General features: G+C 47.8%; 103 protein-coding genes, 5 tRNA genes and 1 pseudogene (2 of these 109 cut by a window edge). 70 read left to right on the top strand and 39 right to left on the bottom strand.

All coding sequences use genetic code 11. The annotated features are described in order from the left end of the window. From ftsW to FJ444_RS15985, 12 genes are all read left to right on the top strand, one after another. Positions 1 to 525 carry the final stretch of a cell division protein FtsW gene (gene ftsW / locus FJ444_RS16040; protein ID WP_140959925.1) on the top strand. It extends 798 nt beyond the left edge of the window, so only the last 525 of its 1323 coding nucleotides appear in the window; the start codon falls outside the window, past its left edge; its stop codon occupies positions 523 to 525. After that, on the top strand, positions 518 to 1582 hold the full coding sequence (murG, locus tag FJ444_RS16035; RefSeq protein WP_140959923.1) for an undecaprenyldiphospho-muramoylpentapeptide beta-N-acetylglucosaminyltransferase: 1065 nt from the start codon (positions 518 to 520) through the stop codon (positions 1580 to 1582). The genes ftsW and murG overlap by 8 nt, the downstream gene beginning before the upstream one ends. Before the next feature lie 3 nt (positions 1583 to 1585). Beyond that, on the top strand, positions 1586 to 3031 hold the full coding sequence (gene murC / locus FJ444_RS16030; protein ID WP_140959921.1) for a UDP-N-acetylmuramate--L-alanine ligase: 1446 nt from the start codon (positions 1586 to 1588) through the stop codon (positions 3029 to 3031). Next, entirely contained in the window at positions 3028 to 3978 is a 951-nt protein-coding gene (locus FJ444_RS16025) for a D-alanine--D-alanine ligase (RefSeq protein ID WP_140959919.1), read from the top strand. Before murC ends, FJ444_RS16025 begins: the two co-directional genes overlap by 4 nt. Positions 3979 to 3980: 2 nt before the next feature. Then, the gene (locus tag FJ444_RS16020) at positions 3981 to 4703 is read left to right on the top strand and encodes a cell division protein FtsQ/DivIB (RefSeq protein ID WP_140959917.1); all 723 of its coding nucleotides are present in this window, start codon (positions 3981 to 3983) and stop codon (positions 4701 to 4703) included. Between the two features lie 9 nt (positions 4704 to 4712). Beyond that, positions 4713 to 5942, top strand: coding sequence for a cell division protein FtsA (ftsA, locus tag FJ444_RS16015; protein ID WP_140959915.1), 1230 nt, complete (start codon positions 4713 to 4715; stop codon positions 5940 to 5942). Positions 5943 to 6047: 105 nt separating this feature from the next. Beyond that, positions 6048 to 7205, top strand: a complete 1158-nt coding sequence (gene ftsZ, locus FJ444_RS16010; protein ID WP_140959913.1) for a cell division protein FtsZ — start codon at positions 6048 to 6050, stop codon at positions 7203 to 7205. Positions 7206 to 7350: 145 nt separating this feature from the next. Beyond that, positions 7351 to 8262 carry a UDP-3-O-acyl-N-acetylglucosamine deacetylase gene (lpxC, locus tag FJ444_RS16005; protein ID WP_140959911.1) on the top strand — a complete coding sequence of 304 codons (912 nt, stop codon included), beginning with the start codon at positions 7351 to 7353 and terminating at the stop codon, positions 8260 to 8262. Positions 8263 to 8420: 158 nt separating this feature from the next. Then, positions 8421 to 9311, top strand: a complete 891-nt coding sequence (locus FJ444_RS16000) for a M23 family metallopeptidase (RefSeq protein WP_140959909.1) — start codon at positions 8421 to 8423, stop codon at positions 9309 to 9311. Positions 9312 to 9403: 92 nt separating this feature from the next. Next, complete coding sequence (secA, locus tag FJ444_RS15995; protein WP_140959907.1) at positions 9404 to 12124, top strand: preprotein translocase subunit SecA; 2721 nt, start codon at positions 9404 to 9406, stop codon at positions 12122 to 12124. A 56-nt stretch (positions 12125 to 12180) separates the two neighbouring features. Further along, positions 12181 to 12573, top strand: coding sequence for an 8-oxo-dGTP diphosphatase MutT (mutT, locus tag FJ444_RS15990; RefSeq protein ID WP_140959905.1), 393 nt, complete (start codon positions 12181 to 12183; stop codon positions 12571 to 12573). Between the two features lie 404 nt (positions 12574 to 12977). Beyond that, positions 12978 to 13697, top strand: a complete 720-nt coding sequence (locus FJ444_RS15985) for a chemotaxis protein CheW (protein WP_140959903.1) — start codon at positions 12978 to 12980, stop codon at positions 13695 to 13697. A 65-nt stretch (positions 13698 to 13762) separates the two neighbouring features. Here the strand turns inward: FJ444_RS15985 and FJ444_RS15980 are convergent, their stop codons facing one another. The 10 genes from FJ444_RS15980 to FJ444_RS15935 form a co-directional block, all read right to left on the bottom strand. Then, entirely contained in the window at positions 13763 to 15682 is a 1920-nt protein-coding gene (locus FJ444_RS15980; RefSeq protein ID WP_140959901.1) for a methyl-accepting chemotaxis protein, read from the bottom strand. A gap of 133 nt (positions 15683 to 15815) precedes the next feature. Beyond that, positions 15816 to 16574: a class I SAM-dependent methyltransferase gene (locus tag FJ444_RS15975; protein WP_140959899.1), complete on the bottom strand. Its 759-nt coding sequence runs from the start codon at positions 16572 to 16574 to the stop codon at positions 15816 to 15818. An 82-nt stretch (positions 16575 to 16656) separates the two neighbouring features. After that, entirely contained in the window at positions 16657 to 17478 is an 822-nt protein-coding gene (locus FJ444_RS15970) for an inositol monophosphatase (protein WP_140959897.1), read from the bottom strand. Positions 17479 to 17537: 59 nt separating this feature from the next. Beyond that, positions 17538 to 18626: a nucleotidyltransferase family protein gene (locus FJ444_RS15965; protein ID WP_181405191.1), complete on the bottom strand. Its 1089-nt coding sequence runs from the start codon at positions 18624 to 18626 to the stop codon at positions 17538 to 17540. Then, complete coding sequence (locus tag FJ444_RS15960; RefSeq protein ID WP_140959893.1) at positions 18623 to 19477, bottom strand: HprK-related kinase A; 855 nt, start codon at positions 19475 to 19477, stop codon at positions 18623 to 18625. The genes FJ444_RS15965 and FJ444_RS15960 overlap by 4 nt, the downstream gene beginning before the upstream one ends. A 242-nt stretch (positions 19478 to 19719) precedes the next feature. Beyond that, a complete protein-coding gene (locus FJ444_RS15955; RefSeq protein WP_140959891.1) occupies positions 19720 to 20400 on the bottom strand; it encodes a hypothetical protein in 681 nt (226 codons plus the stop codon). 319 nt (positions 20401 to 20719) lie between these two features. Beyond that, a complete protein-coding gene (hemW, locus tag FJ444_RS15950) occupies positions 20720 to 21859 on the bottom strand; it encodes a radical SAM family heme chaperone HemW (RefSeq protein WP_140959889.1) in 1140 nt (379 codons plus the stop codon). Further along, complete coding sequence (gene rdgB, locus FJ444_RS15945; RefSeq protein ID WP_140959887.1) at positions 21852 to 22454, bottom strand: RdgB/HAM1 family non-canonical purine NTP pyrophosphatase; 603 nt, start codon at positions 22452 to 22454, stop codon at positions 21852 to 21854. The genes hemW and rdgB overlap by 8 nt, the downstream gene beginning before the upstream one ends. Continuing rightward, positions 22451 to 23695, bottom strand: a complete 1245-nt coding sequence (gene srmB, locus FJ444_RS15940) for an ATP-dependent RNA helicase SrmB (RefSeq protein ID WP_140959885.1) — start codon at positions 23693 to 23695, stop codon at positions 22451 to 22453. Before srmB ends, rdgB begins: the two co-directional genes overlap by 4 nt. 42 nt (positions 23696 to 23737) lie before the next feature. Next, positions 23738 to 24865, bottom strand: coding sequence for a CCA tRNA nucleotidyltransferase (locus tag FJ444_RS15935; RefSeq protein WP_140959883.1), 1128 nt, complete (start codon positions 24863 to 24865; stop codon positions 23738 to 23740). Between the two features lie 127 nt (positions 24866 to 24992). Between FJ444_RS15935 and FJ444_RS15930 the strand changes: the two genes are divergently transcribed. Next, the gene (locus tag FJ444_RS15930) at positions 24993 to 25901 is read left to right on the top strand and encodes an ExeA family protein (protein ID WP_140959881.1); all 909 of its coding nucleotides are present in this window, start codon (positions 24993 to 24995) and stop codon (positions 25899 to 25901) included. Continuing rightward, positions 25898 to 26932, top strand: a complete 1035-nt coding sequence (locus FJ444_RS15925) for a general secretion pathway protein GspB (RefSeq protein WP_140959879.1) — start codon at positions 25898 to 25900, stop codon at positions 26930 to 26932. Before FJ444_RS15930 ends, FJ444_RS15925 begins: the two co-directional genes overlap by 4 nt. Positions 26933 to 26975: 43 nt before the next feature. Here FJ444_RS15925 and FJ444_RS15920 read toward each other — a convergent pair whose 3' ends face one another. The 9 genes from FJ444_RS15920 to mutS all read right to left on the bottom strand — a co-directional run bounded on the left by FJ444_RS15920 (position 26976) and on the right by mutS (position 40052). Further along, the gene (locus tag FJ444_RS15920) at positions 26976 to 28196 is read right to left on the bottom strand and encodes an HD-GYP domain-containing protein (protein WP_181405190.1); all 1221 of its coding nucleotides are present in this window, start codon (positions 28194 to 28196) and stop codon (positions 26976 to 26978) included. 162 nt (positions 28197 to 28358) lie between these two features. Beyond that, positions 28359 to 28970: a 3-isopropylmalate dehydratase small subunit gene (gene leuD, locus FJ444_RS15915; RefSeq protein WP_140959875.1), complete on the bottom strand. Its 612-nt coding sequence runs from the start codon at positions 28968 to 28970 to the stop codon at positions 28359 to 28361. A 3-nt stretch (positions 28971 to 28973) separates the two neighbouring features. Further along, on the bottom strand, positions 28974 to 30374 hold the full coding sequence (leuC, locus tag FJ444_RS15910; RefSeq protein WP_140959873.1) for a 3-isopropylmalate dehydratase large subunit: 1401 nt from the start codon (positions 30372 to 30374) through the stop codon (positions 28974 to 28976). 14 nt (positions 30375 to 30388) lie between these two features. Then, positions 30389 to 31480 (bottom strand): 3-isopropylmalate dehydrogenase, encoded by a 1092-nt coding sequence (gene leuB / locus FJ444_RS15905; RefSeq protein WP_140959871.1) that lies wholly within the window; start codon positions 31478 to 31480, stop codon positions 30389 to 30391. Then, on the bottom strand, positions 31481 to 33040 hold the full coding sequence (gene leuA / locus FJ444_RS15900) for a 2-isopropylmalate synthase (RefSeq protein ID WP_140959869.1): 1560 nt from the start codon (positions 33038 to 33040) through the stop codon (positions 31481 to 31483). A gap of 500 nt (positions 33041 to 33540) precedes the next feature. Continuing rightward, positions 33541 to 34230, bottom strand: a complete 690-nt coding sequence (locus FJ444_RS15895) for a hypothetical protein (protein WP_140959867.1) — start codon at positions 34228 to 34230, stop codon at positions 33541 to 33543. A 60-nt stretch (positions 34231 to 34290) separates the two neighbouring features. After that, the gene (eno, locus tag FJ444_RS15890) at positions 34291 to 35583 is read right to left on the bottom strand and encodes a phosphopyruvate hydratase (protein ID WP_140959865.1); all 1293 of its coding nucleotides are present in this window, start codon (positions 35581 to 35583) and stop codon (positions 34291 to 34293) included. A 58-nt stretch (positions 35584 to 35641) separates the two neighbouring features. Then, positions 35642 to 37273, bottom strand: coding sequence for a CTP synthase (locus FJ444_RS15885; protein ID WP_140959863.1), 1632 nt, complete (start codon positions 37271 to 37273; stop codon positions 35642 to 35644). Positions 37274 to 37502: 229 nt separating this feature from the next. Then, entirely contained in the window at positions 37503 to 40052 is a 2550-nt protein-coding gene (gene mutS / locus FJ444_RS15880; protein WP_140959962.1) for a DNA mismatch repair protein MutS, read from the bottom strand. Between the two features lie 90 nt (positions 40053 to 40142). Between mutS and FJ444_RS15875 the strand changes: the two genes are divergently transcribed. After that, on the top strand, positions 40143 to 40676 hold the full coding sequence (locus tag FJ444_RS15875) for a CinA family protein (RefSeq protein WP_140959861.1): 534 nt from the start codon (positions 40143 to 40145) through the stop codon (positions 40674 to 40676). Positions 40677 to 40814: 138 nt separating this feature from the next. Beyond that, positions 40815 to 41846 (top strand): recombinase RecA, encoded by a 1032-nt coding sequence (recA, locus tag FJ444_RS15870; RefSeq protein WP_140959859.1) that lies wholly within the window; start codon positions 40815 to 40817, stop codon positions 41844 to 41846. A gap of 151 nt (positions 41847 to 41997) precedes the next feature. Here recA and FJ444_RS15865 read toward each other — a convergent pair whose 3' ends face one another. Next, positions 41998 to 42309, bottom strand: coding sequence for an EscU/YscU/HrcU family type III secretion system export apparatus switch protein (locus tag FJ444_RS15865; RefSeq protein ID WP_140959857.1), 312 nt, complete (start codon positions 42307 to 42309; stop codon positions 41998 to 42000). Then, positions 42306 to 44579: a flagellar hook-length control protein FliK gene (locus FJ444_RS15860; protein WP_140959855.1), complete on the bottom strand. Its 2274-nt coding sequence runs from the start codon at positions 44577 to 44579 to the stop codon at positions 42306 to 42308. Before FJ444_RS15860 ends, FJ444_RS15865 begins: the two co-directional genes overlap by 4 nt. Before the next feature lie 226 nt (positions 44580 to 44805). Between FJ444_RS15860 and ccmA the strand changes: the two genes are divergently transcribed. The 10 genes from ccmA to FJ444_RS15810 are packed head-to-tail and all read left to right on the top strand — an operon-like array spanning position 44806 to position 52703. Continuing rightward, on the top strand, positions 44806 to 45435 hold the full coding sequence (gene ccmA, locus FJ444_RS15855; protein WP_140959853.1) for a cytochrome c biogenesis heme-transporting ATPase CcmA: 630 nt from the start codon (positions 44806 to 44808) through the stop codon (positions 45433 to 45435). Next, entirely contained in the window at positions 45432 to 46112 is a 681-nt protein-coding gene (gene ccmB / locus FJ444_RS15850; protein ID WP_140959851.1) for a heme exporter protein CcmB, read from the top strand. Before ccmA ends, ccmB begins: the two co-directional genes overlap by 4 nt. Further along, positions 46112 to 46870 carry a heme ABC transporter permease gene (locus tag FJ444_RS15845; protein WP_140959849.1) on the top strand — a complete coding sequence of 253 codons (759 nt, stop codon included), beginning with the start codon at positions 46112 to 46114 and terminating at the stop codon, positions 46868 to 46870. The genes ccmB and FJ444_RS15845 overlap by 1 nt, the downstream gene beginning before the upstream one ends. Further along, a complete protein-coding gene (gene ccmD, locus FJ444_RS15840; protein ID WP_140959847.1) occupies positions 46860 to 47096 on the top strand; it encodes a heme exporter protein CcmD in 237 nt (78 codons plus the stop codon). Before FJ444_RS15845 ends, ccmD begins: the two co-directional genes overlap by 11 nt. Further along, positions 47093 to 47560, top strand: coding sequence for a cytochrome c maturation protein CcmE (gene ccmE / locus FJ444_RS15835; protein WP_140959845.1), 468 nt, complete (start codon positions 47093 to 47095; stop codon positions 47558 to 47560). Before ccmD ends, ccmE begins: the two co-directional genes overlap by 4 nt. After that, positions 47560 to 49602, top strand: coding sequence for a heme lyase CcmF/NrfE family subunit (locus FJ444_RS15830; protein ID WP_140959844.1), 2043 nt, complete (start codon positions 47560 to 47562; stop codon positions 49600 to 49602). Before ccmE ends, FJ444_RS15830 begins: the two co-directional genes overlap by 1 nt. Then, positions 49599 to 50192 (top strand): DsbE family thiol:disulfide interchange protein, encoded by a 594-nt coding sequence (locus tag FJ444_RS15825; protein ID WP_140959842.1) that lies wholly within the window; start codon positions 49599 to 49601, stop codon positions 50190 to 50192. Before FJ444_RS15830 ends, FJ444_RS15825 begins: the two co-directional genes overlap by 4 nt. Beyond that, a complete protein-coding gene (locus FJ444_RS15820) occupies positions 50189 to 50632 on the top strand; it encodes a cytochrome c-type biogenesis protein (RefSeq protein ID WP_140959840.1) in 444 nt (147 codons plus the stop codon). The genes FJ444_RS15825 and FJ444_RS15820 overlap by 4 nt, the downstream gene beginning before the upstream one ends. Continuing rightward, a complete protein-coding gene (gene ccmI, locus FJ444_RS15815) occupies positions 50632 to 51876 on the top strand; it encodes a c-type cytochrome biogenesis protein CcmI (protein ID WP_140959838.1) in 1245 nt (414 codons plus the stop codon). The genes FJ444_RS15820 and ccmI overlap by 1 nt, the downstream gene beginning before the upstream one ends. Next, positions 51873 to 52703, top strand: a complete 831-nt coding sequence (locus FJ444_RS15810; protein ID WP_255439236.1) for a VacJ family lipoprotein — start codon at positions 51873 to 51875, stop codon at positions 52701 to 52703. The genes ccmI and FJ444_RS15810 overlap by 4 nt, the downstream gene beginning before the upstream one ends. 88 nt (positions 52704 to 52791) lie before the next feature. Here the strand turns inward: FJ444_RS15810 and galE are convergent, their stop codons facing one another. From galE to FJ444_RS15770, 8 genes are all read right to left on the bottom strand, one after another. Further along, positions 52792 to 53811 carry a UDP-glucose 4-epimerase GalE gene (galE, locus tag FJ444_RS15805; RefSeq protein ID WP_140959836.1) on the bottom strand — a complete coding sequence of 340 codons (1020 nt, stop codon included), beginning with the start codon at positions 53809 to 53811 and terminating at the stop codon, positions 52792 to 52794. After that, positions 53808 to 54110: a DUF6170 family protein gene (locus tag FJ444_RS15800; protein ID WP_073323153.1), complete on the bottom strand. Its 303-nt coding sequence runs from the start codon at positions 54108 to 54110 to the stop codon at positions 53808 to 53810. Before FJ444_RS15800 ends, galE begins: the two co-directional genes overlap by 4 nt. Before the next feature lie 87 nt (positions 54111 to 54197). Further along, a complete protein-coding gene (locus FJ444_RS15795) occupies positions 54198 to 55727 on the bottom strand; it encodes a peptide MFS transporter (RefSeq protein WP_140959834.1) in 1530 nt (509 codons plus the stop codon). A 169-nt stretch (positions 55728 to 55896) separates the two neighbouring features. After that, a complete protein-coding gene (locus tag FJ444_RS15790) occupies positions 55897 to 57015 on the bottom strand; it encodes a capsule biosynthesis protein (RefSeq protein ID WP_140959832.1) in 1119 nt (372 codons plus the stop codon). Between the two features lie 11 nt (positions 57016 to 57026). Next, positions 57027 to 57677 (bottom strand): ABC transporter ATP-binding protein, encoded by a 651-nt coding sequence (locus FJ444_RS15785; protein ID WP_140959830.1) that lies wholly within the window; start codon positions 57675 to 57677, stop codon positions 57027 to 57029. Next, positions 57674 to 58456, bottom strand: a complete 783-nt coding sequence (locus FJ444_RS15780) for an ABC transporter permease (RefSeq protein ID WP_140959828.1) — start codon at positions 58454 to 58456, stop codon at positions 57674 to 57676. Before FJ444_RS15780 ends, FJ444_RS15785 begins: the two co-directional genes overlap by 4 nt. Then, positions 58456 to 60255: a polysaccharide biosynthesis/export family protein gene (locus tag FJ444_RS15775; protein WP_140959826.1), complete on the bottom strand. Its 1800-nt coding sequence runs from the start codon at positions 60253 to 60255 to the stop codon at positions 58456 to 58458. The genes FJ444_RS15780 and FJ444_RS15775 overlap by 1 nt, the downstream gene beginning before the upstream one ends. Positions 60256 to 60268: 13 nt before the next feature. Next, complete coding sequence (locus FJ444_RS15770; protein ID WP_140959824.1) at positions 60269 to 60652, bottom strand: hypothetical protein; 384 nt, start codon at positions 60650 to 60652, stop codon at positions 60269 to 60271. Positions 60653 to 60982: 330 nt separating this feature from the next. Here FJ444_RS15770 and wecA point away from each other — a divergent pair, with 330 nt between their 5' ends. From wecA to galU, 5 genes are all read left to right on the top strand, one after another. Next, complete coding sequence (gene wecA, locus FJ444_RS15765; protein WP_140959822.1) at positions 60983 to 62059, top strand: UDP-N-acetylglucosamine--undecaprenyl-phosphate N-acetylglucosaminephosphotransferase; 1077 nt, start codon at positions 60983 to 60985, stop codon at positions 62057 to 62059. Positions 62060 to 62132: 73 nt separating this feature from the next. After that, complete coding sequence (locus tag FJ444_RS15760; protein ID WP_140959820.1) at positions 62133 to 63020, top strand: glycosyltransferase; 888 nt, start codon at positions 62133 to 62135, stop codon at positions 63018 to 63020. Further along, positions 63017 to 63874 (top strand): glycosyltransferase, encoded by an 858-nt coding sequence (locus FJ444_RS15755; RefSeq protein ID WP_140959818.1) that lies wholly within the window; start codon positions 63017 to 63019, stop codon positions 63872 to 63874. Before FJ444_RS15760 ends, FJ444_RS15755 begins: the two co-directional genes overlap by 4 nt. A gap of 132 nt (positions 63875 to 64006) precedes the next feature. Next, a complete protein-coding gene (locus FJ444_RS15750) occupies positions 64007 to 65353 on the top strand; it encodes a UDP-glucose/GDP-mannose dehydrogenase family protein (RefSeq protein WP_140959816.1) in 1347 nt (448 codons plus the stop codon). Next, positions 65350 to 66243 (top strand): UTP--glucose-1-phosphate uridylyltransferase GalU, encoded by an 894-nt coding sequence (galU, locus tag FJ444_RS15745; protein ID WP_140959814.1) that lies wholly within the window; start codon positions 65350 to 65352, stop codon positions 66241 to 66243. Before FJ444_RS15750 ends, galU begins: the two co-directional genes overlap by 4 nt. A 64-nt stretch (positions 66244 to 66307) precedes the next feature. On the opposite strand, the gene suhB is transcribed toward galU, so the two are convergent. Continuing rightward, the gene (suhB, locus tag FJ444_RS15740; protein ID WP_140959813.1) at positions 66308 to 67087 is read right to left on the bottom strand and encodes an inositol-1-monophosphatase; all 780 of its coding nucleotides are present in this window, start codon (positions 67085 to 67087) and stop codon (positions 66308 to 66310) included. 233 nt (positions 67088 to 67320) lie between these two features. Here suhB and trmJ point away from each other — a divergent pair, with 233 nt between their 5' ends. The 20 genes from trmJ (at position 67321) to der (ending at position 86846) form a co-directional block, all read left to right on the top strand. Next, the gene (gene trmJ, locus FJ444_RS15735; protein ID WP_140959812.1) at positions 67321 to 68040 is read left to right on the top strand and encodes a tRNA (cytosine(32)/uridine(32)-2'-O)-methyltransferase TrmJ; all 720 of its coding nucleotides are present in this window, start codon (positions 67321 to 67323) and stop codon (positions 68038 to 68040) included. Continuing rightward, positions 68040 to 68858: a serine O-acetyltransferase gene (cysE, locus tag FJ444_RS15730; RefSeq protein ID WP_140959810.1), complete on the top strand. Its 819-nt coding sequence runs from the start codon at positions 68040 to 68042 to the stop codon at positions 68856 to 68858. Before trmJ ends, cysE begins: the two co-directional genes overlap by 1 nt. A gap of 109 nt (positions 68859 to 68967) precedes the next feature. Continuing rightward, complete coding sequence (gene iscR, locus FJ444_RS15725) at positions 68968 to 69447, top strand: Fe-S cluster assembly transcriptional regulator IscR (RefSeq protein ID WP_140959808.1); 480 nt, start codon at positions 68968 to 68970, stop codon at positions 69445 to 69447. Further along, positions 69448 to 70626, top strand: coding sequence for an IscS subfamily cysteine desulfurase (locus tag FJ444_RS15720; protein ID WP_140959806.1), 1179 nt, complete (start codon positions 69448 to 69450; stop codon positions 70624 to 70626). A gap of 267 nt (positions 70627 to 70893) precedes the next feature. Next, positions 70894 to 72330 carry a Fe-S cluster assembly protein SufB gene (gene sufB, locus FJ444_RS15715; protein ID WP_140959804.1) on the top strand — a complete coding sequence of 479 codons (1437 nt, stop codon included), beginning with the start codon at positions 70894 to 70896 and terminating at the stop codon, positions 72328 to 72330. Between the two features lie 8 nt (positions 72331 to 72338). Further along, positions 72339 to 73100, top strand: a complete 762-nt coding sequence (gene sufC, locus FJ444_RS15710) for a Fe-S cluster assembly ATPase SufC (RefSeq protein WP_140959803.1) — start codon at positions 72339 to 72341, stop codon at positions 73098 to 73100. Next, positions 73097 to 74353 (top strand): Fe-S cluster assembly protein SufD, encoded by a 1257-nt coding sequence (sufD, locus tag FJ444_RS15705; protein WP_140959801.1) that lies wholly within the window; start codon positions 73097 to 73099, stop codon positions 74351 to 74353. The genes sufC and sufD overlap by 4 nt, the downstream gene beginning before the upstream one ends. Continuing rightward, entirely contained in the window at positions 74350 to 75567 is a 1218-nt protein-coding gene (locus FJ444_RS15700; RefSeq protein ID WP_140959799.1) for an aminotransferase class V-fold PLP-dependent enzyme, read from the top strand. Before sufD ends, FJ444_RS15700 begins: the two co-directional genes overlap by 4 nt. Before the next feature lie 12 nt (positions 75568 to 75579). Then, positions 75580 to 75936, top strand: a complete 357-nt coding sequence (locus FJ444_RS15695) for an iron-sulfur cluster assembly accessory protein (RefSeq protein ID WP_140959797.1) — start codon at positions 75580 to 75582, stop codon at positions 75934 to 75936. 9 nt (positions 75937 to 75945) lie between these two features. Beyond that, on the top strand, positions 75946 to 76479 hold the full coding sequence (gene sufT, locus FJ444_RS15690) for a putative Fe-S cluster assembly protein SufT (protein WP_140959795.1): 534 nt from the start codon (positions 75946 to 75948) through the stop codon (positions 76477 to 76479). A 25-nt stretch (positions 76480 to 76504) separates the two neighbouring features. Further along, complete coding sequence (locus tag FJ444_RS15685; RefSeq protein WP_140959794.1) at positions 76505 to 76915, top strand: SufE family protein; 411 nt, start codon at positions 76505 to 76507, stop codon at positions 76913 to 76915. A gap of 119 nt (positions 76916 to 77034) precedes the next feature. Further along, on the top strand, positions 77035 to 77466 hold the full coding sequence (gene ndk / locus FJ444_RS15680; protein ID WP_140959792.1) for a nucleoside-diphosphate kinase: 432 nt from the start codon (positions 77035 to 77037) through the stop codon (positions 77464 to 77466). 123 nt (positions 77467 to 77589) lie between these two features. After that, entirely contained in the window at positions 77590 to 78708 is a 1119-nt protein-coding gene (locus FJ444_RS15675; protein WP_140959790.1) for a bifunctional tRNA (adenosine(37)-C2)-methyltransferase TrmG/ribosomal RNA large subunit methyltransferase RlmN, read from the top strand. A 30-nt stretch (positions 78709 to 78738) separates the two neighbouring features. Then, positions 78739 to 79890, top strand: a complete 1152-nt coding sequence (gene pilW, locus FJ444_RS15670; protein ID WP_140959788.1) for a type IV pilus biogenesis/stability protein PilW — start codon at positions 78739 to 78741, stop codon at positions 79888 to 79890. A gap of 13 nt (positions 79891 to 79903) precedes the next feature. Further along, positions 79904 to 80875 (top strand): RodZ domain-containing protein, encoded by a 972-nt coding sequence (locus tag FJ444_RS15665; protein ID WP_140959787.1) that lies wholly within the window; start codon positions 79904 to 79906, stop codon positions 80873 to 80875. Continuing rightward, positions 80875 to 81993 carry a flavodoxin-dependent (E)-4-hydroxy-3-methylbut-2-enyl-diphosphate synthase gene (ispG, locus tag FJ444_RS15660; RefSeq protein ID WP_140959785.1) on the top strand — a complete coding sequence of 373 codons (1119 nt, stop codon included), beginning with the start codon at positions 80875 to 80877 and terminating at the stop codon, positions 81991 to 81993. The genes FJ444_RS15665 and ispG overlap by 1 nt, the downstream gene beginning before the upstream one ends. 102 nt (positions 81994 to 82095) lie before the next feature. Then, positions 82096 to 83376 carry a histidine--tRNA ligase gene (gene hisS, locus FJ444_RS15655; RefSeq protein ID WP_140959783.1) on the top strand — a complete coding sequence of 427 codons (1281 nt, stop codon included), beginning with the start codon at positions 82096 to 82098 and terminating at the stop codon, positions 83374 to 83376. Positions 83377 to 83407: 31 nt separating this feature from the next. Next, positions 83408 to 84025, top strand: coding sequence for a tetratricopeptide repeat protein (locus FJ444_RS15650; RefSeq protein ID WP_140959781.1), 618 nt, complete (start codon positions 83408 to 83410; stop codon positions 84023 to 84025). Between the two features lie 57 nt (positions 84026 to 84082). Beyond that, the gene (bamB, locus tag FJ444_RS15645) at positions 84083 to 85303 is read left to right on the top strand and encodes an outer membrane protein assembly factor BamB (RefSeq protein ID WP_140959958.1); all 1221 of its coding nucleotides are present in this window, start codon (positions 84083 to 84085) and stop codon (positions 85301 to 85303) included. A gap of 97 nt (positions 85304 to 85400) precedes the next feature. Continuing rightward, positions 85401 to 86846, top strand: a complete 1446-nt coding sequence (der, locus tag FJ444_RS15640; RefSeq protein WP_140959779.1) for a ribosome biogenesis GTPase Der — start codon at positions 85401 to 85403, stop codon at positions 86844 to 86846. Between the two features lie 104 nt (positions 86847 to 86950). Here the strand turns inward: der and FJ444_RS15635 are convergent, their stop codons facing one another. Further along, positions 86951 to 88030: a hypothetical protein gene (locus FJ444_RS15635; protein ID WP_140959778.1), complete on the bottom strand. Its 1080-nt coding sequence runs from the start codon at positions 88028 to 88030 to the stop codon at positions 86951 to 86953. Between the two features lie 11 nt (positions 88031 to 88041). Beyond that, on the bottom strand, positions 88042 to 89415 hold the full coding sequence (gene xseA, locus FJ444_RS15630) for an exodeoxyribonuclease VII large subunit (RefSeq protein ID WP_140959776.1): 1374 nt from the start codon (positions 89413 to 89415) through the stop codon (positions 88042 to 88044). Between the two features lie 103 nt (positions 89416 to 89518). On the opposite strand from xseA, the gene guaB reads away from it, so the two are divergent. After that, positions 89519 to 90988 (top strand): IMP dehydrogenase, encoded by a 1470-nt coding sequence (gene guaB, locus FJ444_RS15625; protein WP_140959774.1) that lies wholly within the window; start codon positions 89519 to 89521, stop codon positions 90986 to 90988. A gap of 72 nt (positions 90989 to 91060) precedes the next feature. Beyond that, complete coding sequence (gene guaA, locus FJ444_RS15620; protein ID WP_140959772.1) at positions 91061 to 92638, top strand: glutamine-hydrolyzing GMP synthase; 1578 nt, start codon at positions 91061 to 91063, stop codon at positions 92636 to 92638. 137 nt (positions 92639 to 92775) lie between these two features. Here the strand turns inward: guaA and FJ444_RS21815 are convergent. Further along, a pseudogene (locus tag FJ444_RS21815) lies at positions 92776 to 93030 on the bottom strand (flagellin); the annotation flags it as partial. A gap of 818 nt (positions 93031 to 93848) precedes the next feature. Between FJ444_RS21815 and FJ444_RS15610 the strand changes: the two are divergent. The 4 genes from FJ444_RS15610 (at position 93849) to FJ444_RS15595 (ending at position 99500) form a co-directional block, all read left to right on the top strand. Beyond that, positions 93849 to 95783 (top strand): acyltransferase family protein, encoded by a 1935-nt coding sequence (locus FJ444_RS15610; RefSeq protein WP_140959770.1) that lies wholly within the window; start codon positions 93849 to 93851, stop codon positions 95781 to 95783. Between the two features lie 265 nt (positions 95784 to 96048). Continuing rightward, positions 96049 to 96666, top strand: coding sequence for an LPXTG cell wall anchor domain-containing protein (locus FJ444_RS15605; RefSeq protein ID WP_140959768.1), 618 nt, complete (start codon positions 96049 to 96051; stop codon positions 96664 to 96666). A gap of 250 nt (positions 96667 to 96916) precedes the next feature. Next, positions 96917 to 98536, top strand: coding sequence for a methyl-accepting chemotaxis protein (locus FJ444_RS15600; protein WP_140959766.1), 1620 nt, complete (start codon positions 96917 to 96919; stop codon positions 98534 to 98536). A 52-nt stretch (positions 98537 to 98588) separates the two neighbouring features. Beyond that, on the top strand, positions 98589 to 99500 hold the full coding sequence (locus tag FJ444_RS15595; RefSeq protein WP_140959954.1) for a histone deacetylase: 912 nt from the start codon (positions 98589 to 98591) through the stop codon (positions 99498 to 99500). On the opposite strand, the gene FJ444_RS15590 is transcribed toward FJ444_RS15595, so the two are convergent. From FJ444_RS15590 to tsaA, 4 genes are all read right to left on the bottom strand, one after another. Continuing rightward, positions 99497 to 100450 (bottom strand): phospholipase A, encoded by a 954-nt coding sequence (locus FJ444_RS15590; protein ID WP_255439232.1) that lies wholly within the window; start codon positions 100448 to 100450, stop codon positions 99497 to 99499. The genes FJ444_RS15595 and FJ444_RS15590 overlap by 4 nt on opposite strands. Beyond that, the gene (locus FJ444_RS15585; protein ID WP_140959764.1) at positions 100434 to 101279 is read right to left on the bottom strand and encodes an MBL fold metallo-hydrolase; all 846 of its coding nucleotides are present in this window, start codon (positions 101277 to 101279) and stop codon (positions 100434 to 100436) included. The genes FJ444_RS15590 and FJ444_RS15585 overlap by 17 nt, the downstream gene beginning before the upstream one ends. Before the next feature lie 67 nt (positions 101280 to 101346). After that, a complete protein-coding gene (gene proS / locus FJ444_RS15580; protein ID WP_140959762.1) occupies positions 101347 to 102915 on the bottom strand; it encodes a proline--tRNA ligase in 1569 nt (522 codons plus the stop codon). Positions 102916 to 102991: 76 nt separating this feature from the next. Beyond that, complete coding sequence (tsaA, locus tag FJ444_RS15575) at positions 102992 to 103705, bottom strand: tRNA (N6-threonylcarbamoyladenosine(37)-N6)-methyltransferase TrmO (RefSeq protein ID WP_140959760.1); 714 nt, start codon at positions 103703 to 103705, stop codon at positions 102992 to 102994. Positions 103706 to 104062: 357 nt separating this feature from the next. On the opposite strand from tsaA, the gene FJ444_RS15570 reads away from it, so the two are divergent. From FJ444_RS15570 to FJ444_RS15555, 4 genes are read left to right on the top strand one after another with little or no spacing between them, the layout of a single operon-like run. After that, complete coding sequence (locus tag FJ444_RS15570) at positions 104063 to 104992, top strand: ABC transporter ATP-binding protein (RefSeq protein WP_140959758.1); 930 nt, start codon at positions 104063 to 104065, stop codon at positions 104990 to 104992. Beyond that, entirely contained in the window at positions 104985 to 105719 is a 735-nt protein-coding gene (locus tag FJ444_RS15565) for an ABC transporter permease subunit (RefSeq protein WP_140959756.1), read from the top strand. The genes FJ444_RS15570 and FJ444_RS15565 overlap by 8 nt, the downstream gene beginning before the upstream one ends. A 2-nt stretch (positions 105720 to 105721) precedes the next feature. Further along, positions 105722 to 107587 (top strand): GldG family protein, encoded by a 1866-nt coding sequence (locus FJ444_RS15560; RefSeq protein WP_140959754.1) that lies wholly within the window; start codon positions 105722 to 105724, stop codon positions 107585 to 107587. After that, the gene (locus FJ444_RS15555; protein WP_140959752.1) at positions 107584 to 108573 is read left to right on the top strand and encodes a DUF4340 domain-containing protein; all 990 of its coding nucleotides are present in this window, start codon (positions 107584 to 107586) and stop codon (positions 108571 to 108573) included. The genes FJ444_RS15560 and FJ444_RS15555 overlap by 4 nt, the downstream gene beginning before the upstream one ends. Before the next feature lie 66 nt (positions 108574 to 108639). Here FJ444_RS15555 and FJ444_RS15550 read toward each other — a convergent pair whose 3' ends face one another. Together FJ444_RS15550 and folD are read right to left on the bottom strand one after the other, a co-directional pair. Then, complete coding sequence (locus FJ444_RS15550) at positions 108640 to 109191, bottom strand: DUF1415 domain-containing protein (RefSeq protein ID WP_255439231.1); 552 nt, start codon at positions 109189 to 109191, stop codon at positions 108640 to 108642. Continuing rightward, positions 109188 to 110042: a bifunctional methylenetetrahydrofolate dehydrogenase/methenyltetrahydrofolate cyclohydrolase FolD gene (folD, locus tag FJ444_RS15545; protein WP_140959750.1), complete on the bottom strand. Its 855-nt coding sequence runs from the start codon at positions 110040 to 110042 to the stop codon at positions 109188 to 109190. The genes FJ444_RS15550 and folD overlap by 4 nt, the downstream gene beginning before the upstream one ends. Positions 110043 to 110336: 294 nt before the next feature. Here folD and FJ444_RS15540 point away from each other — a divergent pair. The 9 genes from FJ444_RS15540 to lon all read left to right on the top strand — a co-directional run. Beyond that, positions 110337 to 110413: transfer RNA gene (locus FJ444_RS15540), tRNA-Pro, on the top strand. Positions 110414 to 110438: 25 nt separating this feature from the next. Then, a tRNA-Arg gene (locus tag FJ444_RS15535) sits at positions 110439 to 110515 on the top strand. Positions 110516 to 110641: 126 nt separating this feature from the next. Further along, positions 110642 to 110717 (top strand) — tRNA-His (locus tag FJ444_RS15530). A gap of 6 nt (positions 110718 to 110723) precedes the next feature. Next, positions 110724 to 110808, top strand: a tRNA-Leu gene (locus tag FJ444_RS15525). 23 nt (positions 110809 to 110831) lie between these two features. Beyond that, positions 110832 to 110908 (top strand) — tRNA-Pro (locus FJ444_RS15520). Between the two features lie 243 nt (positions 110909 to 111151). Then, positions 111152 to 112456: a trigger factor gene (tig, locus tag FJ444_RS15515; protein ID WP_140959748.1), complete on the top strand. Its 1305-nt coding sequence runs from the start codon at positions 111152 to 111154 to the stop codon at positions 112454 to 112456. A gap of 98 nt (positions 112457 to 112554) precedes the next feature. Further along, positions 112555 to 113181, top strand: coding sequence for an ATP-dependent Clp endopeptidase proteolytic subunit ClpP (gene clpP / locus FJ444_RS15510; RefSeq protein WP_140959746.1), 627 nt, complete (start codon positions 112555 to 112557; stop codon positions 113179 to 113181). A gap of 62 nt (positions 113182 to 113243) precedes the next feature. After that, a complete protein-coding gene (clpX, locus tag FJ444_RS15505; RefSeq protein ID WP_140959744.1) occupies positions 113244 to 114518 on the top strand; it encodes an ATP-dependent protease ATP-binding subunit ClpX in 1275 nt (424 codons plus the stop codon). A 174-nt stretch (positions 114519 to 114692) separates the two neighbouring features. After that, on the top strand, positions 114693 to 115343 hold the 5' portion of the coding sequence (gene lon, locus FJ444_RS15500; RefSeq protein ID WP_140959742.1) for an endopeptidase La. Its footprint extends 1707 nt past the window's final position; 651 of the gene's 2358 nt are visible here — the first part of the coding sequence; the start codon lies at positions 114693 to 114695; its stop codon lies beyond the right edge, outside the window.

Below are 115343 nucleotides of genomic sequence, written 5' to 3'. Positions count from 1 at the left end.
TTACAGAAACTGGAATTCTTACCCGAAGCTCACACCGACTTCGTTATGGCAATCCTGGCAGAAGAGCTGGGCTTTGTTGGCGTAATGATGGTGTTGATGCTGATGTTATGGCTGGTACTGCGAGCGTTGCAAATTGGCAACAAAGCACTCGCCAGCGATCGGCCTTTTGATGGCTTCATGGCGTATTCAATTGGTATTTGGTTCAGCTTTCAGACCGCTGTCAACATTGGCGCCAGTGCCGGTATTCTGCCTACTAAAGGGTTAACCCTGCCATTGGTCAGTTATGGCGGTTCGAGCCTTATCGTAATGGCGGTCGCCGTGTCGTTGTTGTTGCGCATTGATTTTGAATTACGCGTATCGGGTGTACAGGCGCTCACCAAAGGCGCTAAAGCCGACGCTAAACGGGAAGCAAGGCGCAGTAAAAAGCAAGAAGCCAAAGCCAAAGTAAAACAAGCGATGCAAAGTGCTGAGGATATGGCAGAAGACGCCAGCTTACTTGATGATGAGGAGACGCAGCATGGCTAAGCGTTGTCTTATCATGGCAGGCGGCACCGGAGGACACGTCTTTCCGGGGATCGCAGTGGCTGATACCCTGGTAAAACGCGGGTGGCATATCGACTGGCTGGGTACGGCTGAACGCATGGAAGCCCAGGTAGTGCCTCAGCATGGATATCCTATTCACTTTATTCCGGTTAAGGGCTTGCGCGGAAAAGGTATTCAGGCCCGGCTAACTGGCTTGTGGGCACTGCTAAAATCACTGGTTGCCGCACGTAAGCTGGTTAAGTCAATCAAGCCTGATGTCGTGCTGGGCATGGGCGGTTACGCCAGTGGACCAGGTGGACTCGCTGCCTGGAGCCTTGGTATCCCGGTGGTGGTTCACGAGCAAAATGCTGTACCTGGCATGACTAACCGACTACTGGGTAGAGTGGCAAAGCGCATTATGCTGGGATTTGAGTCGGCCAAAATTCACTTTGGTAAACAGCAGAAAAAATGTGTGAACGCGGGGAATCCGGTTCGCTCTGCCATTCTTGCTTTGAGCGTTAAGGCAACGTCACAGTTGCCATTGAATATGCTGGTGGTGGGGGGCAGCCTTGGCGCACGTCCTCTGAACGAACAGATCCCGCCATTGTGCAAAAATCTATCGGGATTGAATATCTGGCATCAAAGTGGCAAGGGTAATGCCGATGCTGTTACGCAGGCATACGGTAAAACTAGCGTCAGAGTGACAGAATTTATTGATGACATGGCAGAAGCCTATCAATGGGCGGATTTTATTGTGTGCCGGGCCGGCGCGCTTACCGTTGCCGAAGTCGCAGCAGCGGGAAAGGCAGCCATTTTTATACCACTGCCGCACGCGGTAGACGACCACCAAACGCAAAATGCCCGCTCGCTGGCAGACAATCACGCGGCAGCGTTGGTGCCTCAGGCAAAACTGAGTGAATTGCTGCCCGGTTTAATTCAAAGCTGGATCGATGATCCACAGCAGTGCAGCCTGATTGCGCATAAAGCGAAACAGTATGCACCGCATAACGCAGCAGGCCTGGTGGCTGACGCATGCGAACACGTTGTAATTGGAGAGTAGTACATGGTTTTACAAACACCTTTTCAAAGCCCGCAGATGCGCAAAGTTACGCGTATCTTTTTTGTGGGTATTGGTGGTGCCGGCATGGGCGGCATTGCTGAGGTGTTATTGAATGAAGGCTATCAGGTAGCCGGTTCCGACATTCAGGCTGGCGCAATGACAGAGCGTCTGTCGGCTTTGGGAGCGTGCATTGCCATTGGTCACAAGGCCGAAAATGTGGAAGGAGCCAACGTTGTAGTGGTGTCCAGTGCGATCAATGAATCCAATCCGGAAATACAGTATGCGCGGCAACAGCGCATTCCAATTATCCGGCGCGCAGAAATGCTGGCGGAGTTAATGCGTTTTCGCCATGGCATTGCGGTAGCGGGTACACACGGTAAAACAACCACAACCAGTCTGATAGCCACTATTTTTGCAGAAGCAGAGACTGATCCTACTTTTGTGATTGGCGGATTACTCAACAGCGCAGGCACCAATGCCCGACTAGGCAAGAGCCGCTATCTGATTGCTGAAGCGGACGAGAGCGATGCGTCGTTTTTACATTTACAGCCCATGATGAGCGTAGTGACCAACATAGAAGCCGATCACATGGCTACCTATGACGGTGATTTTTCTAAAATGACCGACACCTACATTGAATTCTTACACAACCTGCCATTTTATGGTCAGGCTGTGGTGTGCGGCGACGACCCGGTCATTAGCGAGTTACTGCCCAGAATAGGTCGCAGCGTACTGACATACGGATTGAAAGATGACAACGACGTGCGGGCTACCAATATTCAGTTTAGTTTTGGGCGCACCCGTTTCGATGTCTCACGACCGAACAAACCTGCACTCACCATTGAGTTAAATCTGACCGGCACACACAATGTGCTCAATGCACTGGCAGCCATTACGGTAGCCACCGAGGAAGGCATCGAAGATGATGCTATTAGCAAGGCACTCTCTACCTTTGGTGGAATAGGCCGCCGATTTGAAATACTGGGCCAATTTGATACTTCGGTAGGACATATCACCTTGGTAGATGACTACGGTCATCACCCTACAGAAGTGGCAGCAACAATTGCCGCTGCGCGCAACAACTGGCCATCCCAACGTTTGGTGATGGTGTATCAGCCGCATCGTTACAGCCGGACCCGCGATTTGTACGAAGACTTTGTGGAAGTGTTATCCCAGGTAGATTGTTTGTTGTTACTGGATGTCTACGCGGCCAGCGAACAGCCTATCGAAGGAGCCGATAGCAGGGCGCTTGCCAGATCGATTCGCGCCAGGGGGCAACTGGAACCTGTATACGTGAGTAACCACGAAGAATTACCACTAATTCTGGCCAATCAACTGCAGGATGGTGATATTGTGATGTCTCAGGGAGCGGGTAACATTGGCCAACTCGCAAAAAAACTGGCGGCAACCGGTATGGAACCCGCAAATCTTCAGGGGCAAACGTCATGAAATTTACCACGTATTCTGCGCAACAATACGGACGCGTTGCCGTGATGCTGGGCGGTGAATCGGCTGAGCGTGCGGTATCGCTGAACTCCGGGAAAGCCGTACTGAGTGCGTTGCAATCAGCAGGAGTAGATGCCTTTGCCTTTGATACTGCTGAAAGGCAAATAACTGATTTAATAGCGGAAAATGTTGATCGTGTAATGATAATGCTACATGGTCGGGGAGGCGAGGATGGCTCCATGCAAGGCGCGCTTCAGCAACTGGGTATTCCCTATACCGGAAGCGGTGTTTTGGGGTCTGCTTTATCGATGGATAAAATCCACACCAAGCAAATCTGGCAATGCCTGCAACTTCCTACTGCGAAATATGAAATTGCTGTAAAAAGTCGCTTTGAAGCTGGATCATGCGGCGCTATAATGGAAAAATTAGGGGGAATAGTCATGGTCAAACCCGCTCGGGAAGGTTCGAGTATTGGGATGGCCAAAGTGACAAGCGCTAAACAACTAGAAACCGCCGTTCAGGACGCCTTTAATTATGATAATCAGGTCCTGATAGAGCAGTTCGTAGATGGTCTTGAATACACTGTATCGGTTGTACAGGGTAAAGCTTTACCATCAATCCGCATGTCAACCCCACATACGTTTTACGATTATTCAGCAAAGTACCAGGATAATACTACCCAGTACTTTTGCCCCAGTGGCCTTTCTGATGAACAGGAAAGTACGCTGGCACAGTTGTGTACCAATGCGTTTGAAGCGTTATCTGCCAGCGGCTGGGGCCGGGTAGATGTAATGCAGGACCGCCACACAGGTCAGTTTTATTTGCTGGAAGCCAATACGGTGCCGGGCATGACAGAGAAAAGTCTGGTTCCCAAAGCCGCAGCAGCGGCAGGGATTAGTTTTCAGGAATTGGTACTGGCCGTGTTAGCAACCAGTATGGAGCCTGCATAAGCATGACAGCGCAACAGCATTCTGTGCCTTGGGGCGGCATTACTTTTTTGGTGATGTTGTTTGCTGTGTTAGTCGCAACGGGTATTAAAACTTACTCCTGGATGCAGGATGAGCAGCGGGCGCCGGTGCAGGTAATTGATTTTTCCGGTCGCTTTAAGCATCTGGACGTGTTGAAACTCGAAAAGCTGATACGACAGTCTCAACCCGGTAGTTTTTTTGCCTTGGACGTCAATGACATCCATCAGCTGTTGGAACAACAGCCATGGGTTTATCGCGCATCGGTGCGCAAGCAATGGCCAAATCGACTTAAGGTGTATTTGGTTGAGCAAATGCCGGTAGCACGCTGGAATGAAGATTTAATGCTGAATCCTTACGGCGAAAGCTTTAACGCCGAGGGAAAAACACTGGGGCTGCCAAAATTATTTGGGCCTGGTGGCAGTGAAAAAACCGCGTTGGAAGGTTATAACGCCATGCAGTCTCTGCTGGCAGGACAGAACCTGGCGATTGCGGAGCTCTCGCTGAGTGAGCGGTACGCCTGGCAGGTACAGTTACAGAACGGTATAGAACTGAATCTGGGCAGGCAGGAATTTATAGACAGGTTACAGCGTTTTGTGGATGTGTATCCGTTACTGGCGAAGCAACCCAAAGCAGTGAAATACGTAGATTTGCGATACGATACCGGACTGGCTGTTGGCTGGGACGACAATAACACGACAAAAAGTTAAGAGAATTAAATGTCTAAAGCGGCAGAACGTAATTTAATTGTAGGACTCGACATCGGTACCAGCCGGGTTAAAGCTGTCCTCGGTGAATTACTGGATGATGAACAAATCAGCATTGTTGGGGTGGGTACCCATGTCGCACGTGGAATGGACAAAGGCGGCGTTAACGATCTGAATTTAGTAGTAAAGTCAGTTCAAAGTGCCGTGAATGAAATGGAGCTCATGGCAGATTGCCAGGTGTCGTCTGTGTTTATGTCCATTTCAGGGCGTCATGTAAAGTGCCAGAACGAAAGTGGCATGGTGCCGATTAACAATCAGGAAGTGACCCAGGAAGACGTAGACAACGTGGTACACGCAGCCCGGTCTGTGCCAATTGCAGCAGAGCGCCGCTTACTGCATGTGTTACCGCAGGAATTTACTATCGATGTACAAGAGGGAATTAAAAACCCAATTGGTATGTCGGGAGTCAGAATGGAAGCAGAAGCGCACATTATTACCTGTGCCGATGACATGGCCAAAAATCTGGTTAAATGCGTTGAGCGCTGCGAATTACACGCGGACCAGCTGATATTTTCGGCATTGGCATCCAGCTATGCCGTACTTACCGACGACGAGCGTGAATTAGGTGTTGCGGTGGTTGATATTGGTGCCGGCACCATGGATATTGTGATTTTTACTGATGGCGCCATTCGTCATACAGCGGTTATTCCACTGGCCGGAAACCAAATTACCAGTGACATAGCCAAGATATTCCGTACCCCCATCAGCAACGCAGAAGAGATCAAGGTGAACTATGCCTGCGCGCTGAAAGACATGGTGAGTATGGAAGAAAGCATTGAGGTACCCAGTGTCGGCGGACGCCCAGCACGAGTAATGTCACGCCATACATTGGCAGAAGTGATTGAACCCCGGTACCAGGAGCTGTTTGAGTTAGTGCATAAAGAAATCAAAGCCAGTGGCTTTGAGGAGCAAATTGCTGCAGGTCTGGTATTGACCGGCGGTACCGCCAAAATGGAAGGCGCGATTGAATTTGCAGAAGAAATTTTTCAAATGCCGGTAAGAGTGGGCAAGCCACTGGGCATTGTTGGTTTGTCGGAGTACACAGACGATGCAGGTTTTGCAACGGCAGTTGGGCTTCTGCAATATGGAAAAATGCAATTTGATAATAAAAAAACCAGTAAGCAGCGCGCCACAGACAGTATGTGGAAGCGGGTTCAAAGCTGGTTCAAGGGTGAATTTTAATTATTTTTTAGGGGGCGCTTAATCACGCACAACCGTGACGACGGAATTGTCACAATAACTGTGTTTGGTTAAGTGTGTATAGACGTACAAAACCGGAGAGTAAGTATGTTTGAATTAATGGATAGCCACGGTGAAGAAGCCGTAATCAAAGTCATCGGTGTTGGTGGCGGCGGCGGTAATGCAGTGCAACACATGGTGTCGCACAGCATTGAAGGCGTGGAATTTATTGCAGTAAATACCGATGCGCAGGTATTACGCAGCTCATCAGCCGATGTAACGTTACAAATCGGCTCAAATGTTACCAAAGGTCTGGGTGCTGGCGCCGATCCAAACAAGGGTCGTGAAGCAGCGCAGGAAGACCGTGAAACCATTCGTCAGGCGCTTGATGGCGCGGACATGGTATTTATCACCGCAGGTATGGGCGGTGGTACTGGAACAGGTGCAGCACCAGAAGTGGCTAAAATTGCCCGTGAAATGGGTATTTTAACCGTTGCGGTAGTAACCAAGCCATTTCCGTTTGAAGGGAAGAAGCGTACTGATTTCGCTAATCAGGGTATCGAAGAACTGTCGCGAAATGTAGACTCTTTGATTACTATCCCGAACGAAAAACTGTTAAAAGTAATGGGTCCTGGTACGCCATTGTTGCAGGCATTCAGTGCGGCAAACGACGTATTGCGCGGCGCAGTACAAGGTATTGCAGAATTAATTACCCGCCCGGGTCTGATTAACGTTGACTTCGCCGACGTACGCACTGTGATGTCTGAAATGGGTAAAGCCATGATGGGCAGCGGCAAAGCATCCGGTCCGGATCGCGCTGAAGAAGCGGCAGAAGCGGCTATTGCCAGTCCATTACTGGAAGATATCGACCTGTCAGGTGCCCGTGGGATTCTGGTGAATATCACAGCTGGTCCGGATTTTGCAATCGATGAATTTGAGACTGTAGGTAATGCTGTTAAGGCGTTTGCTTCTGAAAACGCAACGGTAGTAGTAGGAACGGTTATCGACATGGAGTTAACCGACGAACTGCGGGTTACCGTTGTCGCTACTGGTATTGGTGCGGAGCGTAAGCCTGATATTGCACTGGTTAGTTCTGAAGGTGCGCGTTTATCGGCATCTGCCCGTGAGTATCACAATGGCGGTGAGAGCCGCGCTGTAGGTGGTACCGACGGCAACCAGGCGCTAAAGGCAGACGAAAGCGCACAGCCTGGTAATGATCTTGAATATCTGGATATTCCTGCGTTCCTGCGTAAGCAAGCAGATTAAACCAGTAAAGAGAACTTTACACAGCTTTTACAGTCGAGACGTTAAATATTGCTGGTAATGCGGTAATATTCATGACAGATTTTTGACAAGTAATAGTCGGCTCCCTATAATTGCCGACCGTTTTTGTGTAGGTAATACGAAATCGATGATTAGACAACGTACAATTAAACATGCTGTCCAGGAAACTGGAATTGGGTTGCATAAAGGAGACAAGGTCACTATGACTCTCCGGCCAGCGCCTGCGAACACGGGAATCGTGTTTCGGCGTATTGACCTTGATCCGCATGTCGATATCCACTCACGCGCTAACGCCGTGGGTAACACAATGTTGTGTACGTGTTTGAACAACGAAGATGGCGTCAGTATTCACACCGTGGAGCACCTGGCGTCTGCGCTGGCAGGCTTGGGTATTGACAATATTATTGTTGAAGTAAACAGTAATGAGCTACCGATTATGGACGGTAGTGCGAGCCCATTCGTATTCTTATTACAATCGGCCGGCATTGAAGAGCTGAACGCGCCGAAGCGGTTTATTCGAATGACTAAACCAGTGCGCGTTGAAGACGGCGATAAGTGGGCTGAATTGCGCCCTTATGACGGCTTCCGTGTAGATTTCCAGATTGATTTTGATCATCCGGTGATCAGCCAGACTCGCCAGCACATGGTAATGGATTTTGATTCCTGCTCGTACGTCAATGAAGTGAGCCGCGCCAGAACTTTTGGTTTTATGCGTGATTTGGAATACATGAATGCGAATAATCTGGCTCTGGGAGGCAGCATGGAAAACGCTGTAGCTCTGGATGATTATCGCGTACTGAACCCGGAAGGACTTCGTTATGATGACGAATTCCTGAAACATAAAATATTGGATGCCATCGGCGATTTGTACTTAGGTGGACACAGCATCATTGGTGAGTTGGCAGCTTATAAAACCGGCCACGGACTCAACAATAAACTGCTAAACGCAGTGTTGGCTCAACAGGATTGCTGGGAATATGTGACCTACGAGTCGTCAGACGAAGCCCCTATTCGTTACGCGCAACCTGCTCTGGTATAAGTGATTTTGCTGAAAAAGCCGCCCTTGTGGCGGCTTTTTTGTTGTTTATTTAAGGTAATTGTCGTTAGAATAGCGCAAAACGTGTTATTTTTAGCAAGTTTGTAACAAGTATCAGAACAAAAGAACGCAGCGCACAATAGTGCATTTAAGACACAGCGATGAAATTAACAGTCACATTTATAGGCAAAAACAGACGGGTTCGTCACAGTATGAGCGTGCGCTCTATTGTGAGCCTTACTGTATTGTCGTCGCTGTTTGTGCTGGTTTCCAGCCGTTCTACTGATTCTTCCTTTGAAGACCTCGCGCGCGTTAAAATTGCGCAAAATATCCTTGAAGCCGAAAAGCAGCAGGTCGAAGCATTAAAATCTGCTACGGGTGAGCAGGTTAAAGCACTTACTGAACAGTTAAGTGAAATGCGACTTACGCTGGACAAAATCGATGCTAAAACTCAGGTTCTCGCAAAGGCGATGGGCATTGACGAGAAGTCAGTTCAGGATTTCGGGCTGGCGTCGGTATCTGTCGCTAAACAGCTACAGGAAGAACAGGACAGGTTACTTACACCTATAGAAGAATTAGGCAATCAGTTGCTTTATAAGCAGCAGCAACTGGATGCCCTTGAAAGATTGGTTACCGGACACCATATAGATGAACAGATTAGTTTATCGGGTCGTCCGATAGAGAAAGGATGGTTGTCGTCTTACTATGGTATGCGAGCCGACCCGTTTACGGGCCAGCCTGCCATGCATAGTGGATTGGATTTCGCCGGCGAAGTAGGTGACGATGTTGTTGCCACGGCTGCGGGCATAGTAACCTGGTCAGGTGACAGGTACGGTTATGGCAAACTTGTAGAAATCGAGCACGGAGACGGGCTTGTGACACGGTATGGGCATAACGATTCGCTTTTGGTGAATAAAGGCGATCTGGTTACCAAGGGTCAGGTTATTGCACAAATGGGCAGTACCGGTCGTTCGACGGGCGCACACGTGCATTATGAAGTCATCAAGAGCGGCCAGAAAGTCGATCCTCTTCCTTACGTTTACAACAAATAACGTACTCTCTATCAAACCAGTCTGAAACGCGACTTGCCCTGGGGTAGCCCGAGCAGGTTATTTTTGATTACAGCAGTGGAAATACCAACACAATGTTTGCAAGCATTCTCAGAAAAGTTTTTGGCAGTCGCAACGACCGACTATTAAAAAAATTACAAAAGCAGGTTAGCGCCATTAATGCTCTGGAAGCCGAGTTTGAAGGACTGGACGACGCTGCATTGAAGCAGAAGACTGATGAATTCAAGCAGCGACTGAAAGACGGTGCAACGCTCGATGATATCCTGGTTGAGGCCTTTGCTGTTGTAAGAGAAGCGAGTAAACGCGTGTACGGGATGCGTCATTTCGACGTGCAAATGCTCGGTGGCCAGGTGCTTCACTCTGGTAAGATTTCAGAAATGCGCACCGGTGAAGGTAAAACACTCACCTCGACTTTACCTACTTACTTAAATGCGTTGACCGGTCGTGGTGTTCACGTCATCACGGTAAACGACTATCTTGCCCGCCGCGATGCTGAATGGAGCAGAAGCTTATTTGAATTCCTTGGTTTAACGGTTGGTTGTAACGTTCCAGGCATGGCATCTGCGCAAAAGCGCGAAGCGTATCAGGCTGATATTACCTACGGTACCAACAACGAATTCGGCTTTGACTATTTACGTGACAACATGGCGTTCAGCCCACAGGATCGCGTTCAGCGTGATCTGTATTTTGCTGTAATCGATGAAGTTGACTCCATACTGATCGACGAAGCCCGTACACCACTGATTATCTCTGGGGCTGCTGAAGACAGCTCAGAGTTATATTTGCGTATTAACCGCGTTATTCCGGAATTGGTTAAGCAAGATAAAGAAGACGAAGAAGATAAGCATGGCGACGGCGATTACACTATCGACGAAAAAGCCAAACAGATTCACCTTACTGAAAAAGGCCAAATTCACGTAGAAGAGATCCTCAAGCGCGAGGGCTTGCTGCCTGAAAATGAATCTTTGTTCGACGCGGGAAATATTTCGCTGTTACATCACATCAATGCTGCACTTCGTGCACATAAGTTATTTGCGAAAGACGTTGATTACATCGTTAAAGACGGTGACATTGTTATTGTTGATGAGCATACTGGCCGCACAATGGAAGGCCGTCGTTGGTCTGAAGGTTTACACCAGGCTGTTGAAGCCAAAGAAGGTGTAAAAATTCAGAATGAAAACCAGACTCTGGCATCCATTACCTTCCAGAATTACTTCCGTTTATATGAAAAGCTGTCGGGTATGACAGGTACAGCGGATACAGAAGCCTTCGAGTTCCAGCATATTTATGGACTGGAAACGGTGGTTATCCCTACTAACCGCCCGATGGTGCGTGATGACAAGGCGGATTTGATTTACCTTACCGCTCAGGAAAAATACGAAGCGATTGTTGAAGACATCAAAGCCTGTGTTAAACGTGGTCAGCCTGTTCTTGTAGGTACCATTTCAATTGAAAATTCTGAACTAATTGCGCGTATTCTCAAGAAAGAAAAAATTGCGCATAAAGTACTGAATGCCAAGTTCCACGCACAGGAAGCCGATATCGTTGCCCAGGCAGGTCGTCCTGGTGCAGTTACGATTGCAACCAACATGGCCGGTCGTGGTACCGATATCGTACTGGGCGGTAACTGGCAGGCAGAGTTGGCGAAGATTGAGTCTCCAACAGAGGAACAAAAGGCTAAAATCAAAGAAGCCTGGAAGAAAGATCACGAGGCAGTGCTGGCAGCCGGTGGTTTACATATCATTGGTACTGAGCGTCATGAGTCACGCCGTATTGATAACCAGCTACGCGGTCGAGCAGGTCGTCAGGGCGATCCGGGTTCTTCGCGTTTCTATCTGTCACTTGATGATGCCTTGATGCGTATTTTTGCCTCTGAGAAGATGGCCAGCATGATGAAACGCCTGGGTATGGAGCGTGGTGAGGCCATTGAGCACCCATGGGTAACCCGAGCCATAGAAAATGCTCAACGCAAGGTTGAAGGCCGTAACTTTGATATTCGTAAGCAGTTGCTGGAATATGATGACGTGGCAAACGATCAGCGCAAGGTAATTTACGAGCAACGAAATGAATTGCTGGACGAAGGCGACATCAGCGAAACCATTCAAGCGATTCGTGAAGATGTTATTGGTGGCGTAGTGGATGAGTATATTCCGCCTCAGTCACTGGAAGAAATGTGGGATGTAGCCGGCCTTGAGCAGCGCCTGAAAGCCGATTTTGCCCTTGATGCACCTATTCAGAAGTGGCTTGATGAAGATGACAAACTTTACGAAGAAAAGCTGCGTGATAAGATTCTGACTGAGCTGACGGCCGCTTATAAAGGCAAGGAAGAGATGGTGGGCGAAGCGGTACTTCGTCAGTTCGAAAAAGCCGTTATGTTGCAAAATCTGGATAGTCATTGGAAGGAACATTTGGCTGCAATGGATCATTTGCGTCAGGGTATTCATTTACGTGGTTATGCGCAGAAGAACCCTAAGCAAGAATACAAACGCGAAGCTTTTGAATTGTTCTCATCCATGCTGGAAGCACTGAAGAGTGAAGTGATTACCATTCTGAGCCGTGTACAGGTGCGTGCTGAATCTGACGTTGAAAAAGTGGAAGAACAGCGCCGTCAGGCTGATGATGTGCCGAAGAATTATCAGCACGCCAGTGCAGATGGCGAGCCTGGTCCGCAAGCGAGTGGTCCACAAGCTGCACAGGCAGCGATGCCGCGCACAGGCCCTAAGATTGGCCGCAACGACCCTTGTCCATGTGGTTCAGGTCAAAAGTACAAACAGTGTCACGGTAAATTGTCGTAATACTGAAAGCGTGTTAATCAAAGGGGCAGTTTGCCCCTTTTTTATTAGAGGTGAATATGAAAGTGGTAGACGTTGCGGTTGGCGTAGTGATCAGAGAGGACCAGACCTTTGTTTGTTTACGTTCCAGTGATAAACATCAGGGGGGCAAGTGGGAGTTTCCCGGTGGCAAGGTAGAGGTAAACGAAACTGCTGAACACGCGCTTTGCAGGGAATTGCAGGAAGAGATTGCGATTACTGTTACTCATACGCAGCCTTTGCTGACAATCACACATGACTACGGCGACAAACAAGTTCGATTGGTCGTTTTTATTGTTGACGGCTTTATTGGAGAGCCTAAAGGCAATGAGGGGCAGCCGGGTAAATGGTTACCATTGTCAGCCTTAAATCCAGCTGATTTTCCAGCAGCCAATGCCGCGATTATTGAAGCTGTAAAGCAACGGATTTTGTGACTCCGGCTGCACAGTGAAGTAACCAAACAGTGCCTTGATAGTGAGTAACAGAGCGTTCGTTTTTAAACTTACCCGAAGTGAATCGTGAAAAGTACCTTAACTAAAGTGGTAAATATAGAAAATAAATTTTTCTTTCTACTTTTGTATAAACAAAGGTCCAGGGCGATAATTTAATACATTGTTAGTTATGGTTTAGTTGCGTAAGATATTCATTTATATACACATGATATGACTTTAGTGACATTAGTGTATTTTGATTTTTGGTGTCAAATGCATATTTCATAAATTATGCAAGCTATTTTGGTCTTGTATTTTATTTAATGGTATTTGAATTAATACCATAATAGTTTTTGAATACGATACATTGAAACTGTGTATTAATCCGTGTAGTTGTTGGATTTTTTATGTTGCAGTGTACTCCTACTATCCTTCAGGTTACCTATCGTCATTTGCTCAAAAAAGGGGATTCGACGTTTGTTATAAACGCATTGCTTAAGCAGGAAGCGTTAGCTTTTGAACTCGAAAACGTCGAATCAGACGATCAACTAGTCAATCCCGAGAGAGCTGATACGAAAGAAAGTTGGATGAGTCTTGCTTACGACTCACCTGATAGTTTGTCTTCGTTTTTAACGACACCTGGCAAGGCGGAATTGCCGTGTGAACATCATTGGACAGAGTATATGTGTGTATCATTAAACGAGCACGCCATCGCACTTGATAGTTCACGTGTAAAGTCTGTAGAGCGACTCTCCGCGCTAGTAGCTCAGGAATACAAAAAGCAGACTGACATTGTGGGTTATGTTTGTTGGCAGGATGAGCGAGTACCGGTTATTGATTTAACAGGCAGAAGTCACCATACGGAACAATCTACGGCTGAGCCATCAAGAATAATTATTGTGGATGGAAACGAGCGTTATCCGTTAGTGGGTTTAGTTGTATCATCTGTAATGAGTATTTTTCCGCTGGATACCTGTAGTATTGCACCTGCGTTGCCTTCAACTGCAGCAGACTTATATCAAACATCTGGTGTGTGTTACTTTGGTCCACAGCGTCATGAGATCAGTATTTTGGACATTGACGGGATGCTTGCTTATCGCTTGCAGGGTTTAGTGTATTTGCCCTGAGATAACGATTTGGTATTAACAGAAAGCAGAAGGACAAACGCTCAACAGCGTTTGTCCTTTTTACATCAGAAGCGGTAACGTTTTAGCTGCTGTTGCATTTGTTGAATTTGTTGTACCAACTTCGAACAGTTTTCAGACACAGAAGCTGCATAGGTCAGATTTTCCTGTCCAACGCTTTGAATACCTGAAAGGCGTTTATTGACTTCTCTGGCAATATCATTTTGATGGCTAGCCATATCCGACGTCTCTTTATTCAGTGTGGTTATGGTGGCGACGGCCCCTAGTGATTTTTGCAGGGATGTGCCGGCATTTTGCGTTACCGACACGGTTGCATAGGCGTTTTCCTTATTATTCTGCATTTTTTGCGATGCTTCACGACTCCCTTGTTGCAGTTTTTCAATCATTAAGCGTATTTCTTCGGTTGACGTTTGTGTACGACTGGCAAGAGAACGCACTTCATCGGCCACTACCGCGAATCCACGCCCTTGTTCACCGGCACGAGCAGCTTCAATAGCAGCATTCAGTGCCAACAGATTAGTTTGTTCTGCAATGTTACGTATTACATCCATTACACCGCTGATTTCTTCACTGGCTTTCGCCAGTTCACTGATCACCTGAACGGATGCATCTACGTCCTGAGCCTGGGTTTCGATATCCTTAATGGTAGCGGTTAGTACACTCACACTCGTGCGTGTGTCTTTATCGGCAGCAGAGGCTGCTTCTGTGGCGCGTCCAATGTTATCGCACACTGCGGCAGCATTTTGTTGGAGTCTGGTTATGGCGCTATCAATGGCCTGAGATTCCTTCGACAGTGCCGACACGCTGTTACTGGAACGCTGCGCGGTATCTTTAAGCTGTTGAGACTGGTTTAACATTGCATCGGTAGCAGACGCCACTGACTTGAGTGTGTCTTGTAATTGCTCCAGCAATTTATTGAAGGCCCGCGACATCTGGCCAAACTCATCACTTCGGGCTGAATTAAACCGGAAAGTCAGATTACCTTCGCCAGAGGCGAGATCATTAACAACGTTGATAAATTCATTGAGCGGCTTGCCTATAATGTGGTTAATGAGCACAAATATGGTGCCGAGAACGGCTGCGCTGGCCAGAATAATTTTTACCAGAACGCCAAATACGGCAGTGCTCACCATAGAAGATTTTTCACTTTGAGACGCAACAAGAACCAGGTCGTAACCCCATTTCTCGAAGGGGATAACCGTTACAGACCAGACGTCTTTGTCGGAGAGGGCACGTTCTACATCGGCATCAGATACATGACTTGAATGCATTCGAATAGTGCCTTTACCGTCACGCAGAGCAACAAAACCTTCTTCCAGTAACCGGCTCTGGCTAATTGCTTGTTCGAGTACGTTCAAATCAGCCGAATAACCCACATACCAAATACCTATCACCTGTCCGGACGAATTGGTCATCGGTTCATATCCGGTAAGGTACGGGCTGCCCAGAATATCTACGGCACCGTAGTAGGCGATGCCCTTGCGTATGTTTGCCATGGCTTTGCCTTGCGGCGCCAGCTTTGTACCAATAGCGCGCTGACCGTCTTTTATTACATTGGTGCTAACCCGAATGAAATCTTCGCCGGTTTTGCTAAACAAGGTAGCGGTACCGCCCATGACTGCGGTCAGGTCGTCAACTAAAGCAAAGTTATTTGCCTGGGGGGTATTACCCAATAGTAATTGTTGAGCTGAGGTTTCTTTTACCATCACAAAATCGCCCTGCGACGGTGTCCCAATCTCAAGACCACGTTGTTTTAACAGCGTCATGCTGCTTTTCACCCGCTCATGCATCAGGCTGTCGGTAACCGTCAATATATTCAGCAGGCGGTCTGCCGTTTGTTGCTTTTGTGTAGAGACTTGTTCGTCTACTGACGACGTGGTGGTAATCACTGTGATCCCGGCAATGACCAGAGCAAAGACAGCGATTACAGTTGATATTGCAGCTAAAAACTTTCGTTGAATTGACATAGAAACTCCGGCTGATACTTCCTATGGCTAATCATCCATGTGCCAGTGGTATTAACATTACTAGCAATAAATGTAGTGTATGGATGCAAAAGGGGAAAGTGAAATGCCAGAGTAACTGGAACAAGGACGCGAATTATTTTATATCTGGCTTGTTGGCAACAATCAGAATTTGCGATGCCAGTCTTCTGGCTCCACACTTCCACATTACCCAGTCATAAATAGCAGATACTAAATACACCGGAAATACCGCAACGTAATAGGCTGACTGGTAATACCGAAGCCGCTTGTACTCAATGTTGAAGCCTTGTGTTTCCAGTAAGCGTTTTAATGAGGGGTAGGAGCAATAATGGTAATAGGCAACAAAGCCCAGCTCACCTTTTCTTTCCGGGAATGCCCATTCCACCAGCTTTGTAGTTACCTTGTTTGGGAGCAAGCGGTTAAGCAAAGAAAATGGGGCGTTTTTACCGGGCAGCACATGTACACATTTTCCTCCGGGTTTGAGGCATCTATGCATCTCATTTGTGAAGGCTTTATTGTCGTAAAGGTGTTCCATTACAGAACGACTGATCACCAGATCAATTGAATTATCATCAAATGGCCAGCGTTTGCAGGCATCAGCGACGATGGCTGCATCAAGGTCGGTATTCTTATTCAGCGACGATGGCAGAATATCCATACCAATAAGCTTTACTTCTGCCTTTCGCAGGTTCTTTAGTGAATCGGGGAGTAGATATCCCGCCCCCACGTCCAGTATTATTCCGGCCTCCAGTTGGTTACTGTATTGCCAGATCAGTTGTTCGTATTCAGGAAATAACGGCTCGGTGAGTGCTGTGGGTAAACGCCAGTGAACGCGCCGACTGAAAGCCAGGTTAATCCTTTTCAAAAGTCCCATTTAGCTATTGATCCCTGATATGCAAAGCGCGTGTGCTACAGCTAATAACCGGTATCTTAAATAATTACAAAGGTAATTGCTATTAGCGGAACAGGGCTGCAAGTTCTTCCCAACGAGCATCGCTTTCGGCCACAATCAGCTTGCCGTTAATTTGCGCTTCATAGGGTTGGCCATTCAACATTTTGGAACATGCGCCCGCTTCGGTTGCAATTAACTGCCCGGCTCCGTGATCCCATAAATTTAGCGTATTTTGGAAGATGGTATATGAGATAGCGCCGGTAACCAGCAATCTGTATTCTGCAGCGGCACAGCGGTAATCCATTATTCTTCCCATTTGCATCACCGCTTTAACGGCTTTATCGCGCTCAGTTCCCTTGGTTACACCAAAAGAGTAGCATCCTATTGTGTCTGAAAGCGCAAGGTCGGCATGACGGCCAACGCGTAACGGATGGTCTACGCCTTTTATTCGATCAAAGGCGCCTTTGCCTTTAATGGCCCAAAGATAGTCGCCAGTGACAGGCTCAAAAATAATCCCACCAATCATTTCACCAAAGTGCGCAATGCCTAACATCACGCCAAAATTCACAGAACCATTGGCATAGTGCCAGGTACCATCAATGGGATCCAACACAAAACTGAGTTCAGCTTCGTTGAACAACGCCAACGCAGAGTCATCTGCGTACACACTTTCTTCGCCAATTAACAGAGCATCCGGAAACATGGCTCGTAGTTTTGCCATGATAAAGGTTTCTGCGGCTTTATCGGCAATGGTAACCAGGTCGTTGTGATTTTGCTTTTGTTCGACCTGCTCTTCGCCGAGATGCCGGAAGCGGGGTAAAATTTCGACATCGGACGCCAGACGACAGATGTCGGCTAATTGATGTAGTTGTACTTCGTTAATCATCCTGCTTCCTTTTTGAGTGCAGTACGCCTGTCACACATATGAAATTAAACCTATCGGGTTTATTCATCCGGCTCGCCTACCAGCGCTTTTCGCATTGCTTTGTACATTTTTACCGTACTGTGTTTCAGTAAGGTTACCAGAGGCATTTTTTGACTGTGCCCCCTGCAATATACCGCAGCTCTTGCGATGCCAGCGAACGGGTTGTGTAGCAAAGGATGATCTGGCAACACAGCTTTGCAATAACACCAAAGCCAGAAACGATTTTTAAGGCTATTGTTGAAATGCTCAAGGTTGATTTGCTGTTTAACTGTATCACGGTTAAACAAGCAGCAGAGAAGAGACATGAGCAATTGAAATTCCTGGTGAAAACCATTGTCTGCGACTAATTGGTGAACGTCTTGCCAGAAAGATTCACTATTGTGAGTATCGATTATAGACTGCATATCCAAACAATCGCGCAAGCCAAAGGTGACTTCTTCGTTCATTAACAGGTGAATCATACTGTGAACCAGCGCGGCGGCAGGTGATAGTGTGGATAATCCGTTTTCTGTTTGAATTCGCGTGCCCCAGAACTGCGCAATGTCGGGAGCGCGGCCACTCACTGGTAAAAACAGATTATGGTGTAAATCCAGTATCGTGCCCCGTTCAGCTTGCATCATGGGCGGAATTTCGTGAGCATATTCGCGGTAGTACTTGTCGTCATAGTCATCTACCTCTTTAGAAAGCCAAAGGTTCATCTTCAGATGACGTTCTGCTATTTCCAATTCTTCGCGTTTGACCAATGCGTCGATGTCTGAACAAATTCTACCGGCACTCTGAAAGACAGGGCTGATAACATAGGCGGCTCCTTTCAGGAACAAGGGTTCAATATGCTTTTCTGCCAATAGCCTTGTCAGTGTTACGCATTCGTAAGTCACTTGCTGTTGTTGTCTTTTAGCGTAAGTAATAGCACTGGATAACCTGATTTTCACAGTATCCGGCAGGCTACCTATTACGTCTAATGGTTGCAACTGCGCGGCCAACCAGGCATCCAGACGAGCGGTTTCTAAAATCCACAACACACTTTGCCAATCCTCAGATGCAAGCGAATAAGCAAGTTTAGGATTAGCGATAATCGAAATAAAATCAGTACATTGCAGCTGCTTCACGACAACAATTCATCCTGTAAAAAGTCACTCATGAAATCAAGCGAGGCATAATGTACTTCAAAGCCCTGGATGTGATTGACCACGTTAAGCAGGATCTCAAACGACTGTTGTCCTAAAACATGGTAATTGAATGCATTGCTATAGAGGCTTTCATAGGTTTGTAGTTTGTCTACGGTGAATAGTTTTGGCTCTGTGGCGGAAGCGTCATACTTGGGGAATACCACACCTACAATGCGCGCGGGCTGAAATGTTGCATACTCTTGCCAATGATGCGCTTTAAGATGAGCCACACTCCCTTTAGCGGTATCGTGACAAGTAGGAGTGAGTATGGCGTTTGGCGACCACTGCTTTACCAAATCAATTGACTGATTCTTTAAACAAATAGGGCGATAAAGTGGTTGAACGGTACCAGTAACCAAATCAATCACCGCCATTTCGTCGGAATACACTTTCCAGCCATGTATGCCCAGCCAAGCGGTTAAGGTACTTTTACCTGATCCTGGCATCGCAGGAAATAAAATAGCCTGCCCATCTTTTACCAACACTGCGGCATGCAGAAGCAAATGATTAAAGTGGCCCGTTGCCAGACACCAGTTTAGCCCCCATTCCAACAACGCATAACTTTGGCTTTGCGGCAACGGCTTGAATGGCACGTTAAAATTACACTCAAATTGCACAATAGGCTTAATCAAACGACGTAACAGTGAGGCTGGTTTTACCGCCACACAGAAACTGGAAATATCCTGCCGGGGCGCGTCGCCGTAGATAAGACTGGCACTTTGCATTGCTGCATCAGGCAGGGCAATGCAATCAGCTTGTAACAGGCCTATATTTAAGTAATTAATGTTCAAGCGGCACAACCAGGTTTCGACCGACTAGTATATTAAGCGTGCCATTTTCAGAACCAAAACACGTATTGATGTCGTCGGATGTAAAGGGGGCTGAAAAATCGGGGGTAGACTGTAAGTCTGGGACGAAACGAAGGAGATGTGTCTGACTGGCGAAATGATCAAACAACACAATACCAGAATTATCGAGAAATGGCCGCATCTCAACAGATGCGGCAAACGTCCACTTTTTCAAACCCGCTTGATTAGCAAGACATGTTTGAGAATAAGAAACTCGAAGAAGACGCTTTCGAGTAACCGTCGTTATAGCCAAGGTTACTGTCTGTTGCCCAACTACCTTCAAGATAGAGTTTGTTCATCACCATATTAGCGACTTCCTCTGCCGCCATACGTGACTGTGCTTCACTAAAACTAGTTGCAACACCATTATACAGTTCGAAGTAAGTATTCAAGTACACAGCTGCACCGTGTCTCAACACATCTTTATGTGTTCCACTGTACATGAACGCCTGTGTAAGGGTAATTGAAGTGCTTACGCCGATCATATTGGCCAGCGTAGAGTTAATACCTAACTGATTATTGTTTCGAACCGTAAGTATCATTCTAACCCAGCATTTTTGCGTTGCTTCGGATGCTTTTTTGCCCATCTGTGGGAATACGTCATTAACCGCTTTACCAGGGTTACTCACGTCTAACTGGTTACCGTTGTACCAAAAACCGGGAGAGCGACCGCCAGACAAAATGGGCACGTCACAAACGGGTTCAACGTTACCTGACGTTTGAGAAAGATTTCCTGACAACTGGCCTGACATGCTGCAAGAGGTCGTCGCCCAAACAGACTTAACCGGTAACGACGTAATAGCTGCACCGGCCGCCGCCTTTTTGATAAAACTGCGACGTGATTGTTTTGACTTATTTGACTCCATTTACCTCTCCTCGATCCTTTCTCAAAAGAAATATATTGTCAGTATGAAAAATATGTGCCAAATATTGCAACTTATTCATTTTCAAATCTTTTGCAATTTGTAAATGGGTGTTGAACAGGCATTGTGTAAAAAAGATTGACAATACTTTGCAAAATACAATAAGAGATTACCCCTATATTTTGCAGTTAGCAATACTCGCGAATACGCTTGGTGTGTCTTTTAACGCCGCATACGGACACGGATATGAACAGACAACCCGGTTTTTTATTATCGATTTTCCTGAATTCATGGAAATCAGCTGAGCTGGTTTGGCTATGTGCTACACAAATGCACTGAGTAAACTGTTCAGGTAGCGTCTTCCACGCTCAGTGACCTGCCAGTGTGTGCCTGAGTCAACCAGCAAAGCTTGTGCCACAGCCCGGTCCAGTTCATGTTGTTGTTCAGCAGAAAGTGTCGTGCCGGTAAAATCCTCAAAATCGGCTTTAGGGCAGGGCTCAACCAGGCGAAAGCGGTTCATAAAAAATTCAAACGCCAGGTCTTGATGTATTACCTGATGTTGAGTATCCAGGTAATCTCTGCCGATCGCCATATAGCCGCGAGGGTGTTTCACTTTTACAGTACGTGTAATGGTGCCACTGAGGGCATCGGTAATCTTGCCGTGAGCACCGCAGCCAATGCCAATATAATCACCAAATCGCCAGTAGTTCAGATTGTGCTGACACTGATAACCTGGCTTGCTGTATCCCGAAATTTCGTACTGTTGAAAACCGGCAGCGTTAAGCATGGCGTGCCCGGCCTGCTGAATGTCCCAGAGTATGTCGTCATCCGGTAATTCCGGCGGACGGGAGTAAAATGGGGTATTTGGCTCTATAGTAAGCTGATACCACGACAAGTGCTCCGGTTGCTCGGCTATCGCACTTTCAAGATCCTGCAGTGCATTTTCCAGCGTCTGTTCTGGTAATCCGTGCATTAAATCAATGTTCATACTGCGCGCACCGCTTTGCTTTGCTTGGCCTAGTGCAAAGCGCGCCTGAACGTCATCGTGTATACGCCCGAGCACGCTGAGATGCACTGGCTGAAAACTCTGCACACCCACCGAGAATCGGTTCACTCCAGCTTGCACAAATCCGTCGAATCGCGCTGCTTCTATGGTGCCTGGGTTGGCTTCCATGGTAATTTCGGCATTAGCCGCTAAGGGGACGCGAGTTTTTACCCCTGCCAGTAAGGCGTGAATACTGTCAGGTGTAAACAAACTGGGCGTGCCACCACCAATAAAAATGGTCGTGATTTCCCGCTCGCCGGTAAGCTTGGCGTCGGTCGCCAGGTCATCAAGAAGGTGCGCTACGTATTCCTTTTCAGGCAGAGCCCCTTTTTGCGCGTGTGAATTAAAATCACAGTATGGACACTTTTGAACACACCAGGGTATGTGGATGTACAGGCTTAACGACGGATTACGCAAAGGTGTGCTTCATACTGGTGAGTAATTGTTGCATAGCCAGACCACGGTGGCTTACGTCGTTTTTTTGTGCCTTGGTGAGTTCAGCGGCAGTGCACTTAAAACGGTTTGCGTAAAATACCGGATCGTAACCAAATCCTCCGTCACCGTGACGTTGACGGGTAATACTGCCTTGCCATTGACCTTCGCTGATCAAGGGAACGGGATCATCAGCATGGCGCATAAACACAAGCACGCACTGAAAATGGGCATTACGCTGATTGCTGTCACCCAGTGCTTCGAGCAGTTTGCTGATATTGTCGTCGTCTGATGCGTCTTCGCCAGCATAACGGGAAGAGTAAATGCCCGGTGCGCCGCCAAGTAAATCCACAACTAAGCCTGAGTCATCTGCAATCGCCGGCAAGCCCGTTTCCCGGGCTGCGTGACGCGCTTTAATAATGGCATTTTCCACGAAGGTGGTACCGGTTTCAGGTACGCTGCTAACATTCAGCGCACTTTGCGGCACTACTTCAATGGATAAAGATTCAAACAGACTGGCAAATTCCTTTACTTTTCCCGCATTACCCGTGGCCAGTACTATTTTTTGTGGAAAGCTCATTTACCTGGTTTTCCTTTTGCTGCCTTGGCTATTTTCTTCGCTTTAGCTTTAACCTGTGCTTTGGTTTTAGCGGGTTTCTTTTTACCCTTTGTCGATGGCGCTTTGTGTTTGGGGCGCAGCTCGGCAATAACCCGGGCTTTGATAGGTTCTCCCATGTAACGCTCTACGCGACCAATCATTTCAAAATCATGGGCCTCTACCAGCGCGATGGCTGTGCCTTTGGCGCCGGCGCGACCGGTTCTGCCGATTCGGTGAACGTACACGTCCGCTTTACGTGGCATATCAAAGTTAATAACGTGGCTAACGTTGGGCACGTCGATGCCCCTGGCGGCTACATCGGTGGCCAGCAGAACAGGAACAGTACCGCTTTTAAAGCGCGCCAGGGAAGCAATGCGTTTGTCCTGTGGCATTTCACCTTGCAGGTAACACACTTCGATGCCTTGTTTTTGTAGTTGCTCTCTAAGCCACTGCAAGCGTTCGCGCGTTTTAACAAATACCACAGCGCTTGTGGTTTGGGTGGTTAAAATGTGTTTTAGCAGCGCAACTTTGTGGTCCAGATCATCGGCCAGATGGTACCACTGGTGAATTTTCGCTTTTTCTCTGCGCGGCGGATCCGCTTCTACCACCGTTGGTTCATTGAGCAGGTTTTCTGAGAAATGCTTTACGCCGGGTCCTTCAAGCGTGGCAGAGAACAACATGTTCTGTTTACGCCAGCGTGCTTCAGAGGCAATTTGATTTACAATGGCCGAAAATCCCATGTCGAGCATGCGATCGGCTTCATCCAGGATCAGGCACTCAATATCACGGCAGTCGGCACTTTCTTGTTGAATATGCTCAAATAACCGCCCTGGTGTAGCAACCAGAATATCCAGATTCTGACTGAGTGTTTCTTTGTCGGTACCGTAGTTAATTCCCCCGGTTATCACGCCGCACACCAAATTAGTGTGTTGAGTCAGCGCCACGGCCTGCTCATGTACTTGCAAGGCAAGTTCGCGGGTTGGAGTTAAAATTAATATACGTGTTGCACCGGGCTGCTGGCGGGGAAAATCGAGTAAAAACTGACAGGCAGGTAAAAGAAACGCCAGGGTTTTTCCTGTTCCGGTGGGGGCTGACGCCAGCACATCCTTGCCTTCCATCGCAACCGGTACCACCATGCTTTGGATGGTCGTAGGGCGGTTTAAGCCCATGTCCTTTAGGGCGTGGCAAAGTTTGTCGTCGAGTTCTAATTCTTCAAATGTCATCTAGAGTCAGGTATATACATCGTTAATGGTGCCATTGTAGCACTAATTGTTGCGATCACCGCCACATTCAGCCAGATATTCAGAAATTGATTGCCATCGTAACTCAGTTAGCCGGGATTTAATTTGTGGGCCTTTTGCGCCACTTGCAATGATGCTTTGAACATCAATTTGCCGGGCTCGGTTGAGCGCTGTTGTAAAGCGCTCAATTAACAGTGGGGATGCCTGTTTTACTGGCCAATACAGACCCGCATTTAACAAGAGCGTTAATCGCTCAGGTCTGCGCCAGGCGTCAACGGCATTCAGAAGATCTAATAGCAGGGTTGCATCTGTCTGAGCGCTTGTCAGTTGACTGACAAACTGGCAGGCGATGAGGGCGGCATCCTGTTCCAGATTTGGTACTTTCAGTTGTTTTCCCAGTGCTTGCACCTGACTATAAGATAAATCTGCGCACAGTACTGCCCATCGAGTGGGTAAATCCGCACCTTCGGAAGCCGCTTTATCCAGTTGGGATAATACTGCGTGTATCGACTCGAGTTGATGAAACTCGGGCATCCATACCTGTAAAGCTCCCACGGTTTTCAGAATACTGAAATAGACCGAAGGGGAGTCTTCCATCAGGCTGCGGCTGGTTTCTTTCCATACGCGTTCCTGGCTGAGCGCGCTGATATCGGGTGAGTTGCACATGTCGTTCATCAGCGCGAGCGTCTCGGGCGCAACCACAAACCCCAAAGCGTGGTATCGCGCGGCAAAACGCGCTACCCGAAATACCCGCAAAGGGTCTTCGCTAAAGGCCTCACTAACATGGCGCAGTATGCGGTTGGCCAGGTCCTGCTGGCCGTTAAATGGATCAATAATATTGCCATCGCTGGCCATCGCCATGGCATTTACCGTTAAATCCCTGCGCCGCAAATCCTCTTCCAGCGTCACGTCAGGGCTGGCATAACACTGAAAGCCGGTGTACCCAGCGCCAGACTTTCGCTCCGTGCGTGCAAGGGCGTATTCCTCTTTGGTTTTCGGATGCAGGAACACCGGGAAGTCCTTGCCTACCTGTTGAAACCCTTTGTCTGATAGTTGTGACGGTGTTGCGCCCACTACTACCCAGTCCCGCTCAGTTACGGGGCGGTGAAGCAGGGTGTCGCGTACGGCGCCGCCAACTAAATAGGTTTGCATGAGGTCTCTTTCGTCTGACTGTTTAGCCGATATTATGCCTCAGTAAGCGCATGAAAACACGGGGTTGTTGACTTAGCCCCCGAGTCTGTTAGTTTACCGGCAACAGGGAACTTCCGATCGGCCAGACATGTTTTTACATTATTTCGGGTTAACCGATAACCCGTTTTCCATTGCCCCCAATCCAGACTATCTCTATATGAGTCCACGTCACAAAGAGGCGCTAGCTCATCTGACCTTTGGTTTAAGAGAAAGCGGCGGGTTTGTCATGCTGACTGGTGAGGTGGGAACGGGTAAAACAACGGTCTCCCGTAAACTGCTACAACAATTGCCCGACTCCACCCAAGTCGCAATGATCCTCAATCCCACGCTGTCAGCCATTGAGCTGCTTGCAACGGTGTGTGATGAGTTGGGCATTGAATACGACTTACAGCACGCCAGTTTGAAGTACTTTACCGATAAACTACTCAACAAATTAGCGGCTAATCACGCGGCTGGCAAAAACACAGTACTGATGATCGATGAAGCACAGCACCTGTTACCAGAAGTATTGGAACAGTTGCGCTTACTGACGAATCTGGAAACCAATCGCGAGAAACTGCTTAAAGTAGTGTTGATTGGTCAGCCTGAATTACAGCAGCTACTTAAACGCAATGAGTTACGTCAGTTGGCCCAACGTATCACCGCGCGCTATCACTTATTGCCACTCAATGCTGATGAGGTGAAGGCCTATATTGGACACCGCTTGAGTGTGGCGGGGGGCGATATCAGTATTTTTAGTTCTGCTACCCTGCGTGCAATGTACAGAGTAACCGCGGGTATACCCAGGGTAATTAATTTGTTGTGCGACCGGGCAATGACACTGGCATTTACCCAACAGCAGGCGGTTGTGAAAAAGCATTTATTAATGGCGGCCGCCAGTCAGATCCTGGGGGAAGACGTAGTCGAGCAGCGTTTGAAAGGGCAAAAGACCCTGACAATGGCCGCCGTGTTCTGCATTATGCTGGTGATAGGCTACGGGTGGGGTAGTGTGGTATGAAAATTTTAGCCATTCAGGACACCACGCCCGGTATGATGATAGTGCGGATCACGCAACAAAATGGTCCGGTAAAAATTCGTAAATCCGGATTGATAACCAGTGCATCCATGATCCAGGGCCTGATTGAAATGGGGGTTCAGGAAGTAGAAATCGACCCTGAACAAACAGTAGAAATTTGTGCTGATGATGCACAGCAAAGTGTAAGTACACCCACACAAGCGCTGTTGCGCGGGCAATTTGATACGCAGGCCAGAAAGACGGATGCGGCCATTAACGAGCAGTTTAACCGCAGTCTGTTTTTGCCTACCGTTAATGCGTTGCCAAACTGGTGGCAGCGCGCTGTCCGGCCCGCAGCTTTATATGTATTAATTGGGTTTGGCGGGCTGGCGAGCGGTTATGTACTGGCAAAGTTGCCGGGTTGGTATTCTCAAATTACTGCTCCTGTGCCAGTGGTTCGGCATCCTGTTTCAGTGCCCCCGCAGCAGGCAGCGGAGAGCTTACAGGCCAGTTTAAATAGTAATCCTGTTGCTCAGGACAAGCCTGTACCTGCTGATATTTCTGGTTCAACGGAGCAAATTGAACCGCTTGCGAATAGTGCTGCTGTGTCAAATGCCGATGTGGTTCAACCCGCAGTTGAAAGCAACGAAAACATAATCAATGCTGAGCCGGATGATAACGTATCTGTGTCGCCGGAACTAATGGCAAGATTTAATAAGGTGTTGTCGGATTTAGAAAAAGAAGACAGCGGTGAGGAACCGGTACCCGCGGCGCCGAAGGTAACTGTGCACGATGACATCAAAAGAATCGACCAATTACCAGCGCGCTTATTGACGCGCTTACCTGCGATGGATTTCAGCGCGCACATGTATGCAACTATCCCACGAGATCGCTGGGTGAGAGTGAATGGTCAGGATAAAACGGAAGGCGATTGGATCGACGACAGGGTGCAAATCGTCAACATTGAGGCACAGCGTGTGATATTGCGCTTTGAAGGTGAGTTATTTGCGATGACAGCGCTCACCGATTGGTGAGCGTGCGTTGAGCCTGAGTTGATCCTAACAACAATAGAATTCGTCAGGCAGGCATTTGGTGAATAAATACCTCTGAGAAGAATTTGGGTAGGTTAATCGCAAATTCCTCAGGGCCAATACTGGCAACAATTTCGTCAGTGGTTTTCGCCAGATCCAAGCGTTTGATTTCGGAATAATGACCGGTATTTATGCTGTAAAACGTCATCACAACCGGTGTGAGTAGATTCGATGGGTTTTTCTGGCTCACGATACCCAGTTTGCCGCTACTCAATCGAACAAGCGAGCCAACCGGGTAAATACCCAATACACCAATTAACCGGTTAACCAGTGATTGATCCAATCCTTGATTCTGCGACAGAGCCTTTAACACCTTGTTATTCGGTAACGATCGTCCAAACGGACCAGGCATTCCCAAGCGAGAAAACTCGTCGATAACAGCGGCTGCTTTGGCCAGCGGAAGAATATCCGCCTCATGTAACTGATTGGGATAGCCAGAACCATCCACTCGTTCATGGTGCTGACCGATAATGTCAATTACAGTGTCAGTGATGCCTTCTGACTGCGATAGTAACGCCAGGGATTCCGCGACATGCTGTTGATATTGTTTGCGTTGTGCGTCATTCAGGTGCTTGTCGTGGACACACAATTCATCGGGCAGAGTGACCAGACCGGTATCCATTAGCAGTCCGGCCAGACTGGCTTGCTCGACTTCCTTTTGCGAGTAGCCCAGTTCATTTGTGAGAATGGCCAGGTAAATACTGCAGTTTATTGAATGTTCAAGCAGGAAGTCCTTACCACGCTGAATCATGCTCAGGCACATCAGCGCATCTTTATTTTCCAGTACACTCTCAAGGATATTTTGTGTGAGGGCTGTCAGCTTTGATACATCAGCGCCTTTTCCCATTTTGATTTGTTCAAGAAAGCGCTGCTGGATGGTAACGGCTTTTTGATACAACACTTCTGCATCTTGCAGGCTTTCAGAGGTAATGCCTTGTTGCTGAGGCGGAAGGAGGGCCTTATCGGTGATGTTATCATCTGGCGAATCAATGGCTGATGGTTGTAATGCCTGCATTTCTTCTGCCGGCGCCAGTCCTTTTGAGCAATCAATCTCTACCCGTTCAACCCCTTTAGAACGCAATACAGCAATCACGTCCTCTGAGCGTACCACGCCCTTTGAGCGAACTTTGACCTTACCCGTATCATCGAGTACCTGATTGACATACATTCCAGGTAATAACTCATCGATGGTGATACACCGAAGCATGCGCACTCCCAATGACATAGGCAATAAATCGTTCAATAAAAGCAATTATAGTGCAGTTTAGCAATAAGTAATTAAACTTTTGTTTAATATGGGATTAACTGAATATATTTTATGGAGAACAGCGAGTTAGCCGCCTTTGACAGCGGCTAACTGAACCGGTTTTTACAGCCAGGCAGGTTGTTTGGCTTCAAACGTTTCAATGGTTTCAGCCAGCTCCAGTGTCTGACCAATCGCATCTAATCCTTTCACCAGAATGTTTTTGTGATGGGCGGCAATCTCGAAAGACCAGCTTTGACCTGCCACCGCAACGGTTTGTGACGGTAAGTCGATACTGATTTCAGCCGACGCATTGCTGGCCACCGCTGCAAAAATGCTGTCCATTTGTGCACTGTTGAGTGCAATTGGCAGCAATTGGTTGTTCATGCAGTTACCGTAAAAAATATCGGCAAAGCTGGTGGCGATCACGGCTTTAAATCCGAAATCAGTGAGTGCCCAAGGCGCGTGTTCACGGCTGGAGCCGCAACCAAAGTTTTCGCGTGACAACAAAATCGTTGCGCCAGCATGCTCTGGTTTGTTTAACACAAATTCAGGATTCGGTACTTTTTCTTCCAGATCCAGATAACGCCAGTCGTGGAACAGGTGCTTACCAAATCCGGCGCGACTTACGCTGGTCAGAAATTGCTTGGGAATAATTTGGTCGGTATCAACGTTGGCCTGATCCAATGGGCAGGCTGTGCCGGTTAATACACTAATTCCGGTAGTCGGTTCGCTCATGGTTTACTCCTGAAAATCTCTGACGTCGGCGAACTTACCGCGCAATGCTGCAGCGGCGGCCATAGCCGGGCTCACCAGGTGAGTGCGTGCACCGCGGCCCTGACGGCCTTCAAAATTACGGTTGCTGGTAGACGCACAACGGTCACCGGCTTGCAGCAGGTCATCGTTCATACCCAAACACATCGAACAGCCTGGTAAACGCCATTCAAAACCCGCATCAGTAAATATTTTATCCAGACCTTCTTCTTCGGCCTGACGTTTTACGGCGCCTGAGCCGGGTACGATGATTGCCGTTACGTTGCTGGCAACTTTGCCTTGTTTAGCAATCGACGCTACGGCACGTAAATCTTCAATTCGGCCATTAGTACAAGAGCCAATGAACACATGTGAAACCGGAATGTCAGCTAACTTATCACCGGCTTTAATCCCCATGTAAGCCAATGCTTTGCGGGCTGACTCTTTTTCTACCGGATCGCTGAAATCGTCCGGACCAGGGACAGGCATTGTGACACCGATCACCTGACCAGGGTTAGTTCCCCAGGTTACCTGAGGAGCAATATCAGCTGCCTGAAGTTCAACCACGGTATCGAACGTTGCCCCTTCATCGGTAAACAGGGTTTTCCAGTATGCCACTGCTGCATCCCAATTGGCTCCTGTTGGCGCGAACTCGCGGCCTTGCAAGTAATCGAAGGTCGTTTGGTCAGGCGCAATCATGCCAGCCTTCGCACCCGCTTCGATACTCATGTTACAAATGGTCATGCGCTCTTCCATCGATAAGGCTTCGATGGCTTCGCCACAATATTCAATAACGTGGGCAGTCGCACCGGCGTGACCAATCTTACCAATAATGGCCAGAATGATGTCTTTGGCGGTAATACCGGTTGCCAGCTTACCATTGACCTTGATTTGCATGGTTTTTGCGCGGCTTTGCTTCAGTGTTTGGGTAGCCAGTACGTGCTCTACCTGTGAGGTACCAATGCCAAACGCCAGTGCGCCGAACGCACCGTGTGTGGCCGTATGAGAATCACCACACACCACGGTCATGCCAGGTAAAATCAAACCCAGCTCAGGGCCCATGACATGCACAATCCCTTGCTTTTGATGGCCCACCGGGAATAGCTGTACATTGTGTTCTTCACAGTTTTTTGCCAGTGTTTGCAACTGAAGCTGGTTTTGTGGACCACACGCATCCAATGCCAGGCTGCGCGTAGATATACTGTGATCCATCGTGGCGAACGTGCGATCCGGACGACGTACCTTGCGACCTTTCTCGTTCAACCCGGCAAACGCCTGGGGTGAGGTGACTTCGTGGATCAGATGACGGTCGATATAAATTAAGCTGTCATCGCCAATCTGGTCAATCACATGCGCTTGCCAGACTTTATCGTATAGGGTTTTAGCCATGAGTGTGGGTACTCCTAAGCCAGAATGTGTTTAACAATGGCGTCACCCACCTGTACGGTAGTGGCCGCTTTGTGACGTTGACTTGCTGGCAGCAGTTCGCCGGTAAGTACACCTGCTTCCAGTACGCTCACTACCGCATTGTCGATAGCATCTGCTGCGTTTGTCAGGTTCAGGCTGTAACGCAACATCATGGATGCCGACAGAATCTGTGCGATAGGGTTCGCTATGCCTTTACCAGCAATGTCAGGCGCTGAGCCGCCGGCGGGTTCGTACATACCAAATCCGTCGCCATTCAGGCTTGCTGAAGGTAGCAGACCCATGGAGCCGGTGATCATGGCGCATTCATCAGAAATAATGTCGCCAAATAAATTGGAGCACAGCATCACGTCAAAGTGTGCCGGGTCTTTTATCAACTGCATAGTCGCGTTGTCGATATAAATGTGTTCCAGTTCTACCTCTGGGTAGTCTTTGGCCACTTCCTCGGTTACTTCGCGCCACAAGCGGCTGCACACCAGTACGTTGGCTTTGTCTACAGACGTTACGCGTTTATTGCGTTTCATTGCCGCTTCGAAAGCACTGATAGCAATGCGGCGAATTTCACGCTTGCTGTAGCGCATGGTATCGAAGGCGTATTCTTCTTCGCCTTCACCTTCGCGACCTTTGGGCTTGCCAAAATAAATGCCACTGGTGAGTTCACGAATGACCAGTACGTCTACACCACTGGAAGCAATGTCTTTGCGCAATGGCGATAAGTCTTCCAGACCCGCGTAAATTTTAGCCGGGCGCAGGTTGCTGAACAGATCAAAGTGACTGCGCAGTGTTAACAGGGCTGCGCGCTCCGGGCGTTGTTCCAGCGGCAGGGTGTCCCACTTGGGACCACCAATAGAGCCGAACAGGATCGCATCGGCCCGTTCACAGCCAAGCAGTGTTTTGGCTGGTAGCGCTTCGCCTTCTGTATCAATGGCATAACCACCAACAGGGTATGCAGTACGGTTAAATGAGACAGAAAATTTTTGTTCGATGGCATCCAGTACCTTATTGGCTTCCTGCATGACTTCCGGGCCGATGCCATCTCCGGCAAGTACGGCAATGTTATACTGACTCATTTATACTCCTGCTACGCGGTCTTGTTGATGCTTTTGCTGATCGATCTGATCAGCCAGATACGTGTTGTTCAATACAAATATAAGGGCTTTTACACCGGCTTCTACAATGTCGGTTGCCAGGCCAATACCGTGAAAACGGCGGCCTTTGTATTCAGTGATCACGCTCACTGAGGCCAGTGCGTCTGCACCTTCGCCTTTGGAATCCAGTTTAAAGTCGACGACTTCCAAATCGTTATGGCCCAGCATGGCCATAATAGCTTTATAGGACGCGTCGACCGGACCATTCCCTATTTCGCTGCGTGTGACAATGTCACCGCCAATTTTTAACTGCACGGTGGCACTGGGAATAATTTCCTTGCCCGATGTGGCGTGCAGGTATGTTAACTGATAATGCGCCTGCTCGTGTTTTTGTTGATCAAAGAAAAGCAATGCTTCCAGATCGTAGTCATACACCTGACCTTTTTTGTCGGCCAGTTTCAGGAAGGCATTGTAAATAGCTTCCAAATCGTAATCGGTTTCTTTGTAGCCCAATTCGTGTAAACGGTGTTTGATGACATGACGGCCAGAGCGCGACGTCAGGTTCAGGTGATTTTTGTTAATCCCCACACTTTCCGGTGTCATGATTTCATAGGTATTTTGCGCTTTTAAGACACCATCCTGGTGAATACCAGACGAATGGCTGAACGCATTGCTACCCACAATGGCTTTGTTTGACTGAACCGGCATGTTACACAACTGGCTAACCAGTTTAGAGGTACGGCTGATTTCTTTCGAATTGATGTTGGTATTCAGGTTGTACATGGCCTGACGCGTTTGCAGGATCATGGCAATCTCTTCCAGAGAGCAGTTACCCGCCCGCTCGCCAATGCCGTTAATGGTACATTCAACCTGACGCGCACCGTTTTCTACCGCGGCCAGCGAGTTGGCTACAGCCAATCCCAAATCGTTGTGACAGTGCACAGATATGGTGGCTTTGTCGATATTGGGTACGCGGTTAAACAATTGCTTGATGATCCCACCAAACTCTGTTGGTGTGGTATACCCAACGGTATCGGGAATATTTACCGTGGTGGCTCCCGCGTTGATAACGGCCTCTACCATGCGGCACAGGTAGTCGATATGGGTGCGGCCAGCGTCTTCACAGGAAAACTCAATGTCATTGGTATAGCGACCAGCATGCTTAACCGCGGCAACTGCCATTTCAACAATGTCTTGCTGAGATTTTTTCAGTTTACTGTTTACATGAATGTCTGACGTAGCAATAAAAGTATGAATGCGGAACTGTTCCGCCACCCGCAATGCTTCACCACAGGCGTCGATATCGCCGGGCAATGCGCGGGACAATCCGGCTACCGTGGCATTCTTTATTTCCCGGGCAATCATTTGCACCGATTTAAAATCACCAGGAGAAGACACCGGGAAACCGGCCTCAATGATATCCACACCAAGACGCTCGAGTGCCAGTGCGATCTGCAGTTTTTCTTTTACACTCAAACTGGCTGGCAAAGCTTGTTCGCCGTCACGCAAGGTCGTATCAAATATTTTTACCTGATTCGTCATGGCTTGGTACTCATGTTGTGAAGTTAAAAAAAAACCCGTGCTTAGCACGGGTTTTTGTGTGTTGTTCGCTCAGTCGCAATCTACCCGTGCAATCTTGCTGCCATAAGGAGTAGAAGAGATAAAATCATCGTTTGCTTAAACATGGTTGTCCTGAAAAGCAGAATGTTTGCGACTGTTTCAATGCGGCTCAATGTACAGGCTGCGGGGGATAAGGTCAACCACTGAATCCAATTTTCGCTATAAGTTTTAGTTATAAATTACGGTATTCGGCCATTTTTAGGATAAAAATCATCTTTGGCCGTAAGTAGTGGGCTGTAATTAGGGGCTGTTGTCCTTTGCTGTATCATTTTGGTTCCATAACGAACCCGAAGGGCAGCAGTTGTTAGTCATTTATGTCGCGTTATCGACCGCTTATAAAAAATAACTACACTATGTGGATTCTGCCTTGTCTAAATGACTCACAACTCGCTGCAAAAATATACAGCAAGGGCCAACAGCCCCTAGTATTTAGGTGGCAATTTGGCGGCACTAAAATGACGCCAGTCCAGTGTACTGACCAGTAGCATTTCGCGAATAGATAGGCGGCGCGGTAGTGTTTTACCTTTGTGGTTCCAGCTATGGCCACAACAGGCCGACGTCACTATGGCTTTGGTGGGTTTAACCAGGTTGATCTGCCGGGGCGTAAACTGCGCATCTTCCAGCGAGTTGCCATAAAAATCAAACCAGCCGAATTTATTGATGTGCAGCGTCTGGTTTTCGGTTTGTACCTTATCTATGGAATCCAGCTCGATGTGCTCGTTATCAAACTCCTGTACGCGTACCGGTACTACCAGCCCTGCTTTCGCGTACTTTGCTAACCAGTGTAAACAGTCGTCGGGTTCTGCTTTTCTGGCCGGACTTTTACCCGGCTGTTTTGCTTGCCAGCTGGCATTGTGTTGATCCAGTGTAAGTGGCGTGGTGCGACTCACCAAAAAGCGTGCAGTGCGTTTAACATGATGGCTTAAGCCCGCCAGTCTGCGACGCAAAAGGTTAATTTGCCTGGGGCCGGAGGCTGATAAATTCTGCAATTCCCGCTCATACAGGGCGTTGCACAACTCGGCAAGTTCTCGTTGTGAGGTGTCAGACTCAACCGCCTGGAAGAAGTCTGTTTGTTGTGACGCGAGATCAGCGTGATCAGAAGGCTGCGTCATGAGTAGTCATCGGTACGGCAATAAAAAACGGGGCAGGCTGTTTGGCCTGCCCCATATTTATTACTGGCCTTTGATTTCGCTACGACCGTTGTAAGCCACTTTACCTGCCAGCGCTTCTTCGATACGCAGCAGTTGGTTGTACTTAGCAACACGGTCAGAACGACACAGTGAACCTGTTTTGATTTGGCCCGCTGCAGTACCTACTGCCAGGTCGGCAATAGTGGCATCTTCAGTTTCGCCTGAACGGTGAGAGATAACGGCGGTAAAGCCTGCATCTTTCGCCATTTTAATGGCTTCCAGGGTTTCAGTAAGTGAACCGATCTGGTTGAACTTGATCAGGATCGAGTTACCGATACCGTTTTCGATTCCGCGCTTCAGAATCTTGGTGTTAGTGACGAACAGGTCGTCACCAACCAGTTGCACTTTACTACCAATTTTCTTGGTCAGGCTTGCCCAGCCATCCCAGTCGCTTTCGTCCAGACCGTCTTCAATAGACACGATTGGGTATTTGGCAGCAAGTTCAGCCAGGTAATCACCAAACGCTTCAGAATCAAATGACTTGTCTTCACCCGACAGCACGTATTTACCGTTTTTGTAGAATTCAGACGCTGCACAGTCCAGTGCCAGTGTGATGTCTTCATTCATTTTGTAACCGGCTTTTTCTACTGCTTCTACGATAACAGCCAGGGCTTCAGCATTTGAACTCAGGTTTGGTGCAAAACCTCCTTCGTCGCCAACTGCAGTGTTCAGGCCTTTAGCAGACAGTACTTTTTTCAGGTTGTGGAAGATCTCTGCGCCCATGCGCAATGCTTCTTTGAAGCTCTTCGCACCTACTGGCTGTACCATGAATTCCTGAATATCAACGTTGTTGTCTGCGTGCTCACCACCGTTGATGATGTTCATCATAGGTACTGGCATTGAGTACTGACCAGGCGTGCCGTTCAGATCGGCGATGTGCTCATATAGCGCCACGCCTTTTTCGGCTGCGGCTGCTTTCGCTACTGCCAGCGATACTGCCAGGATAGCATTTGCACCCAGCTTTTCTTTGTTTTCGGTACCGTCTAAGGCGATCATGGCTTTGTCGATATCGCTTTGCGCAACCGGATCCATTCCAAGCAGGGCAGGTGCAATGGCGTCGTTAACCGCAGCCACCGCTTTTGTTACGCCTTTACCCAGGTAGCGGGCTTTGTCGCCATCGCGCAGTTCCAGTGCTTCGCGTGAACCCGTAGATGCGCCTGAAGGTGCACAAGCGCGTCCCATTACGCCTGAGTCCAGATATACGTCTGCTTCTACAGTGGGGTTGCCACGGGAGTCCAGAATTTCACGTCCAATGATACGCGAGATCTTCGCCATTTTAATTTCCTCAACAAGTAAAAAGGTACTCCGGGAGAGAGAAGTACCAGGTTTTAAATTAGTGATTTTCTTTTTGGTATTTTTGCGCTGCTGCTACAAACCCGGTAAATAACGGGTGGCCGTCACGCGGAGTGGAAGTAAACTCCGGGTGGAACTGACCTGCAACAAACCACGGATGATCCGGGATTTCGATAACCTCAACAAGGCGTTTGTCAGTGGACAAACCACTTACCTTCATACCGGCCGCTTCAATTTGGTCGCGCAGGTTATTGTTCACTTCGTAGCGATGACGGTGACGCTCATAAATCTCTTCGCTGCCATATGCCTGATGCACTTTGCTGCCTGGGATCAGGTGACATAGCTGACTGCCTAAGCGCATGGTTCCGCCTAAGTCTGAGCTTTCGTCGCGCACAGCAGTGCTACCGTCAGAATCCAGCCATTCAGTAATCAGACCCACTACCGGGTAAGGTGTGGATGAATCAAACTCGGTACTGTTAGCTTTTTCCATGCCTGCAACATTGCGGGCAAACTCAATCAGCGCAACCTGCATACCTAAACAAATACCCAGGTAAGGTACTTTGTTTTCGCGAGCATAACGGGCAGCCGCAATTTTGCCTTCAATACCACGCTCACCAAATCCACCGGGAACCAGGATTGCATCGAGTTTTTCCAGAATTTGCGTGCCTTTTGACTCGACGTCCTGTGAATCGATATAGTGAATGTTCACCGTAAGGCGGTTTTTCAAACCGGCGTGCTTGAGGGCTTCATTAACCGACTTGTAGGCATCGGGCAGTTCTACGTATTTACCTACCATACCAATATTCACTTCACCTACCGGGTTAGACTCGGCGTAAAGTACCTGTTCCCATTCGGTCAGGTCGGCTTCGTTGCACTCCAGACGGAAGCGGTCAACTACCAGTTGATCCAGCCCTTGTGCTTTCAGCGCTGCTGGAATCCGGTAAATGCTGTCGACGTCTTTAAGCGAAATAACTGCTTTTTCTGCAACGTTGGTGAACAGCGCGATTTTAGAACGCTCTGTATTGGGCATAGCGCCAACCGAACGGCACACCAGAATGTCGGGTTGAATACCAATTGAGCGCAATTCTTTTACGCTGTGCTGGGTGGGTTTGGTTTTCAGTTCACCAGAGGCTGGCATATATGGCACCAGTGTCAGGTGCATAAACATGGCATGGTCGCGACCGACTTCGGTGCCCAGCTGTCTGATGGCTTCAATAAACGGTTGTGACTCGATGTCACCTACGGTACCGCCCACTTCAACAATGGCTATATCAAATCCTTGCGCGCCATCGATCACGCGGCGCTTAATTTCGTTGGTGATATGTGGGATCACCTGAATGGTGGCGCCCAGATAATCACCGCGGCGCTCGCGGCGTAATACTTCTTCGTAAACCCGTCCGGTGGTGAAGTTGTTCCGTTTTGTCATGCGCGTTCTGATAAAACGCTCATAGTGACCTAAATCCAGGTCGGTTTCGGCACCATCGTCGGTTACAAACACTTCACCGTGTTGTATTGGACTCATAGTACCTGGATCAACGTTTATATACGGATCCAGTTTTAGCATGGTCACCGTGAGACCACGTGCTTCAAGGATGGCGGCAAGTGATGCTGCAGCAATGCCTTTACCAAGCGATGAAACGACACCACCGGTGACGAAAATATAATTAGTCATGCGAAACCTAAGACGTTGGGTTATTTATTGGGTAATGCATTGTCAGGGAAAACAGTCCCTTGAAACAGCACTATAGACGGCGCAACAGTATACCCAATAAGCTGGCTGTTCACAATTATAACAAGCAATAAGATACCTGCATGCAGAGGGTAGGGCAATCTGCAATGATGCACAGATACACATTCTGCGAATCTGGCATCATTGCGGAGGTATTAGCACGCTGGTTTGCTTACAAACTGCTGTGTTTTTTCAGTTCGTAAATCAGCGCCAGCGCTTGTTTTGGTGTGAGCTCATCCGGGTCGATTTTCGATAGTGCGATTTCAACGGCAGAAGGCTCTGGTTCAACAAACAACGAGGGTTGCGCAATATTCTGGTTATGTTGTTGAGCGCTGTGCACCGATGCACTTTGTCTGCCACTTTGCTCCAGTTGTTTAAGGCGCAGTTTTGCCGCACTGATCACGGCTTTTGGCACGCCAGCTAATTGCGCAACCTGTAAACCATAGCTTTTGCTGGCAGCGCCGCGCTCAACGGTATGCATAAAACGAATGGTGTCATCGTGTTCTATTGCATCCAAATGCAGGTTACATACGCCGTTGAGTTGGTTTGCCAGTTCGGTAAGTTCAAAGTAGTGCGTTGCAAAGAGCGTGAAGGCATTCAGTTTGGTGGCGAGGTATTCCGCGCAGGCCCAGGCCAGTGACAGTCCGTCATAGGTGCTGGTACCCCGGCCAATTTCGTCCATCAGAACCAGTGAATAAGGCGTGGCATTGTGCAGGATGTTGGCGGTTTCGGTCATCTCAACCATAAAGGTAGAGCGACCGGATGCCAAATCGTCTGACGCGCCTATGCGGGTAAATATTTTGTCTACCGGCCCGATCTCAGCCTGTTCAGCTGGCACATAACTACCAATATAGGCAAGTAGCACAATCAGCGCTGTTTGGCGCATATAGGTTGATTTACCCCCCATGTTGGGACCGGTAATCACCATAGTACGTTGTTGAGTATTCATGTTTAACGGGTTGGGTATAAACGGCCCGTCCATGACCTCTTCAACCACGGGGTGGCGGCCATGTTTGTAAGTTATGCCCGGCACGTCAGTGAGTGTGGGCGCATGGTACTCAAGGGTTTCTGCCCGTTCAGCGAGGGTGACCAGTACATCGAGTTTGGCCAGCGACTGAGCACTGTCGATAAGTTTATCCAGAAAGGGAGTGATATGGTCGAACAGGGCATCGTACAGTTGCTTTTCCAGCGCCAGGGCGCGACTTTGGCTGGTAAGTACTTTGTCTTCGTGCTCTTTCAGCTCTGGCGTAATGTAGCGCTCGTTGTTCTTCAGCGTTTGGCGACGGATATAATGCGCTGGTACGGCGTTGCTGTTGGCTCGTGATACTTCGATGAAGAATCCATGCACCCTATTATAGCCTACTTTTAAGGTGGCAATCCCGGTAGCGTCGCGTTCACGCAACTCCAGTTTGTGCAAATAATCAGTTGCGCCCTGCGACAAGTCCCGAAGCTCATCCAGCTCTGCGTTGTATCCTGGTGCGATCACACCGCCGTCTCGGATCACCACCGGCGGATTGTCGATGATGGCGTTGTCCAGTAAATCAGCCAGTTCAGGATAGGTGCTGACTGTGGATGCCAGTGATTGCAGTAGTGACGCCGTGTAAGGGGCTAAATTTTCCTGTAAATCGGGTAATGCGTTCAGCGCTTGCTTCAGTCTGGCAAAGTCACGAGGCCTTGCCGAACGCAACGCCAGACGGGCCATGATGCGCTCTATATCGCCAATTTGTTTTAATTGCGAATGTAACTGTGGATAGTCGCCATTGAGTAACGCGCCGATGGCTTGTTGGCGAGCGGTGAGTTCGTCGCGATCGGTTATAGGGGCATGCAAATAACGTTGCAATAAACGACTGCCCATCGCCGTGGCGGTTTTATCCAGTACGGCAAATAAGGTGTGCTCAACCCCACCAGACAGATTGCGGGTGAGTTCGAGATTCCTGCGTGTAGCGGCATCAAGTTGTACGCGTGTTGACTGCTGTTCCAGCGTGATGGCGCGGATGTGGGGCAGTGCTGTGCGTTGGGTATCTTTCACGTATTGCAGTACACAGCCTGCGGCACCTAATGCCAGTGTTATGTTGCCTATGCCAAAGCCATTGAGGTCCTGTGTGCCAAATTGGGCGTTGAGTTGTTGAGCGGCAGTTTGCTGGTCGAATTCCCATTCTGGGCGACGGCGAATACCTTTTAAATGAGATATCAATTCAAACCAGGCAAAGCCTTCCGGGTACAGGAGTTCCGCCGGGTGCAAACGCTGGAGTTCGGCGCTTAGCTGATCTTCGCCTTGCAATTCGGTAACCAAAAAACGCCCGCTGGTGATATCCAGCCAGGCCAGGCCAAAGTTGTTTTTATGGCCGTACACAGCGGCAAGTACGTTGTCGCGGCGTTCTTCTAACAAGGCTTCGTCGGTTACGGTGCCGGGTGTGACGATTCGCTGAACCTGACGTTCAACGGGGCCTTTGCTGGTAGCAGGATCGCCAATCTGCTCACAAATGGCTACTGATTCACCCATTTTTACTAACCGTGCCAGGTAGCTTTCAACGGCATGATAAGGCACACCTGCCATGGGAATTGGCTCGCCTCCGGATTTGCCCCGCGCGGTCAGAGAAATATCAAGCAGCTCAGCGGCGCGCTTGGCATCATCGTAAAACAATTCGTAAAAATCGCCCATTCGGTAAAATAGCAATATGTTTGGATGTTGCGCCTTAATTGCCAGGTACTGGCGCATCATGGGAGTGTGTGATTCCAAAAAATCCTCAGCTTGCGATTAGTAATTTGTCCGCGGCATAATAGCGCCATTCTCGATAGTCGTATTATTCCTATGAGCCAACCATTTTCAACTGTTTCCCACAATGAACTGCATTTGGGATTACTTTCTGAACAAATAGTACAAATAGGTGAGCATTTACGAAAACGCAGTTGGACAGTTTCTTGCGCCGAATCCTGTACCGGGGGGGGAATTGCCTACGCACTGACCTCGGTAGCAGGCAGTTCAGATTGGTTTAAGCAGAGCTGGGTGACGTACTCCAATAACGCTAAATCGTCGATGATAGGTGTGCAACAAAATACACTATTGACGCACGGTGCAGTATCGGAGCAGGTGGTCATCGAAATGGTTACTGGCACAGCCAGCACCGCGAATTCTGAATGTGCGATTGCGGTAAGTGGCATTGCCGGACCGGGCGGCGGCAGTGCAGACAAGCCAGTAGGCACCGTGTGGTTTGGTTTTCGCTTTGGTGAGCAAACGGTTAGTGTGTGCCAGCGTTTTCGGGGTGACCGGCAGGCAGTGCGCGCCAGTGCAATTGTATTTGCCATTCACAAACTGCACCATTGGCTAGTTGCAAACCCTGTCTAATCTGAAAAAATACAGAAAATCCAAAACACAGTATTGCACTGTATAATCATACAGTATAGTATTGTTCACCATTACAGTTACTAAACATCGCACAAAGTGTGAATCACTCATCAGCGATGATAATAAGAGGGTTTCAACGTGGATGACAATAAATCCAGAGCATTAACGGCAGCATTAGGCCAGATTGAAAAGCAATTCGGTAAAGGCGCAATTATGCGTTTGGGTGACAACCAGGCGATGGACATCGAGGCCATCTCAACGGGTTCACTGAGCATTGATATTGCATTAGGTATAGGGGGTTTGCCATGTGGACGGGTTGTTGAAATTTACGGTCCTGAATCATCGGGTAAAACTACGTTAACCCTTCAGGTTATCGCCGAAGCGCAGAAGAAAGGTAAAACGTGTGCCTTCGTGGATGCCGAACACGCACTGGATCCGATTTATGCTGAAAAATTGGGCGTAAACATTGATGACCTTCTGGTATCACAGCCTGATACTGGTGAACAAGCGCTTGAAATTTGTGACATGCTGGTGCGCTCAGGTGCTGTTGACGTGGTTATTGTTGACTCTGTTGCGGCACTAACACCCAAAGCCGAAATTGAAGGCGACATGGGTGACTCACACGTAGGTTTACAAGCGCGTTTGATGTCTCAGGCGCTGCGTAAACTTACCGGTAACATCAAGCGCTCAAACACATTGTGTATTTTCATTAACCAGATCCGTATGAAAATTGGCGTGATGTTTGGCAACCCGGAAACCACCACAGGTGGTAATGCACTGAAGTTCTATGCGTCAGTTCGTTTGGATATTCGTCGTATCGGTTCTGTAAAAGAAGGCGATGAAGTTGTGGGTAACGAAACCCGGGTGAAAGTCGTTAAAAACAAAGTGGCTCCACCGTTTAAACAGGCAGAATTCCAAATCATGTATGGTGAGGGGATCTGTAAAGAAGCTGAATTAATTGACATTGGTGTGCAGCAGAAACTGGTTGATAAAGCCGGAGCCTGGTACAGCTACAATGGCGATCGCATTGGTCAGGGTAAAGCCAATGTGGTGAAGTACCTCAAAGAACACACTGACATTGCCGCGGATATTGAGAAGAAGATCCGTGCTGAACTGCTGTTAAGCAAAAAAGTTAAGGCCGATGACGTAGAGCCAGAAGGCGCGTTGTAATATCGGATGAAATCATTTCAACCAAGCGTTGGAACCTCCCCCTATAAGCCCATCTTATAGATTTGCCCATCCGTTAGGATGGGCTTTTTTTCTTCAGTGACTAATACCAATGATCTGTTAGCTTTATTGGAACAGGGACATGGATTACAGGCTATATTTTCTCTTCGATACCAGGCATTGCCTGCTTCCAGCTTTCCGGGATCTTGCCCTGCAATACATAAGAGTAAGCCAGTAATTCGGCAATAACATAATACAAAGACTCGGGGATAGACTGGCCCAAATCCAGAGTGGTTAAGAATTCACTTAAGTAGGGATCTTCATGAATTAAAACACCGTTCTGCTGTGCACTGGCAATGATCGCTTCCGCCAAATCGCCATAGCCTTTCGCGACGATGGTCGGCTTTGTATCACCGTCGGTTTCATTGTATTTAATACCTACCGCACGTTTTGATTTATTGGTCACGCTATCGTCTCCAGTATCTGATACGGTTTGGTTGCCAGGCTGTCGGGGATTTTGCCTAACTGTGCTTTGTGGTGCCCCACCTCAAGACCTAGCTGTGAGAATCGTTTGAGCAGGAAGGGCAACGTATTGGCAACTTTTTCCAACAGGATTTGGTTAGACGTATAAATATCCAAATCAATGCAGGTATCTACGATTTTGACTTTGGTTAGTAGCTGACCAAGCTCGCCCACATCCAGTTTCATTGTTAGCTGCCATTGCTGCTGTTGCGCGCTATCTCTTTCTTTCGATTTTTGCTCTGGCTCCCTTTTTACCAGTATTTCAGTGTGCTTTTGCTGCTGCTGAAAAGCGGGTAACAGGTAGTAAAAGGTATCCTGACCTTGCAGTGTTTGATCTGTGCCGGACAATTTTGATTGCTGATGGGAAGACAACAGACTCTTTATTTGCTTTAACAGGTTATGCTGGGCATCGGCAGTGGCAACATCGCGAACTAACCGAACCGGTATCCCCTGAAGAGGCGATCCCTGACCACTGCTGGCCTTGGGTTGTTGTTGAAGTAGCCGTTCAAGTTCATCAAGGCTTTTTACCTGCTTACCTAACAGGGCAATTTGAAATAGCTGTACTAATCCACTAAGCATACCCTGACCCGCTGGAGGTGATGTTAACACAGACGTACTTTGCATCCAGGTAGCTGATGAAAACAACTGTCTTAGCAATTGTGGTGACACAAGGGATTCCGTTGCCACCGTTTTTGGCGAAGCGGGTTGCGTGACAGGTTTGTCATTTTCTGGCGTTACGTCAACTGGATTGTGCTCCAGCAATGGATTCATTGTTTGCAACTTTAGCAAAATGTTTGTGAGTACCTGCTTACTCTCTGGTGCACTTTGATTAATGATTGCTTTTAGTGTTTGAGTTAGATCTGCCATGTTGGCAGGCGTAGGTTCAACATTCACCGCGTTGAAACGCTGCAGGGTTTGAATGAGCTGCTGAATGTCTGTTTTGATCCCACTCTGAGCAGGCAATAAACTCACTAACGGCTTATCTGCGGGTATATTTACCGATGTCGGTTTTAGAGAATGTTCTGCCGCACCGGCGGTTAACTGTGGTTGATTTGTAGGTTGGTTAGCTGGGATTGACGTTGCTTTGCCATTGCGTGCCTGAGTACCTTGTTGACTTTCCGCAGGTGTTTGTGGGTTTGTCATTACCTGCAGGGTGGTTTGCGGCAGTTTTAACATCATTGCGGCAGACATCGCCAGTGCCGGAGTCGTTTGTGGCGTTACTTTAGGCAAAGCAGACAGCAAGGCACTGCCAGGCGCTATATCCAGTAACAGCGGTTGCGGTTGCAGTAATCGAGCTGACAGCTGATGTGCCGATGCTTTCAACGTGACTGGCAATGCCTCGCTGGCTGATTGTAGTGCTTCTTTAACAGGCGCAGTTAGTTGAGTTAGCGATTGAGGGAGTAACTCCGAGGCGCGTTCAATACGTAAGCCTTGCTGATGCAATTGCGCTTGGATCAGGCTCTTAACTATCGGGTTTTCTCTGGCAAATACCAGAGATTGGTTTGCCGCTTCAGCTGAATTCGCAGCTTTGCTTACTATGTTATTCACTGGGCTTTCGCTCACCAGCCGTAGCTGAATTTCCCATTTACCGTTGGTAGGTTTAGCCTCAATTACCACTGATTTTCCGACCAGCTGTTCGGGACTGTCTTTAAGCTCCCTTAGCGAATTTAATAGAACTTTAGGCACCAGTAAATCCTGCCGAGGATTGGCGGGTACTCTTAATTGCACGGTATCAGAGTAAATTGTTGCAATCGTTGCTTTCACCTGAATGGACTGCGTGTTACTGATAGCGATGTCTGCAACAAGCTGTTGAACCAGTGCCTTGTCCACTGGCTGACTAACCTGTTGAGGTGTAAGCCTAGCCAATAAGGCAATTTCGTTTGGAAGCGACTGGTTAGGCAATATTTGCAACAAAGACTGCGCCTGGCCCTGAACCTGAACGATGGGTAACGCGGTAGATAATCGCATTAATAACAACGGGTCAGCAGGCTTAATCGCGAGTCGTTTGGCAAGTTCTATCAACAGGCTTTTATCGCTGTTTTGCAATGTAGTTGGCGCCGAGCGCAACAAGCCTGATTGAACGGGATTAGCAACTTGCATCAATTGAGCAAATCGCGCGACAGCCTCAGGCTTCATGCCTGCTTCAGTTAGCGCAGTTAATAACGCCTGTCTGGATTCGGGCGACAAACTGGGTGTTGATTGTATCGGTTGCATAAAACGTTATCGGCGACATCGGCTGTTTTATGAGTATATCGTTAAGTTAGCAATCACATTTAAATAAACCAAAAAAAGTGAGGCTAACCCTGAATTTTAGTCTGTCAATCCTGCGGAAGTTTGAATTAGATCAGAAATTCGCTGAACAGTCTTTCAGGTAAGATGCGATTACACCTATTTATGGTAGAATGCTGCGATTTTTTATTGAAGTAAAACAGGAATTACCTTGGCAGGATTAGCTGCACATGCGTTAACTTGTGTAAAACGGGACAGAGTGCTGTTTTCAGACTTGTCGTTCAGGCTGCAAGCTGGAAGCCTGACGTATCTGCGTGGCCCCAATGGTGCAGGTAAAACCAGCCTGCTCCGATTGCTGACCGGACTGTCTTTGCCCGACGAAGGCCATATCACGTTTAACGACGTTCCTATTGCTGAATGTCTGCCACAGTTTCACTCCTCATTGATTTATATCGGGCACAAGCCTGGGCTGAACAGTGCCTTATCCGCTATTGAAAATTTACAATTCTGGTGCGCCCAGCACAGGGTTGAATTCTCGCTTGAACGCGCTTATGACGTATTAACCACGCTTGGACTGGTGGGACTGGAAGATATACCCGTACGCATGCTTTCAGCTGGCCAGCAACGCAGGGCAGCACTTGCGCGCTTATGGCTTAAGTCAGCCTCTATTTGGATCCTCGATGAGCCCTTTACGGCGTTGGATATAAATGGTGTGGCATTGCTGGAATCCTTGATGAAGTCGCATGTGGCAGAAGGGGGGACCGTAATTACTACTTCGCACCAACCTCTGAGCGAGTTAGCCGGACACATTGCATTGCTGGATTTGGAGTACCAGATATGACGACATTTTCAGCGGCGTTGTGGACTGGTATTTTTAAACGCGATTTGGCGTTAGCATTCAGACAGCGGTCTGAATTGGCACAACCTCTGATGTTTTTACTCATGGTAGTGACGCTGTTTCCGCTTGGCGTGGGCCCAGGACCTGCAACTTTGCAGAAAATCGGGCCCGGTGTAATTTGGATTGCCGCTATTTTGTCGTCTTTGCTTGCTATGGATCGTATGTTCCGCGACGACTTTTGGGACGGCTCTATGGAGCAATACCTGCTGAGTGGAGAGTCTGTTTGGGCAATCTCAGCGGTGAAGGTGCTGGTACACTGGCTGGTGAGTTTTGTACCCTTATTGATTTTATCGCCATTATTGGCTCTTTTTCTGAATTTAACCGTACAGATGTACGCGGCGTTGATGCTGACATTGTTGTTGGGTACACCGTTACTGTCTTTGATGGGTGCAATTGCCGTAGGACTAACGGTTGGGTTACAGCGCGGAGGGGTGTTACTGGCACTATTGCTCATTCCGGTATTCATCCCGTTACTGATATTTGCTACCTCGGCCGTTGACGCGGCGGCATTGCAATTACCTTATCGGGCGCATCTTGCTATTATTGGCGCCATGCTGCTAGCCGCCATGGCCGCCGCACCCATGGCGATTGCTTATGCTTTAAAAGTGAGTCAAAACTAATGTGGAAGTGGTTACATCCTTACGCAAAGCCTGAACGGGCCTATCAGTTGTGTTCAACGTTACAACCCTGGTTTTTATGGCCGGCACTACTTTGTATTCTGGTGGGTTCGGTGTGGGGGCTCGCCTTTGCGCCGCAAGATTACCAGCAAGGCGATTCGTTCCGAATTATTTATATTCACGTGCCTAGCGCGATTTTGTCAATGAGCACCTATGTTGCAATGGCAGTAGCTGCACTGGTGGGGATAGTGTGGCAGTGGCGAACCGCGTTTATGGCTATGATCGCCATGGCACCGGTTGGTGCGGTAATTACCTTTGTAGCTTTATTTACCGGAGCAGCTTGGGGTAAGCCAATGTGGGGCACCTGGTGGGTGTGGGATGCACGTCTGACTTCAGAACTGATTCTGCTGTTTCTCTACCTTGGGGTAATGGCCCTGTACGGTTCCTTTGAAGACAAACAACAAGCCGGCAAAGCGGCGGGTGTGATGGCCATGGTGGGCGTGGTAAATATCCCCATTATTCATTACTCAGTAGAGTGGTGGAATACCCTGCATCAGGGCGCAACGATCAGTAAGTTTGATAAACCGTCTATTGCACCGGAAATGCTCTGGCCATTGTTAGTGGCATTATTGGGCTTCGCCCTGTTTATTGCAGCAGTGACCGTAATGCGCATGAAAAACGAAATAATCCGTAGAGAATATCACCGTCCATGGGTAAAAGAGATGGTGCAACAGGCACAGGAGAATAACCATGCAGTTTGATAGCTGGCAGGCCTTCTGGCAGATGGGTGGTTACGCGTTTTACGTATGGACATCATTTGGTGTAACGTTTTTGGCAATGGGCCTGATTGTGTATAGCAGTGCCAGCACACATAAAAAACTGTTAAAAGACGTAGCGCAGGAATCTGCTCGTCAACAGCGTATCGCTGCAGCAAAGCAGGCTAATCAGCAAGCCCCCAAACACAATGTGACCGGAGAGGAAGTATGAATCCAAGACGTCAACGCAGACTCGCCGCAGTAGGCGGTGCCGGATTATTAATTGTTGGAGCTGTAGCATTAATGCTGTTTGCCTTAACCGACAACATTGACCTGTTTTATACCCCTTCTGAAATTGTGGAAGGTAAAGATGGTGTGAAGCCTTCCGTGGGGCAACGTTTGCGCATTGGTGGCATGGTTGTGCCTGGCAGTGTGTCCAGAGACAGCGAAAGCCTGGAAGTGACGTTTAAACTGGTCGACACCGGCCCACAGGTTACTGTGACCTACGCGGGTATTCTGCCGGATCTGTTCCGCGAAGGACAAGGCATTGTGGCAACAGGGGTACTGTCTGATGCACGGGTTATTCAAGCCGAAGAAGTGCTGGCTAAACACGATGAAGAATATATGCCGCCGGAACTGGCTGAACAAATGAAAGGCATTAAGCATGTTAAACCCGCTGAGGGGAGCGACGAATAGTGATACCAGAGATCGGCAATATTTCGTTAGCACTGGCCCTTATCACCTCCATTTTACTGGCCATTTATCCGTTGTGGGGGGCGCAAAGCGGGCACGTTAGATTAATGGCTACTGCGCGCCCACTGGCCGTGAGTATGTTCGGCTTTACCGCAATCGCATTCGCTTGCCTAACTTATGCGTTTGTCACTGATGACTTCTCGCTGAACTATGTGGCACAACACTCCAATAGTCGCCTGCCGGTGTATTACAAGGTAACGGCAGTGTGGGGGGGGCATGAAGGCTCATTTTTGTTGTGGGTGTTAATGCTGTCGGTGTGGACAGTTGCCGTAGCCGTGTTCAGTTCGGGTATACCGCGTGTCATGGTAGCACGGGTATTGTCGGTACTGGGTATGGTCGCGATTGGTTTTTATTTGTTTATGCTACTCACCAGCAACCCATTCGACAGCATGTTGCCCTTCTTTCCGGTTGATGGCCGCGATTTAAATCCTCTGTTGCAGGATTTTGGCATGATCATTCACCCGCCAATGTTATATATGGGCTACGTGGGGTTTTCAGTGGCCTTTGCGTTTGCCGTATCGGCGCTGATTTCTGGTCAGTTAGATTCTACCTGGGCCCGATGGTCCCGCCCCTGGGTAATTGCTGCCTGGAGCTTTTTGTCGGTTGGTATAGCGCTTGGCAGTTGGTGGGCATACTACGAACTGGGCTGGGGTGGCTGGTGGTTTTGGGATCCGGTTGAAAACGCGTCCTTTATGCCATGGTTGGTTGGTACTGCGCTAATGCACTCTTTGGCAGTGACCGAGAAGCGCAAGGTGTTTAAATCCTGGACTGTGTTATTGGCTATCGCTGCTTTTTCTTTAAGTTTGTTAGGTACATTCCTGGTTCGCTCAGGGGTGATTGTCTCGGTGCATTCATTTGCCAGCGATCCGTCCCGCGGCTTATTTATTCTGGGGATTTTAGTTGTGCTTACTGGTATGAGCCTGGTGTTGTACGCCATGCGTGCACAACAGTTGAAAAGCCCCGGGCGTTATCAGCCATTTTCACGCGAAGTACTTTTAATTGGTAACAATGTATTTCTGTGTGCTGCCACTCTGGTGGTGTTTCTGGGTACACTGTTGCCATTAGTGCACAAAGAGCTTGGATTGGGTTCTATTTCGGTGGGAGCGCCGTTTTTTAATCAGATGTTTACCTGGCTGATTGTGCCCTTTGTTTTCATTTTGGGATTAGGGCCATTAACGCGCTGGAAGCATCAGCCCGTAGCACAAATAAAGCAAACGGTGTATATCGCGCTGGGGTTGAGTATCAGCGCAGGTATTTTGATTAATTTCAGTTACGATGCACCCACGTATTTTGCTGCGCTGGGATTAGTACTGAGTGCCTGGATTTTAGTGAGCACAACACAGGAAGTACTGCAGCGTGTAAATGCATTGGCCTCTGGGTCGTTATTTACTCGTCTTGGCAAGTTAACGCCCAGCCATTGGGGCATGATCCTTGGCCATCTGGGCTTCGCTGTAACCATTATCGGTATTACTCTGGTAAGCAACTACGAGGTGGAGCGTGATGTGCGTATGGTGCCGGGAGAATCAGTTTCGCTGGGCGGTTATGAATTTGCCTTCCAGCGTGTTGAATCGCGTAATGGGCCAAATTATACCGCCGATGTGGGCATTTTTGATGTGTTTCAGGGCGGCGAAAAAATTGTGCATTTGGAGCCGGAAAAACGCTTATACATTGTACAACGTATGTCAATGACGGAAGCAGGCATATATTCCACGGTGTTCCGGGACTTATTTATTGCCATGGGTGAACCGCTTGACGATGGCGCCTGGGCTATTCGGGTTTACATAAAACCCTTCGTGACCTGGATTTGGGCCGGTGCAGTATTTATGGCATTGGGCGGGATATGCTCTATCAGTGATAAACGTTACCGTATGGCTAAACTGGCCACGGTTAAAAAGACAATCGTGACGGGTCACCAACCGGGTCACCAAACGGGTCACCAAACGGGTCACCAAACGGGGAACACGGCAGCAGGAGAAAATGCATGAAGCGTTGGGTAGTTTTTGGTGTACCGCTACTGGCATTCATTATTCTTGTTGGCTTTTTGTTTAGTGGGTTGTTTTCTGATCCACGTGCGTTGGACTCGCAGGTAAAGGGAAAGCCGGTACCTGATTTTTCTTTACCGGACCTGATGAACCCGTCACAGGTGTACACTCCCGAGGTATTCAAAGGAAAAGTGACGCTGTTAAATGTGTGGGGCGTATGGTGTGTTACCTGCGCAGTAGAATTGCCATATCTGACAGAGTTGGTTGAGAAAGAGCAAGTGAATATTGTGGGGCTTTACTTCGATCAGGATTTGGATCCCGATTTCGGCACCAAAACCATTGAACGCGTACAGCAGGAAGTCATTGAAATTACGGGACAGTTTGGTAATCCGTATCAATTCCATATTTTTGATGTGTATCGCGATACGTCACTCGATTTAGGGGTTACTGGCGCGCCAGAGCACTTTTTAATTGATAGCAACGGTGTGATCCGCATGCATCACATTGGTGATATCAATGAGCGCGTATGGAGAAACAAAGTGGGGCCGCTCTATCAGCAGTTGGTTCAGGAGCAAGCGGGGCAGACCTTATGATACGAGTATTACTATCAGGCATGTTGTTAATGGTCACTGTGTTTGCGTTGGCTACGGAAGAAGCCTATGAGTTTGATACGCCACAGCAACGACTGTTGTTTCAAACATTGACTGCTGAACTGCGTTGTCCGATGTGTCAGAACCAGAACATTGCAGATTCAGATGCCATGATTTCCCATGATATGCGTCGTAAGGTGTATTCCCTTATCAAACAGGGCAAGAACGAAGACGAAATCATTGACTATATGAAATCGCGATACGGTGATTTTATTCATTATAAGCCACCCGTTACACCGGTTACGTTATGGCTGTGGCTGGCACCCATACTGTTTTCGATAGTGGCATTGCTGGTGGTGTTTTTACGCAGACGTACCAGCCCTCCCGAAGATATGGCAGCCAAACTGGCAAAAGCAGAAGCAATGTTGGAGCAAGATAAGTAGTGTCCTTAATAGAATTTGGATTGTGCGTTGCCGCACTCGTTGCCGTCCTGTTGATATTGATAGCGCTTCCCTGGTTTCGCAAAGGTTATGACTTGGAGAATGTCTCTGCCGCAAACGTGTCTGTGGTAAAGCAACGGTTAGCTGAGCTGGAACGGGAAGTCAGTGAAGGCTTGCTCAGCGAACAGGATATGCGCCAGGCCAGGGACGAAATTAAAGTAGCGTTGGTGGATGAATCCCAGGCAGAAATTAAAACCTCAAGGTCTGGTGCATTGGTGTTAATCTCAGGCGCTTTAGTTGCTTTGCTTGTAGGCGGATGGGCGTATAGTGAGGCTAACAATTTACAGCGCTTAAATGCGACTCAGGAAGCGATAGACGCATTGCCCGGTTTGAGTACAAAACTGGCTGAAGGCAGAGGTGAGAACTTTACGCCGACCGATTTTCAGCAATTAACACTGGCTATCCGCAAACGCTTGCAAATGGAACCGGAAGACGGTCAGGGCTGGATGTATCTTGGACGAATCTGGATGGCATTGGATCAGCAGGACCAGGCTTTTGCTGCCTATGAAAAGGCTATTCACTATGCACCTGACGACAGCAATGTCAGAACCAACTATGCCAGAGCCCTGATGGCTAGCGACGATAAAGGGCGATTACAAAGCGCCAGACAGTTGTTGTCAGCGTTATTACAGGATGAGCCCGACAACAGCAATTTGGTGCTCATGCTGGCTGTGGTTGCTGGCCGATTAGGCGACGAAGCCATACTGGCAGCTAATTTGGCTAAGCTCGATGGTCAATTGCCTGCTGATAATCCATTGATGGTGCAACTACAATCACGGTTAGCGCAGCTTCGCGGCGAATCAGTGCAATCGGACACTACAGAAGCTCAGGAATTAACCGGGTTTAAGATTGACGTTAGTGTGAGTGAAGCGTTGGTTGCTAAGTTACCGGAAAATGGTTATTTGTTCGTGTTTGCGCAGGATGCAAATTCAGATAATCGCATGCCTGCCGCCGTACTCAGAATGCCGCTCTCAGCATTGCCAGTAACGGTAACACTGACACAAGAAAATGCCATGACACCGAATTATTCGCTTAGGCAGTTGTCTCAGGTGAAATTATTGGCCCGGATATCTGCCGATCAGGAAGCGCCTGCGGTAGCAGGTGATATGGAAGGGATAATTATTAGTGATATTGTTCAGGGGAATATTCTGGACGCCGCGATTGTGATCAACAAGGAAATCAAGTGATATCGATAAACAATAAGCTTGCTGCTCTTATTGTCTGTACAGCCCTGTTAGGCGGTTGTGCAGCAAAGCCTTCAACAGAGCAAACCTCTGGCACACCCAATACCAAACAACGCGATCCCAGAGATCCGTTTGAGCCCGTAAACCGGGTGATGTGGGATTTAAACTGGGAAGTATTAGACCGATTTTTACTCAAGCCTGCTGCTACGGCGTATGTAACAGTTATGCCTGGTTTTGCCAGAACTGGCCTTTCGAATGCGGTGGAAAACCTGTCTGAACCGGGCAATATGGTGAATAACCTGTTGCAGGGAAAAGTAGGTCCTTCATTCGACAGTTTCACCCGATTTGTAATCAATTCAACCGTGGGTGTGGTGGGATTATTTGATGTGGCTGGTGCCATGGGTCTGCAGCGTCAGGAAGAAGAGTTTGGCGAGGTATTAGGCGTGTGGGGTGTGGATACCGGTCCGTTCGTCATGTTGCCAGCAAGAGGCCCGACAGACGCACGTAGCTTCACGGGTGATGTGGTCGATAACCTGTATTTCCCGCTTTCCGTACTAACAGGCAATATGAACGTTGCCAGGTTTACTATCAGTGCATTGGAAGGTCGTGCTCAGTTATTGGGGCAGGAAGGGCAAATTGAAAATGCCGTTGACGACTATGAAATGGTTAAAAATATCTACTTCCAGAACCTGGAATTCAGGGTAACGGATGGCAAAAGTGTAGAAGAGGCACCTGATCCGCAACAGCTTGAAGAGTTTGAGGAATTTGAATCGTTGTTTGACGATGTAGATTTAGAGGACGACGTAAAAGTCGAATCTGACCCGAAGTAGCTAGAAGTAGCTAATTGGTATAAATACAAAATCGTCCTAATAAAAAAACCGCTGAAGACAGCGGTTTTTTTGTATAAGAAAGACAGTATTAGCCTTCGTAACCCATAGGGTTTTGCGATTGCCAGTGCCAGGCATCTGCGCACATATCTTCCAGTGTTTTTTGTGCGTGCCAGTTCAGCTCGGCCGCAGCTTTGGTTGGATCGGCATAGCATGCAGCAACGTCACCTTGACGACGAGGTGCAATTTTGTAATTGATGGGTTTACCACAGGCTTTTTCGAATGCTGCCATCATTTCCAGTACTGAATAACCCTGACCCGTACCCAGGTTGTAGATGTCCAGCCCCATGTTCAGAGCGATGCGCTCAATGGCCTTTAAGTGGCCATTTGCCAAATCCTCAACATGGATATAATCGCGAACGCCAGTGCCGTCCGGCGTGTCATAGTCGTTGCCAAAAACAGCCAGTTGAGCCAGCTTACCCGAAGCAACCTGAGAGATGTATGGCATCAGATTGTTAGGTATACCGTTGGGATCTTCACCGATCTGACCTGACGGGTGGGCACCCACCGGGTTAAAGTAACGCAGTAATACAATATTCCACTCTTCATCGGATTTGTGCAGATCCTTGAGAATATTCTCAACCATCAACTTGGACATGCCATAAGGATTGGTTGGATGGCCCGTGGCCGAATCTTCACGCAGGGGCAGGGATACCGGGTCGCCATATACGGTTGCTGACGAGCTGAATACCAGGTTCTTCACATTATGACGACGCATAGCGTTGCATAGGTTAACTGAACCGAATACGTTGTTTTGGTAGTATTCCAATGGCTTCTGTACTGATTCTCCAACGGCTTTTAACCCTGCAAAGTGGATAACAGAATGAATCTTGTGCTCAGCAAATACCTGATCTAACGCGTCAGAATCACAAATATCTCCTTTTATAAAGGTAACCGGCTTTCCCGTGATTGCGGTTACGCGGCGCAACGATTCTTGTGACGCATTGCACAAGTTATCGAATACCACTACATCATAATTTGCCTCCAGCAATTGCAGTACGGTGTGACTGCCGATATAGCCGGCTCCACCAGTGACAAGTATTGTTTTCATTGCTTATCCTTTTGTGACAACGATTCTAAATATTTAGCGCTTAAAGAGTATTGTACAGGTTTCACGATAATGGGATACAGCAGGAAAACCAGCAACGCCCACAATAAAGACGTCCAGTCGGCTGCTACGCGAAGAAGTAGTGTAAACGCCGGCACAATCACCAGCAGTTTAAGTATGTTCAGTACAGTCTTTTCCGGAACCGTAAGTTTTTTGGCTGCCCGCTCCAGTAGGCGCATACGCTCTGCCAGAGGAAGGCCAGATAAACCAGGAATATTGCGCGTCGAAAAATAGAATTGCATAAAGTGCTCTTAATAAAAAACCGCCGGGACATGACGTCACGGCGGTTATTGTATGGCAATCTGCCAGTGTTTAAAACACAGGTGTCGTTATTGTGCTTTTTCCTTGATACCGGCTTTTTCCCAGAATCTTGATTTGAAGCTCATCAAACCAATTACAATAGCAATAGCAATACTAAAGAGTGCGATTTGAAGATACAGATTTGGCATTTCTTGCACGTTCTCAGGATCAAAATTACCCGAGAGCAAACCAGCAATAATATTACCGATAGAGTAGGTGAGTACAAATACGCCCATCATCTGACCTGCAAAACGCTTCGGAGACAATTTACTGACTGCACTAAGTGCTACAGGGCTAAGGCAAAGTTCACCTACGGTATGCAGGAAGTAAGTCGTTACTAGCCACATAGGGGCTACTTTAAGGCCTTGCGCCGCATATTGGGATGCCATAAACATAACAAGGAAGCCTGACGCCATAATCACAATACCAATTGCACACTTAATAGTATAAGAAGGATCAATCATGCGCTTGGCAAGGTTAATCCAAAGAGCGGCAAAGAATGGTGACAGAATGATAATAAAGAGAGAGTTAGAAAGCTGGAACCATACGGTAGGGATAGCGTCCATTCCAAACAATGACGTTAGCCATGAGCCACTTTCCAGGGCGCGATCGGTATAGTTCTGCGCAAATAAATTAAGGGATGATCCAGCTTGTTCAAAACCAGACCAAAAGCATGCAGAGGCAATACAAACTAAAAACAATGCCCACATACGTTGTTTTTCATTATCGCTTAAATCACCTTTGAAATAGATGTAGCCAAAATAAATAAAGAATATGGCTGTGAAGATAATAGCGACTTTTTCCGCAAGCGCGACAGGTTCGATTATGATGGTGCCCAGATGGGCCAGTATGATAATCACAACAGCTACGGCTAACACGCCTAAAACACATAACCAGGCACGCTGTCTTGCGGCGCCGATATAGGGGTTAGCGGGTGCCACTGACTCTGTAGCCAAAGAGCGGTTTGTAAAGTAGTACTGAATAAGTCCTAAACCCATGCCGATGGCAGCGGCACCAAATGCATAGTGCCAGCCCCAGTTTTCCTGCAGGTAACCAGTGACCAGATAGGCGATCAATGAACCGATGTTTATGCCCATGTAGTATAAGGCATAGCCACTGTCCCGACGGCTGTCATCGTCACCATATTGCTGGCCAACCATGGCAGAAATGTTTGGTTTAAGTAACCCTGTACCGGTAGCTACAAGAATAAGTCCGACAAAGAAAAGGTTTTGCAGGTCGACTGCCAGTACAATGTGTCCGGCGAAGATAATTAGTCCGCCATACCAAACGGCTTTTTTACCGCCAATCAGACGGTCAGCAAGCCAACCACCTGGTAAACCAAGAAAGTATACAGCGCCGGTATACAGACCATAAATGGCGCCGGCTGACGCTACAGTGAAGCCAAGGCCTTGTGTTTGTAAGCTGGCTGTCATAAACAGCACGAGCAGAGCACGCATACCGTAGTAGCTCATGCGCTCCCACATTTCGGTAAAAAATAACGTTCTCAGACCATTTGGATGGCCAAAGAAGCTGGTGTCGTTAGATGTATTTGTTGTCACAACAGAGTTCCATATAGTTATTATTGGTAATTGGGTGTGTTGTGTAATGGATGACTAAACACACCACTTCAGATCAATCTTATACTAGAGGTTGCCTTTATAGACAACCTATTCAGGAAGGGGAGCTTATAATTTCGCCAGCAGTAAAAGTACTGCACGTTAATTGACGTTATAGTTCCCGAATGGTGGCAATCACAATTCTTATGGCGATGAAGGCCATGCTCAGTAATACACCCAGCAAAACCAGGTTGTAAATGACTTTGGGGTAGGTGGCGTCATCAGGCAAGGTAGGTGACTCTACCGTTACCAAATGCTGAAGTTGCTGGTAGGTGTCGACCCTTGCATTTTCAAGTGTCATCAGTGACGAACCATAGGCTTGTAATGCCAGTTCGACCTGAACCTGTAGATTCGAGTACCGCGCCATTAACTGATTGATAGACAGTTTTGCATCCCCAGCCTGTGCTTCATTGATCTTGGTTTTTTGATCGGTGATCTGCTTTTCCAAGGCATTTATCTGGCGCTTGAGTGATACAATCTCTGGTGCTGTAACTGACATAATGCCCGACAGAGTGCTTAACTCTGCCTGCTTTTGAGCCAGTGTTGCTTCAAGTGAAAACGCTATTTGCTGGAACGCTGCGCCTTCGGCGGTTGGGTCTAACACATTGTACTTTGACTGAAACTCAATGAGTGCGAGTTTTGCCCGCTGTAATTTTTCCTCAACGATATTATGTTCGCTTTGCGCAAAGGCTAAACGCGATTTCGCCAGATTATTACTGATTTCATTGATAAATTGCTCTGCGCGTTTCACTATCGTCTGGTTAATTAACTGGGCGTAGTCCGGGTCAAACGCGCGAACCGACAATTCAATCACGCTGGAGTCAGAATTGATGAGCACGTCTATGTTATTCAGGTAATAAGCTAAAAAATCTTCCTGACTGTGGTCGCTGCTTAATCGGCTAATAAAATCGCCTTGTGATGACGTGTAGTGCTCGCTCAAACGGATTGCAGAATCCAGGTAATGCAACATATCGTTTGATTGAATAAAGGCAAGCACAAGCTGACTTTCATTCGACGTGGCCACACCCGTAACCCCAGACATTAATAAAGCTGACGGGTCGAAGCTGTTCGCTCCGTCGGCAGATTTGACTACCAATTGACTGGTACTTTCGTATTTAGGCGCTGCAATTAGAGTGAGATACAGAGCATAAATAACCCACGGTATAACAACCAGCAAAAGCGGTCGCTTTTTTATCAGAATGCGTGCTTGGGTTAGGTAATTTTTAAACATGTTTATTCTCGTTATCCCATGTATATCTTAATGGCTTCTTCTAAATCGCTGAAGTACGTGAGTTGGCCATTATCAATTAGTACTGCTGATTGGCAAAATTCTCGAATTTGATCTAATTCGTGACTTACCATGATTAAGCCGGCTTCCTTTGATTTTTCAACAAGAGCTTCCCTTGCTTTCTTACGGAATTTTGGGTCGCCCACAGAAGTGGCTTCATCAATTAAATAAATATTGAAATCGATATTGATACAACAGGCAAATACCAACCGCGTGCGCATGCCTGATGAGTAAGTTTTTACGGGTAAATCATACTGTTTATCTAGTTCAGCAAACGCCTTTACCTTTCTTTCATATTCTGCAAGGTTTTGAACATCATTTATACGACCGATAAATCGGGTGTTCTCTCTTCCCGTCATTTGCGGATGTATACCCGTTGCTAAAGCTACGGGCCAAGACATCGATTTTTCCGTTAGAATCCTCCCACGGTCGGGGTATTCGCTTTTTGCTATGAGTCTGAATAGAGTGGATTTCCCCGCACCATTTTTACCCAATAATGCGACACTATTGTCTGTAGGAATAGTGAAATTCAGGTCCTTGAAAATATACTGAGGGCCCAGCTTACTAGGATAGGATTTTGTCAGATTTATCAGTTTAATACTCATCTGGAAAGAATTCCTTTCCAGGTTAAATGGTAGAGGCATAGGGCAAAAAAGAAAGCAGTAAAAGTCGCCCCCAAGGCAAATCCAATTGATACGCCATTGGACCCATACGATTCAAAACAAGCAAATCGGGATAACTCAATAAAATGCACTAACGGATTCCAGGTTAAATAGTGCCAGTATTCCATTGGAATATCCTGCAAGCTAAAAAATATACAAGAAATGAAAAAAAGAGGGCGGGTTAATAGTCCTGTGATCTTATGAAACTCAGGAAGATATGCAACGATGATTCCCACGATGCAACTGATACTTATTGTAAAAATCCATAACGAAAAGTACATACAGATTAGTAAAATGGGGTTGTCAATCTGCACTTGAATTTTCAGGAGATACAAAGCTATTCCTGCTAATGTAATTACTACGATTTTAATGGAAAATTCAACAAATCCTGAAACCAGTAATGCGGATATTGGTTGCACCTGGCGAAATGCATAGAGCGGTTTATTTCGCTTGAAAGCGTTTGATGTGGTATTGATAGGGGTCATAAAAGATTGAATGCTAATCATACCAATCATCATAAAGATAAATACCGGAATTGAATGAACATCACCGCCGCCCATCATGCTTCGCATATAAGACAAGCCAAAAATAAAAGCAAAAGGCTCCAAAAATGCCCAGGCTAAGCCCAGTTTGTCATTAAATTGAGATTGCATCTCACGCAGAAAAAGCGCGAACAACACGCTTTTCCATACCTTGAGTTGCTTTCTGAACGACACTTTCATTAATTAAGCGCAACGTTGGCCGCTACGGCGATCTGATAAATAATTTGGGTAATATCTTTAACGGCCTGCAAAGTTTTAGCGTCTATGCGGGGTAATACGACTACCTGGTCGCCAGCTGCCAGATCAGCGTTGTCGTCAATATCGTAAAAATCAACCATGCCATTTGCACGGATAATCAGAATACGGTTGTCATTGGCCCGCTCGCTAAAGCCACCAGCCCATGCGACGTAGTCTTCCAGATCGGCATCCCGGTTGAAAACCACGGACTGCGGCATTAATACTTCACCGCCGATATGCACCAGATCCGTTACTGCAGGGATAACAATTGTGTCATTGGCTTCTAACAAAATATCAGCCACATTGGGCCCGTCAGATACAATCACTTTACCCAAGGATTTTATTTGTCTGGCGCGGGCAATAAAGTCTGAAATAAGCTGGGCTTCCTGTACCCGAATGGCGCCTTCGCCGGTAGAAGAAACCGGCGCAGTATAAATACTGCGCTCTAAGCGATCCAAAGCCTGATTTATAATTTGTTGTTGCTGTTCTGCGACACTTTCGCGTAGCAAATAGATGCTTTTGAAATCAGATAGAGCCGGAGCAACTTCTACGTTGCTCAGTACCTGATGCAAACGTGCACCCTTTTCTACCATGTAGCGTGATTCGCCTTTGAAGCTGCCTGCAATATTGATCGGATAGATTTGAACTTCGTGGTCGTTTTTAAACTCAATATGGTCGCCAGGTTGCAACACCAGCGCATTAAAGTCCTGTAATTTACTGTAGGTGGCAAAATGTTGCTGACCGCGCAGTCCGCTCACCGATACATGGCTTACAAAATCGCCAGGTTTGGCAAATTTAATGAGTGTCTGGCCATGCATGTCTTCACCCTTTAATTCAAAAGTGAAACTATTACGTGCACCTTCACTAACAGTAACGGTGGGACCTATGGGTTTAACTAAAATAACGTCTTTGTCCTGGAACGAGAATGAGGGTAGTGTGCCCTGCGTGACGAAATCATATAAATCTACTGACACAACTACTTCGCCGTTGCGAATGACCTCAATATTTCGAAAGCTGCCACGCAGAAAATCAATGCCACCGGCACGTTTTAAAAAGTAAAGAACACTATCGGTTGCCTGACCCGCATATTGACCAGGGCGCAGCACCGGACCCGATACGTATAATGAAATAGGCGTAGCAGTAAGCAGGTTGACGTAGGTATTCACATCGTTGGTATAAACAGATTTGATACGGCTGGTTACCACCTGATTAACCTGACTGGCTGGCACGTTCATTAACTGGATCGGACCAATATTCGGGATGAAGATATTGCCCTGGCTGTCAACGGTTACAACATCGGAAAAGCTGATAGCCCCCCACATCCACACTGAAATTTGATCACCCGGTGCAACCAGATAATTTTCATTAACACTGGAGACCCTTTCCGATTCAAAACCGCCAATAAACAGGTTGGCAGCAAAAGGCGGGTTGGCCATCTTTTCCTGCAATGGATAAACCATCTCAAGAGTCGGTTCTCCTGGCAATACCAGGCCATTTCTGGGATTGGAGCTATATTGGCCGTTGCTGGCGCGTGTAGCGCTACCAGACGACGCTTGCAGAGTGGGTGACATGCCCAGCTGCATTGGGTTGATGCCACTGGCACTAGCAGCATTACTACTATTACTCTGGCGACTCAGTTGTTGTTGGATTTGTTGAATCTGTTCTGCACTTTGCGCAAAGACTTGCCCGGCGAATAGCATGCAAGTCAGTGACAATGTACCCAGGTACTTATTAACGTTCATATGTTTCCTGATCTTACTGTGCGACAAACGTCGTCGTTGCCGGATACAATAACCAAAAATTCTGCTTTTGACATAATGTGCGGCTCTTTGTTTGGCTGGCGTTTTCATTAGTCTGCTCTAAAGCAACCAACTGATAACATGTCAGACCTAATGCTGACAAGTACTGTTCAGACACCCTGTATTGCGTATTTTCGATGACCGTTTTTCCAGCGGAAATGGTTAACTCTGGAATGGCTTTTGCTTGCTGTTCAACTGTTGAAGAGGATGTTTGCTTAAGTTGAACAGATTGGCCGGTAGCAACCAGCGGTAAATTCGCCTTAACGGCAGTAGGCTGCGAAACACATCCGGCTATACTGCACAATCCGGTAATCCAAACAGCGGCGATAAATAATTTCATATCGTTATTGGCATACGTCCATTTAAATAGGCGCTAAGAATAACATAAGCGAAGCAAAAGGCATGCAAACTTTGGGAAAATGACCCCGACAATTGAGTAAAACGATCAGTGCCGTGCAAAAAAACGCCAATCAAACTTAAATTTTCGAACAGGGGTAGTCAGTTATACTAATGTTTACTATTATAGAGCGAGTTTTCAGATATCTCTCCACGAAACATAGTTTGTTCGTCAGTATTCTCAATGGAGTTTGTGGGTTAATGGATTGTCCTTTGTACAGGGTGGATAGTGTGACGGGTTTGTATACTGGGAAACAGTGGAGACTGTGATCGAATGTTAACATATCTTCAGTTTATTCCGTTGTTTACGGCGTTTTTTGTCGCCTTGATATTGCTTGTGGTAATGACACCGCTGGCACATCAGTTTGGTTTGGTGGATCAACCATCGTATCGCAAGCGTCACAGTGGAATTGTCCCTTTAACGGGTGGCGTTGCCATTTTTGTTGCAGTGCTCGTTGCCAGTGTGCTTACTGATGTGTGGATGAAGAACAACCCGCTATTTTTTACTGCATCTGCTTTTATTGTATTACTCGGTATGTTGGATGACCGATTTGACCTGAGTGCCAAAGGGCGCTTGATGTGTCAGTTTGGTGTTGCATCCATCATGGCGTGGAGTGCTCAGAATTACATTACTTCCTTGGGCGACATTTTCGGCTTTGGTTCAGTCTATCTGGGCTTAGGCGGTTACTTTTTCACTCTGATTTGTGTGGTTGGGGTGATCAATGCCATTAATATGATCGATGGCATCGACGGTCTGGCTGGTGGGATGAGCCTTATTGTACTGGCAAGTGTCGTGTCTTTATTACTGATTTCCGGTAATGGCGCTGCGATAATGGAGCCCTTGGTAATCATCGCTGCCATTGTACCTTTTCTTGCATTTAACCTGAGTCTCAAAGGCTTTAAAGGTAATAAGATTTTCATGGGCGATGCAGGCAGTATGTTTGTTGGTCTTACCATTGTATGGCTGCTGGTTGATCACACGCAGGGGGAATCTGCATCTCTTCGCCCCATAACCGGTGTATGGCTCATTGGATTGCCATTAATGGATATGGCTGCGATTATGTTCCGTCGTGCTAAGAAAGGTCAGTCAGTGCTTCGACCTGATCGCAAGCATTTACACAATATTTTTATGCGCGCGGGGCTCGACTCTCGCCGCTCTCTGGTTGCCATTTTATGCCTCGGCGCATGCTATTGTGTGGTGGGAATACTCGGTGAAGTGTACCAGGTTCCTGATTATGTTATGTTCTGGTCATTCATGGGGCTGCTGGTGGTATATACCGTAGCACTGATGAATATCTGGAAGATTATCCGCGTGGTCCGGGATACAAAACGCCTGCTTTTGGGCAATTAAATGCTTCAAATGAGTGCAAACTAAGCGTGTTTTTCGTTACACTCTTTGCCAGTCGTTTTTCCCGGACAAGCAATTGACCCCGAATTTTTCAATAAAGCACAGGCGTTATCAGGTTCATCGCGTTGAATCTATTGTAGCCATGGGCGTGTATTGTAAAGATAATCCGCAATGGCTCGATTGTTCTATTCAGAGTATTCGTCAGCAATCCTATGCTGATTTCCTGTATGTTATTGTTGTTGACGGAGCCATACCAGACACGCTTATGTCTGTTATCTCCGCTCATGCCCAGGAAGACGACCGCATTGTTATTGTTGAAGGCAAACAAAATTGTGGTCTTGCGACCTGCATGAACTTTGCAATAGATTGGTCTTTGTCGCTGCAGCCTGCTTATTTTTTTCGTATGGATGCAGATGATATTTCTGAGCCGGACCGGTTCATAAAGCAAATTGACTATCTTGAAAAACACGCCCATATCTCAATTCTTGGGACTGGCCTGACTGAAATTAATGAGAAAGACAAAAAAGTCGGCTCGCGGGTAATGCCGTTAACTAACCGGCAGATAACCCGTTTACTACCCCGTCGTTGTGCGGTTAATCACCCAACCGTATGTATTCGTTATCGGGTCTTTAATGATGGTCATCGTTACGATGACAGTTTACGCTTTGTGGAAGATTATCTGTTGTGGATAGAGCTGGCGTCACATGGGTACATCTTCTGTAATCTGAAAGACAAGCTCCTCAAGTTTCGGCGAGTTGGGGATTTTTACAAGCGCAGGGGCTTCGTTAAATCGTTTAACGAGTTCCGAGCGCGCTTCAGAGCTTTACGCAAACTTAAGCGGATGTCGCTGTATAATTTGTTTTATGCGGTATCGGTGCTGATCTTAAGACTTATGCCTGCAAGTGTTGTAAAGTTAGCGTATAAACTCGATCGTCATTACCTGGAAAGATTTATCAAACATTGATGTTTGCCAGTATCATTATTCTCTATCACCCGGACAAAGCTCGTTTACTGGGTAATATTGCCTTACTCCACCAAACAAATTGGGATGTTGTTATTGTAGACAACTCCCCTTCGTCGCATGTCCATTGGTTTCCTGAACACGTTAAATACACCCACTGCCCCGACAATATCGGTATTGCAGAAGCACAGAATATCGGTTTAAGAGACATTCTGCACAGAGGCTGTCAGTTTGCGCTGTTGCTGGATCAGGACAGCTTACTGAGTGAGTCTCTGCTTACCGGCTTGCAGGCAAGTATTCAACGGGCCAAACAACAACATACCAAGGTGGCAGCGATTGGCCCGGGTATCGTGAGTGAATTCAATAATGAAGCCGTTGTGCCAGCCATTCAAAAGCCCAAAGTGTTATCCAACGGTTATCTGTCGGCCCGTCAAATAATTGCGTCTGGCATGGTGATATCCGTAGATTGCCTGGCAGAAGTAGGGCTTAAGGAAACGGCCTTATTTATCGATGGTGTGGATCACGAGTGGTGCTGGCGTGCAATAAGCGCGGGTTATCAAATTTTGATAGACAGCAATCTGCATATGACCCACAAACAGGGCGACGCAAGACGCAATGTATTGGGCGTGGATTTTAAGGTCGGCCAACCGGTCAGGCTGTATTTCCAGTTCAGGAATGTGTTGCTATTATTGCCAAGGCCTTATGTACCCCTGTATTGGAAACTAAGGAATATTGTTGCCCTGCCATTGCGTTGGCTTGTAAACCGGTTTTTACTTGATAAGAAGGCAGAGCGCGGTAAATATATGTGGCTTGGTATCAAACACGGCATTACACGAAAAACCGGGCCCCTGAAGTAAATCAAGGTTTTTGCTGAGGTTAAAAGTTTCAGTTGAGCCTGCATCGTCATGATGCTTTAATGAATCAAGAATAAACTATTGGAATATCGCCTGTTAAAAGCAGGTGGGTAGAAATAAACAAAGGAAAAGAACGTGAAGGTAACAGTATTTGGAATCGGGTATGTAGGCCTGGTGCAAGCCGCTGTGCTTGCAGAAGTGGGCCACGATGTGGTTTGCGTGGATGTTGACCAGAACAAAGTTGATAATCTGAAGAAAGGGATAATCCCCATCTACGAGCCGGGTCTTACTCCACTTGTTACCAGTAACTATGAAGGCGGCCGGGTAGATTTTACTACGGATGCTAAACGCGGTGTTGAGCACGGTGAATTGATCTTCATCGCGGTAGGTACGCCCCCGGACGAAGACGGTTCTGCAGATTTAAAATACGTGCTGGCTGTGGCCAAAACAATTGCTACCCATATGCAAAAGCACAAGATTATTATCAACAAATCGACTGTACCGGTAGGTACGGCTGACCGGGTAAAAGCCAAAGTTACCGAAACACTGGCTGAACTTGAAAAGTCAGTCACGTTTGACGTGGTATCTAACCCGGAATTCTTAAAAGAAGGCGCTGCTGTAAACGATTGTATGAGACCTGATCGCATCGTATTGGGTATCGAAAGTGAAAAAGCGGAAAAGAAACTTCGCGAACTCTATGCGCCGTTCAACCGCAATCACGACAAAGTAATCATCATGGATATTCGTTCCGCGGAATTAACCAAATACGCCGCAAACTGCATGTTAGCCACAAAAATCAGCTTTATGAATGAAATGGCAAACCTGGCAGAGCGTTTTGGTGCAGATATCGAAAATGTGCGTCGTGGCATTGGCTCCGATCCGCGTATTGGCTATCAGTTTATCTATCCCGGCTGTGGATATGGTGGCTCCTGTTTCCCTAAAGATGTGCAAGCGCTCATTCGTAGTGCAAACCAGGTGGGCTACGAAGCCAAAATTCTGGAATCTGTTGAAGCGGTTAACTACACGCAAAAAGAGAAATTGTTCGAGTATATTATGAGCCATTTCGATGGCGATATCGGCGGTAAAACGGTGGCGTTATGGGGCTTATCCTTTAAGCCAAATACCGATGATATGCGCGAAGCATCGAGCCGGGTCCTGATGGAGTTATTGTGGGAGAAAGGGGTTACGGTACAAGCGTTCGATCCCGAAGCCATGGAAGAAACCCAGCGCATTTATGGCAGCCGTCCAGATCTGAAACTGGTGGGCACAAAAGAAGCCGCGCTGGATGGTGCTGACTTCCTGGTAGTGTGTACTGAATGGCAGTCTTTCCGCGCGCCTGATTTCGACCGAATTAAAGAAAAACTATCGCTGCCGCTGATTTTTGATGGGCGTAATTTGTACGACCCGAAAATCATGTCGGAATACGGATTGCATTACTATGCGATAGGTAGAGGACTATCAATTAAAGGACAACAATTATGAGTCAGGTAAAAAAAGCCGTTATACCTGTAGCAGGTCTGGGAACACGTATGTTACCGGCCACCAAGGCCATACCAAAGGAAATGCTGCCGGTAGTTGACAAACCATTGATCCAGTACGTGGTCAGTGAGTGTGTTAAAGCTGGTCTTAAAGAAATTATTCTGGTTACCCACGCCAGTAAAAACAGCATCGAAAACCATTTCGATACGTCGTTCGAATTAGAAACGACTCTGGAACAGCGCGTTAAGCGTCAGTTGTTGGAAGAAGTACAGTCAATTTGCCCGAAAGATGTCACCATTATGCATGTGCGTCAGGGGGCGGCCAAAGGGTTAGGACATGCAATCATGTGTGCCCATCCTATGGTTGGTGATGCACCTTTTGCTGTTGTACTGCCAGACGTCATTATTGACGAATACACCAGTAATCCGAAAAAAGACAACCTTGCTGAGATGGTGTCGCGTTTTAACACCAGTCGCGTAAGTCAGGTTATGGTAGAGCAGGTACCTCAGGAAAATATTTCTAAGTTTGGTATTGTGGATCTTGAAGGCAAATCGATTAAACCTGGTGAGTCAGCAAAAATTCACAACATGGTAGAAAAGCCAGCATTGGAAGAGGCTCCGTCTGATTTGGCCGTTGTGGGCCGTTATGTGTTGTCTCAGGAAATCTGGCCACTGCTTGAATTCACTCCTCCTGGTGCAGGTGGAGAGATCCAGTTAACCGACGCGATTACTTCTTTAATGAAAGTCGAGCAGGTTGATGCTTATTATATGAAAGGCAAGAGTCATGATTGCGGCAGCAAACTTGGCTACATGAAAGCAAATGTTGATTATGCACTACGTCACCCCGAGTTAGGTGAAGAGTTTAAGGCGTATCTTGCTTCATTAAACGGTTAAGTAAGACTTGAATGAATAAAGCCTCCAATTGGAGGCTTTATTGTTTGTATTCACAGAAGAGCGGTTAGGCTTTCAGGTGTTTAACCAGGCCTTGCACTACTTTTACGCTACCAGCAATAATTTCGCCTTTATACAGAGGATCGTTCCCACCAGAGAAATCGGTAATCAAACCACCTGATTCACGCACCAGTAATTCCCCAGCCGCGATATCCCAGGGTTTTACACCGCGCTCCCAATAACCGTCCAGGCGTCCGGCTGCTACATAAGCAAGATCCAATGCAGCACTACCCGCTCGGCGCACGTCACCACAGTCGTGGAAAATCTTATTAAAACGAACGGCATAATCGGCATACTGGGTTTTATTTTTAAAAGGGAATCCTGTCGCCAGAATAGTTTCCGTTAAATCGCGAGGCTTGGTAGTACGGATGCGGTAGCCATTTAATTGCGCACCCTGACCGCGTGAAGCAGTAAACAGTTCACCGCGAATAGGGTCGAAAACTACAGCCTGATCAAGACGGCCTTTGTGGAGCAGGGCAATAGACACAGCAAAGTGCGGAATGCCTTTAATGAAATTGGTGGTACCATCCAGCGGATCGATAATCCACTGAAATTCTGGCGCTTCTCCGATTACCTCACCATTTTCTTCGCCAAGAAAGCTGTGTGCAGGATAAGATTGCTGAATCTTATGAATGATTGCCATTTCGGCTTCTTTGTCGATTTGAGTAACATAATCGTTACTGCCTTTGACTTCTTTTACCAGCTCTGTACGGTTTTCAAAACCACGCACAATAATAGAGCCAGCCACGCGCGCTGCGCGCACCGCAATGTTAAGCATCGGATGCATTAGGAACCACCAATTGTAAAAGATCGAATAGAAAACGGCGCGCAGTGTACCAGTTAATCTCAATAATGCAATCCGATCCCGGTACCAGATCAATAATAAAATTGATTAAAAGTTCAACAATCGTTACAGCGATATTGAATTCACAGTGAGCCTGCTCACAGGAGTTCACCGATGTGAATCTGCGGTTGCTGTGCTAAACTCTCGACCAAATATAGGTAATTAACGATTTACGCATGCTAGAAAAGATAAGAATTATCCTGGTTAATACATCGCATACGGGTAACATTGGCTCTGCAGCCAGGGCAATGAAAACCATGGGATTAAGTGAACTGTATCTGGTTGACCCGGTGGATGAACCTGATGGTCATTCAAGTGCACTAGCAGCAGGCGCGGGTGATGTATTGGCAAACGCCAAAATAGTGAGCACACTCAGTGAAGCTGTAGCCGACTGCGGCCTGGTAGTTGGCACATCAGCCCGCTCGCGCACGCTGAGCTGGCCGATGCTTGAACCCAGAGAGTGTGGCGAAAAACTGGTTGCTGAGGTGAGCCAGTACCCGGTAGCACTGGTATTTGGCCGTGAAAATAATGGCCTGACCAATGAAGAACTGCAGCAATGTCATTTTCACGTATGTATTCCAGCCAATCCTGATTACAGTTCATTGAATTTGGCTGCGGCCGTGCAAACGCTGAGTTATGAAATTCGCATGGCATGGCTGAACAAAACACGTATCCCAGAGGAAGAAACAGAATATCCGTTAAGTGAAGACATGGAGCGTTTTTATGTTCACCTGGAATCGACGCTTAGCAATGTAAAGTTTATCAATGAAAATCACCCTGGGATTGTGATGACCCGTTTACGACGCCTGTTTAACCGGGCCCGTCCGGAAGCTCAGGAACTCAATATCTTGCGAGGGATCCTGGCTGCTATCGATAAATCCAGCGGAGCTAATTAATGTTCGCACGAATCAGGGAAGACGTCGCCGGTGTATTTGCCCGCGATCCGGCAGCCAGAAATACGTTTGAGGTATTAACTAATTACCCCGGCCTTCATGCGGTGTGGTTACATCGGGTCAGTCATAAACTCTGGAAGCTGGAATTAAAGTGGCTGGCCAGAACACTTTCCACCTTTAGCCGTTGGCTAACCGGCGTGGAAATCCATCCTGGTGCCACAATAGGCCGCCGCTTTTTTATCGATCATGGCATGGGCGTGGTTATTGGTGAAACCGCACAAATCGGTGACGATGTCACGTTGTATCACGGTGTCACTCTGGGCGGTACCAGTTGGAAAGCGGGCAAGCGCCACCCGACACTTTGCAACAATGTTGTTGTCGGAGCAGGTGCTAAAGTACTTGGGCCCATTGAGATCGGTGAGGGGGCCAAAATTGGTTCCAACTCTGTTGTGGTAAAAGATACTCCACCCGGCGCCACGGTTGTGGGTATTCCGGGGAGAATAGTGCAAGCTGCACCTGCGCAAACCGCAGGAAACAACAAACGCTACGAAATTGCTGCTAAATACGGCTTTGATGCGTACGCAGTAGCCAGTGATAATCCCGATCCGGTAGCCAGTGCCATGGGAGTAATGGTGGAGCACATACACGCAATGGATGAGCGTATTGTGGAATTGTGCCAGGTCATTCAGGCAATGGGAGGCAATGTAAGTACCGATAGATTAGAAGGGATTTCGGAAGCGGATTTTGCCTGTACTGGGTTATCGCCGGTGGCACCCAAAACTCAACAGCAAAAACACGACGCCTTCGACCCACATATTTGAGGCATAGCTGGCAGGGATATTAATACCTGACTAAATTAGTAGGTTTTATACTTGACCATTTTAGTCGGGTATGGAACAATTTTGCCATGTTCGACTATTGCTGCCCGCTATGAAACTCACCTCAAAAGGCCGCTATGCGGTTACAGCCATGCTGGACGTGGCGCTTCACTCTCAACAAGGCCCTGTATCGCTGGCTGATATTTCGGCCCGTCAGGAAATTTCTTTGTCTTATCTGGAGCAATTGTTCTCGCGTTTAAGAAAAGAAACCCTGGTAAAAAGCGTGCGCGGACCGGGCGGTGGGTACAAACTGGGTCGTGATGCATACAAAATTGCCATTGGTGAAGTCATTCGAGCCGTCGATGAGTCAGTTGATGCAACCCGTTGCCAGGGGCAGGGTGATTGCCAGGCTGGCGAGCGCTGCCTGACACACAGTTTGTGGCAGGATCTCAGTGATCGCATCGGTCACTTCCTCGACAGCATTAGTCTGGGCGAGTTAATGGCGAAAGGCGATGTTCAGGCCGTGGCGGGCCGTCAGGATAAGCAGCGCGCCAATATAGATAAAGAAATTCACGTGAGCATTCGACTGTAAATGACACAGGTTAACACCCCCGTTTATCTCGATTACGCCTCAACGACACCAGTTGATCCCGCCGTTGCTGAGCAAATGGCGAAATGCCTTACCTTAGATGGGACATTTGGCAATCCTGCGTCACGCTCTCACCGTTTTGGCTGGCAGGCGGAAGAAGCGGTGGATGTGGCGCGTAATCAAATTGCTGGGCTGGTAAATTGCGATCCACGGGAAATCATTTTTACGTCAGGGGCAACGGAATCCGATAACCTGGCATTAAAAGGTGTCGCGCAGCAATATCGCGAGAAGGGTAATCACATTATTACCGTGAGTACTGAGCACAAAGCGGTGTTGGACACCTGTGAGTATCTTGCTGAACAAGGTTTTGATGTCACTTGCTTGGCACCCGATCCACAGGGGCTGATTTCGGTATCACAGCTTGCAGACGCTCTCAGAGAAGACACCATTTTAGTGTCGGTCATGCAGGTGAATAATGAGATTGGCGTTGTTCAGGATATACAGGCAATTGGCGAATTTTGTCGACAGCACAACGTTGTATTTCATGTTGATGCTGCGCAAAGTCTGGGTAAGCTGCCCATTGATTTACAAACCTTACCCGTTGATTTGATGTCATTTTCTGCACATAAATGCTACGGGCCAAAAGGCATAGGTGCGCTATTTGTGCGCCGTCGGCCGCGTGTATTGCTGGCAGAGCAAATGCATGGTGGTGGTCATGAGCGTGGTATGCGTTCGGGCACATTGCCTACTCATCAAATTGTGGGATTTGGCGCAGCGTGCGAAATCGCAGGTGAACAGCTCAACATTGAAGCGCAACGATTACGAATGTTAACGGAACGCTTCTGGAAACGAATCAGTCAGTTAGACGATGTTACTCTTAATGGCCATTTAACCCAGCGCGTCCCGGGCATTATTAACATTAGCTTTGGCGGTGTAGATGGCGAAAGTCTGGTAATGGGCTTAGCCGATATTGCTATTTCTACCGGATCTGCCTGCACATCTGCAAGCCTTGAACCGTCGTATGTGTTAACTGCGCTGGGGCGGAGTGCACCGCTAGCACATGCCGGTATTCGTTTTTCCGCAGGGCGTTTTACTACGGAAGATGAGATGGATCTTGCGGCTGACACCGTTACGACTGTGGTAACCCGTTTAAGGCAGGCCAGAGCGTCGGCAAGCTACTAAGACTTCTGGCGTAGAGCAGGCAGTGAAGGTTTGCAGTTTCGGGGAGAATAGTGCAAGATCCCGAGCCCCCAGATGCCCGTACAAAATAATAACGCAAGCATGGATTCGCTTTATTACAGGTATTGTCTTCAATAGTTGAGTGAAATACTCAGGTATTATAGAATACCGCGCGAAAAATAAGGGATACATGGCGTCCGAAACATACATCGGATACACAGCACCCACGAAAGGGCGTGCAATCAAAGACCAGTTAAGTGAGATGAGTCAATGAGCGAGCAGATCGAACAGGCATTGTCGAAACAATATGAGGCCGGTTTCTACTCTGAAATCGAGTCCGATACCTTCGAAAAAGGCTTGGACGAGTCGGTAATACAGCGTATTTCGGCAATTAAAAATGAGCCTGAGTGGATGCTTGAATGGCGTTTGAAGGCATATCGTTCCTGGTTAGAGATGGAAGAGCCTGAGTGGGCGCATGTTGATTACGAAAAAATCGACTATCAGGCTATCTCTTACTATTCCTCACCAAAAAGTATGAAAGACAAGCCCAAGTCATTAGACGAAGTCGATCCCGACTTACTGGATGTATATAACAAACTGGGTATTCCTCTGCACGAGCAGGAAATGCTGGCTGGCGTAGCGGTCGACGCAGTATTCGACTCTGTATCGGTTGTAACTACTTTCCGCGAAAAACTGGAAGAAGCTGGTGTTATTTTCTGCCCAATCTCTGAGGCGATAAAAAAATACCCTGAGTTGGTTAAAAAATACATTGGCTCGGTTGTACCTCGCACCGATAACTACTTCGCAGCATTAAATAGCGCCGTATTTACTGATGGTTCATTTGTGTACATTCCAAAAGGGGTACGCTGCCCCATGGAATTATCTACTTATTTCCGCATTAATGAACAAAATACCGGCCAGTTTGAACGTACACTGATCATTGCCGATGAAGGCAGTCACGTAAGTTACCTGGAAGGCTGCACTGCGCCGCAACGCGATGAAAACCAATTGCACGCCGCCGTAGTTGAGCTGGTAGCTATGGATAAGGCCAACATCAAGTACTCAACCGTACAGAACTGGTATCCGGGCGACGAAAACGGCAAAGGCGGGATTTATAACTTCGTTACCAAACGTGGGATTTGTCACAACGATGCGAAAATTTCCTGGACTCAGGTAGAAACTGGATCATCGGTAACCTGGAAGTATCCAAGTTGCGTACTGAAAGGCGATAACAGTGTCGGCGAGTTTTACTCTGTTGCGCTGACGCGTGGACGCCAGCAGGCTGATACCGGCACCAAGATGATCCACCTGGGTAAAAACACCCGGTCGACCATTATCTCAAAAGGCATTTCAGCAGGCAGAAGTAACAACGCCTATCGCGGTCTGGTGCAAATGGGCCCGAAAGCCGATAACGCTCGTAATTTTACGCAGTGTGATTCGCTACTCATTGGTGATCAATGTGGTGCTCACACCTTCCCGTATATCGAAAGCCGTAATCCCTCCGCCATTGTTGAACACGAGGCCACCACATCAAAAGTGAGTGACGAGCAGTTGTTCCTGTGTCAGCAGCGCGGTCTGGATGCGGAAAAGGCGGTGTCTATGATCGTCAATGGCTTCTGTAAGGAAGTATTTAAAGAGTTACCAATGGAGTTTGCGGTTGAAGCCGGCAAGCTACTTGAAATTAGTTTAGAAGGTTCTGTGGGGTAAAGAATTTAATGTTATCCATCAATAATTTACACGCCAGTGTTGAAGAAAAGCAAATCATCAAAGGGCTAAACTTAGACATCAAGCCTGGCGAAGTTCACGCCATCATGGGACCTAACGGCGCCGGTAAAAGTACCCTGGGTTATGTATTGTCAGGCCGCGACGGTTATGAAGTAAACGACGGCAGTGCCACATTAAACGGCAAAGACCTGCTGGAGCTGGAAGTTGAAGAACGCGCCCGTGAAGGATTATTTCTGGCATTTCAGTACCCGGTTGAAATTCCGGGTGTAAGCAATATGGAATTCCTCAAAGAATCGGTTAACGCCATGCGCGAGCACCGTGGCGAAGAGCCACTGACTGCTGCTGAATTCCTCAAAAAAGCTAAAGCGGCATGTAAGCAAGTACATTTGCCTCTGGATTTTCTGAAGCGTGGCGTTAACGAAGGCTTCTCCGGTGGTGAGAAAAAGCGTAACGAAATCATGCAAATGATCCTGCTTGAGCCGTCTCTTTGTATTCTGGATGAATCTGACTCAGGTCTTGACGTTGATGCGCTGCAGGTAGTAGCCGATGGCGTGAACAGCCAACGCGACGGTAAGCGTAGCTTTATTGTAGTTACTCACTATCAACGCCTGCTCGACTACATCAAGCCCGATTTCGTGCATATTCTGGCTGATGGTAAAATTGTAAAAAGCGGTGATGCATCGCTGGCGCTGGAAGTAGAAAAATCCGGCTATGCGTTTCTGGGCAAAGCCTACGAGGAGAGCGAGGCATGAGCCAGTGGCTGTCAGAAGTAATTGCTGAAGGCCAACGTCAAACCGACTGGTTGGCTGGTCACCGTCAGCAGGCAACCGAAGCACTAGCGAATATTAAATGGCCAGTGCGCCGTCAGGAAGCCTGGCGATTTACGCCTCTGTTACCGGTAGAAAAGCGCAGTGTGAGTCTGGCTGCCGCAGTTGAACAACATGGTTCAGCACCGGTTATCGATGGACTCGACGCTTACAGTGTGTCGTTTGCGGGCAATAAGTTAGCAGCACAACAAGGTAGTGTGCCCGCCGGGCTTACGTTTACTTTGTTCTCAAATGCCAATACAGAACAGCAGGCCACTATCAAAGCACTGTTGAGTCAGGTTAAGCCATCACATCATTTGTTCGGGCAGGTAAACGACGCCCTGATGACAGAAGGCGTGTATATTCACGTACCTGCTAACACGGTTATTGATACGCCCATTCGATTGTCACAGCTTGCAGCGAGCGTAGGTGATCAGCACTTACGTGTATTGGTGCATGTCGAATCAGGTGCCAAAGTCGCCATTATTGAAGATGGCTTCGGCGATGCAGACAGCCTGAATACATTCGTAAGCGAATACGTGTTAGACGCGCAGGCGCAGTTAGAGCACTATCGATTTGCCATGTATACACAGCAAGCCATGCACGTAGGCAGTTGCCACTTCAAGGTGGGTGAGAAAGCGCAGCTTACCAGTAATATTGTGGGTTACGGCAGTGTGTTGTCGCGTCTGGACGTGGACGTGGAATACACAGGTGAATTTGCGAATGCCAACGTAAACGCCATTTATTTGCTGGCAGAAGGTGAGCTTTTCGACCTGCACTCCACCATTGAGCACGCCGTACCGAATTGTACCACCGAAGAAAATGCGCGTGGAATTGTGGGTGATCGCGCCAAAGCGGTATTTAACGGCCGTATTCACATTCATCGCAATGCACAGAAAACCCTGGCGGAACTGAATAACCGAAATTTGTTGTTATCCCGCCGCGCTATCATCAATACAAAGCCCGAGCTGGAAATTTACGCAGACGACGTGCGCTGTGCTCACGGCGCTACCGTTGCAGAAATTGAAGAGAAGGCTTTGTACTACCTGCTAACGCGCGGTATCAGCCGTAGTCAGGCGTTGATTATGCTGAATTTTGGATTTATTCAGGAATTAATCACCCAAATTCCAAATATCGCAATCAGCGATTGGTTACTGCACTCTTTACGTGAGCGCTTTGTCAGCATGGAGGTCAAATGAGCTTCGATGTTCAGGCGGTACGTGCGCAATTCCCTATTTTGTCGCAACAGGTTGACGGCAAGCCTCTGATTTATCTGGATAACGCAGCGACAACGCAAAAGCCACAGGCGGTTATTGACGCACTGATGAGCTTTTACACGCAAACTAATGCAAACGTTCATCGCGGAGCACACAAATTATCGGATGAAGCTACTCGCCGATATGAAAAAGCGCGTGATCAGGTGGCGGCGTTTATTAATGCAAACAGTCGCGAAGAAGTGATCTGGACTGCGGGTACCACCGAAGGTATTAATTTAGTTGCCCATGGCCTGGCCAAACAGCTGGAAGCCGGTGACGAAGTAGTGGTAACCGAAATGGAACACCACGCTAACCTGGTTACCTGGCAACAAGCCTGTATTCAAAGTGGCGCCACGTTGCGTGTAGCACCTATCTTTGATAACGGCGAGTTGGATATCGAGACATTCCAAAGCTACCTGGGGCCAAATACCCGTATGGTAGCCTTCCCGCACGTATCTAATGCGCTGGGAACGCTGAACCCGGTAAAAGACCTGGTTGCCATGGCTAAGCGTTACGATGCTCTGGTGCTGGTTGATGGCGCTCAGGGCATTGCTCATGGCGGCGTTGACGTGCAGGACCTGGGTTGTGATTTTTACGCGTTTTCCGGCCACAAACTGTTTGGCCCTACCGGCATTGGTGTGCTGTGGGGGCGTAGGTCTGTGCTGGAAGACTGGCCAGTATGGATGACTGGAGGCGAAATGATCGCCGAAGTGAGCTATCAGTCTGCCAGTTGGGGCGCTTTGCCACTGCGACTGGAAGCGGGTACACCGCATATTGCTGGTGCTATTGGTTTAGGCGCGGCGGTTGAATGGTTTGGCTCGCTTGATTTGGCTGCAGTACAAGCACACGAAAAGGCCTTGATTGAATCTGCTATGTTACAGGCCCGAAACATTGAAGGGATGCGTTTGATCGGAACGGCGCCGAATAAAGTGGGCATTCTGAGTTTTGTAATGGATAACGCGCATCCGGCAGATATTGGCTTTATTTTAGATCGTCAGGGTGTGGCTATCCGCACTGGTGACAACTGCGCGCAGCCGCTGATGAACCGTTTGGGTATTAATGGTACCGCGCGGGCATCATTTTCTTTATACAACACCCTTGATGAAGTTGACGCATTCTTTGTTGCGCTTCGCAAGGCGCAAAGCATGTTGGCTTAACAGGAGCATACAATGACCGTTGAAACGTTTGTGCCCAGTCAGGATGTGGTAACCCTTACTGAAAGCGCCATTAAACACTTTGAATCCAAGCTTGCCAAGCAACCCGGCAAGATCATTCGTTTGTCTACCAAGGTCAGTGGTTGCACAGGCTATGCCTATGTACTGGATTTCGCCGATGCGAGTAAAGCAGACGACGAAATACTCCACGTATCAGATGTACTCACTGTTGCTGTGGCGAAAGACGCACTGCAACTTATTCGCAACACGGAAATCGATTTCGTGCACGAAGGTGTGAACGGGGTGATCAAATACCATAACCCCAACGTTGTGGATGAATGTGGTTGTGGCGAAAGCTTTAATGTTGGATAACCAGACACAATGAAGCAAAAAATGGTGGTGACCGAGCGTGAAGTGCGGTCACGCAAAGTCCCTTCTGGCGAAAAGGTCATGATCCCCGCTGGTGAGTTTGTTAATCTCACCCAGGATTTAGGTGGCAATTATACGGTTACCTGGCGTGGTAACATGCTGCGTATTGACGGTACTGATGCCGATGCCATTGGCCGTAAGCCTCAGCAACTTGATTTTGACGTGCCAACAGATGGACGCATCGCCGAGCGACAGGTATGGGATGCGCTGGAAACTATCTACGATCCGGAAATTCCAATCAACCTGGTGTCGCTGGGTTTGATTTATGCGGTAAGACTGGAACAGGAGCAAGGCGCCGTCACCATAGATATGACTCTCACTGCGCCAGGCTGCGGAATGGGGCCTGTGCTGGTTGGGGATGTTGAATACCGCGTTGGTCTGGTACCGCATGTGAAGTCGGTAAAAGTAGAACTGGTCTTCGACCCGCCATGGTCCAGAGAGATGATGAGCGAAGAAGCACAGCTCGAAGCCGGTCTGTTTTTTTAATTAGCAAAATAAGTAACTCCTGACTATGGCATTACCATCAAGCGAAGAAATCATTGAAGATTTAGCCTTTTTTGACGATTGGGAACAGCGTTATCAGTACATCATTGATTTAGGCAAAGCGTTACCGCGTTTGCAGGACGAACAAAAAACGCCCGAGCGCCTGGTAAAAGGTTGCCAAAGCAGCGTGTGGCTGGTTACGTCGGTAAACGAAGGCAAACTGCATTTTGATGCAGACAGCGATGCAGTCATCGTGCATGGCTTGTTAGCGCTGGTGATGGCAGCTTACAACGATAAAACGCCGCAACAGATTCTGGATTTCGACATCGACGGCTATTTCGAGGCGCTGGACCTTGAACGTCATATTTCTCCTACCCGTGGCAATGGCTTGCGCTCGATCGTGGGTAAAATACAAACACTGGCAAAACAAACTGCCTGAACGACCTTCGCGCGTATTGTGAAGATTTTTTGATATTTGTTGCTGTGCCCCTAGGCACAGCGTAAAAGATTGCCTATAATTCGCGGCCAAATTTTTACTATTACAACCGGAGACAGAAGATGGCTCTTGAGCGTACTTTTTCAATTATTAAGCCTGATGCCGTTGCTAAAAACGTAATCGGTGCAATCTACAATCGTTTTGAATCTGCTGGTCTGCGCATCGTTGCTTCTAAAATGGTTCATATGAGCAAAGAACAAGCAGAAGGTTTCTACGCAGAACACAAAGAGCGTCCTTTCTTTGGTGCTCTGGTTGCGTTTATGACGTCTGGTCCGGTTATGGTTCAGGTGTTAGAAGGCGAAAACGCAGTGGTTAAAAACCGTGAAATTATGGGTGCAACTAACCCAGCTGATGCAGCTGCAGGTACTCTGCGCGCTGACTACGCGGTGTCTATCGACGAGAACGCTGTTCACGGTTCAGATGCGCCTGAATCTGCTGCTCGCGAAATCGCTTACTTCTTCTCTGAAGAAGAGATCTGCCCACGCACTCGCTAAGTTGCCAGGTTCTGATTAAAAAGGGAGCTTAGGCTCCCTTTTGCGTCTGTGCGTCATGGGTTATCCCATGGTATCCTATGCAGGTTGCAACCTTAACTATGTTCACAGTAGGTTAATTGCTTTATGGCTAAAACAAATTTATTAAATTTAAATCGGCAGGGAATGCGCGAATTTTTCGCTGAAATGGGCGAAAAGCCTTTCCGTGCAGATCAGGTCATGAAGTGGATCTATCAGCAAGGCGTCAGCGATTTTGAACAGATGAGTAATCTGAATAAACATCTGCGCGCGAAGCTCATTGAACACTGTGAGGTGGTTGCACCGGAAATTGCGTATCAGCAAAACGCAACCGACGGCACCATAAAGTTTGCCCTCCGTTTAGAAGGTGGTCAGGAAGTAGAAACGGTTTGGATACCCGAAACTGAGCGTGCAACACTGTGCGTTTCGTCACAGGTTGGATGTGCATTGGAATGTACGTTCTGTTCAACCGCGCAGCAGGGATTCAATCGCAACTTGTCGGTAAGCGAAATTATTGGTCAGGTGTGGCGTGTAGCCACAACACTGGGCCTGTCAAAAGACAGTGCTAAACGTCCAATCACTAACGTGGTTATGATGGGCATGGGTGAGCCACTACTGAATTTGAAAAACGTCGTGCCAGCAATGGACATCATGATGGATGACTTTGGATTTGGTTTATCCAAACGTCGTGTGACCTTAAGTACCTCAGGTGTAGTACCTGCACTCGATATGCTCGGTGACCAGATTGATGTAGCGCTGGCTATTTCATTGCACGCACCCAATGACGAGCTGCGCAACGAAATCGTACCAATCAACAAAAAATACAACATCGAAACCTTCCTTGCTGGTGTGCGCCGTTATTTAAGTAAGTCAAAAGCCAATCAGGGCAGGGTGACTGTTGAATACGTAATGCTGAATCAAATCAATGATTCAACCGACCATGCACATCAACTGGCAAAAGTGTTAAAGGAAACACCCAGTAAAATTAATCTGATCCCATTTAATCCTTATCCAGGTTCACCTTATACTTGTTCCAGTAATTCACGCATCGACCGATTCGCCAAAGTGTTGATGGAATATGGCTTTACCGTGATTGTGCGCAAGACCCGGGGCGACGATATTGACGCTGCTTGCGGCCAATTAGTGGGCGACGTGGTTGACCGCACCAAACGGATGTTAAAAAAACAGATGAAGGGCGAGTCGATTTCGGTGAAGATGTCTCATTAATACAAAAGATAAAAGAGGTTAACGCCCGCAATGAGAATATTAACGTTAGTAGCACTGCTATGGCTGTCTGGTTGTGTAAGCGAAAATCAGGGCGGTAATTTCAGTACCGAGTTTGATCAGAGTGAAGCGGCGAAAACACGTATTTCTCTGGGGTTAACCTATTTAAAAAACGGCAACTATACCCAGGCTAAAATGAATCTGGACAAAGCCTTGTCGTTTGCGCCCAGATTGGCCGATACGCATTTTGGCCTGGCGTATTATTATCAGGTTGTGGGTGAGGCTGAACGCGCCAGAGAAGCTTACGAAACCGCTATGAGCCTGGCACCGCGCAATGCCGATATTGCCAATAGCTATGGCGCGTTTTTGTGCCAGCAAGGCGATTACGAGGCAGCCAAAACCTTTTTCCTGCAGGCTGTAAATTCCCGTCAGTACGCTAATTCTGCCGCCACCTATGAAAATATGGCGTTGTGTGCACAAAGTCAGGGGCAAGGGGAAGATGCCATTGATTATCTGAACAGTGCACTTAAGCATCAGCCTGGCAGAGCCAAAACCTTATTTATTCTCACTGAAATGTACGTCGCCACCGAACAGTACGAGTTGGCTGAACAAACGCTCCGCAAATACGAAAAAGTCGCTCGTGTGTCACCCGATTCGCTATGGTTAGCTATTGAAATTGCGACGGGTAAAGGTGATCTCCTCACGGCAAACGGTTACGGTGACATGCTGCTCACCATGTATCCCGACAGCCCGTTAACTAAATTGTATATCGATAAGCAGCAAAAGTTGCCACAGCCGGTTATCAAAGTAAAAACCAAACCGCAGCGAGTTGAAGAGCCGGTATCGGTAGGTATAGACGCACTGAAGGCAAGCAAATCAGACGATGCTGATATGCAGGAGCCCGCAACACAGAATGAAGATGAAACTGTACAAACACAGTTAGCCCCTGAGACTGCGGTTGCTCAAATTAGTGAAAGCACGAATAGCGGTTCTGTTGCTGAAAATGTTGATAGTGATACAGTGAAATATCACATCGTCCAGCCGAAAGAAAACCTTTATCGTTTGTCACTGAAATACAATATAAAACTTGATACCCTGAAAGCCTGGAACAACCTCGGTAACAACGGGGATATCAAAATTGGAACAAAATTATGGCTGGTGCCGCCAGCTGAACAGACACAGTAATCTGGGTAAATAAATGGACAAAGAGCAGCTGCTAGAAGCTGATGAACAGCACGTGCCGGCAACGCCAAGCCCGGGACAGGTTTTACGTGAAGCCCGCGAAAAACTGGGGTTATCGCAACAAGCTATTGCCGATAAGTTGTTTCTGCGCGTCAATATTATTTCAGACCTCGAAGACAACCGGTTGGATGAAAATACGTCGGTAACCTTTATTAAGGGGTACGTGCGTTTATACGCCAAAAATGTTGGTTTAAAGTCGGAAGAATTAATTTCATTATTTGAAAAATACCACACGGCGCCCAAGCCACCGGCTAAGTTACAGAGCTTTTCGAAACGTGTAGCTAAACAGGCTCATGACGATCGCTGGATGATGGTTACGTATATTATTGCCATTATTTTACTGGCTGGAGTGGTGGTGTGGTGGTATCAGCAGCCTGCTAACGAAACAGATTTTTCATCCTCAACAACACCTACAACCGCCGTTCCCAAAGCAAAGCCTGCGGCAAATAACCAGTATACTGATACACAAACAGGTGATGATTCTGGCGAAGCAAATGAATTCAGTGATGAGACAGACAACACTCTCACCTACACAGAAGATGAAATCGCCTCGCCGGAAAGTACTAATGATTATTCAGGTGACAGCGCCGAGGGAACCCCAGCTGACTATGGGCTGTCGGTTGATACTGACACTGACCAGCCTGTAGAAACGCAAAGCGAATCAATACCTGAAGTAACTACTATCGGATTAACCTTTACCTTTACTAATGATTGCTGGGTAAACGTAACCGATTCAACTGGTGAAGCCTTAGCATTTGGTATCAAAGCAAAGGGATATGTGATGTCGGTTTCAGGCATTCCCCCGTTTGAAGTAACGCTGGGTGCACCACATGTAGTGCAAATTGATTACGATGGTGATGCGGTTGACATGTCGGGGTTTGATCCCAAACGCACCGCGAAGTTCTATTTACCAATGCAGGAACAATAATGTTTGCTGAAAGCCCGATTAAGCGCAGAAAGTCTACGCGTATTTATGTAGGGAACGTACCGATTGGCGATGGTGCGCCAATCGCGGTTCAGTCAATGACCAATACGCCCACTACCGATGTGGCTGCAACCGTGGCGCAAATTAATCGGATAAAAGCGGTAGGGGGTGAAATTGTTCGCGTGTCGATTCCAACTATGGAGGCTGCAGAAGCCTTTAAGCTGATTCGCCAACAGACTGATATGCCGTTAATCGCCGATATTCATTTCGATTACCGGATCGCGTTAAAAGTAGCGGAATACGGCGTGGATTGTTTACGGATCAACCCAGGCAATATCGGTAACATAGAACGGGTTAAGTCGGTAGTGGATTGCGCCCGCGACAAAAATATTCCGATTCGCATCGGGGTCAATGGCGGTTCTCTCGAACGAGATTTGCAGGAAAAATACGGCGAGCCAACACCGGAAGCCCTGTTGGAATCGGCGATGCGTCATGTTGATATCCTCGACAAGCTGAACTTCGATCAGTTTAAGGTATCGGTTAAAGCGTCAGATGTATTCCTGGCTGTAGGGGCGTACCGTTTACTGGCAAAGGAAATTGATCAGCCATTGCATCTTGGCATTACAGAAGCTGGCGGACAGCGCGCTGGTGCGGTAAAAAGCGCGGTAGGTTTGGGAATGTTACTGGCGGAAGGTATTGGTGATACGCTGCGCGTGTCGTTGGCAGCCGATCCGGTAGAAGAAATCAAAGTGGGTTTCGATATCCTGAAATCGCTGCGGATCCGTTCAAGAGGCATCAACTTCATTGCATGCCCAAGCTGTTCGCGTCAGGAGTTTGATGTAATCAGTACGGTCAACGCACTGGAACAGCGTTTGGAAGACGTACTCACGCCCATGGATGTGTCTATTATTGGATGTGTGGTGAATGGCCCTGGTGAAGCAGAAGTGTCTGATCTTGGTTTAACGGGTGCGCGCAACATGAGTGGTTTTTATCTGGACGGTAAGCGCCAGAAAGAGCGTTTAGCCAACGATGACCTTGTTGAGCAACTTGAAAAACGCATTCGCGCCAAAGCCGCTATGCTGGATGAACGCAACGCAATTGCTGTGACACACAAAGACTAGACTTACCCGGATTTCAACGCCGATTTAATCGGCAAGAAAGTTTGTTGTTTAACGCTAAAGCCCCTATAATGCGGGGCTTTTACGTAAGCTTGAGAGAAATAAGTGGCGAAGACAATTCAGGCTATCCGCGGGATGAATGATTGCCTGCCGACAGAGTCGGGTAAATGGCAACAGGTGGAAGCAACAATCCGTCAGGTGGTGGCCAGTTACGGTTATCAGGAAATACGCACGCCAATAGTGGAAAGTACCGATTTATTTAAACGGTCGATTGGTGAAGTAACGGATATCGTTGAAAAAGAAATGTACACCTTTGAGGACCGCAACGGCGACAGCCTGACATTGCGCCCGGAGGGTACCGCCAGTGCAGTACGTGCCGGAAATGAGCATGGCTTGATTTACAATCAGCAGCAACGCTTATGGTATATGGGCCCAATGTTTCGTCACGAGCGCCCGCAGAAAGGACGCTATCGCCAGTTTCACCAGTTTGGTGTAGAAACCTATGGTTTGGATGGTCCGGACATCGATGCTGAAGTCATACTGTTGTCGGCCAGATTGTGGAAACTGTTCGGTATTGAAAGCGCGGTGTCATTACAGATTAACTCTCTGGGATCAAATGAAGCGCGTCAGGCTTACAAAGAAACACTAACCGCCTACCTTAGCGAACATAAATCTCAGCTGGATGAAGATTCGCTTCGTCGTTTGGAATCCAACCCGCTGCGAGTGCTGGATAGCAAACATCCGCAGGTACAGGAAGTGGTTGCTAATGCGCCGTCGTTGCTGGACCATCTGGACGAAGAATCTGATACACATTTCAAAAAATTATGTGAACTTCTGGACGCAGCAGGCATCCCATACCAGGTTAATCCGAAACTGGTGCGCGGTCTGGATTATTACAATCGCACGGTATTTGAATGGGTAACCGACAGCCTTGGCGCACAAGGTACAGTGTGTGCCGGTGGCCGCTATGATGGCCTCGTTGAACAATTGGGCGGTAAAGCGGCACCTGCAGTAGGATTCGCTCTGGGTCTGGAGCGCTTGGTATTGTTGCTCGAAACCCTGGAAAAAATTAATTCCACCGATGCTGCGGCCGAGATTTACGTTACGGCCATGGGTGACGACACACTGGCGTATGCCAGTCAGGTAGCAGAGGCACTTCGTGACCAACAACCCGATTGGCGCATCATGTTGCACTGCGGTGGTGGTAACTTTAAAAAACAATTAAAGCGCGCAGACAAAGTCGGGGCTGTTGTTGCATTGCTTATTGGCAGTGAAGAAATGGCAGCCGGGCAGGTGTCTGTAAAACCATTGAGAAATAATGGTGAACAAGTAACGGTTGCAGTGTCTGAACTGCCACACGTTTTGGCTGGCATACTTGCCGGGTAAGCCAGACAACATCTAATTACAGAGGTAAAACATGGAACAATTCGCTACAGAAGAACAACAGGTAGAAGCGATTAAGCAGTTTTGGAAAGATCATGGTACATCGCTGATTCTGGGCGCAGTACTGGGATTGGCTGGCTTATTTGGCTGGCAGTATTACAGTGACGCGCAAAAAGAAGCGAAAGAAACTGCTTCTATCAGCTATCAAAGCGCACTGGAAACCATGGTTTCCGACGATAATGCCGGTCCCATTTCAGCACTTATCGAAACCGGTTCTGCAGCAGGTTATACCGATCTGGCCAGTCTCATTGCGGCTAAGCAAGCAGCAGACAAAGGTGAGTTGGAAGTTGCGGCGAGTTATTTGTCGAAAGTAGCTGCTAACGGCAGCGACGAGAGCCTCAAGCAGGTTGCCGCGGTGCGTTTGGCCCGTGTACAACTGGCACTGGCACAGCACGACAAAGCGCTGGCTTCTCTGGAAATCGCAAAAGACGAGGCATTTATTGCTCAGGTTGAAGAAACTAAAGGCGATATTTTCGCGGCGCAAGGGAACTTTGACAAGGCTCGTATGGCCTATTCTACTGCTCTGGAAAAAAATACAAACAACCGTTTACTGCAAATGAAACTCGATAACCTTGCAGTAACAGCAGGATAGTGAATGACAGCAATAACTCGAAACATCTCACAGAACCGCGCATTACTGTGTAGCCGTATGTTTAAGCGGGTAGTGGTTGGCGCGTTGATGGTGGGTCTGACAGGATGTTCTACAATGTCAGACTGGTTCGCCGACGAAGAAGAACTGAAAATTCGCCGGATCCCGGCCATCCAAAACCAGATTACCCCTAAAGTCGTGTGGGATTACAACCTGGGCGATGGCGTTAACGACTATTACTCTCAGTTGCGCCCTGTGTTTGCCAATGACAAAGTATTCGTAGCTGAACGTCATGGTGAAGTTGCGGCGCTTGCGCCTGATACAGGCAAAGCGTTGTGGCACAAAAACTTTGCTATTTTCCCTGACGAATCATTTTGGGATGGTATTGCGCGTCTGTGGCGAAGTGGTGCTTCAGCCAAACTCAGTGCGGTAGCTTCGGGCTACAATATGCTATTTGTAACGTCTGAAGACGGTTTAATTCGTGCGTTAAACGTCGATACCGGTGATACCTTGTGGGAAGCCTCTGTTGCAGGTGAGATTCTTGCAACGCCTGCTATGGATGAAGGTATTCTGGTGGTTAACACCGGTGCAGGTATTCTGTTTGGCCTGGATGTTAAAACCGGCGAGCAGCTTTGGCGCAGCGAAACGGACGTACCGCCTTTAAGTTTACGTGGTATTTCTGGCCCAGCTGCTTCTAACGGTGGCGCATTAGTGGGTACGCCTACAGGCAAACTTCAGGTCAATATTCTGGAAAGCGGAATTCCTGCCTGGGAGACGGCTATTACTGCCCCGGCCGGCGCAACTGAACTGGAACGAATTATTGATGTTGATTCCACGCCAGTCGTGTTTGGTACTACAGTGTATATCGTCTCCTACGATGGCACGCTGGCGGCGCTGGAGCTGCGCAGTGGTCGTATCATGTGGAAACGCGAATATGGTTCATACCGTGACCTGGCGGTAAGCGGCAACAAGATATACGTGGTTGATAACCGCTCTATCGTGTACGCGCTTGATCGCAGAAACGGCGTGGAGTTGTGGTCTCAGGGTGGCTTGAAACAGCGTAACCTCACCGCGCCACTGGTAACTGAGAAATACGTGGTAGTAGGTGATAAATGGGGCTTAATGCACTGGATTGATCAGGAAGATGGCTCACTGGCAGCCCGGTATGATCTGGGTGGCGACGACGAAGACGATGCCATTTACGCCGCGCCAATCCTGGTTAATGATTTGGTTGTTACTATTACACGTGACGGGGATGTAGCTGCATTGTCTGCTAAATAATCCTCAGCGCTGAATATTGCGCAAAATGTATATATAATTACACGGCCGCGTCTATGACGCGGCCGTCTGTTTGTTTAACTCTGTAAGGAACATCACTATGTTGCCTGTTGTGGCGCTGGTAGGCCGGCCCAATGTGGGTAAGTCCACCCTGTTTAATCGATTAACTCATACCCGGGATGCACTGGTTGCCGATTTTCCCGGCCTGACCCGCGACCGTCAGTATGGTCAGGCAACTTATGAGCAGCGCCAGTTTATTGTAGTTGATACCGGCGGAATTACCGGCGACGAAGAAGGCATCGACGCCCGCATGGCTGCCCAGTCTTTACTGGCGATTGAAGAAGCCGATGTGGTGTTCTTTTTGGTTGATGCCCGCGCTGGCTTGTTACCTGCCGATCAGTTAATTGCTGATCATCTCCGAAAAACCGACAAACGCGTGTTTGTGTTAGCAAACAAAGTAGACGGCATCGACGGCGACAGTGAAAGTGCAGAATTCTATTCAATGGGCCTGGGTGATATTCACCAGATAGCGGCTGCGCACGGGCGAGGAGTCGCTAAATTGATTCAGGACTCGTTGACCCCACTTGATGAGATGTTTCCGGAAATGGCGATCCAAAAAGCGGAAGATAAGCCGGAACTGGACCCCGAAGCACAATTAGAACAGCTGCAGAACTTACCTATTAAATTGGCCATTGTGGGTAAACCTAACGTGGGTAAGTCTACACTGACCAACCGCATTTTAGGCGAAGACCGCGTGGTGGTTTACGATATGCCGGGCACTACCCGCGACAGCGTTTATATACCGCTTACCCGCGATGACCGCGAATACATCCTCATTGATACCGCTGGCGTAAGAAAGCGCAAAAAAGTATCCGAGGCCATTGAGAAGTTCTCTATTGTAAAAACACTGAAAGCCATTGAGGAAGCCAACGTTGTGTTGTTGGTGATTGATGCGCGTGAAGGTATTGCCGATCAGGATCTGAGCTTATTGGGCTTTGTGCTCAACTCAGGGCGCTCACTGGTGATTGCGGTGAATAAATGGGATGGTCTGGATACTGACGTTAAAGACGACATCAAGCGCGAACTTGATCGCCGGTTAGGATTTGTTGATTTTGCCCGTTTGCATTTTATTTCTGCATTACACGGTACTGGTGTGGGCAATCTGTTTGCGTCGGTGAATGAAGCTTACCGCAGTGCTACAAAACGTATTAATACCTCAATGCTGACTCAGGTAATGGAAATGGCTCAGGAAGACCATCAGCCGCCGTTGGTGCGTGGTCGTCGGGTTAAGATGAAGTACGCTCACGCCGGTGGTTATAACCCACCTGTGATCGTGATTCACGGGAATCAGGTTGAAGACCTGCCAAGCTCGTATAAACGTTACCTGATGAATTACTTCCGCAAAGCACTTGAGGTAATGGGGACACCCATTAAGATTGAATTCCGCGAAGGGGCCAACCCATTCGAAGGAAAGAAAAATCAGCTTACCCTCGCACAGCAGCGCAAGCGCAAGCGAATGATGGCTTACCACAAACAGAAGAAATAAGTCTGAAATACAAAAAAGCGAAAGAACCGGGTTCTTTCGCTTTTTTGTTTAATTGGTATAAGCCGGATTTACCTGCTGATTTGAAACTGGTGACTTAGTTATTGCTATTTCAAAGCCCGCCGGATTTCTTTCATTAATTCAGATTCTGGTGGTACCCGTAACTGCGGGAGAGCCGCCTTCACCAGCGGATCGCCAATACGCGCAGGAAAAGTAGTACTGAATTTCACAAACTTGTCTTCTATCTGGAAGACATAAATGCTGGCAAACAATGATTCGCCGTTTTCACTTTCAGCAAACATTTCTGCCATCACGCCTCTGTTTGGCAACAACTCGGAAGCAAAAGGGGTATTTAATTGCTGCATAGTAACGGCCATGGCGCGGGCCTTGGCTACGTCATTGGCTGTGTCTACAGCCTTTTTAAGCTCTGCATTAACTAACTCTTCAGAGGGCGCAGTCAGAACAGACAAGATAGGATATATCGCAATATCCAGAATGGCTTCTTCAAATTCCGGGTGCGTATAGCGCGCAATAATGCCGCGAAACGGGTCGGGGTACATGTATCTTTGCGATAGCATAAAAGTATCAATGGCGTCAGGCAGCGTTAACAGGGTGTTGTAGTCACTGGCCCCCATGGCGGCATACAAAAAGTTCGCGCTGAATACTTTTTCCTGTTCAACATGCTGCCACCAGGTAAGGACGATTTGATTAATATCCTCCGTGGCTACCTGGGCATTGTTGGCGTGCCAGTACTCAACTGAAAAAGAATCTATAGCGACACCTCGCCATTCAACAGAAAATTCCGTGATACTTTTTCGCAAACCTGTAAAAGAGGCGTTTGGCGTTGCCTGGGTTAACTGATTGCCAATCAACAGTTCGTAATCATGGCGGCTAACTGATGGGCTCAGGCTGTTAAACAGGTTTAACGATGACAACGCCGTTAAAAAATCTGCTGCCCCGATACCGTCGTTCTTGCATTGCAAAGCGGCTGGTAAGTCCTTTGCGCAGTTAGCAATGCCTTCCTGACTCAGATACGAAGAAAATACATTAATATCCAACGCAATAGGCACATTTTCAGGCACCGGTAACGCAGGCTGAGCAGGGGGGTGACGTGTAACCTGCTGAGCACAACCCAGGATACACAACACAGAGGCTGTTGCTATCCATCGACAACTGGAAATAAACAAATATAGGTTCCTTATAGCGACTTATCACTGTCCTCAAGCGGCTTGCAGTGTGTCACCAAACTGGTGATCTCCCCGTCTTTTACCCGGGTCACCAATGTATCTTGTGCAGTAACCTGCGCTACCGATGTTATCGCTTTATCGTTATTAAGTGTGATTGAATAACCGCGTGATAACGTCGCTAACGGACTTACCGATTGCAACAGATGCGCCATTGACGCCAGACGTTGCCCGTTGGATTCCAGTTTGCGCTGCATAAGAGAGAGTAAACGTTGCCGGCTATGATGACATCGGCTGAGCAAGGCTTCAAGCCGTATTTGAGGGTGCTGACGTTGCAGACGATGAGCTTGTTGCTGCACCATTCGTTGAGCCTGTGAAAGTTGACGATTCATGGCTAAATGTAAACGTTGCTCTAACCGGTCGATACCCTGACTTTGTTGGTTAAGTTGAGTGGATGGATGCCGCCGTATCAGCCTTTGCTCAAGGGCCATCAGTCGGTGAGTCTGCCGTTGGATAAGGGATTGGGTAGACTGAGCTAATCGCCGGGTAAGATGGCGAATTAGCGACACCGATTCGGATTGGTCCATCGACACCAGCTCTGCCGCTGCCGATGGCGTAGGTGCACGCAGGTCGGCTACAAAGTCAGCTATCGTTACATCCACTTCGTGGCCAACGGCACTTACCACCGGAATGGCCGAGCGGGCAATTTCTCTGGCCAGTGATTCATCGTTAAAGCACCACAGGTCTTCCATGGAGCCTCCGCCGCGCGTAAGCAGGAGTACGTCTACTTCATTGCGTTGATTGGCAATCCAAAGCTGATGCATCAGTTGTTTACTGGCCTGTTCACCTTGCACCATTGAGGGATAAATAATGACTTCCGTAGCCGGGCTCCGCCGTTTAAGTACACTCAGCACATCGTGCAATGCTGCACCTTGCGCCGAGGTAATTACGCCTACGCGTCGAATTACCTTTGGCAAGGATTGTTTACGACTTTGATCAAATAACCCTTCAGCGTGTAAAGAAAATTTTAATTTTTCGAAAGCCAGTTTTAATTGTCCTTCGCCTTCGGGCTGCATGGTTTCAACAATCAGTTGATAATCGCCCCGGGGTTCGTATAAGCCAACACTGGCTCTCACCAACACGCGATCCCCTTCTCTGGGAGGTTGACGAACTGCGCTGTTAGCCGCGCGAAACATGGCCGCACGTACCTGAGCTTTGTCGTCTTTAAGGGTAAAGTACCAATGCCCTGACGCAGCACGGGTGAGGTTGGATATTTCCGCTGTGAGCCACACCAGGCCAATTTCACTGGTTAAAATGTTACGCGCCAGGCGATTTAATGTTGTTACCGTGTGAACTTTTTGCCCTTGAGGGGCAGTGTTACTTAGCATCGAATGAAAAAACCTCACCTTTAAGACAATTAGAGTTTACCTGAAACTGAAAAAACACTACAATTGCGCCGCAATTAGGCCTTTACTACACAGGTAATATTGCATGCTCAGAATCGCCCAAGAAGCACTCACATTTGACGATGTTTTGCTTATCCCAGCACACTCAACCGTGTTACCGCATACTGCGAACTTACAAACCCGTCTGACCCGTGGGGTCGCCTTAAATATTCCTATGGTGTCCGCAGCAATGGATACCGTATCTGAAGCGCGTCTGGCTATTGCACTGGCTCAGGAAGGCGGCATTGGCTTTATTCACAAAAATATGACCCCGGAAGAACAGGCCAAACACGTTCGCGAAGTTAAGAAATACGAAAGCGGCGTAGTCTCAGACCCGGTAACGGTATCAGAATCCGTTAAGCTTGGCGAGGTTATTGCTCTGAGCAAACGCATGGGATATTCAGGCTTTCCGGTTACCGACAATGACAATAACCTGATTGGGATAGTTACTGGTCGTGACCTGCGATTTGAAAACCGCTTGGATCTTCCCGTTGGCAAAGTCATGACGCCAAAAGAGCGCCTGGTAACCGTAAAGGAAGGCGCCAGTTCCGAAGAAGTACTGGAACTGATGCATGAACACCGCATTGAGAAAATTCTGGTTGTTGACGATGCTTTCAAACTGGCAGGTTTGATTACTGTAAAAGATTTCCAAAAAGCTGAAAGCAAGCCTAACGCCTGTAAAGATTCGTTAGGTCGTTTACGCGTAGGCGCTGCAGTGGGCGTAGGCCCAGGCACCGACGAACGTATCGAGTTACTGGTAGATGCTGGTGTCGATGTTCTGCTTATCGATACCTCGCATGGTCATTCTCAGGGCGTAATCGATCGCGTTAAAACAGTGCGCGCGAATTACCCTGATTTACAAATTATTGCAGGTAACGTGGCTACAGGTGAGGGTGCAAAAGCACTGGCAGAAGCAGGCGTTGATGCGGTGAAAGTAGGTATCGGCCCAGGTTCAATTTGTACAACCCGAATTGTTACTGGTTGTGGTGTACCGCAAATTACGGCGATTTCTGATGCGGTTGCCGCGTTGGAAGGCACCGGTATTCCGGTAATTGCTGACGGTGGTATTCGTTTCTCTGGTGATATCGCTAAAGCACTGGTTGCCGGTGCGAGTTGCGTAATGGTAGGCAGCATGCTGGCTGGTACCGAAGAAGCGCCGGGTGAAGTAGAACTTTATCAGGGACGTTACTACAAATCGTATCGCGGTATGGGTTCATTAGGTGCCATGAATCAGCGCAACGGTTCATCTGATCGCTACTTCCAGGAGAGCGACAACGCCGAGAAACTGGTACCAGAAGGCATTGAAGGCCGAGTGGCGTATAAAGGTCCTATTGCCAATATCATTCATCAGCAAATGGGCGGATTGCGTTCGGCCATGGGATTAACCGGCTGTGCCACTATTCCTGAATTGAACACTAAGCCGCAATTTGTGCGTGTAACCGCAGCGGGCATGGGCGAGTCACACGTTCACGACGTAAGCATTACTAAAGAAGCGCCTAACTACCGTTTAGGCTAAGTACATCCCGAAGCGATATTCACAGGCTGGTTTTTAAACCAGCCTGCTTATTTTTATTGGAAGGCGAGAACCATGACACAAAACATCCATAAGCATCGAATTCTTATTTTGGATTTTGGATCGCAATACACTCAACTAATTGCCCGCCGCGTGCGTGAAATCGGTGTGTACTGTGAACTCTGGGCATGGGATGTCAGCGAAGAGCAGATTAAAGAATTTAATCCAACGGGTATCATCCTGTCTGGTGGTCCGGAATCGGTAACTGAGGCGGGTTCACCACGCGCTCCTGAATATGTATACGAAGCTGGCGTGCCTGTACTGGGTATTTGTTACGGCATGCAAACCATGGCGCAACAGCTCGGTGGTCAGGTACAGGGCTCAGACAAGCGTGAATTTGGTTACGCGCAAGTGGAAGTGATCAAGTCCAGCGCATTACTGGCGCACATTGAAGATCACCTCAATGCAAACGGCAATGCCTTACTGGACGTATGGATGAGCCATGGCGATAAAGTTATCGCGATCCCGGATGGATTCGAAACCGTCGCGCTTACGCCATCATGTCCACATGCGGCAATGGCAAACGAAGAAAAACAATTCTACGGCGTTCAGTTCCACCCGGAAGTCACTCACACTCATCAGGGCATGCGAATTCTGTCTCATTTCGTGCTGGATATTTGTAAGTGTGAAAAGCTTTGGACACCCGGAGCAATTATCGACGACGCGATCGAGCGCATCAAACAGCAAGTTGGCAACGACGAGGTCATTCTTGGTCTGTCGGGTGGGGTAGACTCCTCCGTAACCGCCATGTTGTTGCACCGTGCAATCGGCGATCGCCTGACGTGTGTATTCGTAGACAACGGGTTACTTCGCTTAAACGAAGGCGAGCAGGTAATGGATATGTTTGGAGACCACTTTGGCCTGAACATCATCAAAGTGGATGCCGAAGAACGCTTCCTGGCTAAACTGGCCGGTGTAGAAGATCCAGAAGCCAAGCGCAAAGTGATTGGTAATGAGTTTGTTTACGTATTCGACGAAGAAGCCAGTAAGCGCGTTAATGCAAAATGGTTAGCGCAAGGCACGATTTATCCGGACGTAATCGAGTCTGCGGGTTCGAAAACCGGCAAAGCGCATGTGATCAAATCTCACCACAACGTGGGGGGATTACCCGAAGACATGGAGCTTGGCTTGGTAGAGCCATTGCGCGAGTTGTTCAAAGATGAAGTGCGCAAAATTGGCCTGGAACTGGGTTTGCCTTACGACATGCTGTATCGCCACCCGTTCCCAGGACCAGGTTTAGGTGTACGCGTACTGGGCGAAATCAAGAAAGAGTACTGTGACTTGCTACGCCGTGCCGATGCGATCTTTATTGAAGAGCTGCACAAAGCCGATTTGTACAACAAAGTCAGTCAGGCTTTTACTGTATTCCTGCCGGTTAAATCAGTAGGCGTAATGGGCGATGCCAGAAAGTATGACTGGGTTGTGTCGCTACGGGCGGTAGAAACCATCGACTTCATGACAGCACACTGGGCGCATTTACCATACGATTTCCTGGGTAATGTGTCGAACCGCATTATTAACGAAATCGACGGTATTTCCCGCGTAGTGTATGACATTTCTGGTAAGCCACCGGCAACAATTGAGTGGGAATAACCCATCAGGTAGTAAGCTACTGATTAATCGTTGATTCAACATATAGAAAGCCTTGCGATGCAAGGCTTTCTGCTTTTCCGGCGTTCATAATAGTAAAGCGTTAATATTATGAACGCCTTTTTCAGTTCGTTAGTTGACTAACCCAGTAACGACAGTGCAGTCTGCGGCCTCTGATTAGCCTGCGCAAGCACAGTAGTGGCAGCCTGTTGCATAATTTGATTGCGGGTAAGTTCTGCCGTCGTCGCAGCAAAATCGGTATCGCGTATCCGGCTTCGTGAGCTGCTTAGATTTTCGGAAATAGTTGACAGGTTGCGAATGGTCGACTGAAAACGGTTTTGCGTTGCACCGAGTTCTGCGCGCACTGAGCCTAGACTGGAAATTGCACCATCGATGGTCGTCAGGCTGGTGCCGCTTCCCGAACCTGAATCGGTATAGGTACCTGATGTGCCTGAGTTAGGATAAGCCGGGTTATCAGAGCTCGCTGCCATGCGAAAATGAGGCTGATTACCATTAACTGCAACTTGTGAAAATGAGGGTTCAATAGTTAGTACTGACGAGCCTAACGCACCATTAACTGCATTTAACACCGCAGCATTATTCGCAGCATAATCTGCCATATTATTTGAGAGTGAAACCGTCACTTCCTTGTAGGAAGCACCACCATCGTTGGATACGGCAAAGCTATAAGTTCCTGACGTTGCAGGCCCTGAAAATTGAAAGTTAAACAGCACCTGATTGGCTGATAGCGCAGATGCGCCTGTGACATCGTCAGGGTTGATCCCTGAACCGGTGAGACTCAATCCATTTATTCCTAAGCCTGATACACCAAATCCAGCCCCGGAAAACTGGGTTAATCCAATGCTAATCTGTTGCCCGGCATTCGCCCCAACCTGAAAAACCGTACTACAGGCAAGTGTAAATATTTAGTAAATCATTGAAATTCTGTTTTTTTGTTTGTTTTTTGCTCTATTTAAGCTGTTGTTTAAAAGTAGACTGCAGCAAATACCCGATATCAATTTCGTTTACTTTACGCAGATGGGGTGTGGACGAGGTTATGTATAACTTAATCGATTGATTACATTTGTTAAAGCTCATCAGCGTATTCATTTTTAGTCGTTGTATTTACAGTGTTTTTACAAATTTGATCGTTGCAGAATATATGACATAGGGTACTCTGGATAGGTAATGGACTTATACTAATGGATTAGAAATGAAGTACCGTGCAGATATCGACGGACTGCGAGCGTTGGCCGTTGGCGGTGTTGTGTTGTTTCATGCGTTTCCCCATAAACTGGCTGGTGGGTTTACCGGGGTAGATGTTTTCTTCGTCATCAGTGGTTTTTTGATTTCCAGCATTTTATTTACCGACTGTGCGAAGCATTCGTTTTCTTTCGCTGGTTTTTATGCACGTCGGGTCAGGCGGATTTTTCCGGCCTTATTGGTGGTACTAATCAGTTGCCTGGTATTCGGCTGGTTTGCGTTATCTGCCAACCAATTTCAGCTACTTGGCAAACATGCGTTAAGTGGTCTGGGCTTTATTGTTAACTTTGTACTGGTTGGCGAGGCGGGGTATTTTGATACCGCTGCAGAAACAAAACCGCTTCTTCATTTGTGGAGTCTGGCGGTAGAAGAACAATTCTATTTGTTATGGCCTTGTCTGATATTGCTCACCTGGCGCCGGGCTTTGCCATTGGTGATAATGCTTTGCATCATATTGTCGTTTGCAGCAAACCTGGTGTTGGTAAATAGCCAATCGGCAGGGGCGTATTTTTTGCCTTTTGGTCGGTTTTGGGAAATGCTGGCAGGCAGCCTGTTGGCGTGGGTGCTATTCAAATACAACAGGGTTACTTTGGTAAAGCCAATGGTTGCCAACTCGCTCTCAGTGATAGGACTATTGTGCCTGGCCGGTGGTTATCTGGTCATCGATAAAACGTCTGCGTTTCCCGGTTACTGGGCAATGTTACCTGTATTGGGGAGTGTGTGTGTTATCACTGCAGGCGAAGGGGGACTATTTAACCGCTGGTTACTGAGCAATCCATTAGTGGTTTGGGCGGGATTGATCAGTTATCCTTTGTACCTTTGGCACTGGCCAGTACTGTCGTTCCTGCGCATAATAAAAGGGAGCGAGCCTGGTACGTTTGAGTTGGCATGTGCTATTGCGTTATCTGTTTTGCTAGCCTGGTTAACCTATAATCTGATAGAAAAAGGCGTTCGTCGTCAGATTTATTCAGTCAGGTCTGTCGTGAGCCGATTTGTGCCGGCATCTGTCGTGGTTGCAACTGGCGCTGCCTTAGTTGCATTTTCATTTGTCTCTAATTATCCCAGCATAACACCAGAAAAATTCAGCCAAAGTTTAACTGCCGCAACATGTAGCCAGATTTTTTCCGAATGGAACGAACTCAACGACAACACCTGCCGTTTCCAGCAAACTCACAATACGATTGCTGTTATTGGTGATTCTCATGCAGGTCATTTGTTTGACGGCTTGGCTGAAGTGGCAGCCGATAGGGGGCATAGTGTTGCCTTGTTTCCTGCGTCCTGTCAGTCGCCATTACGGGGTGTTTCATCCGGTTACATTGTTCAGAATACTGCTGAAGTCGCATCTATGCGGGAGAACGGGCATATACTTATCAGCCAGGCCCTGGACTATGTATTGGCAAACGACCAAATACAAAACGTTGTGCTGGCGCATTCACCGCGCTGTGATACCTCTATTAAAGATGTCATTTTGCCGCATTCTCAATCTTACCAGGAGATACTGGCGAATGGCTTTCAACGCACGTTGACGGAGCTGCAGGAAAAAGAGAAGCAAGTGCTGATTGTGCTGGATAATCCCTTTTTAAAGTCCTTGCCCAATCGATGCCTGAAAAGTCGCCTACCACTTTATTCCAAGCGGGAATCGTGTATTGAAAGTGAAGAAGAGCACCGAAGTAATGAGTTGGTGAATACATATAACAAGGTAGTTGCTTCTGTCGCCGCGCAGTTCCCAAATGTAACCGTGATTGATTTAGCCTCAATACTCTGTGAAAACGGCCAATGCACTGCGGTGGTTAATGACAAATTACTGTATAAAGACCAGAGTCATTTATCGGTATTTGGCTCGCGTTATGTTGCTCCGTATATCTTTGAAGCGCTGGATATCTAGTTGCCTCTGTTATCCGAACAGCGAGTTTTACACTGAATAGGTTAAATACTTCTGCTGCATTCTGTATGTAACTTTTTATTTTTCGATTAAAATTATGAAAAATAAAGAATTTATTTGTTTTTTTAGATTGTCTTTGTATTTTAAGTCTGTCATAAATTTTTACACCACCGAGAGTAGTGTGATTTTTAGGCTATTCAATACAACAGCTTAGATACTGGTGTTAATGTTGCATGTTAAAATATTGTTAATAAATTCGAGGTGCAACATGAAGAAATTAATGCTTGGTTTGGTGATGTTGGTGATATCGAGTGCAGCAAATGCATCCTTTATTCGGAATTTAATCAGCGAAAATTCGCCGGGTACAAATGGTTCCTGGAGTTTTGGGACGGTTTTTACCGTGGGGGCAACGGATCTCGATGTTAGCGGTTTAGGCGCTTACGATTATTTGGGTGATGGCTTTGTAAGCAATGGCATTCTGGTCGGATTGTTCAATGAATCTGATGGTTCGTTATTAGTATCAACGCTGGTAAATTCATCGGACCCACTGATAGGCGCGTATCGATATTCAGCGATTAGCTACACGTTATTCGCTGGCATGCAGTATCGACTGGTTGGCGTTAGCGGAAGTGATCGCTATATTCAGGGTAATGGCACCTGGACATTTTCCAGCGATGTTACATTCAATAGCTATGGCTATTGTTCGAATACGTCGCTAACGAGCTGCAACACGCATATTGAAGGGGATTATGGCATGGCGAATATGCAGTATTCACTCAGTACTGGCTCGTCTGCTCCAACACCAGCATCCGCGCCAGCTGGTATGGCGTTGCTTATGCTCGGTGTAGGTTTACTTTTTAAACGTCGCCAAAAGGCTAAATTTTAACGCATCTACCGTTACGGCTAATTTGATTTGGGCGCGCAGTATTCCGGCTTCGCGTCCCTTTATTCTTGTGTCTTAGACTGTTAAAAGCCATATCTTCATCGCGCCAACCGAGTGTGAATAACATTCATTCGGTGTTTGGTTTCTTTTTGAACGCCCTGTCACAAAAGTGTCACTCAATCGTTATTTAATTGTGGGCTACCGCACACGGACGGTGGTTGTTAGCTGTCTCGTTAAATTCCGGAGAACCCACATGATACGTTTCACCAGTATCAATCGCCTGATCATGACGCCGGTGCTGGCCATTATCAGTATTTTAGTTTTACTTAATGCCTTGTCGATCTCCATCGCATTTTCGCTTATTGCCAACACTGAACAAGTGGAGCGAACGCATGTTGAATCAGAACGACAAATCACCAACGTCCTTTCTGAATTTAAAACTCAGGTACAGGAATGGAAAAACGTGTTGTTGCGCGGTAGTTCAGAGAAAGACCGGGTTAAATACTGGGAGCGTTTTCAGGCACGTGAGCGTGATGTAAAGAGCCAACTGAAATCTATGGTGAGTGTGCAGCAGTTGCAACCAGAACAACTTGCCACAATAGAGGATTTTCTTGCTGCACATGGAACTATGGGAGCCCGTTACCGCGAAGGCTATGAAGCGTTTGTTGCCGCAGGCTTTGATCCTAAAGTTGGCGACAAATTTGTTCGCGGCATCGACCGCGAGCCCGCTGAATTGCTTCAGAAAACGGCCGATAGCATAGCGTTACTATCAAGGCAGGCCAAAGCCGACGTTGCCAGCCAAACCCAACAACGCTTGTGGATGATTCTGCTGGTATCAGTTGTAGTAAGTGCGGTGTGCATATGGTATTTGGTAGTCAACCTGCGCAAAAATGTGGTTAAGCCGACCCGGGATATCGCCGCCTGTTTGCGTCAAATGGAACAAAAGCGTTACGACTATCCGCTGTCTTATCGCAGTGATCATGAGTTAGGGGCTGTGGCCAGCGCAACCCGCCATTTGCAAACCAAGCTTCAAGACACGGTTATGCTGTTGTCTGAAGCGCAACTTCAGATGCAGCATTCTCATGATACGTTGGATGATGTAAGCCATGCCATTGAGCGCGGTGCAAAGACGCAATATGAGTCTTCAGACGCGTTAGCTGCGGCTAATGCAAAACTGGATGACATTGTAAAAAGTCTGGTTGCCATTACGACACAGGTGTCTGTAGCCTCGAGTAATTCACAAACGCAGGCGAACGAGTGCTACCAAACATTTGAATCGGCTAATCAGGGATTTGTAAAATTAGCGCAAACCGTAACTGATGCCAGTACCATTGTGAATGAATTACAGGCCCGCAGCGCCAGTATTCTTACCGTGGTGAATGTGATAAATGAGATTGCAGATCAAACAAACCTGCTTGCACTGAATGCTGCAATTGAAGCTGCTCGGGCCGGTGAGCATGGTCGGGGATTTGCCGTAGTGGCCGATGAAGTAAGAGCCTTGGCAGCGAAAACCCAGCAGTCTACTCAACAAATTAACGGCATTTTAAGCGCATTTGAATCAGACGCCAATAAGGCAGTGACTGCAATGCAGAATGGTCAGCAACACGCCGACGCTAATGCCCAGAGCGCACAGCGAGCGTTAAAGTTGCTTACTGAGTTGGTGCGCTACATTGAAGAAACACAAAGTGTTGTGGCTGCAATGAATGACGCGGCGGGGGAGCAGTCGCAGATTGTGAGGCAACTGGATGGCGTAACCTCCAGAGTAATGAAATCCTCTGAGGAATATCACACACTGGCAAAAGACGACGGCATATCCAGAGCTATCGGACAGATGGCACAGAATGTAACATCGGTGGTGTCGGCGTTGAGCTAAACGTCAACTTTTGGCGTACAATTGGCCTAAACGCAAATCGGTTAAGGGCAGTATGCTGTTAGACAACCTGACTTTTCACCCCATTTATAGCCAGCTATCCTTACCGGTAAAACACCGGTTTCCCATCGAAAAGTATCAGGGCATTTACGATGCCCTGATAGCGCGTGGCGTGCAACCAGATCGCTTTGTTACGCCCGAGCCTATCTCAGTTGAATACCTTAAGCGGTTTTATGATCACGCTTATGTAGATGCGCTAATAAGCGGGCAGTTGGACTACCAGGCCATGCGGCGAATCGGTTTTCCGTGGTCTGAACAACTCATAATACGCAGTCTCACCGCAGTGGGAGGAACAATGCTAACCGCTAAACAAGCGCTCAAACACGGTGTTGCACTTAATCTTACTGGTGGTTACCACCATGCAGGTGCCGACTATGGTTCTGGCTTTTGCCTATTCAATGACCTGTACCTCGCAGCACAGACCATGCTGGAAGAGCCCGGTATTGACCGAATACTCATTATCGATTTAGATGTGCATCAGGGGGATGGTACTGCTTTGTTGGCTCAGCAGGACGAGCAGATTATTACCCTGTCGGTACATGGCGAGAAGAACTTCCCGCATCGTAAACAACAGTCAGATATGGATTTTCCGTTACCTAAAGGTATCGGTGATAGCGATTATCTGAATGTGGTTGACGAAGCATTGTCGCTGGCGCTCAGAACTTACACGCCGGATGCCGTGATATACGACGCCGGTGTGGACATCCATGAACATGACGATTTGGGACACTTAAACATCACCACACAAGGCGTGCTATTGCGCGACAAAATGGTATTGAGCGCCTGCAGACAACGCACGCTGCCTGTTGCTTGTGTGATTGGCGGTGGTTACCAGCGCGATATCGCTGCGCTGGTGGCGGTGCATTTACAATTATTCCGGGCGGCGGGTGTGTTAGACACTGATTAGAAGAGTGCTAGTTGGAAACCAATACCAATTCGTTCTTGTTTTCGGTTGTAATCAATCAGTGAATCGCCGTAACCGTTGAAGTAATCAAGCACCACTTCATAGCGGGGAGATACCGGATAGCTGAATGTAATGCCTGCACTTCCCCGGTTTTTCGACCATTCCAGGTTGTTGCGAAAGCGCAGCAAGATACCCCAGTCTTCCCAGCGTGTACCGTAACCAATCTCTACGCGGCCGAAGTAATGATTGATATCAGGGTTGTCATCGCCACTGGTGTCATTGTCGTCTGTTTTCTCATCTTCAGGCACGCGATACCAGGTTTTAAAGTAGTAAACATCATCATCGTCACTGAATAGTGACGTCAGTATTACCCGGTTCCAACTGCGTGAACGAATGCCGCTCTGGCCGTTCGACATATGATTAAAGCCAAGCTGTAAGGCATTGAACTCAAACCCCAGAATACGAATATCGGTATTCCATTGGTAAAATACTTCAGGCTCGTAGTTGGTTTCACGGAAAGGTTTGGATACTTCGCTGTTATAGAGCTGCCAGAACGATGTAAGCGTAAATCCAAAATACAGGCCTTCTACCGTATTTTCCGGCGTGTAGAGCGGTAATTTAATACTCAGCTGAAATTTAGCTTCGTTGTTGTCTACGTTGTCGCTGGTTAACGCTTCATTGCCTAGCGCATTGGGATTGGTAACATGGCTATAAGGCAAAATATAGTTGCGTTGAAACTGCGTAATAGAAAAGGCATTTGCCAGTGCCGTGCGATCTGACTCAAAGCGTTTGGTAAGTATACTCGGGCGTACCTCCACACCGGGTTCAAGTTCTGGTTGTTGAGTTTCATTAATGTCCTGCGCCAAGGCGCTAACCGAAGCCAACGCACAAAAAAGCGCAACGTATTTGCGCATATTCAGGCAAAGAGCGTACGGCCTATTCGCTAAAATCAATGGAAAGTCCTTCGTAGGCGGCAAACATGTTTAAGGGCGATTCAGCCGCGCTGATAAACTCGTTGCAATGCGCCACTATGTCGTCAATGTCGTTATCCGTTCTGCATGGATCATGACTGTACAGCGCCAGGCGCTTTGCATTACATGCCATGGCCAGTTTTACCGCTTCTTCGGCAACGGAGTGGCCCCAGCCGCTTTTCGCTGGCATGTCTGATGTCATGTATTGTGCGTCGTGAATTATTAAGTCGGCATCCCGGGCAAAATCTACAAAGGTTAGAAAATCGGTTTCTTTCTTATACGGCGGGTACAGCTCGTTGTCGGTAATGTAGGCAATCTTGATACCCTTGTCGCAAATGCTGTAAGCACTGCCTTTACCGGGGTGATTCATGGGGAGCCGCGCAATGGAAGCACTGCCAATCTGCCAGTGATTGGTTGACTCGGGCACAGGCGTGATTGAAATTTTTGACTGTAAAACACTGAAAGGCACCGGAAAAACTGAGCCTTGCATTTGTTTTAGAATGGCATCGTGTTCCGGTAGGGTGGTAAGCCCTGGGGTGATATTAATTTCTCTGCCCGACTGATAAATAGGCGTAAAAAACGGAAACCCCTGAATATGGTCCCAATGATTGTGCGTCAGCAGAATGTGAATAGGCGTCGTTTTTTTGATTAACTGTTGGCCGAGCAAGCGAATACCGGTACCGGAATCTAATATGATATCGGTACCGTCACTGGACACAACATGCACACAGGCGGTGTTACCACCATATCGCACATAATCTTCGCCGGGTGTGGGTATTGACCCTCGCACACCATAGAAGGTGAGTTGCATGTTCGCTCCTTACGCATATTCGCCTCAATGCGGAGGTGCAATTGAGGCGTTGGCCTTTTTCTTATTATTAAAGCGTTGCAATAAATTTGGCAACGTCTGCTAAGTTTAGTAGCGTTTTGTCACCCGTGCGACGGTTTTTGTACTCCACTTCCTGATTGTCCAGGTTGCGTTCACCAACAACGATGCTATGAGGAATGCCCACTAGCTCCATGTCGTTAAACATTACGCCTGGACGTTCTTTACGGTCGTCAAACAACACTTCAACGCCCAGCTCAACTAATTGCGCATAAATAGCTTCTGCTGCATCTTTGATGCGCTGCGATTTATGCATGTTCATTGGGATCAGCGCTACTTTGAACGGTGCAATCGGATCTGGCCAGATGATACCGTTTTGATCGTGATTTTGTTCAATTGCCGCAGCAACAATGCGGGACACTCCAATGCCGTAGCAGCCCATGGTTAAAATTTCATGCTTGCCAGACTCGCTTAATACACCGCAGTTCATTGCCTTGGAGTACTTGTCGCCTAATTGGAAAATGTGGCCTACTTCGATACCGCGTTTGATTTCGATGTTGCCTTTGCCATCCGGAGACGGGTCGCCGGCTTCGATGTTGCGCAAATCAGCTGCTTCACCGCTAAAGGCCGAGCCAAGTACCGCTGCTGCTACGTAGTCGGCAATGACAGGTACGTTAACCGCTGCAACGTCAACATCACTCAATGCAACGCCTAGTATGGCCTGGGCTTTTTCATCGCTGGCGATCACTAACGGGCTGGCAACCGACGTTTGTTTTTCAGCTTTGATGTCATTCAAAGTATGCTGTGCTGACAGCACTAACAATACCCATTTTTCTGCATCATCTTCTGCTTCACCCTGAACCAGCACATATTGCAGAGCCTGTTCAGATGCAGCGTCAACCGGTAGCGTTTTAGCCATTTCAACGTTGGCCGCGTAATCGGATTCTGTAGAGAAGGCGATGGCATCTTCACCTGAGTCTGCCAGTACGTGGAATTCGTGAGACACACTGCCACCAATAGAACCTGAATCGGCAATAACCGCGCGGTAATCCAGGCCCATACGCTCAAAAATATTACAATAGGTTTTGTACATCACGTCATAAGTATTTTGCAGACATGCCTGACCCATGTGGAAACTGTACGAATCTTTCATGGTAAATTCACGGCCACGCATAATGCCAAAGCGAGGGCGTACTTCGTCGCGGAATTTGGTTTGAATTTGGTACAGGTTAATTGGCAACTGTTTGTAACTGCTGATTTCGTTGCGAACCAGCGCAGTAATCACTTCTTCATGCGTAGGACCAAGCACGAAATCGCGCTGGTGGCGGTCTTTAATGCGCAGCAGTTCTGGACCGTATTCTTCCCAGCGGCCTGATTCTTCCCACAGATCAGCAGGCTGCACCACAGGCATCAGCACTTCAATGGCACCGGATTTGTTCATTTCTTCGCGAACGATATTGGCAACTTTATTCAATACACGCAGGCCGGTTGGCAGCCAGGTGTACATACCGGCAGCAAGCTTGCGGATCATGCCCGCGCGCAGCATAAGCTGGTGGCTAATGACTTCTGCATCAGCAGGGGTTTCTTTTTGCGTGGATAACAAATACTGGCTGGTACGCATTGGTAGTGTTTACCTATTTCTGATTATTAAACCCGCGTATTCTAGCAGCGTTAACGGCGCTTACAAAGCCTGAAGTCTAGGATAATAAGACAATTGCATTTACCCATACGGCGCCCTGGTAAACCTGCCAGTGAATATCGCAATTGTACAGCTGTACCTGATAGGTTTTGGGATCATCCGCAATCGACTGTTTGTAGGCCGGGCGGGGGTCCTGAGACAGGCAGTTTTCAATCAACAATTGCAAATCAGAGTGTGGCTGTTGTGCCAGTTGACGATGGGCGTTGTCGGTAAAATTCACCGCTAACGCAGGGACAGGTTTATCCTCCAGCAGGGTGGCAGTGGCATGCTGCACATTATCGCTATAGGGAATATACGGTTTAATGTCGATAATCGGGGTCTCGTGCAGTAAATCGATATTGCCTACATGCAAATAAATTCCCGAAGTCGTTTGTTCAACGCCTAAATTTTCCACTGCTGACATACCAATACCATTCGGACGAAAGGTACTGCGAGTGGCAAACACGCCTGTGCGGGCGTTGCCGCCGAGTCTGGGGGCTCTTACCGTGGGTGACCAGCCTTTGTGCAAATTTTCGTGAAACAAAAACAGCAACCATACGTGACTGTAAGTCTCAATTTCCCGCAGAGTATTAACATCATCGAAGGGGGCGATTAATTTCACTTTCCCGCGGGCTTTGGCTAGCGCCGGTTGTCTCGGAATAGCAAATTTTTGCTTAAATGGCGATTCAATGACGCCAATGGGGTCAATTGAATACGCTTTTGGCTTTGTCATAGTTTGCAACACTTTTGTAGTGGTTCTGACACATTACACACATATTTGTCGTGTATCTTACTCTGGCTAGCTCTTTCGGGATAGCCCAACTAACGTCCTCCCTGGACATAGCATTTTGTCGCTGGCCTTGCTGGCTGGCGACACTTTTTTCCTCAAGCGTTAGAAATCAACTAACCCATACAGCAGAATTTAGTGAATTCATCACATAACACATGATTGAAATTTGCACGTGTGTCACTATATATCAACCGCACAATTGCATCCGTGTATTGTCGCGAACGATTTCCGTTGTGACTCCTGTTTTGCTGTTGTGAAAAACGAAAAGAATAAGCGTCGCAGATCGTAAATAGGATGACTATGATCTCAGTAAAAAACTTATCCAAACACTACAACCATTTTAAAGCGGTTGATAATTTGTCTTTCGATATTGCCCCCGGCAATATTGTGGGTTTTTTGGGGCCTAACGGGGCTGGGAAATCCACTACCATGAAAATGCTGACAGGCTTTTTGCCGCCCACGTCAGGCGATATCACTATTCAGGAACGGCGCTATGCCACTCATGCCAAGGCGATTCAACGCAATATCGGGTATTTACCTGAAGGCGCGCCTGCTTATGGTGATATGACCGTTTGGCAATTTCTGCATTTTATTGCGGATGTGCGTGGTTTACGAGGCGAAACGCGCAAGCAAAGATTGTATGACGTGATCGCCAGGGTTGAATTAGCTGACGTGCTTAACCGGCCAATCGACAACCTGTCAAAAGGGTTTAAACGCAGGGTAGGGCTGGCGCAGGCTATCTTACACGACCCGGATATCCTTATCCTCGATGAACCTACCGATGGTCTCGATCCCAATCAGAAGCACCATGTCCGCCAGTTAATTGAAGACTTATCGAAAGAGAAAATTGTGGTGATCTCAACCCATATTCTGGAAGAAGTTACTGCGGTTTGTAACCGGGTAATGATCATTGCTAACGGGCAGTTGCGTTTTGACGATACGCCCAATGCGCTGCGGCATCAGTCGCGATTCTGTAACGCAGTGAGTCTGAAAATGAGTTACGCGGCAGATATATCTGGTCTTGCCGAATTGGATGGCGTTGAAGAAATGGAAATCGACCGCAAAACAGGTCTGGTCACGCTATTTCCTGAGCCGGGAAAGCATATTTTTCATGTGATCAATGAGTACGTTACCCAGCGACGCCTGCCGGTAGAAACGCTTACGTTAGAACAAGGGCGGCTGGACGAAGTCTTTCGGGATATCACTACCCGGGAGGTATCACATGGCTAATGTGTGGTTTATTGCGCGCCGGGAATTCAGCAGCTTCTTTGCTACGCCGGTTGCTTACGTGTTTATTGCCATCTTTTTAATGCTGTCTGGCGTGTTTACGTTCTTCATCGGTAACGTGTATGAGCGCGGTCAGGCCGACCTTATCCCATTCTTTAATTTTCATCCATGGCTGTATCTGTTCTTAGTGCCTGCTATGGCAATGCGCAGCTGGGCAGAAGAACGCAAGTCTGGATCGATCGAATTGCTGATGACGCTGCCTGTGAGTATTGGTGAAGCCGTACTGGGTAAATTTCTGGCTGCATGGCTGATTCTGGCCTTGTCGTTAATGTTGACGTTTCCTTTGTGGCTCAGCGTGAATTATCTGGGGCAACCCGATAACGGCATTATTCTGGCTGCCTATATTGGCAGTTGGCTCATGGCGGGTGCCTTTTTGGCTATCAGCACCTGCATGTCTGCCTTCACCCGCAATCAGGTGGTAGCGTTTATTTTGGCCGTAGTGGTGTGTTTTCTGTTTGTGGTGTCTGGCAGTGGCATTGTGCTTGATGCTTTTGAATCCTGGGCCGGGAATCTGGTGCTTGATACCGTGGCCAGTTTTAGTTTCCTCACCCATTTCGAAGCCATGGCCAAGGGCGTACTGGCCATGAATGATGTCGGTTACTTTCTGATTATTATGGTGATTTGGCTGTATGCCAGTCTGATTGTTATTGAACATAAGAAGGCTGACTAACCATGAGAAAAACAACTGCCTTTACTACACTGGCTCTGCTGATTGTGCTGTTTTTTGGCGTAGTGGTGATCAACAACGAATTGTTAGGTCATTACCGTGTGGATTTAACCGAAGATAAAGTGTATTCGCTGTCGCCCGGAAGCCAGGATGTACTTGATGATTTAGACGAGCCAATCGTATTGTATTTCTTCTTCTCCGATTCGGCCTCCAAAGGCATGACGGCCCTGCGCAACTATGCCAATCGGGTGCAAAGTTTACTTGAGGAATATGCGTCGCGAGCCAATGGCAAAATAACCCTGAAAATTATCGATCCTGAGCCGTTTTCTGAGTCTGAGGATTTAGCGGTGCAGTTTGGTTTAACCGGCGCGACACTAGGGCCAATTGGCGAAGCAATATATTTTGGATTGGCGGGTACCAATGCGGTTGACGATCAACACAGTATTGGCTTTTTTGACCCGCAAAAAGAAACTTTTCTGGAATATGACATTAGCAAGCTGATCTATCAGTTAAGCGATCCAGAACCGGTATCCGTTACCTTGCTGACCGATGTAAACCTGCTGGGTGGACAAAATCCGATGTCGGGTCAATACACGCCGCCCATGACCTTCTACAGTCAGCTAAATCAGCTGTACAAGGTAACCACCATTGGCAGTGATGCCATGCAGTTGCCTGATGAGACGGACGTACTGGTAGTCATTCACCCGCAAAACCTGTCGGAGTCGTTGTTGTATTCTATCGACCAGTTTGCCATGAAGCAGGGGCGCATTTTACTGTTTATGGACAGTCATTTTGAATCCGATCCAATGGCAATGATGAGCGCCATGGGCGCGAACTCATCCGTATTTCCATTGCTTGAGAAATGGGGAGTGCGGGTAGATACCAGTAAAGTGGTGCTGGATGCCAGACTGGGTCTGGAAATTCGCACGCCCGAAGGTGGCGTTTCACGCCACCCGGGTATCGTAGGACTGACTGCCGGGCAGTTAAACCGCGAAGATATTGTTACAGCGAATCTGGAACTCATTAACGGTGCTTCTTTTGCGCCGCTGTCGTTAATTGAAAATAGCCAGTTGAGACTGACTCCGTTAGCCTATTCTTCGCCTGCGAGTGTGGCGGTAAACAGTAGTGATTATGCACTCACCCGTGAACCGCAGGTTCTACAACGTATGCTCGATACTAACAAGCAGCAGTTTACCCTGGCGGCGAGAGTTACCGGTAACGCAAATTCAGCGTTTCAGAGTGCGCCAAAGTCGGAAGAAGTCAGCATCGTACAAGCTGCCCATGCCAGTCAGACATCGCAGCTTAATTTGATTGTGTTTACTGATGCCGACCTTCTGGCAGATCGTTTTTGGGTACAACAAACCAATTTCTTTGGCGAGACACTGTTCACGCCGTTTGCAAACAACGGAGACGCCATTATTAACGCCAGTGAAAACCTGGCCGGAAGCAATGCGTTAATTAGTATTCGCGGACGTGGCACTTATGCGCGTCCTTTTGTGGTAGTGCAAGCGTTAGAAGCCAAGGCTCAGGCCCGTTTCCGTGAACAGGAAGAACGCTTACAGGCTCAATTACAGCAAACGGAAGCGCAGTTAGCTCAATTACAAAATGCGCAAAGTGAATCAGGCGCACTTACGTTAACCACTGAACAACAAGCCGCGCTTGATGATTTTATTGCCCAACGGGCCGCCATTCGCCGGGAATTGCGGGATGTCAGGTATCAATTGGAGCGCGATATCGACACACTGGGAAACTACCTGAAATTGTTGAACATTGCTGCATCACCCGTGTTACTGGTGACTTTGCTGTGGTTGTTCTCGCGGCTGGTTAGGCGCAGGGCAGGTAAGAAAGTCAGGGAGGAGATATCAGCATGAAGCGAATCATCGTGCTAGCTATTCTGGTCGTGATGTCATTAGCAGGGGCTTATTATTTAACTGTCGTCAAAAGTACAGCTAACAATGCGCCTGCTCATGTTCTGTTGGGCGGATTAGAAGAAAATGCGGCGCTATTAAATGCTGTGACGATTGAAACGGCCGAAGGCGTCGTTTTTAGTGCGCGCCGCGACCAGGATCAGTGGGTAGCTACCCATCTGGATAGCCTGTTAACTTTTCCGGTTAATCTGGATGAGTTGTCTGGTTTTGTCAGTCAGTTAACCCAGGCCACGGTACTGGAAGCCAAAACAGCAAAAGCCAGTCAGTATTCGCGGCTGGGCGTTGAGCCTGTCACGCAACCTGGTGCCCAAAGCACACTGATCACCCTGGCTACCGAAAGCAAACAATGGCGTGTGTTGATGGGCAATCTTGCCAGCAGTGGCATGGGGAGGTATGTCCGTGAGCCTTCGCAGCAGCGCAGCTATTTGATCGATAAGCCGCTGGAATTACCGGTTGGCAATGCCGACTGGTTGCTCAGGCAAATTATTTCGCTGTCTGTAAACAGTTTGTCTGAAGTGCGGGTGGAAGGCAAAGAACCCTACACGCTCACACGTAATGACAGCGGTGATTGGCAACTGTTTGATGTGGCAGTGTCTGAACTGGCGTATCCGGGGATTTTGTCGCAAACCTTAAATGACATTGTGAACATGAGTTATGACGATGTACGGGTGCGGCTGCCGGAAGAAGTGCTGGGGAAGGCTGTGCAGTCTGTTACCTTGCGCAATGACACCAATGAGCTTGCGATAAAGTTATACAACGCCAGAAAGGGCGAGACCGGTTACCGTGTAATCATACAACCAGTGAGTGGTGATGGCGCTATATGGACGCCTGATGGCATTGATAACTGGGTATTCAAACTCACTGATTTTCAGGCCAGAGGCCTGCTTAGCCAACGTTCAGATTTAATTAAATCGCCTGAATTGAACTAGGTCAGTGCACTCTGAAATTGGCCCGCTGGACGGGCCAATATACACCTTAACCTTTCCTATGCGGTTTTACGCTTTACAGGCTGCCAGTTGTGCGGCCAGATGAGGACACCCTATTGCTTGTGCATTAGCGATATTGGTATCCGGAATCGCATGAGGATCGTCATAGTGCGCTAACGCGGCAGTAATGTCTTTTTCTCTGATGATATGCAAAACCGGGTGCGGTGACCGGTTGGTGTAGTGGCTGGCACTTTGCGGATCTTCGCCTGCGAATAAATAATCAGGGTGGAAGGTGGCAAGTTGGTAGATCCCACTGTAGTCCCAGTGGTCAATGCACTGTTGGGCCATGTCAATCAGCAACAGGAAATCGTCAAATTGGTCCCAACCGGAAGGCAAAATTAACAGGGTGGTCGCAATTGCCGGGTCGTTGTCCAGTAGATCGCATTCATCTTGCAGCGCGGTGAGTGCATCGGCCATGTCGGCACTTGTGCATTCTGCATAGCGGATTTGGTTGTGCTCACGCACATAACGGGCAAATGGACAAAAGTTATGCGCAATTACCATGGTATCCAACCAGCGCTGCACATGCAGGCTGGCCGGGGTGTCTGGTATCATGCTCATGAATGAAACTTAACGTAAGCTTCCAGCGTGTTTTCAATCAGGCTTGCAACGGTCATAGGACCCACGCCACCGGGCACCGGTGTGATGTAGCCAGCACGGTCTTTTGCTTTGTCAAACTCCACATCACCTACCAGACCACCTTCTGCGGTGCGGTTAATACCCACGTCAATCACAATGGCGCCTGGCTTAATCCAGTCGCCTGGAATAAATTCAGGTTTGCCTACGGCCACGACCAGCAAGTCTGCGCGGCTAACGTGCGATTTTAAGTCCTGAGTAAATTTGTGGCAGGTGGTTACCGTGCAGCCCGCCAGCAATAGCTCCAGCGACATCGGGCGTCCTACAATGTTTGAAGCGCCAACAATCACCGCATCCAGTCCTTTCACCGGGCGCTTGGTGGCTTCAATCATGGTCATGATGCCTTTGGGCGTACAAGGGCGCAGCGCTGGAATACGTTGTGCTAATCGGCCGATATTGTATGGATGGAAGCCATCAACGTCTTTGTGCGGGTGTATGCGTTCTAAAATGGCTTCGGCGTTGAGCCCCGCAGGCAAGGGTAATTGAACCAGTATGCCGTCAATTTCCGGATCATTGTTGAGCTTATCAACCAGCTCAATTAATTCATCCTGATTGCTGTCGGCAGGTAAATCGAAAGAGCGGGATAAAAAGCCAACTTCTTCGCAGGCTTTGCGTTTGTTAGAGACATACACTTGAGAAGCAGGATCAGCACCTACCAGTACCACTGCCAGGCCAGGTTGACGTTTTCCGGCGTCGTTTAACGATTTCACATAACTGGCGACGTCTTGTCGGACTTGTTTGGCAATTTGTTTACCATCTATAAGGTGCGCGGTCATAGTTGCTTGCTGCTTCCAGTGAATTAAAAAACGGGAGTGCGATATTTTCACACAAATAGCCCGGCTTAGGAAGTTAGCATTCCGTCTATAGTGCGCTCGCAGCCATAATTTCACTATTTACACAGCCGAGGGGAATTATGTGCCTCAGCCCCCCAAATTGGCGAAAAAATAACACGGTTGATGAGTTAATGAGCATATGAACATTTTGCGTGAAAAAAGTGTTTGACGAGGTAGGGGCAAATCGGTAACATGCGCCCCCCGTAACGAGAGGGAAATTTGCTCCTGTTACGCAGTCGGTGAGTGGCGCAGCTTGGTAGCGCACTTGTTTTGGGTACAAGGGGTCGCAGGTTCAAATCCTGTCTCACCGACCACTTTATGCTAGCGTAGATTCGCCGAGCGTCCGTAGCTCAGCTGGATAGAGCAACGGCCTTCTAAGCCGTGGGTCGCAGGTTCGAATCCTGCCGGACGCGCCAAAGCGAGGTCGGCAGGGTGAAACGCCAGGTCAGACAGTTTGTCCGAATTGGTTAAAAAACGTAGCATAAACAAATAATAGTTACCAAACCACAGCTATTATTTGTATAATCAGCAACACCTCAATGGTGGGCGTAGCTCAGTTGGTAGAGCCCCGGATTGTGATTCCGGTTGTCGTGGGTTCAAGTCCCATCGTCCACCCCATTTTTCGCGGAAGTGGTGAAATTGGTAGACACGCTGGATTTAGGTTCCAGTGCTTCACGGCGTGAGAGTTCAAGTCTCTCCTTCCGCACCACTTCAGCAAATATCTCTTCGTGTCGGTGAGTGGCGCAGCTTGGTAGCGCACTTGTTTTGGGTACAAGGGGTCGCAGGTTCAAATCCTGTCTCACCGACCATTTATCAGCTTCGCAAATCGCAATTTTGCTGTTTTTATGACCACTCCGCATTTCACTACTGTGAAACTCGTTTTTATCGCTCGACTCTGCATTTAGCAAACTGTATACTACTGCGTCTTTTTATGGCAGCGCACATTAGTAAGCGCGAAGAATCGACCTTTTTCTGCTGGTAAGTAAATCAACACTGCCAAAGGATTAAGGCTGGAAAATAAAGCGTCTTAGGCGCACAGTTGAGGTAATACAATGCAAGTTTCAGTCGAGACGACTCAAGGGTTAGAACGCCGTCTTACTATTACTGTTTCTGCTGAGTCAGTAGATAATGCGGTTAAAGCGCGTTTACAGCAGTTAGCTAAAACCCAGCGTATTAACGGTTTCCGCCCAGGTAAAGTACCAGTAAGCGTAATCAAGAAGCGTTACGGCCAGGCCGTACGTCAGGAAGTTGCTGGTGATGTTATGCAGCAAAACTTCTACCAGGCCATTGTTCAGGAAAAAATCAATCCTGCAGGCATGCCTTCTTTTGAATTAACAAAAGATCAGGACGGTGAAGATTTAGAATTCGTAGCCAAGTTCGAAGTTTACCCTGAAGTAGAAGTGAAGGGCGTAGATGAAATCGAGCTTGAGAAGACTGTTGTTGAGATCAGCGATGCTGACCTGGACAACATGATGGAAACGCTCCAGAAGCAACACGGTGAGTGGAAAGAAGTACGTCGTAAAGCACGTAAAGACGACCGCGTTGTTATCGATTTCGTTGGCACAGTAGACGGTGTAGAGTTTGACGGTGGTAAAGCCGAAGATTTCACGCTGGAGCTGGGCAAAAATCGCATGATCCCTGGTTTCGAAGAGCCACTGGTAGGCGCGAAGAAAGGTGACGAAGTGACTGTTGACGTCACCTTCCCTGAAGATTACCACGCTGAAGCGCTGAAAGGTAAAGCAGCACAATTCGCGGTTACCGTGAAGAATGTTGAAGGCCTGACGCTGCCTAAAGTAGATGAAGAGTTTGCAAAACTGTTCGGTATCGAAGACGGTGATGTAGAAGCATTAAAAGCTGAAGTGCGTAAAAACATGGAACGCGAGCTGAGCACAACACTGAAAAACGAACTGAAAGAAAAAGTGATTGCTAAACTGCTTGAAAAGAACGAGCTGGACGTGCCTGCTGCGTTGATTGAACAAGAAATCAATGCACTGCGTGAGCAAGCCAGACAACGTTTCAGCCAGCAAGGCGGCGGTGCAAACCTGCCAGAACTGCCAGGCGACCTGTTTAAAGATAACGCCAAGCGTCGCGTAACAATTGGATTGTTACTGGGCGAAATCATCAAGCAAAACGAAATTAAAGTCGATCAGGCAAAAGTTGATAGCCTGATTGAAACCATGGCATCTGCTTATGAAGATCCTCAGGAAGTGGTTGAGTACTACAAAAACAACCGTGAACTGATGCAGCAAATGCAAAACGTTGCGCTTGAAGAGCAAGCTATTGAGTGGGTAGTGAGCAAAGCAAAAACTACCGACGTAGCAAAAGCGTTTGACGAGGTTATGAACAAACAGGGGTAATTTTACACTCCTACATTGACTTAACCTACAAGCAACTGTTTAAATGCTCGGTCTAGTCCGAGCATTTTTATTTCTGTTAGTACGTAAGGTATCGCAAAATGCATAGCCCATTTGATCCGATGAACGCTCTGGTCCCCATGGTTGTTGAACAAACCGCTAAAGGAGAGCGTTCTTACGATATATATTCGCGTCTTTTAAAGGAAAATGTGATTTTCCTCGTTGGTCAGGTAGAGGATCACATGGCCAATCTTATCGTCGCGCAAATGCTGTTTCTGGAAGCAGAAAACCCAGAAAAAGACATCTTCCTCTACATCAACTCTCCTGGCGGCTCTGTTACTGCAGGCATGGCCATTTATGACACCATGAATTTTATTAAGCCCGACGTAAGCACAGTATGTGTAGGTCAGGCTGCCAGCATGGGTGCGTTCTTATTATCAGGCGGTGCTAAAGGCAAGCGTTATTGTTTACCTAATGCCCGCGTAATGATTCACCAGCCATTAGGTGGTTTCCAGGGGCAGGCATCTGACTTTGAAATCCACGCCCGTGAAATTTTAAGCATAAAAGAGAAGTTAAATCGTTTGATGGCCCAGCATACCGGGCAGGATTATGAGACAGTCGCTAAGGATACAGATCGCGACAACTTTTTGAGTGCGCTAGAAGCCAAAGAATACGGGCTAATCGATCAGGTTTTAACAAATCGATCTGACGCAAAGGCTGCTAAGTAGTATAGTTATATAAGCCCGGTGTTATTGATTACGTTTGCCGGGCAGTATAGAGGCAATAATCTATGAGCGATAAACAAAGCGACGGCGACAATAAACTTCTGTATTGCTCGTTCTGTGGCAAAAGCCAGCACGAGGTCAGAAAGCTTATCGCCGGTCCCTCGGTGTTCATCTGCGACGAGTGTGTAGAGTTGTGCAACGATATTATTCGTGAAGAGATCAAGGAGATCGCGCCGAATAAACAAAAGCAGAACTCACTGCCCAAACCACAGGAAATTCATGCGCACCTGAACGACTACGTAATTGGTCAGGAGCATGCAAAGAAAGTTCTGTCGGTTGCGGTATACAACCATTACAAGCGATTGCGTAATGGCGATGTGCACGATGGCGTTGAACTGGGCAAAAGCAACATTCTGCTGATTGGTCCAACAGGTAGTGGTAAAACATTATTGGCTGAAACGCTTGCGCGTTTGTTGGATGTGCCGTTTACCATGGCAGATGCAACCACGTTAACCGAAGCCGGTTATGTGGGTGAAGACGTTGAGAACATAATTCAGAAACTGCTGCAAAAATGCGATTACGATGTAGAAAAAGCCCAGCGCGGTATTGTATACATCGATGAAATTGACAAAATCAGCCGTAAGTCAGATAACCCCTCAATTACGCGGGATGTCTCCGGCGAAGGTGTGCAGCAGGCGTTGTTGAAACTGATTGAAGGTACCGTCGCGTCGGTCCCACCGCAAGGTGGTCGTAAGCATCCTCAGCAGGAATTTCTGCAGGTCGATACATCCCGCATCCTGTTTATTTGCGGCGGTGCATTCGCTGGTTTGGACAAAGTGATCGATCAGCGTGCAAGTGCAGGCGGCGGTATTGGATTTGGCGCAGAAGTGAAATCCAAGGAAAACAAAAAGGCTATTTCCGAATTGTTCCGTCAGGTTGAGCCGGAAGATTTGGTGAAGTATGGACTAATTCCTGAATTCATCGGTCGTTTACCCGTGGTAACCAGCTTAGATGAGCTCAACGAAGAAGCGTTAATACAGATTCTGAAAGAGCCGAAGAATGCAATTACCAAACAGTACGCTGCGTTATTTGCAATGGAAGACACTGAGCTGGAGTTCCGCGAAGATGCATTGTTTGCGATTGCCAAGAAAGCGATGCAGCGCAAAACCGGTGCTCGTGGATTGCGTTCAATTGTTGAGGCTGTGCTTCTGGAAACTATGTACGAGTTACCGTCAATGGACAACGTAAGTAAAGTAGTGATTGACGAGACCGTAATCAAAGGTGAGTCCAAGCCGATTCTCATTTACGACAATGCGGAAAAAAAAGCGGTAAGTGAATAATACTCCACTACATTTAAAAAGGCCTGCGGGCCTTTTTTTATTTCTGATATCCGGGAATAGTTACTGCTTTTGCGCAAGCTTTGCAGTAGATTACACAAAAGATGCCGGGGATTTATTGAACTTTGTTTGCCCATCCCCATATAAAGACACATTAGAAATAATCAGAGAAGAAGTATGACATCAGAGCGAGAGAATCGCATTGAAATACCTGTACTGGCCTTGCGGGACGTGGTTGTGTACCCCCATATGGTCATACCTTTATTCGTTGGACGTGAGAAGTCGATCCGCTGCCTGGAAGCGGCCATGGACAGCGACAAACAAATTTTCTTAGTTGCTCAGAAAGATGCGGGCATTGATGAGCCTGATACCGGCGATATTTATAACGTAGGGACTATTGCAACTATCCTGCAACTGCTTAAATTGCCGGACGGCACAGTAAAAGTACTGGTTGAAGGGAATGTTCGTGGCGAAGTGTCTGACTATATTCAAACCGAACCTTTCTTTGTGGCGGGCATCAATCGCCTGAGTGATGAAGCCTTACCAGAGAGTGAACAAGAAGTGCTCATTCGTTCTGCGGTGTCACAGTTCGAAGGCTACGTAAAGCTCAATAAAAAAATTCCACCAGAGGTGCTTACTTCATTAAACGGAATTGATGATGCTGCTCGCCTGGCTGACACTATGGCTGCGCACATGCCACTTAAACTGGTAGAAAAGCAGAAAGTACTTGAGATGCGTGGTGTAAACGAGCGCCTTGAGTACTTAATGGCGCTAATGGAAGGCGAAATCGATTTGCTGCAGGTGGAAAAGAAGATCCGCACCCGCGTT

The organism is Aestuariibacter sp. GS-14 (assembly GCF_006494365.1).
In the GTDB taxonomy this organism is placed as follows: domain Bacteria; phylum Pseudomonadota; class Gammaproteobacteria; order Enterobacterales; family Alteromonadaceae; genus Alteromonas; species Alteromonas mangrovi.
Note: the sequence above shows the minus strand (reverse complement) of the source record. Positions and strands in the feature narration are given on the sequence as shown.

Excerpts from the sequence above, each read along its gene's own strand:
- murG (WP_140959923.1), top strand. The coding sequence starts at position 518 with ATGGCTAAGCGTTGTCTTATCATGGCAGGCGGCACCGGAGGACACGTC.
- murC (WP_140959921.1), top strand. The coding sequence starts at position 1,586 with ATGGTTTTACAAACACCTTTTCAAAGCCCGCAGATGCGCAAAGTTACG.
- FJ444_RS16025 (WP_140959919.1), top strand. The coding sequence starts at position 3,028 with ATGAAATTTACCACGTATTCTGCGCAACAATACGGACGCGTTGCCGTG.
- FJ444_RS16020 (WP_140959917.1), top strand. The coding sequence starts at position 3,981 with ATGACAGCGCAACAGCATTCTGTGCCTTGGGGCGGCATTACTTTTTTG.
- ftsA (WP_140959915.1), top strand. The coding sequence starts at position 4,713 with ATGTCTAAAGCGGCAGAACGTAATTTAATTGTAGGACTCGACATCGGT.
- ftsZ (WP_140959913.1), top strand. The coding sequence starts at position 6,048 with ATGTTTGAATTAATGGATAGCCACGGTGAAGAAGCCGTAATCAAAGTC.
- lpxC (WP_140959911.1), top strand. The coding sequence starts at position 7,351 with ATGATTAGACAACGTACAATTAAACATGCTGTCCAGGAAACTGGAATT.
- FJ444_RS16000 (WP_140959909.1), top strand. The coding sequence starts at position 8,421 with ATGAAATTAACAGTCACATTTATAGGCAAAAACAGACGGGTTCGTCAC.
- secA (WP_140959907.1), top strand. The coding sequence starts at position 9,404 with ATGTTTGCAAGCATTCTCAGAAAAGTTTTTGGCAGTCGCAACGACCGA.
- mutT (WP_140959905.1), top strand. The coding sequence starts at position 12,181 with ATGAAAGTGGTAGACGTTGCGGTTGGCGTAGTGATCAGAGAGGACCAG.
- FJ444_RS15985 (WP_140959903.1), top strand. The coding sequence starts at position 12,978 with ATGTTGCAGTGTACTCCTACTATCCTTCAGGTTACCTATCGTCATTTG.
- FJ444_RS15980 (WP_140959901.1), bottom strand. The coding sequence starts at position 15,682 with ATGTCAATTCAACGAAAGTTTTTAGCTGCAATATCAACTGTAATCGCT.
- FJ444_RS15975 (WP_140959899.1), bottom strand. The coding sequence starts at position 16,574 with ATGGGACTTTTGAAAAGGATTAACCTGGCTTTCAGTCGGCGCGTTCAC.
- FJ444_RS15970 (WP_140959897.1), bottom strand. The coding sequence starts at position 17,478 with ATGATTAACGAAGTACAACTACATCAATTAGCCGACATCTGTCGTCTG.
- FJ444_RS15955 (WP_140959891.1), bottom strand. The coding sequence starts at position 20,400 with ATGGAGTCAAATAAGTCAAAACAATCACGTCGCAGTTTTATCAAAAAG.
- rdgB (WP_140959887.1), bottom strand. The coding sequence starts at position 22,454 with ATGAGCTTTCCACAAAAAATAGTACTGGCCACGGGTAATGCGGGAAAA.
- srmB (WP_140959885.1), bottom strand. The coding sequence starts at position 23,695 with ATGACATTTGAAGAATTAGAACTCGACGACAAACTTTGCCACGCCCTA.
- FJ444_RS15935 (WP_140959883.1), bottom strand. The coding sequence starts at position 24,865 with ATGCAAACCTATTTAGTTGGCGGCGCCGTACGCGACACCCTGCTTCAC.
- FJ444_RS15930 (WP_140959881.1), top strand. The coding sequence starts at position 24,993 with ATGTTTTTACATTATTTCGGGTTAACCGATAACCCGTTTTCCATTGCC.
- FJ444_RS15925 (WP_140959879.1), top strand. The coding sequence starts at position 25,898 with ATGAAAATTTTAGCCATTCAGGACACCACGCCCGGTATGATGATAGTG.
- FJ444_RS15920 (WP_181405190.1), bottom strand. The coding sequence starts at position 28,196 with ATGCTTCGGTGTATCACCATCGATGAGTTATTACCTGGAATGTATGTC.
- leuD (WP_140959875.1), bottom strand. The coding sequence starts at position 28,970 with ATGAGCGAACCGACTACCGGAATTAGTGTATTAACCGGCACAGCCTGC.
- leuC (WP_140959873.1), bottom strand. The coding sequence starts at position 30,374 with ATGGCTAAAACCCTATACGATAAAGTCTGGCAAGCGCATGTGATTGAC.
- leuB (WP_140959871.1), bottom strand. The coding sequence starts at position 31,480 with ATGAGTCAGTATAACATTGCCGTACTTGCCGGAGATGGCATCGGCCCG.
- leuA (WP_140959869.1), bottom strand. The coding sequence starts at position 33,040 with ATGACGAATCAGGTAAAAATATTTGATACGACCTTGCGTGACGGCGAA.
- FJ444_RS15895 (WP_140959867.1), bottom strand. The coding sequence starts at position 34,230 with ATGACGCAGCCTTCTGATCACGCTGATCTCGCGTCACAACAAACAGAC.
- eno (WP_140959865.1), bottom strand. The coding sequence starts at position 35,583 with ATGGCGAAGATCTCGCGTATCATTGGACGTGAAATTCTGGACTCCCGT.
- FJ444_RS15885 (WP_140959863.1), bottom strand. The coding sequence starts at position 37,273 with ATGACTAATTATATTTTCGTCACCGGTGGTGTCGTTTCATCGCTTGGT.
- mutS (WP_140959962.1), bottom strand. The coding sequence starts at position 40,052 with ATGATGCGCCAGTACCTGGCAATTAAGGCGCAACATCCAAACATATTG.
- FJ444_RS15875 (WP_140959861.1), top strand. The coding sequence starts at position 40,143 with ATGAGCCAACCATTTTCAACTGTTTCCCACAATGAACTGCATTTGGGA.
- FJ444_RS15860 (WP_140959855.1), bottom strand. The coding sequence starts at position 44,579 with ATGCAACCGATACAATCAACACCCAGTTTGTCGCCCGAATCCAGACAG.
- ccmB (WP_140959851.1), top strand. The coding sequence starts at position 45,432 with ATGACGACATTTTCAGCGGCGTTGTGGACTGGTATTTTTAAACGCGAT.
- FJ444_RS15845 (WP_140959849.1), top strand. The coding sequence starts at position 46,112 with ATGTGGAAGTGGTTACATCCTTACGCAAAGCCTGAACGGGCCTATCAG.
- ccmD (WP_140959847.1), top strand. The coding sequence starts at position 46,860 with ATGCAGTTTGATAGCTGGCAGGCCTTCTGGCAGATGGGTGGTTACGCG.
- ccmE (WP_140959845.1), top strand. The coding sequence starts at position 47,093 with ATGAATCCAAGACGTCAACGCAGACTCGCCGCAGTAGGCGGTGCCGGA.
- FJ444_RS15825 (WP_140959842.1), top strand. The coding sequence starts at position 49,599 with ATGAAGCGTTGGGTAGTTTTTGGTGTACCGCTACTGGCATTCATTATT.
- FJ444_RS15820 (WP_140959840.1), top strand. The coding sequence starts at position 50,189 with ATGATACGAGTATTACTATCAGGCATGTTGTTAATGGTCACTGTGTTT.
- galE (WP_140959836.1), bottom strand. The coding sequence starts at position 53,811 with ATGAAAACAATACTTGTCACTGGTGGAGCCGGCTATATCGGCAGTCAC.
- FJ444_RS15800 (WP_073323153.1), bottom strand. The coding sequence starts at position 54,110 with ATGCAATTCTATTTTTCGACGCGCAATATTCCTGGTTTATCTGGCCTT.
- FJ444_RS15790 (WP_140959832.1), bottom strand. The coding sequence starts at position 57,015 with ATGTTTAAAAATTACCTAACCCAAGCACGCATTCTGATAAAAAAGCGA.
- FJ444_RS15785 (WP_140959830.1), bottom strand. The coding sequence starts at position 57,677 with ATGAGTATTAAACTGATAAATCTGACAAAATCCTATCCTAGTAAGCTG.
- FJ444_RS15780 (WP_140959828.1), bottom strand. The coding sequence starts at position 58,456 with ATGAAAGTGTCGTTCAGAAAGCAACTCAAGGTATGGAAAAGCGTGTTG.
- FJ444_RS15775 (WP_140959826.1), bottom strand. The coding sequence starts at position 60,255 with ATGAACGTTAATAAGTACCTGGGTACATTGTCACTGACTTGCATGCTA.
- FJ444_RS15770 (WP_140959824.1), bottom strand. The coding sequence starts at position 60,652 with ATGAAATTATTTATCGCCGCTGTTTGGATTACCGGATTGTGCAGTATA.
- wecA (WP_140959822.1), top strand. The coding sequence starts at position 60,983 with ATGTTAACATATCTTCAGTTTATTCCGTTGTTTACGGCGTTTTTTGTC.
- galU (WP_140959814.1), top strand. The coding sequence starts at position 65,350 with ATGAGTCAGGTAAAAAAAGCCGTTATACCTGTAGCAGGTCTGGGAACA.
- suhB (WP_140959813.1), bottom strand. The coding sequence starts at position 67,087 with ATGCATCCGATGCTTAACATTGCGGTGCGCGCAGCGCGCGTGGCTGGC.
- trmJ (WP_140959812.1), top strand. The coding sequence starts at position 67,321 with ATGCTAGAAAAGATAAGAATTATCCTGGTTAATACATCGCATACGGGT.
- cysE (WP_140959810.1), top strand. The coding sequence starts at position 68,040 with ATGTTCGCACGAATCAGGGAAGACGTCGCCGGTGTATTTGCCCGCGAT.
- iscR (WP_140959808.1), top strand. The coding sequence starts at position 68,968 with ATGAAACTCACCTCAAAAGGCCGCTATGCGGTTACAGCCATGCTGGAC.
- FJ444_RS15720 (WP_140959806.1), top strand. The coding sequence starts at position 69,448 with ATGACACAGGTTAACACCCCCGTTTATCTCGATTACGCCTCAACGACA.
- sufB (WP_140959804.1), top strand. The coding sequence starts at position 70,894 with ATGAGCGAGCAGATCGAACAGGCATTGTCGAAACAATATGAGGCCGGT.
- sufC (WP_140959803.1), top strand. The coding sequence starts at position 72,339 with ATGTTATCCATCAATAATTTACACGCCAGTGTTGAAGAAAAGCAAATC.
- sufD (WP_140959801.1), top strand. The coding sequence starts at position 73,097 with ATGAGCCAGTGGCTGTCAGAAGTAATTGCTGAAGGCCAACGTCAAACC.
- FJ444_RS15700 (WP_140959799.1), top strand. The coding sequence starts at position 74,350 with ATGAGCTTCGATGTTCAGGCGGTACGTGCGCAATTCCCTATTTTGTCG.
- FJ444_RS15695 (WP_140959797.1), top strand. The coding sequence starts at position 75,580 with ATGACCGTTGAAACGTTTGTGCCCAGTCAGGATGTGGTAACCCTTACT.
- sufT (WP_140959795.1), top strand. The coding sequence starts at position 75,946 with ATGAAGCAAAAAATGGTGGTGACCGAGCGTGAAGTGCGGTCACGCAAA.
- FJ444_RS15685 (WP_140959794.1), top strand. The coding sequence starts at position 76,505 with ATGGCATTACCATCAAGCGAAGAAATCATTGAAGATTTAGCCTTTTTT.
- ndk (WP_140959792.1), top strand. The coding sequence starts at position 77,035 with ATGGCTCTTGAGCGTACTTTTTCAATTATTAAGCCTGATGCCGTTGCT.
- FJ444_RS15675 (WP_140959790.1), top strand. The coding sequence starts at position 77,590 with ATGGCTAAAACAAATTTATTAAATTTAAATCGGCAGGGAATGCGCGAA.
- pilW (WP_140959788.1), top strand. The coding sequence starts at position 78,739 with ATGAGAATATTAACGTTAGTAGCACTGCTATGGCTGTCTGGTTGTGTA.
- FJ444_RS15665 (WP_140959787.1), top strand. The coding sequence starts at position 79,904 with ATGGACAAAGAGCAGCTGCTAGAAGCTGATGAACAGCACGTGCCGGCA.
- ispG (WP_140959785.1), top strand. The coding sequence starts at position 80,875 with ATGTTTGCTGAAAGCCCGATTAAGCGCAGAAAGTCTACGCGTATTTAT.
- FJ444_RS15650 (WP_140959781.1), top strand. The coding sequence starts at position 83,408 with ATGGAACAATTCGCTACAGAAGAACAACAGGTAGAAGCGATTAAGCAG.
- bamB (WP_140959958.1), top strand. The coding sequence starts at position 84,083 with ATGTTTAAGCGGGTAGTGGTTGGCGCGTTGATGGTGGGTCTGACAGGA.
- der (WP_140959779.1), top strand. The coding sequence starts at position 85,401 with ATGTTGCCTGTTGTGGCGCTGGTAGGCCGGCCCAATGTGGGTAAGTCC.
- xseA (WP_140959776.1), bottom strand. The coding sequence starts at position 89,415 with ATGCTAAGTAACACTGCCCCTCAAGGGCAAAAAGTTCACACGGTAACA.
- guaB (WP_140959774.1), top strand. The coding sequence starts at position 89,519 with ATGCTCAGAATCGCCCAAGAAGCACTCACATTTGACGATGTTTTGCTT.
- guaA (WP_140959772.1), top strand. The coding sequence starts at position 91,061 with ATGACACAAAACATCCATAAGCATCGAATTCTTATTTTGGATTTTGGA.
- FJ444_RS15610 (WP_140959770.1), top strand. The coding sequence starts at position 93,849 with ATGAAGTACCGTGCAGATATCGACGGACTGCGAGCGTTGGCCGTTGGC.
- FJ444_RS15605 (WP_140959768.1), top strand. The coding sequence starts at position 96,049 with ATGAAGAAATTAATGCTTGGTTTGGTGATGTTGGTGATATCGAGTGCA.
- FJ444_RS15600 (WP_140959766.1), top strand. The coding sequence starts at position 96,917 with ATGATACGTTTCACCAGTATCAATCGCCTGATCATGACGCCGGTGCTG.
- FJ444_RS15595 (WP_140959954.1), top strand. The coding sequence starts at position 98,589 with ATGCTGTTAGACAACCTGACTTTTCACCCCATTTATAGCCAGCTATCC.
- FJ444_RS15585 (WP_140959764.1), bottom strand. The coding sequence starts at position 101,279 with ATGCAACTCACCTTCTATGGTGTGCGAGGGTCAATACCCACACCCGGC.
- proS (WP_140959762.1), bottom strand. The coding sequence starts at position 102,915 with ATGCGTACCAGCCAGTATTTGTTATCCACGCAAAAAGAAACCCCTGCT.
- tsaA (WP_140959760.1), bottom strand. The coding sequence starts at position 103,705 with ATGACAAAGCCAAAAGCGTATTCAATTGACCCCATTGGCGTCATTGAA.
- FJ444_RS15570 (WP_140959758.1), top strand. The coding sequence starts at position 104,063 with ATGATCTCAGTAAAAAACTTATCCAAACACTACAACCATTTTAAAGCG.
- FJ444_RS15565 (WP_140959756.1), top strand. The coding sequence starts at position 104,985 with ATGGCTAATGTGTGGTTTATTGCGCGCCGGGAATTCAGCAGCTTCTTT.
- FJ444_RS15560 (WP_140959754.1), top strand. The coding sequence starts at position 105,722 with ATGAGAAAAACAACTGCCTTTACTACACTGGCTCTGCTGATTGTGCTG.
- FJ444_RS15555 (WP_140959752.1), top strand. The coding sequence starts at position 107,584 with ATGAAGCGAATCATCGTGCTAGCTATTCTGGTCGTGATGTCATTAGCA.
- FJ444_RS15550 (WP_255439231.1), bottom strand. The coding sequence starts at position 109,191 with ATGAGCATGATACCAGACACCCCGGCCAGCCTGCATGTGCAGCGCTGG.
- folD (WP_140959750.1), bottom strand. The coding sequence starts at position 110,042 with ATGACCGCGCACCTTATAGATGGTAAACAAATTGCCAAACAAGTCCGA.
- tig (WP_140959748.1), top strand. The coding sequence starts at position 111,152 with ATGCAAGTTTCAGTCGAGACGACTCAAGGGTTAGAACGCCGTCTTACT.
- clpP (WP_140959746.1), top strand. The coding sequence starts at position 112,555 with ATGCATAGCCCATTTGATCCGATGAACGCTCTGGTCCCCATGGTTGTT.
- clpX (WP_140959744.1), top strand. The coding sequence starts at position 113,244 with ATGAGCGATAAACAAAGCGACGGCGACAATAAACTTCTGTATTGCTCG.